This window comes from Lysinibacillus sp. SGAir0095, from assembly GCF_005491425.1.
GTDB lineage: Bacteria > Bacillota > Bacilli > Bacillales_A > Planococcaceae > Ureibacillus.
Genome location: NZ_CP028083.1, coordinates 3,145,515 through 3,260,857 on the forward strand (window position 1 = coordinate 3,145,515; position 115,343 = coordinate 3,260,857).

Below are 115,343 nucleotides of genomic sequence, written 5' to 3' on the forward strand. Positions count from 1 at the left end.
CGTTCGTTTTAACGAACAAGTGCTAGAACAATTTACCCTTTTTGGTAGACTTACAGGTGAACTTTTCATACAGCCACACTCAAGTGCTCACCCCAAACTAAGCCCTCGAGAAAACCAAGTTTTGAGAGCGCTTGCAAATGGGCTATCGACAAAGGAGCTCACAACCCTCCTCTCCTTAAGCGAGGCAACCATCAAACAATATATCAAATCCATTCTCATTAAACTTGGCGCAAAAAATCGAGCCCATGCTGTGTCGATCTATCTTGGGCAGATGATATGAATTGCCTCATTTTAACTTTCCGCCATCCAACAAAAAACAAATCCGCCAGTTAATGAGTCGATTAACTGACGGATTTTTATGGTTCATGGATGTTATAGCACTTTTTCTAGAAATTCTTTGGCACGTACTGATTTAGGTGAAGAGAAGAATACTTCTGGTGTAGCATCTTCTACTAGCTGACCACTCTCAAGGAAAAGTATGCGATCTGCTACTTCTTTTGCAAAGCCCATTTCGTGCGTCACAATTATCATGGTCATGCCGGATTCAGCAAGATTTTTCATAACAGCCAGAACCTCTTTTACCATTTCAGGGTCCAGTGCCGAAGTCGGTTCATCAAACAGCATAACACTAGGATTCATTGCCAACGCACGTGCAATTGCTACTCGTTGTTTTTGTCCACCAGATAAGCGATTTGGATATTCGTTGCGCTTTTCAAATAGACCCACTTTCTTTAGCAGTTCATCTGCAGTTTTAATGGCTTCTTCTTTCGAAATGCCTTTGACTTTCATCGGTGCATAGATTAAATTTTCCAGTACGGTTTTATGAGGGAATAAGTAAAAATGCTGAAATACCATTCCTAGATTTTCGCGCACTTTCATTACATTTTTCTCAGTAATGATGGTACCGCCCACCGAAATCTGTCCACTCGTTGGCTCTTCTAATCGATTAATGCAACGCAGGAAAGTCGATTTGCCCGATCCTGAAGGTCCAATTACCGCAATCACTTCTTTTTCTTTAATTTCGGTAGAGATGCCTTTAAGCACTTCATTCTTACCATAGGTTTTGTGTAAATTCTCAACTTTAATCACTGCGTCTCATCCTCTTTTCTATCAGTTTTCCAAGGAAGGTTAATACGAGTGTCATTACGTAATAAATTACACCTGCAATCAATAACGGTTCAAGGTAACGGAATGTATCGCCGCCTACTACATAGGCTCGACGCATAATATCTAATGCCCCAATTACCGTAACAATGGCTGATTCCTTATTTAAGGTAATAAATTCATTCATTAGAGAAGGCAATATGTTTTTCATCGCCTGTGGCAGAATAATATCCTTCATCATCTTGCTGTAAGGAATCCCAAGTGCTTTCGCCGCCTCTTGTTGCCCCTTATCGACCGCATTGATGCCGGCACGAATAATTTCAGAAATATAGGCAGCCGAGTTTAGACCAAATGCAATGATCGCAGCCGGCATGGCTTCAATATTAAAGCCTATAATTTGTGGCATCGCATAGTAAATAATCATTAATTGTAGTACGAGCGGTGTTCCACGGAAAATCGATGTATAAAACTCCGCGAACCATCTTAATGGCTTGATCGTGCCGATTTTGCAAAGCGCTAATAGGATACCCAGCACAAGCCCAATTATGGTAGCAAAAATAACAATTTGTAGAGTAACGCCTATCCCTTGTAAGATATAAGGAATAGAGGGAATGACACTACTAAAATCAAACATTGGAAGCCCCCCTTTCTAAATAGTGGAAATAATAGGTTAGAAACCAAACACGTCATTCAGTTAAACTGAATGACGCCTAGTGAATTATTCAACAACGAACCATTTCTTTTTAAGTTCTTCTACTTTTCCTTCATCAATTAGCTCTTGAATGACTTTGTCGAATTCAGCTTTTAATGTACTGCCTTCTTGGAATACAGCTGCTTTGAAATCTGGTTCTTCCACCTCGATCGGGAATGCAGCTAAATCATCATTTTGACTTAAGTAATTTTCTGAAACGATGTTTTCAATAACTGCGCCATCAAGACGTCCATTTTTCATTTCTTGGATAAGCTGAGGAATTAGGTCACGGCTTTCAACTGTGAAGCCATGTTCTGCGCCAAATTCTTCTGCTAAGTCTAGTTGAATAGATGATACTTGCGCACCAACCACTTTACCTTTTAAATCGTCCATAGTAGCAATATTACTTTCTTTCAGTGATACCATATATTGCTCTGTTTCATAGTAAGGAATTGAAAAATCTACTACTTTATCACGCTCTTCAGTTGGAGTCATACCAGAGATAACAAAATCATATTTATCAGCTTGTAGACCAGGAATTAGACTGTTGAAATCACTGTTTGTAAATTCCAATTCATAGCCTAAACGTTCAGCAATTAAGTTTGCTAAATCAATATCAAATCCAATAATATCTTCGCTTACTTTCGTATCTACATACTCAAATGGTGCATAATCCGCAGATGTTCCTACACGTAATACTTTTGCTTCTTCAGTTGTTGTATCAGAAGTTGAATCCGTCTCTGATCCTGCTGAACCTGTTGATGTTTCCTTTTCAGCTGTACCGCAAGCTGCTAAAATACCAAGCACTAAAACTAGCATAAATAGAAATACTTTATTCTTCATTGTGATTACTCTCCTTTTTCCATCTTTTTATAGTTCTTCTATATATCTATGAATCGCTTTTTCAAGCATTCCCAAGCCATCATCGATTTGTTCTTTTGTAATTGTTAGCGGAGGAATCATTCGAATGACTTCTCCTAAATTCCCGCATAGATAGAACAAAACGCCTTCTTCTAACGCATAATCGAGAATTTTCATCACAGCTTGTCCATCAAGTTCACCCGTTTTTGGATTCGAGATTTCGATTCCAATCATTAAACCTGCTGAACGAACATCGCTGATTACCGGATATTTCTCTTTTAACTTAAGCAGCTGTTCCCTTGCATAGGCACCTACCACTTTTGAATTTTCCACAAGATTTTCTTCATGGAAAATTTCTAGAGTCGTAAGCGCAACAGAACAAGCAATTGGATTCCCGCCAAAAGTGGTACCATGCGTTCCTAACGGCCATTTTTTCATTAATTCCTTTGAAGCAACCGTTGCACTTAAAGGCAACCCGGATGCAATTCCTTTCGCAATGGCCATAATATCAGGAGTTACCCCAAAATATTGTGCAGCAAACCATTCCCCAGTTCGTCCAAATCCTGTTTGCACTTCGTCGAAAATTAATAAAATGCCATGCTCATCACAAATCTCACGGACCTTCTTCACCCAGGCTTTAGGCGGTATAATGTAACCACCTTCGCCAAGAACTGGCTCCATAATGACACAAGCTACTTCTTCAGGTGTCACTTGATGCTGGAACAAACGTTTAAAGTCCTTTTCCAGTTGTTCTACGCAGAAAACTTCTGGGTCCACACCTGTTGGGCATCCTTTAACATCTGCGTATGGGATTTGATAGGATAAATGCGATGGCTGCAAGAATTTACGATACTTACTTTTTGAAGTCGTAACCCCTAGAGAGCCCATTGAACGTCCGTGGAAACATCCTGTGAATGACACCAAATAGGGACGTTTTGTTACAAACTTCGCAAGTTTCAATGCACCTTCGATTGCCTCTGTTCCACTATTGGCAAAGAAGAAGCAATCTAAATCTCCTGGTAGTACTTTACCCAATTCTTCAGATAATCTTAAGATGGATTCATACATAATTACGCCAGAAGGACCATGAACAAGCTGATCTGCAGCATCTTTAATACTTTGAACAATTTTTGGATGGCGATGCCCAGTGTTGGTTACTGCAATGCCGGATGTGAAATCTAAATACTGTTTTCCATCAGCGCCATAGTAATAGCAGCCTTCTTCTTTCACAACTGGAATATTCGGATGATCCTTTGCCATGCTTGGCGCCAGATAATTTCCCATCTCATCGTATAAATCAAGCCAGTTACTCAAGTTCTGTTCTCCCTCTTTCTAAGTTGTGTTATTTTCAAAATATTATTATATTTATATATCTATATATTTCAAAAGTTTTAACATTTATATATATTACTACCTATTGTATAATTATGCAATGATAATTTTAGGAGAAAATGCTTCATTCAGGTAAATTACGTCTCACTTTTATAACATTAGGCGCTTAGCTGTTATATGCGTTGTTGAAATCTATTGATTATGCCTCATAAATGGCTACTAATATTGTATGCGGAAATAATTACTATTCGTAATTTCTATCAACTTCTTCTATCGAAAGTTAAAAAGCCCGCTATACGAAACAGTAGCGAGCTTGATACTTGTAAGATATGAAGTTATTTCTTATCTTTGTCTTATTCTTTTTAAATCGATTGCAGGCTTTTATTCCATGCAATTGCTTCGTTTGTAATGGCTTCCCAATTTTCTGATTGAAGCCATTCTTTTTTGACTAGGTCACTGCCTGCTCCAACAATTTGAGCGCCGGCGTCTAAATACGATTTGGCTGTATCTATGTTGATGCCACCCGTCGTCATAATTTGTATATGAGATAAGGGCCCTTTCACATCCTTGATAAACTTTGTTCCTAAAGAAGAAGCTGGGAAAAGCTTGATGATTTCGGCTCCTGCACTAAAGGCAGTTTGCATTTCAGTCGGTGTAAATACGCCTGGGATGACGGGAATATTCTTCTCGATACACATTCTTACCACATCCAAATTTAATGAAGGCGATACAATAAATTCTGCACCTGCATCCATCGCCTTTTCACAATCTTCTATTGTTAAAACTGTTCCTGCACCGACTAATAGTTCGCCAGCATTTTGCCTTTTTGCTTCTTGAATCAATTCAGCGGCATTTTCGGAATCCATGGTAATTTCGACCGCTTTGATTCCCCCGACCTTTAACGCTTTCACAAGTTCCTGACAAAGCGTGTAAGGTACTTTTCTTAGAACTGGTATTAACTGAATATCTTGTAATTTACTATACATCGCTTCCATCTTCCTAACGTTCGATATTTTCGCGTGCACCTAAAAACACTTCAACATCCTCCAAATAGGGCAACCCTTCGTTATCGCCCTCTACTTGTACAACCATGGCTCCTGTTGCATTGGCTAATCGAATCGATTCTTCAATCGGTAAATTTTGAATGACACCATATAGAAATGCTGCATCAAATCCATCCCCGGCACCAACTGTATCGACAACTTTTTTCACCGTAAATCCAGGTATCTCTACAAATTCACTATTTTCTAAATAGGATGCACCTGACTCACCATCTTTTACGACAACATGCTTTAAATCGTATTTTTCGAGCGCCTGGATCATTTCTTCCTCATTCGCCGTTCCAAATAAGATTTCTAACTCTTCACGACCCGTTAATAAGTAGTCGACATAGGGTAAATAGGTCAGCAGCGTTTCACGCGCCTGCTCTTTCGACCATAGTTTCAGCCTGATATTCGGATCTAAAGATACTTCTACCCCATGCTGTTTGGCAATTTTTACTGCCTCTAGTATGACTTCACGATTTTGCTCCAGGATTGCAGGGAATACGCCTGTAACGTGCAAGATTTTCGCATTTTTAATGTACTCAATCGGTAACTCAGCTACCTTTAAGGTTTCCGTTGGGGACTTATGACGATAGTAAAATGTTTTACTATCCCCAGAAGAGTGAACCTCTTTGAAATTTAAGGATGTCGGATAGTCTTCTATCAGCTTGACTTCCGAAACATCAATCCCTTCCCCACGAACCGTATTCAGGATATGACGTCCAAACTCATCCTTACCAAGTCGACTAATCCAGCCTGCTTTTAATCCTAAACGTGCACAGCCTATGATTACATTCAATTCCGCTCCGCCAATTTTTCTTTTAAATCCATCCACGTAGCGCAATGGACCTTTAACTGAAGGATCAAATGTAATCATGCCGTCTCCAATTGTAATAATATCCATATCATTAACCCTCACTCAACTCGTTTTATCGGCCCATCCAGCCTCCATCTACAACTAGCACATGACCTGACACATAATCAGATGCACGAGAAGCCAAAAATACAGCTGTTCCCGCTAAATCATCTGCTTGCCCCCAACGTGCTGCGGGAATACGTTCTAATATTGACTTGTTTCGTTCTTCATCATTACGAAGTGCCTCCGTATTATTCGTAGAAATATAACCTGGCGCAATCGCATTGACTTGCACTCCACGGGATGCCCATTCGTTAGCCAACGCTTTTGTCAATCCAGCAACCGCATGTTTGCTTGCTGTATAGCTCGGTACATTAATGCCGCCTTGGAACGATAATAAGGAAGCAATATTAATGATTTTCCCAGCTCCATTTTCGATCATTTGTTGACCAATTGTTTGACAAAGCATAAAGACCGAATTGATATTAACATCCAATACGCGATTCCATTCTTGTACGTTATGGGCTGCTGCCGGTTCACGATAGATAACGCCTGCATTATTTACTAAAATATCAATCTTATATTTTTCTAAGATTGGCGAAAGTTTCTTTCCTAAATTATCCACATCGCTAAGATCAATCAGAAACGTTTCATAAGTCCCTTTTAACTGGGTAATCTTCTCCTGCGTTTCTTGCATGTTATCTTGGTGACCCACTAAAATAACGTGGGCTCCTGCAGCTGCAAGACCTACTGATATTGCCTGCCCGATTCCCGTACGTGCACCTGTCACAAGTGCCGTTTTTCCTTTTAGTGAAAAATAGTCCAGCTCAAAACTCATATTTTTTCTCTCCTTTTTTCCTAATAGAGACTCTAATGTACCGGAGCCCAATAAAACGCCGAATATAATTAAAACAAGTCCAATCCAGTGAGCATAGGTGATGGATTCTTGTAACAGTAAGGCAGATCCAATCACCGCAAACAAAGTATTAAAGTTGATAAAAATGGCTGATTTTGCCGCCCCTACCTTTGGAATGGTATTGTTGTACAGCATATGACCCAGTGCTGTCCCTAAAATTGCCGAAGCGAATAGAACCATCCAAAAGTTCAAATTATTAAGAGGAATACTAGCAAAACCAACTGGCTCTACTATGAAACTTACAAGGCCCAAGATCACTGAGCCCACTAAAAACATATAGGCCGTCAGTAAACGGGGATCAATTGTTTTAGCCACTTTGGAGATGATCAAAAAACTAAATGCTTGGGACAAGATGGAGACGAAAACGAATACATCCCCTGTTGTGAATACAGATAGCTCATTATCATTAAATAAAATGGCGACACTTATACCTGAAAGACCCAATACAAAACCAATCCACTGAATAGCGGTAGGTAGATTCTTTAAGAGCAGCATTCCCAGAACGGCTGTCATAATTGGTCCAGCGCCAATAATCAAACCTGCATTGGCACTTGAAGTTAAACTCACACCGAGCGACATGAAGGCATGGTGGATGACCACATTCAATAACGACCCCATTATGACGTAGAACCATTCTTTTTTCTTCAATGCTCTTGTAATTCCAAGGATAGTTAAAATAATAAAAACTGTTATTGAAGCGATAAAAATTCGAATCGATGTCATCGCAATGGGAGAAGATTCGGTTGTTAAGTATTTAATAGCAGGTACGTTAAACCCCCAAACTAACATGATGAACATCAATAAGATATACGATTTCATATGAGGCATTTAAAGTACACTTCCCTTACTAAATGTTACCTTCCTAACCAACCACCATCGATTGCAATCGTAAAACCATGTACATAATCCGAAGCACTTGATGCTAAAAAGATGACAGCACCCTGCATATCTTGCCCTGTTCCCCAACGTCCAGCAGGAATACGTTCCAGGATTTGACGACTTCTTGTTTCGTCATTGATCAGTGCTTCATTCATATCCGTCGCCATATAGCCAGGTGCTACACAATTTACATTGACACCTTTACCTGCCCACTCATTTGCCAACGATTTCGTGAATTGCATCACTGCCCCTTTACTTGCAGCATAGGCTGGAACAGTAAGCCCGCCTTGAAACGAAAGCAAGGAAGCTACATTCACAATTTTCCCATACCCGCGTTCCAACATTGGCTTTCCAAAAATCTGACACAGGCTAAATACGGCGTTGGCATTTACATTCATCACATACTGCCAATCCTCTTGTGGAAATTCGACTGCTGGATGTCGTTTCTGTACACCCGCGTTATTTACTAAAATATCTATTTTTCCTAGCTTTTCTTCTATTATATAGAGAAGCTCTTTGTGCAATGGAATATTGCCAATATCAAAAGCAATCGATACCGCTTTAACTCCAAATTTCTCTAACTCATTGACAACTTCTGGGCTTTCCACTCTTGAAATAATCGCTACATTCGCTCCAGCTTGGGCTAAACCAAGAGCGATTTCTTTTCCTAATCCTCTGCTTCCACCCGTAACGACTGCATTTTTTCCAGTTAAATCAAATAATTGGTTCATGGATTTCCTCCTAAAATGCGTATAATACTTTGATCGCATTTGTTGGTGTTGTTAATAATTCGAAACCTTCTGCTGCTTGTTCAGGACTTAAAACATGTGTAATAATTTCCGAAAACTCCGGGACCTTCGTTAGTAAATCTAAAGCTAATTCAATATCTCGTTTTGTATAAACACGAACAAACTGCATTGATAATTCCTTGAACATTCCTTGAATTAAATTCATTTCCGTTGGTTTCTTATAAGCTGCAACAATCACAATCGTTCCTTGTACCTTCACGATTTCTGTTACTTGCCTTAGGACAGCTGGGTGACCTGCACAATCAAATACATAATCCATTCCCGCGTTTCCTGTCAGTGCTGCCAGCTCATTCACTACATCATCCTTCAGGGAATTCAGTGTCTTGAACCCTAATTCTTTTGCTTTTTGTAGGCGCAGTTCGTTTGCTTCAATCACGATTACTTCCGATGCTCCATAGGCTCTAAGTGTTAAAGCGACACACAAACCGATTGTTCCTGCCCCATACACCACCGCGCGATCTCCAACCAAAAATCTTGCTGTTCGAACAGCATGTACGGCTACCGCAATTGGCTCGGAAAGAGCGCCAAGTTCCAATGATACGCCCTCAGGCAAAGGAATGACTTTATCCGCCTCTACCACGACATATTCTGCCATTCCACCATCTACATCAATCCCTACTAATTTCAAATCCTCACATACATGGGATTGACCCGAACTGCATGGGATACAAGAACCGCAACTAATTAAAGGATTGACCGTTACTTTTGTGCCAATTGGATATTTTGGGTGTTCGCTCTCGATCGTTGCCGAGAATTCATGACCTAGAATTAGGGGAGCTTGTGCTCGAGGATGTGTGCCCGCAAAGATATTTAGATCTGTTCCACAAATACCTGCGTAAGCATTTTTCAATAATACATAGCCCTTAGGTACACTCGGAATACTTGCCTCTCTGCATTCAACTCTATTCGGTGCCGTGTAAAAAATCGCTTTCACTCTGTTTTCCCCCTTGTTTGAAAATTACTTTTACATGATATAGAAAAGCGACCAAAAGTAACTTTTACAAATACCTTTGGACGCCCTTTTTAGCTATTTAATAAGTCCAAATACCTTAGGTAACCATAGTGAAAGTTCCGGAATATATGTAACTAACAATAGAACTACGACCGTTACGGCAAAGAATGGTATTAATGGGCGGATGACTTGCTCAATTTTCAATTTCGCAACACGTGCTCCGACAAATAGAACAGGTCCTACTGGCGGCGTAATCGTACCAATACTTAAATTGAAAACAACCATGATTCCGAAGTGTACTGGATCCATGCCAAATTGCGTTACGATTGGCAGGAAAATTGGCGTGAAGATCAAAATTGCCGGTGTTGGATCCATAAAAGTACCCACTATTAAAAGAACAATATTCATGATGATTAAAATAACAATCATGCTATCCGTAAATCCTAATAGCGTGTCAGCAATAAGCTTTGGAATACCTGTAAATGACATTACCCAGGACATAATTGTGGATACACCGATCAAAAAGATAACAATCGCTGTTGTACGAGTGGATTCCATTAAGATTCTAGGTAAGTCTTTAATTTTGATCGTTTTGTAGATAAAGGATAGCAACAGTGCATAAACGACAGCAATGGCCGACCCTTCTGTAGCTGTAAAGGCACCGTAAATGATTCCCCCAATAACAATGATGATCAATAATAGTGAAGGAATGGCATCGATAAAGACCTTTAACGCTACCTTAAATGGAACTTTTTCATTGCTTTTATAACCTTTTCGCTTGGCAATCACATACGCTGCTACCATACAAGCAAGTCCCCAAAGAATCCCAGGGATATATCCTGCCATGAATAATGCCGCAATCGAAGTTCCACCACTTACTAAAGAAAATACAATCAATGTATTACTCGGTGGTATTAACATACCTGTTGGTGCAGATGCAATATTGACAGCGGCACTGAAAGTACGATCATACCCTTCTCTTTCCTGCATTGGTGCCATTGTCGAGCCAACTGCAGCTGCAGCAGCTACGGCAGACCCGGAAATTGAACCAAACATCATATTGGCTAATACATTGGTTTGGGCTAACGATCCAGGCATACGTCCTGATAATACTTTCGCGCAATTGACCAGACGCATCGCAATTCCGCCGTTATTCATAATTACTCCAGCCAAGATAAAGAAAGGAATGGCTAGTAGCGTAAATGAGTTCATTCCTGTGAACATTCGTTGTGCCGAAGTTTGAAGTGCATTGGCGGGATCCAGCATCGAAAACATCGCGAGCATTGATGCAATCCCTACACTAATACTGATTGGTGCACCTATTATTAGGAAAAAGGCTACCCCAGCAAATAAAATTAAACCTGCTATCCCTGCAGACATCATCTGTCATACCTCCCCTCTTGTCGTTACACAATTTCTAGTGGTTTTTTATGTTTTAAAATATAGTAAATATTGTAAATGCAGTAGAATATCACGATCACTCCACAAATTGGCATAACCGCATACAGATAACCAACTGGTATATGTAAAGCTGCGGACATTTGTACCCACGCTAATTTTGTAATTGTTAAACCACCAGATAGTAATACAAGAGCAGAGAATGCAATAATGCATAACTCTATAAAGATTTGAACACCGATTTTCAGTTTTTTCGGTAATGCATCCTGGATAAACTCAATACGCATATGTCCATTTTCCCCGAATACAAATGCTGCACCGAATAGGACTAACCATACAAAACAATATTTTGCTAATTCTTCTGAAAAAGTACTTGGATTATTTAAAACAAAACGTGTAAAAACTTGCCACGTAACAAGGACAACTAATGCGCCGAATAATCCGACGCATATAGTTGATAAAATCCTATCAAGCAATTTTTTGACTGTTTCCATATGAAATCACCACCACTTATTTTGCTGCTTCACGAACTTTTTCATATAACGCTTTAGCATTCTCAGAAGCTAACTTCTCTTGAACAACTGATTCAGTAGCTTTACGGAACAGCTCGATATCTACTTCGTTGAATTTTGCTCCTGCTGCTTCTGCATCAGCAATCGCCTTTTGTACATCCTCTTCCCACATTTCAACTTCACGGTCAATCGCCACTGCTAATTCTTCTTTAAAGATTTGTTGGTGTTCTTCACTCATCCCGTCAAATAATTGAGAGTTGATCAGTAAGTAATCCGGGAACATTAAGTGCTTTGTATACGAATAGTAAGGTGAGATTTCAGCATGCTTAAGGTTTGAATAGATAAGCTCGTTATTTTCTCCACCATCAATTACACCTGATTGAATTGCTGTATATACTTCACCTTGGCCCATTGGTGTACCTGTACCGCCCATTTGTTCCATCATTTTAATATTTGTATCCGACTCGATAATACGAATCTTTAAACCTTTTAAATCCTCTGGAGTATTAATTGGTTTTTCACTGTTATATACGTTACGTACACCTGAGTGGAAAGCACCAGCTACAAATAGACCTTGATCTTTTAATGAAGAATATAAATCTCCTACAACTTCTTGATCATTTAATACAGACATTTGATGCTCTGCTGATTCGAATACATATGGCAGATTAAATACGGCAAAATCTTCATTGAAGTTTTCTAGTAAACTACCTGCAACAATCGACATTTGGATTGTGCCAGATTGAACTAATTCAATCGTTTCACGTTGTGCACCTAATAATTCGTTCGGGAAAATTTCGATTTCATATGCTCCATTTGTACGTTCTTTAATTTTCTCTCCGAACTCTTGCATTGCTTTGTATTGTGGATGGTTTTCCGGTTGGTTAAATGCCACTTTCAATAATTGTGTTTCCCCGCTTGAAGTGCCTTCAGCCTCGGTAGTTGTTGTTTCTTCCCCACCACATGCAGCTAAAATAGCTAGTACTAATCCCATAACCCCTAAAAGTATTAATTGTTTGAATGATTTTTTCATCTTGGTCCCCTCCAATATGATCTTAAGATTAAATTTTATTAACAGGATAGTGAAGCGCTTCCTTCTTCACATATCTCACTGCTTCTTCTGCCACTTTTCTTTTTAACTCTTTCGCGGCTTGTTCTGAATACCAAGCCATATGCGGTGTACAAATAAATTGCTCCAGTGTCAGCAACGGAGCCTGTGAATCAATCGGTTCTTTTACCGCTACATCTAGAGCAGCACCCGCAATCTGATTTGAAACAAGTGCTTCATATAAAGCTTCCTCGTCGATAATGCCGCCTCTTGAGACATTGATTAGATAACTAGTCGGCTTCATTTTTTCAAATACAGCTTCATCAAATAAATGGATGGCCTGATCTGATGGGCAGTGAATCGAAATAATATCTGCTTGTGTAATGAGCTGTTCAAAATCGACAAATTCTATAAACGATAAGCTAGAATCATAGCTTTTTTGTCCTGCCGAAATATCATAGGCGATTACTTTGCAGCCCAGTGCCTGAACTTTTTTCGCAAACTCGGAACCGATGCGTCCCACACCGACAATCCCTACGACTTGTTCACTATGGCGGTAGATCGGGATACTCGCTTGATAATCCCATTCATCCGCTTTTACTAAGCGATCCATTTTCGTAATTTTTCGTGTAAGCGCTAGCATTAACGCCAAAGCATGATCGGCTACTTCATGCGTTCCATAGTCAGGAACATTGCAGACCTGAACGCCATGTTTTGTTGCCGCCTGCAAATCAATATTATTAACGCCAACACCGTACCGAACGATTAACTTTAAGTTAGGTAATCCTGCGAAAACCCTTTCAGTAAACGGTGCATATTGGTTAATAATGACCGCTGCTTCTTTGGCATTTTGAATCAAATCGTCTTCAGTTTGGTTTTGTTGGAGCTCTAGTAAAATATTATTTTCCTTGAAAACGCTTTGTTCAATCTCAATATCAGCATGGTCACAGTCGGAAATAATCACTTTCATTTGTCATCACCCATTTTGTGTTTATTTCAAATCCTTCATTGCTACATGGTCCATATCATCAAAATCTAAATTTTCACCGCACATTCCCCAAATGAATGTGTAATTCTTTGTACCGATACCCGAGTGAATCGACCAGCTAGGCGATAAGACAGCCTGCTCATTGGCCATCACGATATGACGAGTTTCGTTTGGTTGCCCCATTAGGTGAAATACGCGTGTGTCTTCTTCCATATCAAAATAGAAATAGACTTCCATACGACGTTCGTGTGTATGACAAGGCATCGTATTCCAGCCACTGCCTTCTTCCAGTACCGTCATTCCCATACTTAACTGACAAGTTTCTAATACATCGGGATGAATATACTGGTTAATGACACGTTTATTCATATTGCTTTCAGCACCCATCGGACGTTTAATAGCCTTTTCTTGATCAATTTTCACTGTTGGATATTTCGCATGTGCCGGGCAGCAATTGATGTAGAATTTTGCTGGATTACTAGCGTCAGCAGATTCAAAATACAATTCTTCAGTGCCTCTGCCAATATAGAGAGCTTCTTTCGTATCGATGTCATAAGTGTCGCCATCACAGACAATACGTCCCGGGCCGCCTACATTAATAACACCCATTTCACGTCGCTCCAAGAAATATTTTGCTGCAAGTTCTTTGCCAGCATCTAAAGTCACCTGTTGATCGATTGGGAAGATTCCTCCGTAGATAATTCGATCCACATGGCTATAATTTAATGTCGCTTCGTTTTCTACAAACAATTTTTCCATTAAAAATTCTTCTCTTAATTTTTCGGTAGTGTAGTGTTTCACATCTTCAGGGTGATGTGCATATACGATTTTCATTATTTTTCCCCCTTAGTAAAGAAAGCGCTGTCAGAAAACTACTTGTTCCACATCGTAGAACAACGTTCCAATTTATAAATAATTATATGTGCAAAAATTTATAATTACAAGAACAAAATGATTTTTCTGTGAATTATAATAACAAGTATTAACTTTTTGAGATATCATTTACAAATCGATAGTTTTTCGAATATGATTGTTAAAGGCTACGAAATTTTTAGAAATGGTGGAGAAATAAAATGGCAACCGTACAATCTATTGAACGTGCTTTCATCATATTAGAACAATTATCAGAGCATCCGAACGGCATGCAAATTACAAAATTGGCAACGGATACGAACCTTTCGAAAAGTACTGTTCATCGATTACTTTCTACATTGATCGAGCTACAATATGTAAGAAAAGATAGCGTAACAGAACGATATTACCTTAGCTATCGCGCGTTATATCTCACACGCAATATTTTAAGCAATTCAAGTTTAATCACTGTAGCTAGACCCTTACTCGAAACCTTGGTGAAGGAAATTAACGAAACAGTGCATTTATGTGTAGAGGAAAACGAAGAGGTCGTATATGTCGACAAAATCGAAAGCAATCAAACCATACGCATGTATTCTCGTATAGGTAGTCGTGCGCCTATGTATTGCACCGGTGTTGGCAAAATGATGTTATCAGGAAAAGATGACCACACTTTACAGGAAATCATTTCAAGAATACATTTTACAAAACGCACAAACTACACCATTTTAACGCCCACCGATTTACTTGAAGAAATTTCGACTATACGAAAATCGGGCTATTCGCTCGACAATATAGAAAATGAAGAAGGCATCCGCTGCATTGCTGCACCAATTTATGATTTTAGCGGAAAAATCATTGCGAGCTTCAGCATTTCGGGTCCAAGCACTCGCGTAACGATGGAAAGAATTGAACACGAATTAGCAGAAAAAATATTAAAGACATCAAGAGCCATCTCTTCTCAGCTGGGTTATGTGCAATAAATATTTTCCTAATATATAAAACTCTTTGAATTGAAAAAAACTGCTCGCCTTAACCTGAGAAGGGAGCAGTTTTTTACGACAAAATAGAGAAAGGTGAATTTGAGCGTGCTCAAATTCACCTTTCTCATTATTTGAAGCTAGTTATGTCCCAGCCTCTTCCTATCACCACAAAATATTAAGGATAGTAATGGGTTATCTTTTATTCTATGAGGGATATAGGATTCTATTGATTTTTTACCCAGCAATCATATTGGAATCTAAGTAAATTTATTAACCCATATCTTCAAATTCATTAATTACTTTTTTAAATTCCGATTGGGAGTCTATAATTATATCTTGTAAATCTTCAGTAATTTTATGAACACTATCTACTTCTCTCGTTATATTCTCAACACTTGAATTTACATTTTTAATCGCTTCATCAACATTCCCAGCTAGTCTTCGCACTTCATCCGCTACAACTTTGAACCCTTGCCCCTGTTCTCCTACACGTGCTGCTTCAATCGCGGCATTTAACGCCAACACATTCGTTTGCATAGAAATATTGCGAATGGTATTGGTTATTTTCGTTATTAATTCCGTCTCTTGCTTTAGTGATGTCACTGCTTTAATCTTCTCATGAGAATTGGCAACAACCATATCTACTAATTCTATGGGCATATCTTTTAGTTGAGTAATGATTTTGACCGTGTTCTCTTCTCTTTCTGTTATATCTGTAGCAATTTTAAGAACTGCCTCCACTGTTCCCTCAACATTGTATATTGGTAGATAAGTTGCTTCGAACCAAAGTAGATTTCCTGCTTTACCGACCCTTTGAATTTTTTCTTGAAACTTTTCCCCTCTTTTAAGATTCTCCCATAATTCTTCATATTCTCTGCTGTTTCTTAATTCAACCGTACAAAATTGTTGATGCTTCATACTTTTCATTTCATGAACCGTGTAACCTAAAGTCCTTGCAAAATTTTCATTTACCCAGATTACTTCTCTTTGTAAATTAAATTCAATCATAGCTAAGTTTGACTCGAGTGCAGCTAAAATAGATGTTGCATCTAATATCTGAGTACTTTCCTGAATACTTGACCTAATGACCATATGAAGAAACTCCCTTTGCTGAGAATATTTTAATCTTATTATAACTTTTATTAGGTATTTATTTCTATTAAAATAACTCATAACTTAATTAATTCAAAATTTTGGTAGTCCAAAATTCACATTTTCCCACTATATAATAAAGTCGCCTAAGTTACTGAAAGACTTATCATAAGTGATTTGTATTTAAAAAGATTTCAATATAAATTTCTTTTAGTTATGACTATGGCAGTGAGACATCTCACTTAATGAAGCTTAGTATCTTGAAAAGTCTCCTAATTCAATCTTCTTGTTCTGAACTGATACTCTGAATTCATATTTGTGTCTGATGACGAAAAAAACCCCTTGCTAACAAGGGGTGTCTTACTGTTTGATATCTAGTGATTTATGGACACTGCAGGAGTGGAATTCCCTGCCATCACGCTGTCTAATGGAGCACTTACTGCTTTGTTATGATGGCGTCCAATTGGTACAACAGACGGAGAATCCGATACCGGATCTTCAATGACTCTACAGTTGAGATTGAAAATGTCTTTGATCAAGGAGCTTGTAATGACTTCGGAAGGTGCTCCTTCGGCTACAAGCTTTCCTTTATGTAGTGCAAAAATATGGTCTGCATAGCGTGCGGACAGGTTGATATCATGAAGAACCATGACAATCGTTGTTCCATATTTGCGATTTAAGTCAGTCAGTAAATCAAGTATTTCCACTTGATACGTAATGTCTAAGTACGTTGTCGGCTCGTCAAGAAATAGAATGTCGGTTTGTTGAGCTAGAGCCATGGCAATCCAGACACGCTGTCTTTGTCCACCAGAAAGCTCATCGATATGTCGATCAGCAAATTCCGTGATATTCATGATGTCCATCGCTTCAGCAACAGCTTCATAATCTTTCTTCGACCAACCTTTTAAAAGCGTATGATGCGGAAATCTTCCTCTACCAACTAGATCTGCCACTGTTATTCCTTCAGGGACGATTGGTGATTGTGGGAGAAGACCTAAAACTCGCGCTAATTGTTTTGGCGGGATTTTATGAATCGGCTTTCCATCTAGACTAATTTGCCCGGAAGTCGGTTTGATTAATCGCGCCATCGTTTTTAGCAGCGTCGATTTACCGCAGCCATTCGCACCAATGATAATGCTGATTTTGTTACTCGGTATGTCAATACTCACATCATGAAGAATCGTTTTTTTGTCGTATCCAGCAGTGATGCTTTCGGCTTGAAACGTGTGTGTTGGCTTCATTATAAATCTCCCTTTCGATTGATTCGGATTAATAAGTAAATCAAGTAAGGTGCACCAAGAATACCAGTGATTACTCCTACAGGGTACCTAGCAACAAATGCGAATTGTCCGATAAGATCGGCCCCTAATACTAAGATTACCCCAATAAGACCGGCTGGAATGATATTTGAAAACCCAACACCAACTAATTTTTTTGCGATTGGCCCAGCAAGGAATGCCACAAATGCGATGGGTCCAGTTGTCGCAGTAGCTAACGCAAGAATAAGCACGGAGCTAATAATAAGGATGATTCTTGTCTTATTCGTATCCACCCCAAGTGAGGTAGCCGCTTGTTCTCCCAGCTCCAACATTTCTAATCGTTTCCCATATAACAGGATGACTGGCGTCAATAGTAACACAATAACTACAAGTGGAAGAAGATTTTCCATCTTGGCCCCATTCAAACTACCACTTAGCCATCTCATCGCAGCTGGAAGGTCGTGCTCTTGACCAATTAATAGTAAATAGTTAATAACAGCCGTTAGCATCGCCTGTATACCAATACCAATTAAGATTAATCTGCCTATTGAGAAAGAAGATCCTTTCGATAATCCATAAATCACCAGGACAGTTGCAAGTCCACCGATGACAGACGCAATCGAAACAACGGTCGTGCCCGCCTGTAACACAATGATACAAAATACAGCGGATGCACTTGAACCGGCTGTAATCCCTATGACATTTGGGTTGGCTAGTGGATTTCTTAGCATCGTTTGGAAGATATACCCGCCCACACCAAAGGCAAAACCAGCAAAGAGACCGGCAATCATTCTTGGCAGACGGATGGTACCAACTGCAAAGGAAGCGCCTTTTACTTGTTCACCCATAAGAACGCGGAACACATCTTCTACCGGGTAGATGGTGTTTCCCAACATTAGCATGGTACCACAAAGAGCCAAGGAAATCACTGCCAGCACAGAAGTCATCATGATAAATCGACGCTGCCTTTTTAGCCTAGACCCCATAATCGAATTAATAGTTTCATTCATCATCATAATGCACGCATTTTCGCTTTCATTGTAATTAAAATCAAGATTGGTGCGCCAACAAATGCTGTCACAATACCAACCTCAAGTTCACCAGGACTGCCAAGAAGTCTTCCAAGCACATCAGAAAAGGTTAAAATAATCGCTCCTGAAAGAGCAGACATCGGAATAATAAAACGTAGATCCGGACCGATTAGTAAACGGATAACGTGGGTTGAAAGTAAACCGATAAAGCCAATTGGACCTGCTAAGGCTGTTGCAGCACCACATAAAAGGACTCCACCAAGGGCCGCAAAAAGACGAATCGTACCAGTACGCACACCTAACCCAGTCGCTACCTCATCTCCCAATGCGAGTGCATTTAATGCCGGACCAGTAAAAATCGCTATAAGTAAACCGATAACTAAAAACGGAATAAAGGTAGTAATCGAATCCCAGTTCCCTGAACCAACACTACCAACCTGCCAAAATCGAAACTGGTCCATCACGTTCGTACGAGGAATCATGATTGCGACTACTAAGGACGATAAAATCGCGCTAGTGGCAGCCCCTGCCAAAACAAGTTTAAGAGGTGTAGCCCCGCCACTCCCCATGGAACCAATTCCAAATACAAAGATGGAGGTTAAGATCGCTCCTATGATTGCAAGCCAAATATATTGACCGGCCGAGCTGATATTGAAAAAGGCAATTCCCACAACGACAAAAAGAGAGGCTCCTGTATTTACCCCTAAGATACTTGGATCGGCAATCGGATTTCGAGTGACAGATTGCATTAATGCGCCGGAAACACCTAATGCCGCCCCACACATTAAACAAAAAATCGTTCGAGCAATTCTTTGTCGAACAACATTGGCTTCATGGGACAGAACATCTGGATGGAGTAAACCATCCATCAGATCTGTCCAGCCAATCATCCGAGAACCAAATGCAAGAGAAGCCATGATACACACGCCAAGTAATAGTACTAAGGGTATAAGAACCCTTAGTAAATTACGCGGAAGATGAAACTCCTTTTTTTCAGAAACGGATACATTATTCATTTTATTTAACTTTAGCAGCAGCTTCAGAGATTAATTTCAAGTATTCATCGATTGTATATTCAATTGATAATGAGCTTGGTGTACCTGCTGCAGCAAGTGGCGTGTTGTCTTCAATTAGTACGACAGAACCATTTTTAATGGCCGGAACGTTTCCAAGAATCGGATCAGCTTGAAGTGCTTGTAATGTACTGTCATCACCGTAAATTACGAAGATTTCCACATCGCTTAACGCATCTGCATTTTCAGCACTTAACTCAATATAGAAGCTATTTGGATCTGTAATTTGGTTTTCAACACTCTCTGGGAACGTCATTCCTAACTCCTCAAGGAATTCACCACGTGGATCGCCTGTTGTATATAGGTAGAACTTAGATAAATCCGTTGCATTGAACATACCGAATACAGCTTTTTTCCCTTTAAGTTCAGGATATTCACTTGCCTTATCTTGTACTAATTTTTCTGTATCAGCAATCAGTTGTTGACCTTCTTCTTCCATACCCATAGCCATTGAGTTGAATTTAATTTGGTCACGCCATGAAGTTACCCATGGAGTTTCTTGATAAGCGATAACTGGAGCAATTTCACTTAACGTATCATATTCTTCTTGTGTAAGGCCTGAGTATGCAGCAAGGATCACATCTGGATTTGAATCAGCAATGGCTTCAAAATCTAAACCATCTGTATCTTGGTAAATGTTTGGATTTTCTTCACCAAGTTCTTTTAATTTTTCTGCAGTCCAAGGAAGCATCCCTGTATCATTATCTTTCGTACCATAGTTGGCAGCTGAGAAACCTACTGGCACAACACCAAGGGCAAGGGCAACGTCATGGTTTGACCATGCAATTGTCGCCACACGCTCAGGTTTTTCTTCGATTACCGTTTCACCTAGAGCATGCTTAATAACGATTGGATATTCCGTAGCTGTTTCTTCTGTATCTGTTGTTGTATCTGTTGTTTCTGATTCAGTTGCTGAACTATCCTCTGTGCTAGATTCCTTATCGGAACAAGCCGCAAGTGCAAGCGAAAGAATCGAGATTAATAATAATGTTAAAAATGAAAAATGTTTTTTTGTCTTCATTTGTTATTACACTCCTAAAGTTATTTGGTTGAGAATGATTATCATCATCACTATCAAAACTATATATCCTATGCAATGAGTTGTCAATATATTATTTTAATTCCAAAGTTCTAGAAAAAAAGATTTTTCTGATTCCTTTTGTCTGCATGAAAAAAGGAAGCCAAACAGCTTCGGTTTTCTTGGCTTCCTTAGGGATTAAATGAACTCTTAGTGACTCTGATTCTTCTCAACTTTTTGAGATTATTTTGGATTTCTCACAATTTCGACTCGACGGTTTTTTGCTTGTAGTAAATTTTGGGATAAGTGCATGGTCCTAGCAAAAATATCCTTAGTATGGAACAGAGTAGCTATTCAATTCTATCAGACAATCAATCTAGCAATAACCTTTCTATATTTAAACGTAAAAAACCTCCCAATCATGTTGAATGGAAGGTTTCCAAATAGTTAAATGTGCTCCTATTCTCTTCAGAACAGAAAAGGAAAATTGTCAAAAGCCTAGATGATCAAGGTGTAAACCGTTTCCAATGCCCTTCGGAGACAACTTCTACCTCTCCGTCAATCACTTTGATTGCGGTTTGATCGTCAATCGCATACGCAGGTCCCTGCATCCCGGCTGCCCATCTCTCTGCTGCCGCCATGGTGTTTCCCGGCAGCATCTCGTTATCTAGGTGTGGAAAGATTGAAAAATCAACCAGTTTCAGTGTTTCATCACCACCGCCTGTTGGAGTCCAGCCAACGAAGTATTCCCCGATGTTAGGTGTCATCACCATGCTCCCAGCACTCATTCCCACATAGACTGAGTTCAGTGACGGCAAGAGGTCTGCCAGCCCGGATTGACGCATCCAGTGGCACAGGTAAAGGGCGTCGCCACCCGACACCAGCAGTACATCCGTCTCCTGAACCAGTGGTATCCAGCGGTCTTCGTCGATGCTTGGCAGTGCGGTGAGCTCCAGCACGCCGACGGACTTCCAGCCGAGGTCTACCATGGGATTTTCGGATTTCCCACTGATGAACTCCCAGGCTTTGACGCCGGGGCCAACCCAAGGGTGTCCGTACATCGCAGTGGGGATACACAGGGCGTTGCAGTCGGCGATCGGCTTGCCCAGCATGTCAACCAGTGCGTCCTGTATACTTTTGTTATTGATGCCCGCAGATGTGAGCAGGAATTTCATAACTTCACTCCTTGTCTTTGTGTGGTCCCGTCAAGTTTTTTTATACTTCTAAGACAGCACCCCTAGCTTTATGAATGGATCTCGCACACGCATCCCACTCGATAGCTTCCTTCGCAAGATTTCTTCATCACTTCCAAAACCCGTAGATTGGCATGGTTCCTTTCCTTCATTGAAATAGTCAGAAGTACCACCTAAATGTCGATATAGAAATCCAAATTTATGATTGCTTAGATTTTCTTATCTTATCACTTTTCTACAAATTGTATCTAGACTTCGGACTGGTCTGATACCACTGGGTAAGGCACTAGATGCTGTATAGTGATAGCAAAAAACCAGTTAAAATACCGGTTATCCCGATTTTTCAACTGGTTCCATCTTCTAGATAGCATCTATTGAAAACTATGAAAAAATAATGATTAAATAATACCTTGCATACGTAAAACAATCTCTGCTATTACTGCTGAACCGAGGAATGTTCCTAATATTACAAACATCCCTACTATAATCGTTTTCCATCCCAATTTGGCAAAGTCAGTCCATGAACGACCGATTGAAATACCCGCATAAGCCAAAATCGGCGTGGCAATGGCTAATAGATTGACTTTGGCTGTCCACTCGACAATTTGTTCAGATCCAGGCACGCCTGGAATTGTAATGAGAAATGCTAATATTCCAATATAGGCAATACTCGGAATTTTTTTATACGGATTCAGTCTATGAAGGATTAATCCAACCAAACTTATGGCCGCCAAAGTCAGTATTCCTGGAATTGCTTCGAGTGGCATGACCTCATATCCAACCCAGTTTCCGACAATCACCATAAAAGAAACAATGATAAATAAGATGACCCATTCTTGAATATTTTTTAGCATAGATTATTTCACCACCTTAGATTTTGAATCATTATTTTCTTGCTCTGTTAACACTTCAATGTTTGCTTCTGTATCAAGATTTGTTGCCATTACAGCTTTGGCACTTTTTTTATCTCTTCGTTTCGTTAGTACTTTATACATTTTTTCTGTTAATGGTAGCCCTATAAAGATACTTGCATATAACCCCGTAACAGATGTTAATAAGTTACTGGCCCCGGAAAAAGCTGTTATGGTATCAGCCATATCGGGAAATGCAGCAACTAGTGGTCCAAGTGAAGCAGCTGTCATACTGCCACTCCCAACTCCAGTCGCCATGGCAAATGAATAGGGATGAAGCGGGAGCGTAGTTGCTAAGAAACCCGAAGCTAATCCGATAAAGATGGATCCAAATACAGTTCCGAATATATACATGGACATGACGCCACGTCCTTCTGGAGAAGAAAGGCCAAATTTATCAGTAATTAAGGCTAAATTCCCTTCTCGACCAATGGAGTGAGTCATACCAATACTTTCTCTTTTCAATCCCAAAAAAACAGCAACAGGAAGTGCTAGTAAAATAGTACCCAAGTTCCCAAGTTCTTGGAGAATCAGAGCGGGCCCTGCTGATATTAATTGAGGTAGAGCGGGTCCTGCTTGAACGCCAAACTTTGCAATAAGTAAAGTGAGTGTAATATAAACGAGTGTCTCAGCATTTTCCGACTGTTTTTTGGTCACAACCGGAGTAAAATAAATGGCAATACCAATAATCACTGCATAAAGCATCGGAAGCAATAAAATAATTCCCATACCGACGGATATACTATGCTGTCCAATCAATTCCGTCACAATCACGATTGCTAGTACGACAAGATGCAAACGCCAATCCTTCCATAAACCAAATGCTTTTCCCTCCATAGACATGGCTCCTTTATATGAGAATTCGAATCCTTCCTATACTTGTACCTCTTTTGCATGGACTTGCATATATTCCAAAGTTGCTTGTCCAAGAATTTTGGCTGCGATTAATAGTGCTCGCTCATCAATATCGAATTTCGGGTGATGGTGTGGATAGGAAACTTCCCACTCAGGGTTTCGTGCACCTGTAAAGAAGAAAGTTCCTTTTACCTTTTGTAAGTAATAGGAGTAATCTTCACCGCCCATAACTGGATCTGTTTCTTTTACAGCCGTGACTCCTGGGATTTTCTTCGCTATATCTGCAACGAATTCCGTCTCTTCTTTATGGTTAACAAGTGTTGGATAACCGCGCGTATAGTTGAATTCATAACCTGCTCCAGCTGTTTCACATACGCCTTTAACGACTCTCTCCATCTCTTCTTCCATAAATGCACGCGTCTCTTCTTTAAAAGTCCTAACCGTTCCAAGCATCTCGGCATGGTCGGCAATCACATTGTATGGATTTGCCGCTACAAAGGAGGTAACGGATAACACGGCGGCATCTAATGGATCGATTTTGCGACTGACAATTTGGTTTAAACTATTGATCAGTTGACTACCGACCGCAATGCTATCGATCGTTTGCTGTGGATAGGCACCATGCCCCCCACGCCCTTGTATGCGAATCGTAAACATATCCGGTGCTGCTTGAAGAGCACCCGTACGATAACCGATTTCACCTAATGGCGCTTGTGCCTGTAAGTGTGTACCAAAAATCACATCGACACCATCTAGACAGCCATCTTCAATCATCGAAATGGCACCGCCAGGAGGTAATTCTTCTGCATGCTGATGAAGAAATACAACCGTTCCGGATAGCTCTGCCTTCATTTTATTTAATACCTTTGCCAAGCCTAAAAGAGTGGCCGTATGTCCGTCATGACCACATGCATGCATGACACCTTCCTTTTTAGACTTATAAGGGACGTCCGTTTGTTCAACAATCGGCAGCGCATCAAAATCGGCACGTATTGCGACTGTAGGGCCTGGCTGATCCCCCTTTAAATAAGCAAGCACACCATTCCCACCAACACCCGTTCGCGTTTCATGCCCTAATTTTTTATGAAAATCAGCAATATATTCTGCTGTTTTCGCCTCTTTAAATGACAATTCCGGATACTGGTGCAGGTGACGGCGTATTTCCACAATCTCCTCATAAACCTCATCTAAACGATCAAACAATTTTTGCATACTATTATCCTCCTTTTATCTGAACTAGATTTATTCATGAATTAATGATTTCTCCATCATTTCTGCTAATACTTCATAGACGGCAGATGAATCCAAATTCCCTTTTCCTTTGTTTCTGCCTAAAGTAAAAAGCTGATGCGTCATCTCACTGACTAAAGTAGAAACTTGATGATCCTCCGCAAGATTTCGATATAGGTGAATATCTTTAGTCATATTGGCTAACGAAAATTTCACATTTCCAAATGACTGATCCAGGATATTGACACCGAAAACATCCATAGCTCGGGTTTGTCCACTACCTTTTTGCAGGATCGAGGCAAGCTTTTCTTTCGAAACTCCTGCTTTTTCGCCTGTTAAAAATGCTTCACTCACTAGGGAGATAACGCCCGCAACCACCATGTTGTGACAAAGCTTTACCGTTTGGCCAGCGCCACTTTCACCTAAATATTCAATGTGCTTTCCTATTGCTTTCAGTACGGGGAGGATTTCGTCCAGTTTCTCCTCATTTCCGCCAATCATGATGGTAAGCGTTCCATTATTCGCACCATCTGGCCCGCCACTTAAAGGACAATCGTAAAATTCAACTCCCCTGGCTTGAGCCATTTCATGTATCTGCCTTGTGAGATTCACATCATTTGTGCTCATGTCGAGAATGAATTTACCTTGGTTCATTCGGTAAAGAACTCCCCTATCCTCATTTAAGACAATCTCTTTAACTAGCTCAGGGGATGTTAACGATAAAATGAGATAATCAACCTGACTCGCTAATTCTTCAGGTTTTGAAGCAGCGACTGCTCCATGATTGACTAAATTTCTAACGGCATCCTCATTAATGTCATAGACAAAGACGTCGTAGTTATTTTTCAATAGATTTTTAGCGATTCCACTTCCCATTAAACCGCAGCCAATGACACCGACTGTTGCCATACAAAGCCCCCCTTCTATACCTTAATGTAAACCGTCTTATATTCAGTCCAGAATTCTAATGCTGTGGAGCCCTGTTCACGTGGGCCTAGACTCGAAGCTTTTTTCCCACCAAAAGGATATTGATTTTCAAAATAGTTGGAAGGGATATTCACATGTGTCACACCCGTTTCGATATGTTTTACAAAGTGCATGGCCTTTGCTAAATCCTTCGTATAGATGGTAGAAGATAAGCCAAATTCACTATCATTTGCTACTTCCAGCGCTTCTTCATAGGAATCTACTTCAATAACCGCAATCACTGGTGCAAAAATTTCTTCCCGGAATATTCTCATTTCCGAGTTCACATGACTAAAAACAGTCGGTGCCAAGAAATAACCTTTATCCTTGCCATTATCCACCAATCGTTTTCCACCACATTCGAGCACAGCCCCATCTTGAATGGAATCGTGGATATGCTCTAAATACAAATTCAATTGATTTTCATCAATGATCGGTCCATTATCGGCATTTTCATCAAAGCCATCTCCCACGGTTAAGGATTCCGCCGCCTCTACTAATCTAGCAATCACCTCTTTGGAAATCGCTCTTGGGACAATCAATCTGCTTGTTCCGGTACAGCGTTGTCCATTATCAAAAAAGCCGCTGATGACAACATTTTTAATTGTTTCATCCAGATCAGCATCTTCAAGGATGATGGATGCATTCTTTCCTCCCATTTCTGCTTGTATCTTCCCTCCACGATTTGTTACAGCCCTTCCCAATGCCAAGCCTACTTCTGTTGAACCGGTAAATGAAACAGCTTTAATCTTTGGCTGATTCCCAATTGCTTGTCCTATTACGCCACCTGGTCCTGTTACCATATTGATGACACCTTTGGGTACACCTGCTTTTTCAAACAGCTCTATAATTTTTATACTGATGAGCGACGTATTACTAGCCGGTTTAAAAACTACTGTATTTCCTGCCACAATGGCCGGCGCTATTTTCCAGATTCCTATCCCGAGCGGAAAATTGTAAGGAGCGATGACACCAACAACCCCTAAAGGTTCTCTCACTGTATAGCCAAAAATATTTGGATCATTTGACGGGATGGTTTCACCCGTTAAACGTGTTGCTTCACCGCTAAATTGTTTCATTGCTTCGATTGTTTTCTGAACTTCACCCAAAGAATTTTTATATGTTTTTCCTACTTCTTTTGTGATAATTGTAGCGAGTTCTTCCTTTTGTTCTTCCAATAAGTTAATGAGTTTGAACAATACTTCTCCACGCTCGGGTACTGCCACCTTCGACCATGTTTTAAAAGCTTTCTCAGCCACTTCTACCGCTACTTCAACATCTCTCTGGTCGGATTTTTGAAAATAACCAAGTATATGATCTGCGTTTGCGGGATTAATGCTTGTATACAGCTCGCCTGAACTTGCTTGAACCCATTCACCATCAATGTAATTGAAATATGTTTCGGTCATTCAACAATCACCTCACAACTTTTTAAATAATTTTAATATTCAAAATTATAAAAATAAATGTGGCAAGTCACAAAAATAGTAATTACTCTTTGTGACTTGCCACATATAATTGAGTAGCGATAACGATATCCACCCACTCTTTTTCACAATTCAAATCAATCTGTAAAATCTCTTCAATTTTCTTTAGGCGATAATACAGCGTATTCCCGTGAATATGTAACTCGTTAGCAGTACCTTTATGGTTTTTATTATTATTTATAAAACATAGTAACGTTTCGACTAATACGTAGTCTGTTTTTAATAGCTTTCCAATCTTATCCTGAATGAAGATCTCTTTTCTTTGGGGTTCAATCTCATGAAAAAGCCGTTCCATACCAAGTTTGGCATACTCAACAATCCGGGATGCCTTTGTCACTTTTGCATAATGAATGGACTGGATGGCTTCATTATAAGATATAGAAAATTGCGGTATACTTGTTTTCCTTCCAATACCAACCAGAATTTCTTTCTTCTTACCCGCAACAGCCTCAATCCCATTAATGATTTGTTGCAGTTGATATTCTTTCATATCTGGAAGGACGACAATCAGTTGAAAGGTATTCGTGACAATAAAGCTATTCCCACAAATAGTTTTAAGCATATTTTCAATAGAAAGAACCAGCCACTGTTTATCTTTTAATTTATTTTGATCCCATAATGTTTTGACCGAGCCCTCTATGATAATACATTGAAGATCGTTTACTTCATTCCACTGTAAATAATGCAGGATCCTTTTTTGATCATAGTTGGTTAGACCATTTAATAGCTGATTAAAGATTTCATGTCGTAATTGAAATTCTTGTTCAAGCAAGGCACTATCTTTCGTCAACTCAAGTGCGATGGCAGAACAAGCATGTTCAATAATTAATTGTTCAAATTCAGGAAAAGTTTCAAAGGGTCGCGCCAGCTCTAATACCCCAAGAATTTCATGACCACGCACAATGGGATAATCATTGCTATTCTGATGATAACTATTCGTTTCGTGATGAACGACTTTAGAGCCTATCAAACTTTCCAATAATTGAAGAATACGACCAATCCCTTCTCCCTCTATGATGTATTGATAAAACTTTTTATGAATGGAAATCGTGTTGGATAACATTTCATTCTTTTGCAGTAAATTATGATAAACCCGAGAGTGTTCAAGCGCAATGGCACTCTGATCGGCAATGATTTGAATGACCTCTAAATCCGCACGGGAAAAGACGCCATCCTGACTAAAGTTATCCACCATAAGCACCCCAAGACAAGTATCCTGATAGATAATCGGCACACAAAAGGCGCTTTTGATTTTTTTCCGCAGGACCCCCTCAAAATAATATTGATAGTTTCTTTCGGACATATTGCTCATATAAGTATCGATCTCTTGTTCCGATTTAAACAACTTGGCCTTTTTTTCTAAAAACACTTTCCCCGTAATCGATTCGCCCGGTGAAAGGACCAACTTTTTTAGTGGTTCAATCTCCACCCCAATGGCCTCTGACAATTGGAGCTTTCCCGTGAATTCATCATACAAATAGATCATAAACGTATCTGTCACGGTAACCAACTCACTGGCAGCAGTAATTAAATTTTTTAATACCTCTTCTAATTGCAAGGACTGCGTTAACATCTTATTGATTTCTAGCAATTTTTTGGCTTTAGAGAGTGTGAGAAAAGAGTAATCATTCTCTTGGCAGATATTCATGGGAATCACCTCGATCATACGTTAATAGGTTTCTACTAGGCTATTTTCATTTAGAATAGAGAGTTATGATTAGTTTAACATAAGAAATATTTAATTTTCTAAAAATTAAGTATTTTAAACACGTAGTATTTGAATTACTTAAATTTCAATTATTTATTTCCTTCAAATCTATGACCATAATTGGTTCTTGACCTCTTGTAGAATATGAATCAAATCCTACTTGATCATAGAAGGAGACTAATTTACTTATAAAATATAAAAAAACACCTAAACGTTGTCTTTACGGATAAAATGAAGTGCTCCCTGTCAAGTAGACAGGGTAAATAATAAAAATGGTTTATGCGGCTTGAGCTCTGTATTCTAAGGGGCTCAAGCCATTTAATTTTTCTTGGTAACGTTCATTGTTATAGAACGAAATGTATGTATCAATTGCTGTTTTTAATTCTTCATACGTCTCATATTTATGTAAATAGTACTTCTCTACTTTTAATGTGCCCCAAAATGCTTCAATGGGTCCGTTATCAATGCAACGCCCTACTCTTGACATGCTATGACGCATCTCAGCTGTTTCCATAATTTGTTTAAAATGTTTTGATGTATATTGATATCCACGATCACTATGTAATAAGGGAAACTCTTCGAGTTTCAAACTTTGAATTGCCGGTATAACGGTATTAAACACTAACTGATTATTATTAGAATGTCCTAATTTATAGCTCACAATTGACTTATCATATAGATCAATAATTGCACTTAAATACGCCTTTCTACCGTTACCATACTTAAATTCAGTCACATCTGTACACCATTTTTGATTTGGTTCTTTAGCTGTAAATTCACGTGCTAATAGATTTTCTGAAACATAATCTGGCTTAACCTTACGATATCGTTTTGATTTACGACGAATAACCGCTTCTATGCCACAAATCTGCATTAATCGGTAAATACGCTTCTTATTGAATTTTGTTAATCCTTCTTTTTCCCGTTGTCGATTAATTGTCATCGTTATGCGGCGATAACCATAGATCCCATCTACTTGTTTATATAAATTTTTAATCAATTCAACTAGCTTTTGATTTTCGACTTCTCGTTCTGAAAGTTGGCGATTTAACCATTTGTAATATGCTGCACGTGATACTGCAGCTATTTCGCACAGTAAAACAACAGCTAAGTTTTCTTTCTCTGCTATTTCTTGAATCGCCTTATAACGGCTTTGAATACGTATCTTACTTAACGACGCCTCCTTTCTATTTCCTCTAACTTTTTTAAGTATAGATTTTCTGCACGTAATCTTTCATTTTCTCGTTCTATCTGTTGAATTTTTAAACGATATTCATCTTCAAGTGTACGTTCTTCAACTGGTTTCGTTCGCCCACGGCGATCCATTAATGTTTGTTCGCCATTATCTTCAAATTTCTTCACCCATTGATAAACTTGTTGATAAGATACCTTGTATTTTACTGCTGTTTCTTGATAATTCTTTCCATTCGCTATGCAAGCTTTTGCGATTTCAATACGTTCTCCAACTGTCGTTTTTCTTCCTTTAGTCATAGGTTGGCTCATTCCTCTACCCGAATCTTTTAATTCACTATGACTAGTATACTTTTTAATCCAGTTCCTTAAAACGGTTGTACCAGAAAGTCTATATTTTCTCACTGTCTCTCTTAATGAAAGTCCTCCTGAAATATAATCTTGAACCGCAGCTAATTTTAATTCTCTAGGATAGTTATTATGATTTTTGAGCTTTTCGAGACCGTCTTCTCCAAAGAAATGATAATTACTTTGCCAATCTTTAATTGTTCTAGAATCAACTTTATATAATCTAGCGACTTCATTAAGTGTAAAGTAGCTATTATTATAAAAATTTAAAATCTCTAATTTTTCTTCTTTTGAAAAGTGATATTTTTTCATAAAAAAACTCCCAAATAGATTAAACAGATTTTATTTTTTCATCTGTCTACCTATTGGGGAGCATATCAAAATCCGTTTCTCAACGTAAGGTGTTTTTAATTGTTCTCAATTTATGGGGTCAGTGAGAAGCTGTTTCAAAAACATCCATTCCAACAGTGTTGGTTTTATATACCTACTGATAGATATTTTGTTTCTAAGTAGGGCTCAATTCCTTCAGAGCCACCTTCACGGCCAACACCAGAGTCTTTCATGCCGCCAAATGGAATATGTGCTCCAGACGGCGCGCCATCATTCCAGCCGATGATTCCGTATTGCAAGTTTTCACTTAAATATAAACCATCTTTATAATTTTCTGTAAAGAAGTACGCTGCTAAGCCATATGGTGAGTCATTGGCAATCGTAACAGCTTCTTCCAATGTCGAGAATGTTACAACAGGAATAACAGGTCCAAATGTTTCTTCATGCATGATTTTCGCATCCAATGGTATGTCTGTGATAACTGTTGGCAAAACAAAGTAATATCCTTTTTCATCGTCTGTGTCGTAGCTATTCCCGCAAGCCAAAGTTGCACCACGGTTTACCGCATCTTCAATCTGGTCCTTTATTTTGACAAAGCCCTTCTTATTGATGATTGGTCCAACATTTACACTTGGATCAAAGCCATTGCCTACTTTTAGTGTCTTTACTTTATCAACTAAAAGCTTTGTAAACTCCTCCACGATGTCATCATGTACAATTAAACGGTTTGGAGATACACAAGTTTGACCTGCATTGCGGAATTTAGCTGTGACTGTTTGCTCTACAGCTAAGTTTAAATCTGCATCCTTTGCAACAATAATCGGTGCGTGTCCACCTAATTCCATCGTTACATGCTTTACGGTTTGTGCACTTTGCTGCATCAGCAATTTTCCAACTGGTGTAGAACCCGTGAAAGTGATTTTGCGAATGGCTTTATGCGACGTAAAAATTTCTCCTACTTTCGGTCCTTCATTTAACACGTATTGTAATGCATCTTCCGGAATGCCTACACTATGTGCCAATTCAATCAAGCGAATCGTTGTCAACGGTGTTTCTTCAGCTGGTTTAACGACAAATGTACAGCCCGCTGCCAATGCAGGTGCAGCTTTACGTGTCATCATGGCTGCCGGGAAATTCCATGGTGTGATGGCCGCTACTAAACCAATCGGCTCTTTTGTCACAGTAATACGCTTGTTTGGCACATGTGCAGGCACTGTACGTCCATATATACGTTTCGCTTCTTCCGCATACCAATCGATATAACTAACAGCGTAATCGACTTCACCCAGAGCTTCCGGTAATGGTTTCCCATTTTCAAGCGTAATTAATTCGCCGATTTCTTGACGATTTTCACGAATACATTTTGCCCAGCTGTTTAATAACTGTGCGCGTTCATGTGCACTACGTTTCTTCCACGATTTAAATGCGGCTGCTGCAGCTTCAATTTTTGTTACAATGGCTTCTTCTGTATCGTATTGCAGCGTATGAATTAACTCCCCATTTGCAGGGTTATTGACGTAAACAAGCTGAGTCATCTCTTATTTCCCCCCATAGTTTGCAAATGCATCATCTAAAATCGCTAAACCTTGAGCTAATTCTTCATCTGTAATGACTAATGGTGTCAAGAAACGGATCACATTTCCTTTAATACCTGCAGTTAGTAATAATAAACCGTTCGCATTCGCGTATTGTGCAATTGCAGTAGCTGCCTCTTTATTTGGCACTTTGTTGTCGCCAACCAACTCAACGGCAACCATTGAACCTAAACGACGAATATCGCCAATATAGCTATATTTTGCTTTGTAAGTTTCTAAGTGTGCCTCCAACTTAGCACCGATTACTTCCGATGCTGCACATAGGTTTTCTTCTTCGATAATATCAATCACTGCAAGCGCTGCTTCACATGCTACTGGACTTCCCGCATATGTTCCACCTAATTCACCTGGTGTTGATACTTCCATAATTTCTTTACGGCCAACTACACCACTTAAAGGCAACCCAGCGGCTAAAGATTTCGACACCGTCATCAAGTCTGGTACGACATCAAATTGCTCGATAGCAAATAAAGAACCTGTACGTCCGAAACCAGTTTGAATTTCATCTGCAATCAAGATGATATCGTTTTCTTTACAGAACTTCGCAACGGCTTGTACGAATTTTTTCGGTGGTACGATGAAACCACCTTCCCCTTGTACTGGTTCCATTACAACACATGCAACCATTTCTGGTGCGATTGTTGATACGAAGAAATCATGGAACTGCTCGATGATGAAATCTACATATTGCTCATCTGTCAGCCCTTCCGGTTTACGATATAAATATGGGAATGGTGCTTTATAAATTTCCGGAGCAAATGGACCAAACTCAAATTTATAAGGTTTTACTTTCGAAGTCATGCCCATTGTTAAGTTTGTACGGCCATGATAGCCGTTTGTAAACGAGACAATCCCTTGTTTCTTTGTATACTTACGTGCAATTTTCACCGCATTTTCTACTGCTTCTGCGCCGGAGTTTAATAAGATTACTTGTTTCTCATGTGTACCTGGTGTAATTTCTACCAATTTTTCCGCTAGTTTAATATACGAATCATACAACATCACATTGAAGCCAGGGTGTAAAAACTTTTCCACTTGAGCTTGTACTGCCGCTACTACCTTTGGGTGACTATGACCAACATTCAATGTACCGATTGCAGATGCGAAATCGATCCACGTATTACCTTCCGTGTCGATAATTGTAGAGCCTTTCGCTTCTCTTGCTACAGCCAAACAGCCATTGCTTACGCCTTGTACTACGTATTCTTTACGTTTGTTTACAATTTCAACTGCAGTGTTTTCTTTAATCATCATCATTTTCCCCTTTGCAAATGCTGTATTTGTTATACTTAGTATCAGTTTTTTTGGTTCACAAAAAAAGGTCCAACTTTTATAAAAAAAGGTACCAGTTTTCTTCATTCTTGATTTTTTATATAATCTAATCAGTAAATAGTTTTTTAAGGGGGCTTTTACATGATTCGCATTGATTTTACATCTGATCATCGTTTTATCTATCAACAAATTTATAGTCAGCTACGAAAACAAATTTTACAAAACGAACTGCGTGCACATAGTAAGCTCCCTTCCAAACGAGAGCTTGCAGAAATTTTAAATGTCAGTATCAACTCTGTAAAAACCGCCTACGAACAGTTAATGGAAGAAGGCTATATTTATACAATCGAACGAGTTGGCTATTATGTAGAAGAAATTCAAGAATTTAAACTAGCAGTGAATACGCAGCAAACCTTCCCGGCAAATCTGAAGGAAAAAGAGGAGACACGAAAAGGTTGGTTGTCGTTGTCACATATGAACACAAATCCACAGCTTTTCCCATTTAAAAAATGGTTATCGTGCCAGGCAAAAATATATGAAACTTATATTTCTTCGCTAGGAGATATGCCACATGCGCAAGGCCCCTATATGTTACGCCAAAGTATTGCAGAGATGCTGTATCGAACGCGCGGCATTACATGTGAACCAGAGCAAATCGTCTTGCATGCAACGAGCCAAGGCTTATTGGAGCGAATTATTTATATGCAGCAAGGGAAAACGTTTGCGACCGAAAATCCTGGCTATGCACGCTATCATCATTTATTAAAGCGGGCCAACATCAATACACATTTAATCCAGCTCGATGCACAAGGCATTGACGTAGAATATTTAACAAAAACAAATGCCGATATCGTCATTACAACACCCTCGCACCAATTTCCAACAGGGATTATTATGCCTATTTCAAGGCGAATTGAATTATTAAACTGGGCAGCAGCGTCGGAAGAACGTTATATTATTGAGGATGATTATGATAGTGAATATAAATATCAAACAGATAACATTCCTGCGCTACAAAGTTTGGACTATAATCAAAAAGTCATTTATATGGGGACTTTTTCAAAGACACTCTTGCCAGGCATTCGTATAAGCTATATGGTACTTCCGCCAAAATGGTTAACATTATACAAAGAACATTTCTCTTTGGAAATTCAACCAGCCAATATACTTGCCCTTTATACGTTACAGGAATTTATTGATAGCGGCCTGCTAGAAAAGCATGTACGTAAAATGACAAAGCATTATGAAACGATTCGCACCCTGCTCATCCAGCAGCTCCATGAACAATTAGGGGAATCTATTGTGATCCATGACATACCGGCAGGACTGCATTTTTTAGTGGAAATTTTTACAGAAAAAAGTTATGCCACAATTGAAGAACAAGCGATTTTACATAAACTTGAACTCTATACTCTGAAGCGTTTTTCATTAAATACGCTTCCTCTGATTAAAAAAAATCGTTCGATTATTATCGGCTTTGCCAATATTGCGCCTGAAGAGATTCCAAATGCTGTTGAAAGGCTAAAAAACGTTCTGTTGCATTAGCATCTGCCAAACTTCACTAGGATGTTTACATCTGTGTTATCCGTCGATTAAAGCATAAAGTTTACCGCAAAATAAAAACGGCTATTTAGCACGCAAAAGCTAAATAACCGTTTTTTCCTTTTATATACTCACTTTGTTAAATTGAGCTAATCTCTTTACCAATAAATCCTTCCCCAGCAGCTTCAACACCAAAGGCAATTCCGGACCATGCATTTGGCCTGTCAACAAAATACGGATCGGCATAAAAAGAGCCTTTCCTTTTAGACCTGTTTGCTGTTGTACTGTTTGTATGAGTTGTTTCCACTCTGCACTGCTATTTGGCGTTGCTTGTTGCAGCGCTGTCGTTAACGCCGCTGCAATAGCTGTTGTTTCATTTGCCCCCAGCCATGTTTGTGCCTCGTCTTCATATATTACATGCTCTTCAAAGTAATGCTTTGTTAACGCAACAATTTCCGCGCCGTACGTTAATTGCTCTTGGTATAACAGTGCAAGCTCCTTTACCCATGAGAGCTGCCCTTCACTGGCCTGAACAGGTATTAGATTCTCTTTTTGTAAATATGGTAAAACAAGCTCGACCAATGCATCTGCAGATAAGCATTTAATATATTGATTGTTCATCCACATCAGTTTTTTCTGATCAAACATCGAAACGGATTTTGAAAGTCGCCCCACATCAAATTGTCCAATTAATGCTTTTTGCGATAACAATTCTTGCTCCCCTTCTGGAGACCAACCCAATAAAGCAAAGAAATTAAACATTGCCTCCGGTAAAAAGCCTAGTTCACGATATTGCGATACGAACTGGACAATGGTTTCATCCCGCTTCGAGAGCTTTTTACGTTGTTCATTAACAATCAATGTCATATGTCCATATTGTGGTGGTGTCCAACCAAATGCCTCGAATACCATGAGTTGTTTTGGCGTATTCGATAAATGTTCTTCCCCGCGGAATACATGGGAGATGTCCATATCATAATCATCCAATGCTACTGCAAAATTATAAGTCGGGATACCATTCGTTTTCATAATAACCCAATCGCCGATATCTTTGGATTGGAATACGACATTCCCGCGAACTAAATCATGGAAACGATAAGTTCCTTCAGGTACACGCATTCGAAGTGTATACGCTTCACCTGCTGCCTCTTTTGCTTGTATTTGCTGTTGTGTCAATGCTCTGCAAGTACCGTCATAGTGAGGTGCTGCTACCCCTTTTTGTTTCTGTTCTTCCCGAGATTGTTGCAGGCGTTCTGCTGAACAAAAACATTTATAGACTTGACCATTTGCCAATAGTTTTTCGGCGCGCTCTTTGTAAAGAGGTAGACGCTCCATTTGCCGGTACGGTGCATACGGACCACCTATATCAATTGATTCTTCGGGTATAATGCCCAGCCAACGGAGATTATCCAATTGCGAGGCTTCACCGCCCTCTACGTTACGCTCTACATCTGTATCTTCTATCCGTACAATAAATGTCCCGTCGTGGTGTTTTGCATATAAATAATTAAATAACGCTGTGCGGGCTCCTCCAATATGTAAAAAGCCAGTTGGACTTGGCGCATATCGTACACGTACTTTTTTGGTCATGTTGCTTCTCTCCTCATCTGTATATAAAAAATATCCTTATTATATAGATTTGTGCATCTATATAATAAGGAAATCATGTCATATTACTTCATGATAATTATTGTGGGAACCAGCCTACCGGTTCAACATTTAAGCGAATATTGATTTGTTTTACTTCCTGGAATTCTTCTAGGCTATATTTCCCTAAACTACGACCAATGCCTGATTGCTTATAGCCACCCCACGGTGCTTCTACATATGTTGGGTGGTAATCATTTACCCATGTAATCCCTGCACGGACTTGCTTAATCACACGTAATGCTTTAGCGCCGTCGTTTGAGAAGACACCACCTGCTAAACCAAAATCTGTGTCATTGGCTAAGCTTACAGCCTCTTCTTCTGTCGAGAACTTTTGAATCGTTACGACCGGGCCGAAAATTTCTTCTCGCACGATTGTCATATCTGAAGTTACATCCGTAAATACAGTTGGCGCGATAAAGAAGCCTTTGTCCAGGCCATTGTCTGTTAATCGGTAGCCGCCTGTTTTCAATGTTGCCCCTTCCGCTTTCCCTTTTTCGATATAGCCTAGAATCGAGTTCATTTGAGCTTCACTCACAATAGCGCCCATATTCGTTTCTGGATTTAAACCAGGTCCGACTTTGATTTTTTCTGCGCGCTCTATATAGCGTTCTACGTAAGCATCATAAATTGTATCCTGTACTAAGATACGGCTGCCTGATGAACATACTTGACCAGCGCCCAAGAAAATTCCGAATAAACCATAGTCAACCGCCACTTCCAGGTCTGCATCCGCAAAGACGATATTTGGCGACTTACCACCTAGTTCCAAAGAAATTTTCTTTAAGTTGCCAGCTGCTGCACGCATAATGCCACGCCCAACATCTGTACTTCCCGTGAAGGATACCATGTCTACATCATTGCTTTCAGAAATCGTTTGCCCAATGATTGAGCCTTGGCCAAGTACCATGTTTACGACACCTTTTGGCAAGTCTAGCTCATGTAGGATTTCAAATAACTTAAAGGCTGTTACAGGCGTGACTTCAGCTGGCTTGTATACGATGGTATTCCCTGCCGCTAAAGCAGGGGCGATTTTCCATACACTCATGAGTAACGGGAAGTTCCAAGGTACGATCAATCCTGCAACCCCAACAGGCTCTTTTACAACCATTGCTTGTACATTATTGTCCGGCACATGATATGTTTCACCGTCTGGATGTAAAATAATCCCTGCATAATATCGGAAGCAAGCGATCGAATCTTGTACATCCGCTTCTGCCTCTGCATATAATTTACCGTTATCTTGCGTCTCCAATGTAGCGAACTCTTCCAGACGTTCTTCAATTTTATTTGCAATCGCATGTAAAATAGTTGAACGTTCTTTCGCCGTCGTGTTTTTCCACTCGCCCTCATCAAACGCTATACGTGCAGCTTGGATGGCTTCTTCTGTTTGTTCCTTCGTCATTCGAGGTGCTGTAGCGATTACTTCCTGGTTTGCCGGATTGATTACGTTTACTGTATTTTCAGCTTCTACCCACTCACCATTTATATAACTTTTTAAGTATAATACGTCAGTTGCTGTTGTTGTCATCTATCATCCCGCCTTATAGTTTAATAGTTAAATTAGAAGATTTTGCCCGTGAGCAACATGCTAAAATAGTTTTTCGCTGCTTTTTATTTTCTTCGGATAAGAAGTGGTCACGGTGTTCCACATCTCCTTCTACAACATCGATTTCACAGCTGCCGCAGCCACCGATTTTGCATGCATGTGGTGCATTAATCCCTTCGCGCAGCAGTGCTTCCAATAATGTCTCATTTTCAGATACTTGAATTTGTTTGCCGCTTTCCGTCAGGGATACGACAAACGGTTCTAGATTAGAGTTATCCAGGCCACTTGAAAATAATTCGAAATGAATAGCACCTTCCGGGTAACCGTATGAGAAAGCTGCATCACGGAATTCTTCCACCATGCTGACAGGTCCACAGAAATAGACATGAGAGCCTACACGGTGTTCCTTCATTAAATCTGTTGTTAAACGATTTGGCTCCGCAACACGTGAAAAATGGAATGTCGTAATATCCGCATATTTTTCTTTAATTTCTTCATAAAAAGCACATTCTTCTGGTGTACGAGCTGCATAATGAAGCTCCACTGTTTGATTAAATTGAATATCTTGCAGCATCGATAAAAACGGTGTAATTCCAATTCCCGATGCATAAAACACATGGTGTTTCGCTTGTACATTTAACGGAAAGTAATTGCGCGGGAATGTTATTTCAAGTTCATCCCCTTCTTTCATCACTTCATGCCAATGCTTTGAGCCTCCACGAGAGTTTGAATCTTTGTTAATCGCAATTTCGTAATAGTCACGGTTACGTGGATCGCTGATTAATGAGTACTCACGTTCATATACTGTATCCCCATCGGCTACGAACGTTTTTAAGTGTGAACCACCTGTAAAGGCAGGCAGCTTTTCATCTTCCGTAGGCACGAAACGAAAACGTTTAATAGAAGACGTCTCTTGTACAATACGATCGATTCTTACAGGAATATTGCCAGCGATTCTCATTTACTTCACTCCTTCTGCTTCTGGTAGAAATGGATAACCAATATATCCTTTACGCACTTTTGAATAAAATGGTCCAACTTCCAAGTGTGCACCGCACCCGCATTGGACATGCACGGCTTGTGTGTCGATTTCACTTGCGGCGAAGCATTTCATACAGTAAATATATTTACGCTTTTCACCGATGATTTTTACTTGGAGTTCTTCTTCTGATAAGCCTTCTTCAATGGCTGTTGAGAAAATCGATGCAGCATCGTCCCAATTAGCTGCGATATAAAAACATGTGCCCATCTTTTGCGCTACGATAAAGTCGCGAACATGAGCCGTATCCTTGAATAGCAATGTAGCGGATGGTGTATCGAAGAGCTGTGCTTTTAATTGCTCTGCTTCTTCTTTATTGGCTTCATCGCAAATAATAGCAGCTTTTACGAAATGCGTTTTAGGCGATAATTTTTCTGTTAATGTAATAGATTCAAAAAATAAGACCGGGCTATTGTACATACAGCTTATCCCTCCTGAGTTTCTGCAGCTTGTTTCTTTAACTTTTCATCTACAAGGCGTAAATACTCTACTGATTGCGGTAAAAAAGGAGCAATTCCTTTGTATTCCGCCATCGGTTCTGGAATATCCTGCAGTACGCTATACATTAAATCGAACCATTCTTGACGAAGCTGCATATCTTCTAAAGGTAAGAACTGTGTATTTAAAACAAATAAAATGGCATTGCTGCGTGACATGCGATAGAATTTTTGTTCTTCTACACGGAGTCGTACCAATTTACCTGCATTTTCAGGTGTGATAAGGCTTCGCTCCGGTCCCCATACATCCATAGTTTCATAGTTTACATCCCAACGGTCGGCCATTAAGTTCCAGTTAATACGTGTCCATGGCTCACCCGGGTTAATTCCTAATAGGAATCGACGAACTCGATCGATTAAGTTGTCACCATTACGTGATACGAACGGTACTGGTCCATGGATTTCATCAAACGACATGCCCTTATTCCAATGTGCAGAAAATAATGCAGCATATGAAACTTGTGCTATTTCCAGATAGAAATTGTCGTCACGGTTGACCATTAATACAAAATCCTGGTGGAAATGACGCCCTGCAAAATCATATGGCTCATAAGGTAATGTAGACGGATCACCGAATATAAATGTCTGCTCTTCTTTTAGAATGTTGTTTTTAAATGTCCATTCATCCCCATTTTTAATAAGTTCGAAATGTTCAGGATATTTTTCAACTGCCATTTCAAATACCATTTCCAAAAACTCCCACTGCATTTCCATAGTATGCGGGAATGATTGATAACGGACCTCTGGCTGTTCATCCAATAAACGGCGCTTTGCACGCACTTGCAACTCATATTCCGGTGTGATCAATACCAAGTTTGTGTCCTCTAACCTGCGCAAGTCATTGGAATAACGATAGTTATCTGAACGGAATGGGAATGGAAATGTATCCAAGTCTGTTGTTTTAAAATCCAATTCTTGTGTAAACATATAGAACGCCTCCTAAATTGTTGTTTTGGTTTCGATTAAATATTGTTTAAACTCCTCATCTTTCGCTGATACACGATCCACTTCAAATCTGAAAATAAACTTCGCACACACATAGTACATGGCACATGCCAGGAAGAATGTCGGAATACCTGCCGTGATTTTCAAAAACAAGCCATTTGCTTCTAACGTAATCGGGTTGTACATACTCCAGAAGAAGAAATAACTTGCCACTAATGTCACGACTGCTGAAGGGTTAAAGCCAAACCAATAGTTATACTTTCCTTTTGTGTTGTACAAATCACGCATGGAAATGTTTTGCTTTTTCACAAAGAAATAATCGGCTATTAAAATACCACCCAAACTTGCCATTGTGAACGAAATAACGGACATGAAGATATTAAATGCATCATAGAATGTTGAATTTAATAATAAGAAAATGGTCGGCAATAATGTGCATACCGCCAACATCCAAGAGCTTTTCGAGAAAAGTGTTTTAAAGCTGATTGCAAATGAATACATCAAGAACAATGTTGCACCCAAGTTCGCAACTGTTAATAAAATCAACCCAATAATGGCAAACTTGCTGCCCATGATGGCACTCATCCAATCACCTGGATACAAGGAACCTGAAATAAGTGCTGCAAGTGCCCCAACAGCCGCTGCAATAACTACAATCACCCCGTAGCTATAAAAACTTGCTGAATAAGCTGACTTTGATGATTTTGCCAATCGGCTATATTGACCTAAATAAGGGAGCCAAGAAAAGCCTAATGCAACATTAATTTCCAGCGCCGTCATAAAGGATTGTGTATGATTTTCAAATGGCTCTACCGGCATTAACTGATTTAAAGCTGGTATATGGTCTGAAAATACTACCACCACGATTAGCGCAATCAAAAATAACAAAAATGACGGTACCGCAATAATATTGAATTTGCGAATCGCTTCAGGTCCACGAAAGACGATGATAAAGGCAATAAAGAATAAAATAATCGCACAAACAGTAGGACCCGCACTACCCGAAACAATCTCTGGGGCATTTACGACCTTAAAAGCACTAGATAGCGATTCGCCTGCCATGAATAATGCCAAGGCGCTATAACCCAATGACAGCAAATAAAACAAGATAAAAAAGGCTGTGACCCCGTTATATCCTAGCGCACTGCGATAGCCTACAAAGGTATCCACTCCATACTTTGCGAAATAAAAGGCAACTGGAGCGATTAAAAACATCGGAAAAGCATTTCCGAATAACACGGCAATTAAAGAGTCGCCTGTTTCAAGCATTGAGCCTGCATACGCTCCAGATAATAATCCAAAAGCAGATAAGCCAATAACCGTCTGTACAAGCACTAAATCTATAAAGCTCATTTTTCTCTCTTTTTTATGTGTTGGTAAATAAGCAAATGCAATGTCTGCATTTACATTTGACTTTGTTTTTGACATAGCCTCATCTCCCTATGGTGACTTTAAAAACTAAATACAACGATCGTAATAATTGCCATAACAACTGTGACACCGATAAAATCTGTAATTTTAGCTTTGTCATTTTTCTCCAGCAATTCATCTTCGAATGATTCAATTCTCTTCTCCAAATCCTCATACATCGTTTTTACGAATGGTTCCTCTGATAGTAGTTCCTTATCATAGCTCTTTACAGCAGCAACTTTCATAAAATCTCCCCCTTTTCCACCTTTATTTTTAATAATGCAATTTGCGTGCCAATTAAAAAAAATAAGAATTAACTGACTTTTTGATTGAAATTTTATTATATCTATTGCAAATTTGAAATAGCAATTTCATTTTTGAAATTCATTTAGTTTATAGGAGGCATTTCCATGGAACAAGTAGCTATTTTATCTCAAATGTTCGATTTTTCCATTGTGATAAAAGATAATGGGGACATTTTGGAGTTCTTTTCAAGCAATGATACGTACAAAAATAATTTATCTTTACATAACAATATCGCACAGTTTGAAGAAGAAATTTTTAGTAATCCAATTTTCTCCTCACTTGAAGTGAACGATTCAAAGCAAACATTCCTCCAGCATACATGGAATAATCACAGTGTGTTGACATATGTCATTCCATCAAACGGGAACTACATATTTGGCTACAATATAATAGAAAAGCAAGTCGAGGTGAAAACTGACCCGCCAAGTTCCAACAGTGACCTCATCATTAAAAGTCCAGCAATGATTAAAGTAGCTAAACAAATTCAAAAAGCTGCAAATGCAGCTGCGACAACACTCTTACTAGGTGAATCAGGCGTCGGAAAAGAAATGGTGGCACGTGCAATTTATCGGTCAGGTGCTCGAAAAGATCAGCCTTTCGTGGCGATTAACTGTGGTGCAATACCTGAGACTTTAATCGAAAGTGAATTATTTGGTTATACAGCCGGTTCATTTACGGGTGCCCAAAAGTCAGGGAAAATCGGGAAATTTCGCGAGGCAAATAAAGGAGTCGTTTTCCTGGATGAAGTCGGCGAGTTGCCATTATCGATGCAAGTAAAACTTTTACGCGTGCTACAAGAGCGCGTTGTGACACCAATTGGGTCTTCCATAGAATACCCGATCGATGTCCAAGTCATTGCAGCAACAAACAAATCACTTATTAATATGGTCAATGAAGGAACATTTAGGGAAGATTTGTACTATCGCTTAAATATTATCCCAATTACGATTCAACCTTTACGCGAACGTGCCGTTGAAATTCCGGAACTTATCGAACACTTCACCACAATTTTTAACAAAAAATACAATTGTCATCGCCATTTCTCTATTACAGCCATAGATTTTTTAACATTACAAGAGTGGCCAGGCAATGTCCGGGAACTGGAAAATTTCATTGAACGTACAATTATTTTAGCAGATGAGGACATCATCTCCTTACAAACAGCGCGTGATTTCTTGGATGCACCAAGCAGCAATCAAGCACATGAAAAGAACATTATCATTAATAAGCTTATCCCATTACAAGAAGCGCAGGAGTTAATAGAAGAGCAGCTGATTACGATGGCAATGGAAAAGTATAATTCACTAAAACTAGCCGCAAACGTTTTAGGGATAAGCCCGCCAACAATGACGCGGAAATATAAAAGAATAAAAGAGATGAAAGAAGAAGCACAGATGCTCTTTAGTACACGTCATATTTTGGAAAGTGAATTAGATAAGAGGTTGCGTGCTACAGCCGTCGTGACATCGGTCTCAATACCACCGTCAATGCTTGAAGAGGCCATCAAGCATCCAAATAATACGAAATATCTTGACCCGGTATCTGAGCAGCTTACCCAAATCTATACAAAAGAAGAAGGGGTTCAATGGGGGTTTATCTTTATGCGTGATGAAGAAGGCAACATTATTCATCTCACTTCCAGTGAAGGATTTGTTATTCCAGTTGGGGCCACATATATTGGCAGTGATATTATTCTGAAATCCATTGATGATGCTTATAATGGCATTCTGAGTGTGACTCCAATTTATGAAGACGAATACGGTGCATGGAAAACATGCTGCGTACCACTTTATGATTCAGAAGGTAAAGTCATTGCTATCTTAGGATTTGATTATTCAAAGGACTATGTAAATAATGAACTGATCAAATTAAGTGAGTCCTTAAACATTTCACTCTCTTAAACAAGCTTTTAAAAAAGACAAAGTACAAAAGGAGCTCTATGCCTCCCCGTACTTTGTCGACTATCTTGATATTATTCTAGTTTTTCCAGCAATAGATAGGCCCGCTTCTGAGAGCTTGGGATTTTGAGCTGTTCGCGGTATTTGGCAACCGTTCTGCGCGAAATCATGATTCCCTCTTCTTTTAATAAGAGAGCTAGTTGTTGATCGCTATACGGAGAACGTTTATTTTCTTGCGCAATAATTGCTGCAATCCGATCACTGACAGATGAGGTTGTGACATTATTAATGGCTTTTACAAATAAGTCACTCATTGCAAAATTCCCATTTGCTGTATGTAAGTACTTACCTTTTACCGCTCGACTAATTGTCGATTCATGCATATGTAGCGCCTCTGCAACATCTTTTAAGCGCATCGGCTTCAATGCACGTGGTCCTTTTTCAAAAAACGCAGGCTGCTGTTCAATCAAATAATGTGTAATATCGTATAAAGTATTTTTTCGGAAATCTAACCCTTGTACAAGGGTTGTAAAATCACGCATACATGACTTCAGATAGTTTGGCGCATCTGCCCTTAATAGCTTTACATATACATCGTGCAAACGAATACTAGGCACAGCTTTTTGCTCTACCTCTATCGCCCACTGCCCCGCTATACAATATACCGAGACATCCGGCATGACCGTTGCGACTACTTCATCCAAAGAAATTACAGGTATACGCGGCAACTCTTTTATGAAAGCAATCGTTGCCATCACTTCATGTGTTGTCAACTGATAACGTTTTCTTAATGACACAATGTCCATTTTCGCGATATTTTCCATTTCATATGCTACAAAGTCTTTTGCGAAATACGGTACATTCTCGCATTGTTCAATATGCTTCAACAAAAACTCTGTGCTATTTTGACAACCCAGACCAATCGGTTCAAATGATTGAAGTATATGAATAAATCGCTTAGCCTCATCTAAATCCACCTCGAAATGCTGTGCGACCTCACCTGCGTCCGTAGTCAAAAATAAACGCTCATCTAATGAATGAATTAAGTAGGTTAACACTGTTCGTTCAAAAGCTGTTGCATTTAAAGGAATTTGCTCCATAAGATAATCGGCTACTGTCTGTTTCATGGCAATGGAGCTATAGTCAGCTTCAATGCTCCCCTTTTGCATTTTTGTAGTTGACCATGCCTCTTCATGATGATCCATCAAATCTATTAAAGGATTCTCTAAAGCTTTTTGTTCGACAAGTTCTTTCAATTCAAAATTTGTTAACTGTAAAATACTCAAATGTTGAATCATTTGTGCAGTTAACTGTTGCGACATGACTGCCTGCATCCCCAGCTGCATATTCATATCCCCACCCCATTTATTTGAAAATTGTAAAATCTTTAAGAAAATATACATTATTTTTTCAACTCACGTCAAATAGCGAAAGTAACGTGAATTTGTCTTTTGATAATAATAGTTGACAATATAAAAATGGTAGAAATATGGAGTTGGCGCACTTTTTGCATGTACTTCAAAATCACTTCGCCGATAAAAAACTATGCAAGAAAAAAATTTTTTCTTAGCCAGAAACTAGCCAACAAGAAAATAGAAATATAGAGTTTTTATTAGATATTTTTTACTTAAAAATAATTTTTCCATTAGAGGATTATTGACGGGAATAGTGTAGGCTTTCTAACATTTTTGTGTGAGTTTAAATGTTTATTAAAAACAATTTTTGTAGGTGAGTTTAGTTTCAGGTTAGAATTTATAGCCAAACTAAGACCATGTTAGAAGAGTTCTGAAAATTAATATTCTAGTAAATAACGGAGTAATACTATCACAAGCGTTGAATTGGTAATATCTCTTTCACAACCGGCCAAAAGCTGGCTATGAAAGATACTGATACTGAAAGGAAAAGGACTATTAAGGAATCATATATTCTAAACGATGATGGAGGAGGTAGTCATAGAGTGAAACAAATTGAGGAAAATAAAGTCAGAATCCAAGAAATGCTACGGCTTTATTTTTAAGAGTTGAATTAGTCTAATATTGTAAAATTAATAAAATTAAAGGGATACGACTAGCACAAATGAAGCTAGTCGTATCCCTGGTTTAGAAAGTATTAAAACGAATAATCTTTTGTAATTTAGTAGCACCAAACCTAAACTCTATTATCTATCTTATTATTAATCAACTTTATAATCATTCTCAATTAAATCCCAAGTGGTAACCATTAAGTTACCATTAGTTTAACACAGAAAAATGAATTTTCTAAAAATTGACTAAATTAAAAAAGATAGTAATCAAGTACATATTTTTGCCATCGAGTCTACAGCAATACTTTTCACCATCAAATACACCAAAGAAAAAAGAGAGCCAAAACAGCTCTCTTTCAATCAAATATTTAGTCTAATTTAAAAATTTTCCCTGGGTTTAAAATAGAATTAGGATCTAGTACTTGTTTAATAGACTTCATAACATCTAATGCTTTTCCATGCTGTTCCTGTTGGTACTTCATTTTCCCTAGCCCTACCCCATGCTCTCCAGTACAAGTTCCCCCGACCGATAAAGCAAATTTCACGATTTGTTCGTTTACATAATCTACTTTTTCTACTTCCTCTAAATTATTTGGATCTAAAACCATACCAGCATGGAAGTTGCCGTCTCCAATATGTCCTATGATACTGCCATTTAGTCCATTTTCTTCAATACACTTACGGCTAAATTCAATGGCCTCTACCAAAGCGGATAATGGCACACAAACGTCCGTATTCAACACTTTCTTCCCGGGATTCGCATGTTTCAAAATATATAAGTGATTATGCCTTACTTCCCAAAGTTTCTTTCTTCCAATCGAATCTGTTTCGATATCAAATTGATAGCAGCCAAAGCCAGTAAATAATTCTTTTGTGACTTCCAGATCGCCATCAACATTCCCCTTGGAACCATGAAATTCCAAAAATAACGTCGTATCTTCTGTATAATTTGTTCCTGCACTCTTATTCATATCTTTAATGGTAATTGCTTCAACCAGTTCCATTCTTGCAATTGGAACCCCAACTTGAAGTAGGGAAGTTGCAGCTTGAACTGCATTTTTCAAGGAGGAAAAAACCGCTCGTCCTGCAACAGTGACTTCCGGGATTCCATATACCTGCAATGTGAGCTCAGTGAAAGCACCTAAAGTCCCTTCCGATCCTACGAAAAGCTCCGTCAATCGATAGCCGGATGAGGATTTTTTCGCTTTACTGCCCGTATGAATGACACTCCCGTCAGCTAGTACAACTTCCAGGTCACGAACATTATCCTTCATGGCACCATATCGAACAGTTGTCGTCCCGCTCGCATTTGTCGATGCCATTCCCCCTAAAGTAGCATCTGCTCCTGGGTCAACAGGGAAAAACAATCCATGCTTTCCTAATTCAGCGTTTAACTGGAGCCTTGTGATACCAGGTTGTACGACGACCAATAAATCTCTTGGATTGATATCTAAGATTTTGTTCATTTCTTGAAAATCAATCATAATACCTCCACAGATTGGAATCGTTTGACCTTCCAATCCTGAGCCAACACCAAAGGGCACCACGGGAATTTTATGTTCATTAGCAAAGCGTAAAATTTCAACTACCTCTTCTTTCGCTTGAGGAAACACGACCACATCCGGAAGACTAGATGGATGAAGGGATTCATCTTGGCTATGATTTAGCAGAACTGTCTCATTCGTGGTAATTCGATTCTCCGGTAAGATTTCTTTTAATCTTTCTACCAGGTTCATAGATTTTAAGTTACCTTTTACTTGATTCATTTATATCCTCCTACTAATTTAGATTCCGTCGCTCCGAAAACTATGGTTGATTGATGACTTTACAAAAAGTGACGTCCAAACAATTAAATTGTTCGGACGCCTCCCTATTACTGTGGCCCATTATACAAACCACTCGTGTTCAAACAAGATGATTAAATTTCAGATGGAAGTGTTACCTTCGCAATGCCAAGCCCTTTGGCACCTAATTCAGATGTTGTGGCCTCCGGATAGTAACGCTCGATCATCTGCATGCCGATTGCTGCTCGTCTAACACGTTCTTTCACCAGGTTGACGTTTAAATCTTCCAGATGCTGACCTGCAGGGTAGACATCTATATGATTACGAAGACCAAATTTAATATAAACTGGTGCAAGCACACGAATAATTTCTGGAATTTCATAGTAACGAAGGAATCCACCTAAGTTATCTGGCACTTCTACATAGAGATCGATTGGAATATCGATTGATTGGCGAATCGCAGCCAATTTTGATAGTGTAAGTGCAGTCGGAACGTTATAAGTATCCGCACCTAAGTCTTGCATAATCTTAATCGAGACAGGGTTTGCAGCCCCCATTTGAACCGACGCTTTTACCACAAAATCTTCTGGAAGTTGACCGGCTTTTTTCATTTCTTTCGTCAGATAAAGAAGCCCCTCATCCGCTACAAGTGCTCCACGAAGACCAAGCTTTGCCCCTCGTTTTAAATCTTCCATTGCATAGACAAGTTGGTCAGCGCCTTCGTGACGGTTTCCTATAAATTTCCCACCTGAAGTGAAGTTTTGTGCACTAATGTCCCAAGTTCCACGGGGACCAACAAATAAGCTTAACTCAATACCTCGTTCAGCAGTCAACTCGCACATTTCACGGATTTCATCATCCGTTTGCAACATAATGCCACTGCCTTGGGAAATTCTATGAACCTGGATGCCCAGACGGTCGAGTTCGGCTAACGTCTCCTTTAATGCTACAGGTCCTTCGGTGCTTGGAAGTTCAATCCGGTATTGTGCACCATCCGGAAAACGTTTAGTAGAAGTTGGCAGGTCTTTTAAGTCAGTCGACGGAAATCCTAAGCTTTCAAGAAAATTATGCGTTTCTTTCATCTAAATCCCACTTTCCCATCAAATTTTTCTACAGCTCCTTCTTAAATTAGCCCTTAATAAAGATTGTTTTGATTTCTGTATAAAACTCCTGAGCTGCTTCACCCTGTTCACGTGAACCTGAACTCGAGCCTTTCATACCACCGAATGGGGCCTGAAGTTCCACACCTGCACTTTCTGCATTTACTCTAACTAATCCAGCCTCAATTTCGTCCGAGAACTTGAGGAATGAAGCAATATTAGAAGTAAAGATGGATGCGCTAAGACCGTATTTTGTATCATTTGCAGCTTGAATAGCCTCATGAATATCCGCCACTTTGATAAGTGCGATGACCGGGCCGAAAATTTCCTCTTGGGCAATCCGCATATCCAGCTTGACGTTTTCAAAAATCGCCGGCGTAATGTAGAATCCATTATCATACTCTTCGCCGTGAAGAACTTCTCCCCCTGAAATGAGCTGTGCACCTTCTTCTTTACCAATTTCGATATAGCTCTTAACAGTATTAAATTGACTCTCACTTGCACACGGTCCCATCCAAATTCCATCATTCAATCCGTTACCGACTGTGATTTTTTCAGTTTCCTGAACGAGCTTTTCCTTGAATGTCTCATAGATATCGGCTTCAACGATAACCTTGCTTGTTGCTGTGCACTTTTGACCAGTAGAGCGGAATGCCCCACTGATGACAGCTTCGACTGACTTATCGAGATCTGCATCTTTTGCAACGATGACTGGGTTTTTCCCTCCCATTTCAACTTGCGACTTGATGCCTCGTTCGGCAGTCGATTTTAAAACGCCTTTACCTACTGTTTCAGAGCCTGTAAATGTAATCGCATTCACTTGAGGATGATCAATGATACCTTGCCCAATGATTGATCCAGATCCGGTGATAAAGTTCAAAACACCTTCAGGTAAACCGGCTTCACTAAAGCACTCAATAACCTTCGCAGCTGTAACTGCCGCTTCTGTTGCGGGCTTGAAGATAACTGTATTTCCGTAAACAAGAGCAGGTGCCAGTTTCCAAATCGGAATTGCGACCGGGAAGTTCCAAGGCGTTACGATGCCAACCACACCGACTGGTACGCGTTTGGTAATCATGAGTGCCTCACTATCAGAAGAAGGGATGACATCTCCATTTTTTCTCATACCTTCGCCTGCGTAGTAGCGAAGTATCGCTACTCCACGAGCTGTCTCCCCTTTTGCCTCAGGAAGTGTCTTACCCATTTCACGAGTCATTGTTTCTGCGATATCATCAATTCTTGATTCAAGAATGTTTGCAACTTTGAAGAGGAATTGGCCTCTTGCATGTTGTCCGATTTTTCGCCAATTTACTTGTGCCTTGTGGGCTGCTTGAACCGCCTTTTCGATGTCTTCTTGTGTTGAATTTTGAACCCTACCTACCACTTCGTTCTTATTCATCGGACTGATGCTGTCTAATAATTTTGTAGAGCTAGACTCCACCCACTCGTTATTAATATAGTTCTTGAATGTTGCTACTTTAGAAGTAATTGAAACCATTTTTACATCCTCCTTTGTTTTTCTTATATTTGGCCTTTTCCTGATTTATGCTTTCTGGTATTCTAGCTAATTTAAATAACCTGGATACCAAGTTCGAAATCTCGTCTTTGGCCACTTCAAATTTCACATTCCAACTGTTTACTGGCATCGAAAAACTACTCCGGCAATGATCTAATGTTCAAAGTACAACATAGTGAAAAACCCAGGGCCGAATTCTTTGTTCGCTCTTTCAATAGCTGGAACTCAAAATTTTTCACTCGGTAATAACTGCTACTCAATATACGGTTCAATATACGGAACTTAGTTTAACTAATTAAACCGTAAATTTAATGTATCAAGTATTGGTAACGATTTCAATACACTTTTTAAAAAATTCAGAATACTATTCGCATTGGAAAATCTCTACATAATTTTTGTGGATAGGAGTCCATCTTTCTCAAATCGATTCAAAATGGCAGCTTTTTTTTGGATTGAAATAATGTTTCATTTCGGCTAAATTGGACGCGCAATTGGTCCAACCACTTCCTGTAAAGCATTAGATTATCAAGGATTACTGTAGTCTCGAGCTTATTTGTCCTTCAAATCCTTTTACCTTTTTGATCTCGCGTCTTCATACCAACAGAGCCAAAAATATCGTAATTATTATCCCAATATACATTATTTAACAATAATTTTTAGAAAATTAAGAATTTTATTGATTTGGATATTTGTGTAATGTTATATTTTTCTTAAGTTCACTATATTGCCATTGGTTCATTATATTGAACGGATAAGGGGGATGTTGGATGAATACTATTTATAACTTTTATATGCCTACGAGGATCGTTTTCGGGCAAAATTCACTTGATGAGCTAAGTCGAATACTTGGTTTATATAGTGAAAGGAACTTTTTGATTGTTACAGATAAAGGGATTATTGCAGCGGGGATACTTAAAAAGATTACCGACATATTTGACTTAAAGGGATTGGGCTATCAAGTCTTTTCTGAGGTGGAGCCTAATCCGAAATCTGCGACCATTAAAAAAGGGGTAGACTTTGCTACTGCTAACAAAATCGATTTCATCATTGCTGTTGGTGGAGGAAGTAGTATAGACACTGCAAAAGCTATCGCAATAATGTTGCGTAATCCGGGTGATATTTTGGATTACGAGGGAGTTGGAAAAATTCCTAATCCACCTGTCGAAACGATTGCGATACCGACAACTGCCGGTACAGGTAGCGAAGTAACAGCTTCCACAATTGTTACTGACGAAGCCTCCTTATTTAAAGCAGCTGTCATAAGCGAGAAGATTTTCCCGACATATGCAATTGTGGATCCAATGCTAACGTTAGAATGTCCAAAATCGATTACCAGTTCAACAGGGATAGATGCATTAACACATGCGATTGAATCTTATTTATCCAAGCAAAATAATGGCGTCGTATCTGAGATGGCATTAAATGCTATCAAATTAATAAATGACAACATCTTAAATGCCTATATACGTGGAAACGATTTAGAAAGTCGCACGAATTTATTAGAGGCGTCTATGTTGGCTGGTCTGTGCTTTTCCCAAACGCGATTAGGAAACGTGCATGCAATTTCTCAATCTTTCGGAGGAATTTTTGATATACCACATGGCTTTGCCAATGCAGTTTTGTTACCTTACGTTTTAGAGTTCAACTTATTAGCTGCAGTAGATAAATATTGCGACATTGCTAAGGCAATGAATGTATATGATGAACAATTATCAAAAAATGAAAACGCATACAAGGTAATTGAACGTATCGTCGAGTTAAATACACAATTGGAGATTCCTAAGACGACGAAAGAATTAGGCGTTAAGTTGGATTCGATTGAAACTCTTATTAAAGATTCTTTACGAAGTGGAAATATCAAAGTAAATCCAAGGATTACAAGTGCCGCGGATGTTAAAAAGATTATTGAAGATTCATATTATGGAAATTTGAAATTAATGGAGGTTAGCAAATGAGAATATTTAAATTTTTATTATTGACTTTAACAATGGTTATTCTTGCCGCATGTGGTGATGACGCTTCAGATACTAGTATCACTACTAGTGCTAGTGGAGATGAGAAAGTTTATACATTAAAGGTAGCGCATTCATCAGCTGCAACTGATGATCGTTTAGAAAATTCACTGCAGGAATTTAAAAAGTCGATAGAAGAAAGAACGGATGGTCGCATTATGATTGAGACTTATCCTAATAGCCAATTAGGTGCTGAAAGAGAAACGCTAGAAGGTGTACAAAATGGTTCAATTGAAATGGCGGTAATTTCGACTGGTCCATTTTCAGGATTTTCGCAATCTATGATGCTATTAGATTTACCCTATTTATTTAAAAATGGTGAAGAAGCATTTGGCGTGTTAGATGGTGAATTTGGCGATAAGTTATTTGAAAACTTATTGGCAGACACGGGTATGCGTGGACTTGCTTGGGGTGAAAATGGTGTCCGTCATATGGCGAATAATATCAAAAAAATCGAGACACCAGCGGACGTAGAAGGGTTGAAGATTCGTACACAGGAAAACCAGGCACATATGGATATGATTAAAGCATTTGGTGGTGGCCCTACCCCTATCGCATTCAATGAATTATACAGTAGTCTTCAACAAGGAGTAATTGATGGGTACGAAAATCCATTTTCTCTAATTGTGGGGATGAAGTTCTATGAGGTAACAAAATATCTTACATTAACAAGTCATGTATACGGAGTTTACGGGTTTGTTATCAATGATGACGTATATACTTCTCTGCCAGCAGATTTACAACAGATTTTAGAAGAAGAAGCTGATAAATGGGCAGTGAGCGAACGTGAAATGAACCAAGAGCAAGAAGAAAAAGGAAGAAAGGTTATGGAAGAATATGGTGTTGAAATCACAGAACTTACAGATGAACAATACAATGCTTTCCGTGATCTAGCTATGCCTGTAGTAGAAAGCTATCGTGATGTTGTTGGTGCTGACATCTATGATTTATTAATGGAGAAGTTAGAGGCAACTAAATAATTATCTAAACAATTAAAACCTACCAAGCCATCTTGGTAGGTTTTAAGAAAGGTGTTGATAGAATGTTGAAGAAAATGGATAAAATAATGGACTTCTTAGAAGAAAATTTTGTTTTTATCACGCTCTTATCTATGTTATTGCTTGTATTTGCTAACTTTATATTCCGTTATTTGTTTGGCTCACCAATTACCTGGGGTGAAGAGGCTTCAAGATATTTAATGATCTGGGCTACATTTATTGCGGCTAGTCTAGGGGTAAAAAGAGGTGCACATATTACTTTAGATATTTTAGTTGTGTATTTACCGGAGAAAGCTAATCGAATTTTAAGAGGGATAAGTTATATTTTATCGATGATTTACTGTGTAATTCTAATTGTGATTGGTATTCCGTTTATCAATAGTCTAATAGAAAAAGGACAACTATCTCCAGCTTTACACATGCCAATGCATCTTGTGTATCTGGCTGTCTTAGTTGGAACCATCTTTATGTTAGTTCGGTATGTCTTGCTGTTTATATCTGACATTATTAAGTCAGAACAAGTTGAAAAACCAGAGATTTTTGTAGATTAGGAGGGAGCATATGATTACGATATTAATTGTCGTCCTACTAGTATTACTTATTTTAAATGTTCCTTTAGCGATTGGTGTAGCTTTTGCATCCATGATTGCATTATTGAACTCTGATTTATCGGAGTTCGTTGCGATTCAACGGATGATCACGGGATTAGATTCATTCCCATTAATGTCTATTCCACTATTTATGCTTGCTGGTAAAATTATGGAAAAGGGTGGAATTTCAAAAAGGTTAGTTGATTTTGCTGGAAGCATTGTAGGCTCTGTTACGGGTGGATTTGCCATTATTGCTGTAATAGCTAGTATGTTCTTTGCCGCTATATCCGGATCTGCTCCAGCGACAGTTGTTGCAATTGGTTCGATTATTGTTCCTGCAATGATTAAAGAAGGTTATGATAAAAAATTCGCATTAGCTTTAATTGCCTCAGCCGGAACGATAGGAATTATTATTCCACCGAGTATTCCATTTATCACCTATGGTATTTCTGCCAATACCAGTGTAGGGGATTTATTTGTCGCAGGGGTTTTACCTGGCATTTTAATGGGTTTAGCATTAATTATCTATGCTTATATCATTTCGAAAAAACGTAATTATAAAGGCTTAGAAAAATCATCTTGGGCTAATTTCTGGAAACATTTTAAAAAGTCAATTTTGGGATTATTAATGCCTATCATTATTTTGGGTGGTATTTATTCGGGATACTTTACACCAACTGAATCGGGTGCAGTGGCATCAGTATACGGTTTAGTAGTAGCGTTATTTATTTATCGGACTATGAAATTGAAAGATTTAAAAACTACATTTGTAGAAGCTGGCGTCTTATCAGCAATGGTACTATTTATTATTGCTGCAGCAAACTTAATGAGTTGGGTCATTACAGTAGAACAAATTCCTACAAAACTAGCAGAAGTATTAATGGAAATTACAAGTAGCCCAGCAATGTTTATCGTTATGATTATGTTGATTTTCTTTGTAGTGGGTATGTTTGTTGAAATTAATGCAGCTATTATTTTGATTGTCCCAATTCTATTACCAATTTTAAGTATGTACGAAATTAATTTAGTGTATTTCGGTGTTCTGATGATTGTAAATTTAGCAATTGGTTTACTAACACCTCCGCTTGGGGTAAATTTATTTGTAGCAAAATCATTAGATACAATCCGATTTGATGAGCTTGTAAAGGCTGTCATACCATTTATATGTTTAATGATCGTGGTGCTAGCTTTATTAGTTATTTTCCCTCAAATTTCATTAGTTCTATTAGGTGGTTAATATATTGAAAAATGAATATCTGGTTCCAGCAGCAGTTAAAATCGACAGAATACTCAAATTGGTTGTAGAACATAAAGGATCCTTGCGATTGATCGATATTTCAAGGGAATTAGGGATCAGCAAGAGTTCGTGTTCTCTCCTTCTACGTACATTAGAACAATTAAATTGGTTAATAAAAGATAACCAGGATGAATACAAGTTAGGTCCAGTTCTAGGTCATATTGGTCATCATTACTTTAAGGATTTAGAAATAATTGACCTGTTTAATGGTGAAGCGAAAAAATCATTGGAAATTATCGATGAGCATATTCAACTGGGGATTTTACAAGAAAATCAAGTGATGTATTTAGCAAAAATCAAAGGGTCATCAACCATAGATTTAGTAACGCATCCAGGATCATTATACCCTTCTCATAGTACATCAGTTGGTAAAGTTCAGTTAATTGATAAAAGCTACGATGAGTTAGAAAAATTGTTTCCGAATGGATTACAATCAGTCACCCCCCATACGATCACAAATTTAGATGAGCTGTTTAAAAATTTACAAAATGCAAAAATTCATGGCTATATAGAAGAACATCAAGAATCGGCCATAGGATTTCACTGTGTAGCCTGCCCTATTTATAACGCCGATGGGAAAATTATTGCCGGTGTGAGTACCGCAATGATCACGGAAAAATGGGAACGTAAGCATGAAATTGCACGTGAGGAAATTCTAAAGCTAAGTCGACGAATATCCTATCTAAACGGGTACGAAATTAAAAAAATTGAGTGATAAAGTTTAAGGGAAAAACTTGCAGTACCACTTCAAAGGATTGTGATGGTTGTTTAGGCATTTCGAAATTAGAAATCCCTAAAAAAAGTCTAATTGATAACAAAATAAGTAATATAGATAAACTGATTATTCATCTTAACCTCGGTTTATCTATATTTTTTTGATGTGAAAGTCATTGATAATATGGGCAGTATAGATAACTTAGACAATTTACATAGTTTTATTTATAGCTATACTGAAAGAGATATGAAGGATATAAAAAGAGACTTTTCTTAATAAGTCTTCATTGGAGGTAATAAAATGAATGATAAGATTTTTCAAATTAGTGGTGGAATTGAAACCGACCTATTCAAAGACGAATCCGAATTCAATGCAGCCTTTATGGATTGGGTTAAATCAATCGATGGTACATTCGTTGGGGTTGTTGCAGAACATGAAGTTGAAGATGATGATGAGGATGAGTATCCATCCTATTCATTCCGGGTGAACGTCAAAAAATAAGTGCATAGAAGCAAGGATAGACGAACAGGAATTACACCTGCCTTCATCTATCCTTTCTGTACAGCATGTTGATCTTTTATAGAATAAAATGATGATCTAATATATATTTACCTCGTCCGACAATTTTAAATCTCACTTTTGAAGCACCTTCTAAACTAACCTTAATCTTCGGATTTCCAAGTAACTTCTTATTCGTCCACAATCACTTTTTTGTTGCTACGATAGGTAAAATAGTAAAAGAGAAGACCTAATAGTAAGACTGTGAATAAAGCAATTAATATATTCGAAAGCAGTACATACAACATTTCACCTACAATAATACTCCCAAGAAAATATAAATAGCCGAACTTCGGCATGCTCATGCGTGAAAATAAAAAGAATAGAAACAGAGGGAATACTGCAACATACACAATGCCAAAATAAATGACTAAATCTAGCAGACGGATAGAATGGTTCACTAATATACCTATAAATATTGTGACAGCAAATAAAATATTTAACATCTTAGTATTTGAAGTCTTTACGGTTTCTAATGATCTAATACTAAAAGTTAAAGGTAAAAAAATAGATGCTACACAAAACGTAGCAAATAAATAGCTTAGCGGCAGAGAATGTTCAACGTACAAATAGGATAACAAAAGAATTTCATAATTTTCAAACGGACCTTTGTAAATAGCGATTAATAAAATAGCAGTAAATGAAAAACCGATTAATATTTTTAGAGCGCCTGTTGTCCACAATACTTGGCTTCTTTTTTGTTTTTTCGTAATAGATAGTGCATGCCAAGTCGGTAAATCACAGAAAATATGTGCAACGGCAATGATAAATAACGCAATATAAAACGGCGTATAACTGCTGTCTTTAAAATACAGTAAATACGGATGAAACAGCCTGATACCATTATAGATTTCTTTTGATCCATTAAGGATAAAATAATAGATCGGGATTATCGTCAATGTGACAAATAATAAAATTGTGTATAGTAAAGCCATTGTTTGTGTGGTTTTGTTCAAAATTACAACATAGATAAATGCCATACACACGATTGAAACTGTTAGCCATATAACACTACTATTACCAAATACGATTTTATAAAACTCTGAAAGTACGACCGTTTGCACAAGCCATAATTCCAACTGTACAAAATAGCCTATCAACTGAACAAACCTCTGATTCATTGCCCCATTAATTCGTTGAAAGCGGTACGTAAAATAATTATCTGTAACATTTTCTCGATTCACCCTCTTCATAAAAAAAGAGAGAATGATGAACCCGACACCATAAGCACTACTTAATATAATGGAAAATAAAATACCAAATTTAACTAATGATTGTTCAGAAGAAAATAAGGCATTTCCTGTTACCCAACGCGCTAACAAGTAGATTGTACCAACTGCCGTACCAGCATAAATGACATTTCTTTTAGCTTTCATGGAGTGTGCCTTCACGAAATTTCACCTTATACTCTCTCGGTGTCAAACCAAACTTTTTCTTAAATGCTACACTTAAATAATGTTGACTGTTAAAACCACATTTTTCAGCTATATCAGAGATGCTTTGATCCTGTTCTTTCACTAAAAGTTTCGTTACTTTTTCTAGGCGATATTGATTCAAATATTCATTCAAGCCAATTTTTTGCGATTCTAAAAATTTGCGACTTAAATAACTTGGGTTCATAAAAATTTCTTTGGCAATTTCATTAACTGTTAACTTTTCGCTATATCTTTCGTGAATAATATTTAAGGCAAGTTGAATCGTTGAATCCTTAGAATTCCAAGGCTTATATTGATCGATAACTTGGATTAAATCTTCTTCAATAATGGGCTTTGTTAAATAATCCGCTACTCCAATACGAATCGCCTGCTGCGCAAACTCAAAGCTTTGAAATGCTGTTACCATAACGATTTGTAATTTATATAATGCTTTTAATTCTTTTGCTAATTCAAGACCGGACTTCCCCGGCATGTGGATGTCTAAGAAAACCAACTCTATCTTTTGTTGTTTTGAGATTTGTAATGCTTGCGAGGCATCATATGCCTTCCAAATTGTCCAATTTGGAAAATGTGGTGCTATCAAATATTCTAATTGCTCTACTTCTAAATGCTCATCATCGATTAGTAAAATATTCATCTTACACCTCTACTTCGTATGTATCCGGAATAATTATCTGTATACTATAATAGTTTTCCGTATCGTCAATTTGTAAACTATAGTGCTCCTTACCGTATAGGTGTTCCAAACGTGAAGAAATATTTTGTAAGCCATGGCCAGTTTTTTCAACTGTCGACTCAAATCTTTCGAGTTGCTTCGAGTTTTTTACAAAAATAAACAATTCATTCGTTAGCTTTTTGATCGCTATTTCTAGCTTATGCTTCCCTGGATTTATTTCAAATTCATGCTTATAAGCGTTTTCAATAAGTGTTTGAATGACAAACGGAGGGATAAGCAGCTCTACTACTTCCTCATCAATATCCATGTCTATTAGTACACGATCTCTAAAACGGAAATTTTGTATCTTAAAATAATGATTTACAAGCGCTAACTCCGTTTTAACTGGCGATACAACCTGTTGCTCGTTAAAATGAACTTTCATGAATTGGGACAAGCTTTCCAATGCTAATATTAAGTCCTTTTTTCTATCTAATCGAGCTAAACTAAGTATCGTGTTCAACGTATTAAAGAAGAAATGGGGCTTAATCTGCTGGTTTAAATTATTGTAACTGAGTGAATGCAGATCCTTTTCTAGCTCTAGAGCCCTTTTCTCTTCCTTTAAATCATCAATCTGCTTTTCAAAAATCGAAATAAACCCCAATAACATTGCTGCTATAATTGGGGCTAATACACAAATAAATATGAAAATATTGAATGTATCAAGCCGAAACATACACATATACTCCTAATATAGATCTGTTTTAATTAAACTAGACTTTCCCAATGATGACAAGAAACTTCTTGACCATTTTGAACATTTCGTAAATTTGGCTCTTCGTTCTTACATTGCTCTGTTGCAAACTTGCATCTCGTATGGAAGCGGCACCCACTTGGAGGGGAAATTGGCGAAGGAACATCCCCCTTCAAAATGATTCTTTCTTGGCGGTTTACCTTTTCGAATGTTGGAATCGCTGAAAATAAAGCCTTCGTATACGGGTGCTTCGGCGAATCAAATAATAAATTTTTCGGTGCTATTTCTACAATCTTACCTAAATACATAACAATTACACGATCCGAAATATGACGGACTACACTTAAATCATGGGAAATAAATAAAAGCGTTAGCCCGAGCTCTCTTTGTAACTTTTTCAGTAAGTTTAAAATTTGCGCCTGAATCGATACATCCAACGCAGATACAGATTCATCACAAATAATGATTTTTGGGTTTACTGAAAGTGCTCTCGCAATGCCAATTCGCTGTCTTTGCCCACCAGAAAATTCATGCGGATAGCGCTCTAAATATTCTGGTCTTAACCCTACTAACTGCATGAGTTCTATCATTCTCGCGTCCTGTAATTCTTTCGGAACGACTTTTTGAATCGTCATGGCCTCTGCTAGCATTTGACGAATCGTTCTTCTTGGATTTAGTGAGGCAAAAGGATCCTGAAAAATGATTTGGATATCCTTTCTCGCTAAATTTAATTCTGCTTTTGTTTTTATTAATAAGTCTTCCCCAAATAGCTTAATCGCGCCACTTGTTGGTTCATCCAAGCGTAAAATAGAGCGTCCCGTTGTTGATTTACCGCAACCGGATTCCCCCACTATACTTAATGTTTCACCTTCAAATAAGTCAAAAGAAATATCATCCACGGCTTTAACGACTTGTTTCTCTCCAAATAATCGATCACGTTTTAGTTTGAAATATTGCTTTAAATTTTTCACTTCTAAAATAGGCTGTTTTACCTCATTCATACGCCCACACCTACCCATTCATTTGTATATTTAAAGCATCGTACAGACTTTCCCTCTCCCATCTGTACAAACTCTGGCTGCTTTTCTTTGCATATGTCAGTTGCAAATTGGCAACGCTCTGCGAATCTACAGCCTACTGGGTAGTGATATGGACTCGGCACTGAGCCTTCGATTGTAGCTAATTCCTCCTGCTCAGCATAAAGCTTTGGAATGGAATTGATTAGCCCCTCTGTATAAGGATGTAATGGTTGCTCGAAAATACTATCTGCTGAGCCTTCCTCAATAATTTGTCCAGCGTACATCACCGCTACTTTGTCACATACTTCCGCTACAACACCTAAATCATGCGTAATAAAAATGATGCTCATGCCCATTTGTTTTTGTAGATCTCTTAGTATTTCCAAAATTTGTGCTTGAATCGTTACATCCAGTGCTGTAGTTGGCTCATCCGCAATGAGGACATCCGGATTACATGCTAATGCCATCGCAATCATGACACGCTGGCGCATCCCTCCACTCAATTGATACGGCTCCTGTTTTGCTCTTTTTTCAGGTGCTGGTATCCCGACAAGCTTTAGCATTTCCACTGCTCTTGCCCAAGCTTGCTTTCTTGTTAATTTTTGATGAAGTCGAAGCGACTCTGCAATTTGTTCGCCAACAGAAATGACGGGATTTAAGCTTGTCATCGGCTCTTGGAAAATCATTGAGATCTTATTGCCACGAACTTGTCTTAGCTGTTCATTACTCATTTTGTTAATATCTTCATTGTTTAATAAAACTTCGCCCTCTACAATTTTCCCAGGAGGTGTCGGAATTAGCTTTAGTATAGACAATGATGTCATCGATTTGCCGCAGCCAGATTCCCCTACGATGCCTAAGGTTTCGCCCTTGTTCAAATAGAAGGACACGCCATCTACAGCTTTTGCAACGCCTTCATCTGTAAAGAAGTGTGTTTTTAAATTTTTCACTTCTAATACTGGTGTCTGATTTGTCATTATTTATGACCTCCTAATTTAAATCAATTCGTTTATTGAACACTTTGTATAAAATATCTACTAAAAGGTTGACGAATACGAAAATGATCGAAGCTACAAGAACCCCACCTTGTACCATTGGCAAATCACGTGTGCGAATCGCATCTACAATCATTCGTCCTAATCCATTCACAGCAAATACAGATTCTATTAATACCGTACCGCCTAGTAAACTACCAAACTGAAGACCAACTACTGTAATGACTGGAATCAATGCATTTCTTAAGGCATGCTTGAAAATAATAATGTAGCCCTTTAATCCTTTTGCTTTTGCAGTACGAATAAAGTCTTGATTTATGACTTCCAACATACTTGAGCGTGTCATACGTGCAACAATCGCAGCACCACCAGCCCCAAGCGTTATGGCTGGTAGAATAATATGTTTCGGACTTTCCCAGCCGGCAACAGGAAGCCAACCCAAATCAACTGAAAATGTATACATTAATAAAATCCCTAAAAAGAAACTTGGTAAAGAAATTCCCAGTAAAGCGATAATTGTTACCCCGAAATCCATCCAAGAATACGGCTTAATGGCGGATACAATCCCTGCCCCTAGTCCCAATACAATCGTAATTAAAATACTGTATGTCGCAAGCTCAATTGTAATCGGTAAGCGCACAAGTATTTCATCCAGAACTGGACTTCCATTTTTTAATGAAGTGCCCATATCTCCTTGAACGAGTCCTTTAATATACTCCCAATATTGAATATGCAAGGGTTGATTTAAGCCTAAATTTTCACGTAGTTCTTCAATCGTTTCATGGGATGCCCCTTCTCCTGCCAAAACTACTGCAGAATCCCCAGGTACCATTTGCATGATTAAAAATACAACTAATGTAACGCCAAATATGACAGGGACAATTTGTGCGATTCTCTTAATAATAAAGACTGTCATCTTTTCACCTATCCTTTCATCCGTGGATCCAGGGCATCTCTCAACCCATCACCTAATAAATTCAACCCTAATACTAAAACCGAAATCATTAATCCTGGGAATAATGCAATATGTGGCGCATTAAATAAAAAATCCCGTCCAGTAGAAAGCATAGCACCCCATTCAGGTGATGGTGGCTGAGCACCTAACCCTAAAAATGATAGACCTGCTGCTGATAAAATCGCAGTTGCCAGACGCATAGAAGCCTGGATAATAATAGGAGATAAAATATTCGGTAATATATGTCTTCCTATAATAATGACATCATTTGCCCCTAGAGTTCGTACCGCATCGATATACTCCAGTTTTTTCACTTCCATCGTTGAACCTCGAACAATTCGCGCAAACATCGGAATGGAGAAGAATCCAACAGCTATTGTTACATTGACCAGGCTTGTCCCTAAAGCACTAACAATTGCCAATGCCAGCAAAATACCAGGGAAAGCGAGCATGACATCCATAATACGACTAATAATCGAATCAATAATTCCACCATAATAGCCAGCAATTAAGCCGATTGTGACACCAATAATACAACCAAAAAGAACGGCACAAATCCCAACGCCCATTGTTAAATACGCGCCAGATAAAATTCGGCTTAATATATCTCTTCCTTTATCATCCGTCCCCATCAAGTGGTCCATATTGGGTGCCAATAGCTTATTTGTTAAATCAATTTCAAATGGATCATATGGTGCTAGCCACGGCCCAAAAACGAAAATAACTGCATAAACGATTAAAATGCCTAAGCCAACTAATGCAGCCTTATTCTTTTTTATTTTTCTCCACAGATTTTTCTTCGCTTTTTTTGGTTTAATAGAAGGTGAAACTATTGTCACCGAATTCACGTTACTTTCCATCGAACCCCTCCTACACTTTTATTAGATTGTGTACTCAATGTAAGAAATTAAAAATCTAAAGTAAATACAAAAAAACTTATTTGTCAGAAAATTTAAAATAGTAGTAATAAAAACGAAAATATTACGTTTTCATATTTTATATAATTCAATTAGGTTAACAGACTATCACTTTTGGAGGGAATGATGAAATGAAGAAATTATCTTACTTACTTTCTATCATGATGCTCGTATTCGTGCTGCAAGCATGCTCTACAGCAAATAATGATGAGGCAGCAAAAGAAACGAGCGACACGACAGATACAGCAGAGGAATTAATTATTTTAAGAGCTTCTGATGCAACAAACTTGGATCCACACTTCATCACAGATATTCCATCAGCAAATATTGTTCACGGTAAAGTTTACGAAACATTAATCGCTTTCGATAAAGATCGCAATTTTGTACCTTTATTAGCAAAATCATGGTCTCAAGATGACGATACAACGTGGACATTTGAGTTAAACGAAGGGATCAAATTCCATGACGGAACAGATTTCAATGCTGAGGCGGTAAAAGCTACTTTTGATCGTATATTAGACCCAGCAACAGGTTCACCTCAACAAGACAAGTTAAGTATGATTAAAGAAATAGTCGTAAATGATGAATACTCTGTTTCATTGAAATTAAACTCACCATATGCAGGTTTACTATCAATTTTAGCAAGTAATGAAGGGAGCATTATTAGCCCTAAAGCAATTGCAGAAAAGGCTGATCAATTAAAAACTTCACCAGTTGGTACAGGTCCATTCGTATTTAAAAATTGGACTTCTGGACAATCAATCGAATTAGAAACAAACCAAGATTACTGGGGCGACATTCCTGAGTTCAGTAAATTAACATTCAAGATCGTACCTGAAGATGCAACACGTATTGCTATGGTTGAAAGTGGCGAAGCACACATTTCCGATCAAATACCAGTGACGGACTTAGCTCGAATCGAAAGCTCAGATACGATGTCCTTATTCCGTACGGAAGGTTTAGCAGTCGAATATATCGGTTTCAATGTACAGGATGAATTATTATCAGATGTAAAAGTTCGTAAAGCGATTAGCTATGCAATCGACCGCGAAACGATTATTAGTGGTATCTATGAAAATGTTGGGACATTAGCAAACTCTGCTATGAGCCCAATGGTGATCGGCTACTCTGAAAATGTAAAGGGGTATGATTACAATTTAGAAGAAGCGAAAAAACTTCTAAGTGAAGCTGGTATTCAAGAAGGGACAACCGTAAAACTTCTGACAAGTGATCGTAAAGAACGTATAAATATGGCAGAGGTTATTCAATCCCAGTTAAAAGGCATTGGCTTAAAGGTTGAAATTCAAGTATTAGAGTACGGTGCGTATATTGAAGAAATTTCCAAAAAACAGCATCAAATGTTTATTGGCGGTTGGGGGAACGCGACTGGTGATGGAGACTATAACCAATACAACCTATTCCACTCCGTATCACAGGGACCACCAGGCAACCACTTCTTTTACTCCAATCCAGAAGTGGATCGTTTAATTGAAGCAGCTCGTACGGAGAGTGATTTGGTAGAGCGCGCAAAAATTTACGAAGAAGCATTAAAAATTGAATTAGATGAAGCCGTTTATATTCCAGTTCGAAACTATGAACACCTTGCTGTTGTAAGTGATAAAGTAAAAGGCTTCTGGTTAGATGCATCAAACTATACAATGGTACGAGATGTAACGGTTTCACAATAATTCATAACGAAAGGAACGTTCATATGACTCTTTTAATCAAAAATGCCCGTTTAGAAACGGGCTTCCTATTTGAAAATAATCTAGTTATTGGAACCAATACAGATTGTTTTGATCTACTCATTGAGGAAGGCAAAATTGTAGCGATTGACGAAACGATTTCTTCAGTAGACGCTGAAACCATTGATGTGCAAGGACAGCTGTTATTACCATCTTTTAGAGAAATGCATATCCATATCGACAAAACCTATTTTAGTGGGGAATGGATTGCGCCAACACCCATTACACAAGGCATTTTCACACGTATCCAAGAAGAAATCGAGCTTCTTCCACTGCAGTTGCCAGTAGCCAAAGAGCGTGCAACCAAAATGGTTGAGCATTTAATTGCCAATGGTCACACACATATTCGGAGCCATTGTAATGTGGACCCTCAAATTGGTACTGAGCATATTAAAATTACAAAGGAAGTGTTAGAATCCTTTGCTGACCAAATAACGTATGAAATCGTTGCGTTTCCTCAGCATGGCTTACTACGCTCTAATGTTGAAAATTTAATGCGTGAAGCAATGGAACTAGGAGCAACACATGTTGGGGGGGTAGACCCCGCTATCGTTGACCGAGAAACGCGACGTTCTTTAGAGCTGATTGTTGAAATTGCCAAAACGTACGATAAGCAAATTGATATTCATCTACATGACCGTGATTTGCTTGGTAGCTTAGAGATTCAAACGTTAATGGATATTATAGAGGAAACAGGCTTTACAAATGGTGTCACGATTAGTCACGCAATCGCTTTATCTGACTTAACAGAAGCACAATTAGAACCCCTTGTAAAACGTATGGCTTCATTTAATATTGACGTTACTTCCACAATTCCAATTGGACAAAATCGTTCGACGATTCCTGTGAACTATTTGCACGACAATGGGGTGAACGTTTCAATTGGTCATGATAGCTTAACAGATCATTGGTCCCCATTTGGCTCTGGTGACACAATCGAAAAATTAAACACACTTGCAGAACGCTTCAAATATATTGATGAACGTTCACTTGGACAGGCATGGAAATATGCCGCTGCAGGGATCACACCATTAGATGTTGATGGCAACCAAGTTTGGCCTAAAGTTGGCGACAATGCAAACTTCTTAGTCATTGATGGTGTAAGTAGTGCACATGTAGTTGCAAGACGTTGCCCGATTACGACTGTTATTTCAAAAGGCAAAGTAATCCATCAAAATCCAACTGAGCTGAAAGGAGCATTGAGATGAATCAATGGTTAAAAAATGTTCGTTTAGAGACGGGTGAAATTGTACATCCAAACAACCGTATCGAAACAACGACCAATTTATTTCATATTGAAATCTCTCCTGAGGGGTCTATTTTATCGATTGTAGATTGTTCTGAAGAGATTACAAGTGAACACGTAACAGATATGAACGGTCAACTAGCATTACCAGCATTCAAGGAAATGCACAATCACTTAGACAAAACCTACCTCTCACTACCTTGGAAGGCATGCAAACCTGTGCAAAATTTAAAGGAACGTCTCGATTATGAAGCACAGGAATTAGTTGAGCTAAGTGAAACAATTGAACAACGCGCTTGTGCAATGATTGAAAAAATACTCGCGAATGGCGTCAATCATATTCGTACACATATTAATGTGGACCCTTATATTGGTCTCAAAAATCTGGAAGGTGTCGTAAGGGCATTAAAGAAGTACGAGGATTATGTAACAGCAGATATTATCGCTTTTCCTCAGCACGGCTTAATGCGCGACAACGTACCAGACTTACTTCGTCAGGCACTTGAAAATGGCGCAACAATGCTAGGAGGCCTAGATCCAGGTGGAATTGATGGCGATGTTGAAAATTCCCTACGCTTAACGATGCAAATCGCTAGCGAATATAATGTGGACGTGGATATCCATTTACATGATGGTGGCTACTTAGGCTACTATACCATTGATAAATGGCTAGATTTAATGGAAGAAAATGCATTCAAGAGCCGTACTGATTTTAGCCATTCCTTTGGCTTAGGCGATGTATCAGTTGCAGAGCAAAAAGCGATTGTGAAAAGATTACAAAAGCATGATGTTCACATTATGTCGACGGTTCCATTTAATCTAGGACGTGTGATTCCTCCGATTGACCTTTTAACGGAACATGGGGTTAAAGTCCATTTTGGCTGTGACGGCTTTTATGACTCCTGGAGTCCATATGGGTCAGGTGACATTTTAGGAAAAGTGAATTCGTTTGCGGATGTCACTCGAAAAATTGATGAACGAGGTCTTCGTAATTCCTTAGGCTATATTACAAATCACGTTACACCGTTAAACAATCAAGGACAGCAGCAATGGCCAAATGTAGGAGATGAAGCAAGCTTTGTCTTTGTCCCATCCAGCTGTAGCGCCGAAGCTGTAGCACGTTTACCAAAACAACGGACTGTTATGAACAAAGGTAAATTCTTTCAACCGCTTGTCGTTACATGTTAAAATCATACGCCATATTATTGCTATGCGTATCACTATGGGCATCTAATTTCATAATTGGAACCATATTAGTAGATTACTTAAGTGCGATTCATGTGACGGTCATCAGACTTTTTTGCATCGTGCTATTTCTAGGAATCATCTGCTTTAATCGGATTCAATTAAAACGAGTACGCAAAAAAGTTTGGTTACTTGTAGCATTTGCTGCTCTACTGGGTGTTAGTATCAATCACTTTGCTTTCTTCAAAAGTCTTGAATCCACAACACCGGTAGTTGCTGCCTATATATTAGCTCTTACGCCAATCATGACGGGGATTATCAATAAATTGCTGTTTGCAGAAAAAAAATCCCCCTCATTTTGGGGTGGTTCCCTTCTTTCATTCTGCGGTGTCATCATCATTATTTCCTTTAAGGGAGATGTACATTTTTCCTTTGGTATGGGCGAAGTGTTTAGCTTTATTACCATGCTAAGTTTCGCGATATTTCTTGTTTGCTTGCAAGTGTTAAGTAAGCACATGAGTAGTATCACCATTACATGTAGTACAACGCTCATAGGATTGGTATGTCTTCTTCCCTTTACCCCAGTAACAATAGGACGGGAACTAGCTACGATACCAGGTGGGATTGTTCTACTGCTTGTCGTATCCGCCATCCTCATACATGGTGTAAGCAATCTAATATGGAACAAAGAAATGCCGAAAGTCGGCGCCACTCAAGGAGCTGTATTCTTAAATTTGGAGCCGTTAATCACGATTTTTCTTTCCTCCCTGATTTTAAGTGAAAACGTCTCCATTCTGCAGCTATTTGGCGGCCTATTCGTGATTGTCGGCATCTTTCTTTCGTTGGATATTTTGAAGCTAAGGAAAATAATACAGGCAACAGGGGGCTTCCTGTAAGGCAGAAATATAAATGGAAGCTAGTTGACGTTTCAACCCCTTTTTAAAATGGATTATGAAACTGGACAGAGTTCTCCAAAATATACATTTAATGGAGTCAATTAATGAAGCAATTAGAATGGACACCATATTATTAATAATTATGATTTCTTGAATATGAACTGTTAGTTTTCTCAAATCCTTAAGTCTATTAAATGTTAAAAATCCCTACTTTTTTGTTGAAAGGAGGGATTTTTCTATAAGTTTTATTCTGATATTTTTAATCAAAGTCCTACACTACATTGAATAACTCAATGGTTTATCATCACTAAACAGGCTTATATTTTGGAAATCATTTTCCTTCATTAAGAATTCTTAGATACTCTCTTTTATAGAGGCAACTTCTTAGTTTTCAAAATTTCATGTGATTTTAGTTTGAATGCTACAACTAAAGAAAAAAATCACATTGCCTTTAAAAGCTCTATTAGAGGAGGCAAGGTGATTTAAATCTACATTTTGATAATCAAACATAAAGTTTCCAAATGGAATTTTTAAACTTGACGTCATATGATACTATATGAAATCAAATAATTTCGTATAATGGAGACGGCGGGAGTAAAACCCCCTTTCTATTAAAAACTACTAATTATGAGTATTTATCAGGTTTCAAATAACTTTTATATTATTGCTAAATGCCAAATAAAATGCCATTTCAATATTAGCTTAGTCGGGGGCAAGTCATACTATTAACAAATATTGATTACTATATGAAAAATTAGATTATTAACAATAAACAATGTGCAATAATTAATGATAGATTTTTATAGTAAAATATAGTAAATTTAGTAAAAGGTTTAATATCTTATAAACGAGGTACTAATACAATGAAATATATTATTAGATTAATAGAACCTTTTAATAACTCAATCAAACTACAATTAGAGAAATTAAACATTTCTATTAGACTGATTGATAACGTTTTAGAAGATCTACTAATTGTTGAAACTGAAAACAGTCAAATTTTACATAATTTAGGATTTATCAGGTCAGTAAAACCTACAAGAAAAGGTAAACTCCTAATTTCATCCACTAAAACAACTAATCAAGATTTTAAAATTGATATAGTCCCATCTTTTAAAGAAGAGCTAATTCACGATACTGGTCTTGTAGGGTTTGGTACTAACATAGTAATTCTCGATTCGGGCTACAATGGAAATTGCAACATTAATCTGGGTGGCCAAAAAGTTTTTACTGACGATGGGATAATCTATGATTATATAAATCATGGAACATTAGTTGCTGGTATAATAAGTAAAATTGCTCCTGCGGCAAAGTTGTATTTAGGGAAAATTTGTTCCAAGGATCCCTATGATATAGATGAAGAGCTAGTTTTCCAAGGCCTGAACTGGGCAACTGAGATTCCAAATATTAACATAATAAATCTTTCAATTGGAATTGACTTTAAATGTACTGGGAATTGTGATTTGGCAGAAAGAGTGAATAAAATGTCTTCAATGGGATATACTATTATATCAGCTGCAGGAAATAAAAACCATATACACTGTCCCGCTTGTTCACAAGAAGGAATAGCCGTTGGAGCATTAGATGCATCTGGAAAAGTAGTAGCACAAAGTAGTGCATCTGGTTTAGGGGGAACAGATAAACCAGATTTGGTAGCACAAGGTCAGATTGTAGAAAATTATTTAAGAAAATCTCAAAACCATACAGGAACTTCTTTTGCCAGTCCAATAATAACAGGGTTAGTTGGAGCAACATTTCATCATATAAAAGAAGGAATTTCACCTAAGTATCATTTATTATCATCTACCTCAAGTCTTTTGAATCAATCTTTTAATAAACAGGGTTATGGTATTGTTGATTTGAATAAATATCTAGGAGGGTTAGATTATGTCACAAGTAAAAGTTAAGGTAAAAGTAAATGATTTAAATCTTACGAGTGAATTGTTAAAATACGGAACTATTACTTTTATTGATAATATGGTTAATATTGTTTTCTTATTAACCGATAGTTCCAATATTAATAAAATTTCTAAACTTCCATTTGTGATAAAGGTAACTAAAAGTAGAACAGCGAGTTTACAATCTGCATAAAGGGGCTATTTAATCTTTAGTAGGACCTGAAAATTTTATTATAAATTTTAGTTCATATTTGTTTTTCTTTTTTAGTATGACATTTTAAAGTTAAAGAAATTAACGGTTTAAAAAATAAAAATGTACAATTCAATTTACTTTGAATTGTACATTTTTTCACTTTCACAGAAGTAATTGTTAGTTCTTTCTAGCCTCCAAAAAATTTTAATAAGGACTTAGAGATTTATAATAAAATTGCAGAATATTATTATTTTACTGCTAGCTTTTTCTTCTTCTCTCTTCAATTTTACCTCACTATCTAACATAGAAATAAAAAGGGTCTTTTAATTCTTATAGCATCTTAATAACATGTGATTTTTATTCGTAATAGTATAAGAATTAATTTAAATGTTTAGTAATTGAGTATAGATATCATTTTTATTTAGAACATCCTGACAAAAAGTCAAATCAGATTGATATTTCAGATTAAATACTCCCGTATCTTTTAGCAGTACTTTAGGTGTTTCAGCTATCGAAACTAACTTTTCGGATCGTAATGAATATTTTCTTTCATATTCAATAGATTCATCTGTATAACCGTATGCTAATAATTTCTTTTCGAATTTTTCTACGCGAGGTAAAAGGCCTCTAATTTCATTTACCAGGTCCCTTGTACTTTTACCTCCTGAAGATTGCTCTTCAATATAAAGAGAATATATGTATCTCTTTATTTGTGAAGTTGTATTTTGTAATTGTTCATCTGAAAAGGTATGGATATGTTTAATCAAAGAAGTTTTGACTTCAATATCAATACCGTTATTACTGAAATCAAATTTCTTTTTATTAGGACCTTCCCAGACAGATATAGACTTTTCTAATGAATTCGAGTTTAGAATAAAATACAATTCGCCCCAAAGACCCTGTAATTGTTTATCAGTAAGAGATGTGACAGAAGCTAAAAGTTCCTGCCACTCCATTATATACTCTAGAATATCTTGAGGACTATGCATTAATTCATTGGAAGTTCTGTATTTAATCCCTTCTGCTAAAACAGTAAATAAGCTGTTATAAATGGGATCTAGACATGTTACCACTGCCCAAGAGTTTTCAGTTTTAAATTCATTGATGAAAAAATCCTCAGAAGAATAAAATTCTAATGCAATAGCCTTAGTAACTCGACCACTTTTAAGAAAAGATTCTTTCGGATATTTTAATAGTAGACAGTAATTATTAGTATTAGTTTTTCCTATATAAAAATTATTGATTACATGGTGCATTGTGTATTCATTTATATTATTAGATGGCTTTATTGAATTATATATATAATTAAACTCAGAAGCTTTCATTTTTCATCCTCAAGTTGTGACATTAAACATAAAGGCATAATTGCCTTCTGGAAAACGAAATACAGGAATCCAAAATGCTTGATTATCCCATTGGTATCCATTTTGACGTAGCATAAGTAACGTTGGTTTGTTATCAGGAATGCTACTTAAATCAGAACTTGTATAAACATTTCTAAGTTCGCTTGTAAAGGAGAGGTTACGATCCCTTTTAACCGAAAGAAAAGCTGAATCATAATCCTCATTCAACTTCTCTAGGGCCATGAGGATCCTTTCCTCTCTCCAAAGCCCAGGGGAATTTGTATCAGTCCTTGTATGTTTCAATAATTCCGAAATTAATTCAATTGGAACTTCTGAATAACCATTTCCCAAGTAATTATCAAGTAGTTTATCTAGTTTTTGAGTAAGACTTGCTATTTCTTCTTTTTTGTAAAGTGGCTTATGTGGGAAGTACGAACTCCCTGCAGCAAATGCTCCAATTTCATTTGGATCTAATACATTAGATCTCGTTGGCTTAATACCCGAAAGCCACACGCTCCTTACTCCTTCATCTCTGTGTTTACTAATGACATTCCTAAGGTTATTTTCGGATTCATATATCAATCGAAATCGTGTAGCCAAATATTCCGGTAAAAACACTCTACTAACTGATAAATCTCGAGAACGATATCCATACATTCGAGCGTGTTGTAAAACTGTATCCATTTGAGGTTTATTTGTTTGTCTACCGTAGTAAGTAACAAGCAAGCGTTCTATTGTTACTCCTCTTCCGAGTTTTGCTCCTCCTATGAGAATGTTATAAATATTATCATATCTCGGTTCACCGTTGGAGCGATCGGTATTTAGAACTTGAATATCAGTACTTGAAATTACAAATTTCAATTTATCAATGACTTCATCAAATGAAGGAATTCCTTCGTTTCCTTTTGAAATTTCCTGGTATGCTTCTATTAATAATTTAATCATATTCTTAGTCTCACTGTTAATTTCACCAATACAAAGGAACTTTGCCATTTGATCTGTATAGTGCTGTATTACTAATCTAATATTTTCATGGTGGATTTTTTTCAAACTAACATGACATAAAAATGAGAAATTTGTTCCTTCTGACTTAAGAAGCTGGATAGTTGCTCCAATATAAAACCAACAAATTGAATATTTTAGACCTTCTGGCAGTTTAGGGTTATCCGATGTTAGTTTATCAATTTCACTATTGGGTACAATATGCAAATATTTACTATCCTTATCTGAAAAGAACACATCACCTCCTATATACCCCTCGCCAGGTTCAATTAGGACCGTAAATGTCGGTCTATATAAACTATGCAATCCTTGTAAAAATAGGGCTTGAGGTGTCGCTGTAACTTGAATATACGTTCTTACAAGGAAATTTTTCCTCAACTCACTAATTAATGCATTAATTTTACTAGGATCATCATCCTCTTTACCTATATTCGTATTAAGACTTGCTTGATCAGCTTCATCATCAAAAATTATAGTAGGCTTTGAGTACGCATTTGTACTTAGAATCGTTTTATTTAATTTCTTAAGATTCGTTACATTCTTAGTTGAAACAAATATTACACCATTAAGTTCAAGTTTTGTTCTAATACTATCTAGATTATTTTCCCACTCCTCCTTTCCCACTATAGTAATTCCAGGTAGAGATTGTCTGATTCTACTTATAGTTTGTTGATATAGCCAAAGATTATCAGAAGTCAAAACAACGAAACTTTTGTATCCATTGTCGGCAGCCATGGCTAATGAAGCAATTAGTGAATTAGTTTTCCCACTCTGTATTCTTCCAAACATCAGACCTATTCGTTCACCATAACTTTCTTTCACATCCACTACATTCTCTACCACCTCAGCAGCTTTTTGTACTAATTCATCCGAGAGAATATCTTTCTTTTCTAGTAGTGTTTTTAGATGCGCTACATGAGATCCATCTGTTACTATTGTTTTGAAAGGGTTAGCAGGTTGTTCAACAATTTTTCCTATTGTTTTTTGCTCATGATTTGTGGACCGTGAAATGAAATTTTTTCTTTGCTCTTCAATAATTCTTGATACTCTTTCTTCAAAGAGTTCGGTCACATTATTTTCCTTCTCGCCCACAAATTCCCTAATATTCTTGCTATTCTTCATCAGTGTTCCTTCTCCTTTTACTTTTTTAGTATTTTTCTAAGACTTTCTTTAACTTTTGATGCGAATCATTCAATCCTCGACTAACTGTACCAATTCCAACATTAAAATTCTTAGCAAGCTGTTCATAACTCATATCCAATAAATAACGATGTGTAATTATTTGGTACTGTCTTTTTGTAAGCGAGGCATGTACAATATCCCAAAATTCCCTAGCGATCAAATTAGTGCAATTTTCCTTTAAAAAAACAGTATGAGGTTGATTCATTATTTCTTGATCTTGTGTTGAAATTTCTCTTTTCTTTTTTACATACAAATTTTTAGCGATATTTGTGATAATTTTTTTATACCATGGCCAGAAAGGTTTTGAATCATCAAACATATACCAGTTTTCAAGGACCTTAACTATTGAATCCTGAACGATATCCATTGCTAAATATTCATCACGTATTATTATTTTTGCTTGCAATAATGCTTCTGAGCTGTGAGTTGAACAAAGTGCCGCTAAATTATTCCAAGCTCTTGACTGCTCATCAAGCTTCATATGTGCCCTCCTTTTTACTTAACTAATATATATACAAATAACGGGAACATTTTGTTGTGTTAAATTCAAAATTTAATTTAAAACTTTCTAAATAGAGCATTAGTACTTCTTTGGAAGATACATCCACGTTTTAGAATTCATATCCTTAGTCTTTACATGGAGCTTCTGTAAGTACTTTTCTCGTGTTGATATTACTAGTTCATAAATATAGCCCAAATTTGGGTATCAGCCAAAACGGTTGTTATAGAAAGTGATGGGTTTTCTAAGTGGTTAGTCTAACTAGTGCCACAATATCATTTAAATGACAGCTGGGGATAGCGAATTATTATATACTTAATTCTGAATTTCACTATCACAAACTGTGTTTTAGATTTATTTAAAGTTGATTTGTCAAGCCAATTAAATTTATTTCTAATTTAATACGTAAATTAAAAACATCCTCATACTTAATACTACCAATGTCTGTGCTGTATTCATTTTCCACATTGCGTACAAATATTAAACGACCTGCTAAAAGACTTCGATCTCCAAAAGCACTGACAATTTCAAAAACCGGATTTAATGGTTTTTCAAAGCCCTGATCATCAACTAGAATAGCTATCTCTTCACTATAATCAAAAAAATCATATCCTTCTGCCTGTAATACTTGTTTTAATTCCTGATCGAGAACTTCTGTAGTTTCATCATGTAACTGTAAGATTTCTGCTTGGATTTTCATAATTTCAGTATCAAAGTACAATAAATAACCTTGTAACATAAGAGACCCCGTTTCTATTATTTCAGTATTATTTACTTATTTTAAATTTTATTGCAGCATTTTTCCGAGAAAAGTAGTATTATAGATACTAGCATACCTATATGCAAGAACCTACGTTCGGATTTTTATTCGTTCTAAAGCAAGGAGATGAGTATTATGATTTTTAAAAAAGGTGAATTGTTTAACGGACCAGGTGGATTAAGTTTAGCAGCAAAAAACACGGTTGTTATCCATCCAGAAACCAATGAAGAATTTCGTATTGAGCATGTGTGGTCAAATGACTTTGATCAAAACGCTTGTCGAACATTTGCGTTAAATATCTGTGGCGATGAAAATGATCCAAGTGTCATTTGTGGCCCTGTTGAAAAATTACCCATTGGTGATCGAACTTTATTAAAAGATATCGATTGCTTTGCATTTGGTTTCCCTTGTAATGATTATAGCAATGTTGGCGAAAAGAAGGGCTTAGGAGGTACCTTTGGACCTTTATACAGCTATGGGGTTAAGGTATTAAATGAGTACAAACCAAAATTCTTTGTTGCTGAAAATGTTGGAGGCCTGCAAAGTGCTAATGAAGGACGTGCCTTTATTCAAATTTTAAAAGAATTAGAGTCACCAGGTAGCGTAGAATACGTGGTGACCCCTCACCTTTATAAATTTGAAGAATACGGCGTTCCGCAATCAAGGCACCGTATCATAATTGTTGGAATTCGTAAAGATTTGGCAGAACAAGGCATCGAATTTAAAGTGCCTGCACCAACGACACCAAATTCAGCTGATTATAAAACATGTAAAGATGCCATTTTAAACCCACCTATTCCGGAGGGTGCACCCAATCATGAAATGCCTCGCCATACAGCGAAAGTGAAAGAAATGTTAAGTTACATCCCACCTGGTGAAAATGCTTGGTACATTGGCATTCCTGAAGAATTACAATTAAACGTAAAAGGAGCTCGTTTAAGTTCCATTTATAAGCGTCTGGATCCAACACGTCCTGCCTATACCGTAACAGGTAGTGGTGGAGGTGGTACACATATGTATCACTGGGATGAAACTCGCGCTTTAACAAACAGAGAACGAGCCCGTTTACAAACTTTTCCTGATGATTTTGTATTTACAGGTAGCAAAGAAGCTGTTCGTAAGCAGATTGGGATGGCTGTGCCACCAGCTGGCGCTGAAATTGTATTCCAGGCTATTCTAAAATCATTTGCTAAGATTCCTTATGAATTTATTGAACCAACAAAGAAATTCCAATTAGAATATTTACAAAAAGAGATAGTGAAAAAAACTGTCAAAAATAACATTAATGCTGATGAAAAACAATTGGCTTTCAATAATATCTAATTCATAAAGGGGAACTAAGCATGTTAAATGAAACTGTTCACCAAGGAATATTACTTAAGTTCGAAGCATTAAAAGGCCAAACCTTAGTTGGAAAAATACCAATTAAAGGTATTAGCAAAGAACAACGTGTACCTGCAGACCAATTTGTAGAAGAAGATCATATTTTACATGATTTAATCCGTGGTTTTTATAAACCAGCTGATATGCCGTTCTTAAACTCATATCAAGCAACCGAGTCAGAGAAAACTATGGACAACAAATTTTATGGGAAGATAAAGAGTCTCACAAATTTTAAAAATTGAAATGAGACCCCCAAGAAGCCCTAAATATAACCGTAAAAAGAGTGACATTGCTGCTGCTCGTTACAATTTGGAAAATCAATCCCCATCGGTAATCCTGCATAAAGTAAAAAAAGGAATGAATTTGATATTGGGATTAGGCTTTATTATTGAAGAAAACGAACAAGGAATTTTTATTGTAAAACCTTTTTCATTTAATACGGTCCCATCCTAGCCTATTACACAAATGACTGCGAAGTTAGAACTCATTGACAATGACTATAATGAAGAGTTGTTCACGGAAGTGCTAAAAGATGTGAAACAACGTAAGGGGCAAGCGAAATTCCGGAAATTACTTCTAACGAAACATATAACCTGCGCACTATGCAGTGTAGAAGCCTATCATACGCGCGCAAGCCATATCAAACCTTGGGCATCTAGTAGCGATTACGAACGTTTGTACATAAATAATGGTCTTTTATTATGTCCAAACCATGACTACCTATTTGATAAAGGCTTAATATCTTTTGGAGAATCCGAAAACATCTTGATTTCCAGATCCCTTTCCTCGTCCCAACGAATGAGCTTTAATGTAAATGAGAAATTATGCATTCAGATAAGTGAGAAAATGGAAAAGTACATTGTAATCACCATCAATTTGTCTTTAAATCATAAGCAACAGGCATAGATAACATGTTTTCTATGCCTGTTTTATCTTTAATTTATCACCATTTGATTTAGGAGTGCACCAAGTTCTTTATTTAACCATCTGATCGGCAATCCAACATTCAAAGTTGCATCTAATGGTGGCCCAATGTGAATACTAGTGGCACTCTTACTTTGTTGCACTTTTTTAATGTAGTTTGTTAAATGGCGAATATCATTTGGATAACTTGCTGTTTTCGGTAAAAATTGCGAACTAATCAATTGTTCGCCCTTTTCAAAGCTAAACCAGGGTGTATTGTCTGTGCTTGAAATAAAATCTTCATGATTGGCCCATCCCACTACTTCCCCACTTACTTGCTCCAAATTCAAAATACTTTCAGGATTCGTACGTAATTCCGGACTTGTAGGCATTTCATTCGAAAATTTCACCATTACGTACCGATCCGCCATTGGTACTTCTGTTTGTAAATCCCAAAACTTATGTCGCTCAACTAATAACCATTGCGCTACATGGGAAGACCCTTTCACATCAATCTTGTAAGGAACGACCAAACCATTATCTAAAATCGTGACATCCCCATTATCCGTTTGGAGTGGATTCAAATAATGCTCAAAATCTAGCTGTACTTCTACTCCTGGATATTTCTGCTCTATTTCTTTTTTAAAAATGAGCTCCGCTAACTTCCCAGAAATTTGATCGGCTAAGAAGGCTTCTCTCGTTCTAGGTTCGTCTGTCCCAAACTGTTGAACACTTTGACTACGCTTTTCCCAGGCTGTGACAGCGAAGTGATAACATTTTTGAATTTCTTTTTTGGTTATAGTCACCATTTTCAACACCCCTAAAATGAAATAATTTAAACTATTCTAAATATAAATTAAATTATTGCATAGATTTAGCCTCGAAAGGCTAAATCTATGCAATATTCTTTTGTAATAATAGAAGTGAATAAAAAAGGGGTGTATATATGAACGAAATGGCCGACTTTAATCAACAAAAGCTTCAAAAAGTTGTAGAGCGATATTTAGCTTATTTAATTTTGCAAGAAGAAATCCTAAAGCCCTTGGAGAAGCATAATACTACTAACAAAAATATCATTCCAATAATCGGCAATAGGGTTGGAAAAAATTCTAATAATGTGCATCGAAACATAAATAAATTGGAGGTCTATAGTGCAGTGGGACTTTTACGATACTGGTGCGTTCTCATTGAACTGTGGGAAGAATTTCAAGCACCTGTAGATGCCAAACCCTCCTTAGATGCTTTGGTCGATAAATATAAAGATGGATTAGATTTCTTAAATCAGATAAGTATTGAAAATCAATTGGATATCTTAGTAGAAGTTCATTTAACATTTTGCTCAAGATTAGTGAAATTTTACAACGAATCAAAAAACAAGCGCGTTCTAAAGTCAGAAGAACTAGAAGTAATTCAACAAATTGCTAATCAGCCTCTAGTGAAAGAAGCCTTAATAAACGATCATGAACACCACAAAAAACTCCTACGAGAAAGGTTGAAACAAAAATGAGTGAGCGTAAAGTTTGGTTTATTACACGCCCAGAGCGTGATCCACGTTTCCACGCGGAGGCCATCAGAGCATTGGCTGAAGCCACGAATCAGTTTACAACAAAATGGCAAGGAAATCGTGAGGCTCACAAACATTTTGAAAAAGTACTGGCATCAAGAGGGTTAAAACGAAATAATATTAGTAACGATGGCTCTGGTGGCCGTACATGGTGTGCTATGTTGAAAACATTTGCATATTGTTACATTGATCATGAAGGTAATGTAAAACCGACAAAAGTAGGTCAGTCTTTAATTAATGGAATTAAAGAATATGAAAATGTAAAAAAACAGATTCTTACACTCCAAATTCCAAATGCCTACTTTTTAGAAAGTGGTTTTCGTCCAAAATTTGCATCAGCCTTTCACATCCGACCTGCTCGTTTTCTTATTAATCTTGTACAAAGTTCCGAGTTAGATTATTACATCACAAAAGAAGAAATTACGTATTTTGTTTTAATAGCACAACACGACAATCAAATCAAAAACGTTATTAAACAAATTTCAACTTTCCGTTTAAGTAATGAGGAAGATAAAGAAGCACTTCGACAAGAAATTGCGGTTGAATATGATCATCGTGCACGAAATGATCACGCTGCACGTGATTACTTCCAAGCGCACTCGGATGTGGCGCATACGTTCATGATGCTATGTGAATATACGGGCCTCGTAGAATATTTACGTGGAGAGGCGATATTAAAAATTGATCCCGATTTAAACAAAGAAGCCAAAGAAGTAATCTCATATTACGATGAGCGTTACCCATTTAATACACGTTATTTAATCTCCTCTGAACGTATGGCTCAAAGTAATGGGCTTGATGTAGATAGCTATAAATTCAATAAATTTGGCAAGATCATGCCTGCAAATAATCAATTAAAGATTAAGAATAAAATTGAATCGGTTATTAATCGGATTCCGAATGCATTAGAACTATCAAACGAAGAGCTGTTGTCGCATTTTATACCAGTTTTTGGTCCAAGAGAAGGAAAAAAAATCGTTAATGATTTAATTATTGAAAAACCGGAGCTAACTACTATTCCGTCTGAATTTGTTGAAATTTACTTAGGCGAGCTTACACCAAGTAATTTTGAAAAAGAGACGTTGAAAATTTTAAAAGCCATCGGCTTCAACGTGAAATATCAACCTCAAATTAATGGTACAGCGACTGAAATTGAAATTTTTGTCCAGTATGGCGAACATTGTGGTATTATCGACACGAAATATTATCAATCTGGCTTCCCATTATCTCAAAACTTAGCGAATTATATGGGTAGTGAATATATCCCTAATTACCTAAATTACGGTAATAGTCCACTGACTTTCTATGGATATATTACATCAGCTAAATACACGGGCGAGAAAAAGTTACAGTCAATAACAACGCTCGCTAAAAAGTTAACAGGGCACCATATTGAAGGATTTCTTATGCAACGCGAAGTATTAATAGGATTCCTTGATTTCTGTTTAGAAAATAACTTAACTATCGAACAGCGTGTACATCTATTTATAAAAGCCATTCAAAACAAGGGTATTTTACACTTTGATACACAAGACTTATTCATTTGACTCAATGGAAGATGGTCTGTTAGAAACTGTAGACTCTACACTACTAGAATAAGACTTGGTAGTCATTAAATATGGTTAAGTTTGCCTTTATCCGTATTACTGATCTCCAAGTACAAATATATAAAGGCGAATACTCCCAATGGAAGAAGGAAGTAACCTACTACATTGAACTTCACAATTTATATTTTCAAATAGATATGTACATATAATATTTATAGCGAAAGTTAATGTAGCATATCATCTGCATTATCATATTATTATTGTCTAAAAATCACTTTAGTTTAAAATTCGATACTTTAAGCTGTCCTATCATCTAAAAATAAATAAAAGTGCATGCTATCAACCGAGCATGCACTTTTATTTACTTATCACTCTCCATTTTAAAACTTCAGAATAATCAAAGGTAGCATCAAAATTTAGATTTGCTAAGGACTCTTTTATATTGCTCCATTTTTCAGTATTTGATAAAGCTACACAATTATTTAATTAGCCTCAAATATTAAATCGGGTTTCGCTTCTTCCCATAACTCAATACCTAACATATTTAAAAATAAAAATTGTATATTAAACCAAGGAAAGTTCGGATATGCTGTTGTTCTATGTTCATCTAATCTTCCTAAAAAGATTTGTTTAACTGACTGTTCAATACCTTCAAAAAATTCCTTGGAAATACCATTTCTATCAGAGATTAATATTATATTATCGAACTTACTAGGCGGAACTAAGACATAATTTCTTTCTAACGTATATTCATATAAAACATCTTCTAAGTATGTAAAATAATTCCCATATTTTTGAGATACATAAATATCAAATTCTCCTAATGGCGTATTAACACCAAATTGCTCATAATCTATTATATTCTTATTTTGAGCATCATTATAAATTTTAACATTTGAATCTATAATAAATTGAAATGGTATTTTGAATCCTTTTCTCTCGATGCCAACCTGAGATACACATCTATATAAAAAACTCCCCATATCAAACTTCCTTTGAGTATATTGTGGGTACATTTGATATATTTCTTTTAATGCCTTATTAAAAAATTCAAAATCAATTAACACTAAAGTATCTGATACATATTTTCCTTCAAATTTATTCAAATTATTTTCTATCTCCTTCTTTCTCTGTTCTCTTTTTTCTACGAATTTTTCCCACGACATTTTATAATTTTCAAAACATGCCTCTAAATAATTACATATGTAATATTGTAATTCTTTTATCATAAATTCCGGCTCGTATGGTTTATCTAAGACTTGCTCTAGCAACTTTCCGTTATGAACTAGATTGGTTCGAATTCCTATTTCTATCCCTTGTTCATCTTTTAATGCAGATAAATACTTAAAACGTTCAGACAATTCATGGTAAGATTTCTTATTATCAACTGAAAATGCTATAATATGACCTTTTAACTTTTGCATTTTTTCAAATTCAAAAGGATTTGTAAGATATTCAATCAAACTTAAAGCTTGTACATACTTATTGGTATAACTACTAGCTTCTACTATATTGACATATAACTGTAATGCATGCTTTGTGATATTTCCAACTTCTCCACAATCCTCATCTAAAATAACAGAATGTTTATCTAAAATGTCTTTAATTTCTTTTAATTCTACTATTAACCCCTTTCCAATAAATTCAGTATTTACCTTATATTTATCTATTAAAAAATCTGACATACCTAAATGTGGATAATATATTAGTGCTCCACTATAAATGTTATTTATATATCCCGCTTTTTGAGTCAAAATCGATGACTTATCTAAATTACAGTAGATGTACTTGAATATATTTAATACTTCTTCTGCCTGACTGAAACTAGAATTTAACAATTGGTTCTTTTGCTCTAATGTAAAATTACCAAATGGATTTTCCTTTTGAACTATTATAGGAAATACAATAAAGGCTGAATTAAAGAAATCTTCTTTAACTTCTGCAAAATCCAAATCTACCTTTGCTTCAAATAGTTCTTCGGTATTTACTGTATTAATTGGATAGATAGTAAGATCTCCTATTTGATATTTATTTGAAATATTAAATTTACCAACTGGTATTATAACTAAACTATTTTCACCATTATAGTCCTTTTTTATAGAATACGTTTTTTCTGAATTAGTCAAATTATATTCCCTCTATTTTTATTTTTTGCAACATCATTTAAGTCTGTCTTTGTATGTATCAAAAAAAGCTTGCCTTGTCATTTGTTTAAGCTTTCTTAAATTGTACTCTTCTTTAAACTCAATCATTGAAATTAGTCCATTTAATTCTTGTTTATTTAAAGGTATACCAGCTTGTATACAATATTCTTCGAATATTTTTTCTAGATATTCTATTCTTTGTTCAAAATTCAAATATGAACATTCAATTATCAAATTAAATCTCGATCTAAGTTCTGAAGGTACTTTTTCTAAAAACTCATTTCTTTTAAAATTTGAAGTGAAGATAACAACATATCCATTAAGATTACGGATATTACCGAGAGCATCATCAAACTTACCTTCTTCTAAAAGCTGTAGAAAAAAATTATGAATAGCTCCATCCGCTTTTTCAAATTCATCTATAATTAGTAGACCAGCATTACTATTATTAATTTTTCTTACTAAATCGCTTTCCTCTTTGCTACCAATGTAACCTGGAGGGCTACCAATTAAACTAGATAAAGAACTTTCACTTTTATAGTTTGCAAGATTAATTTTAGCGACACTGTTAGTTTCATCTAAGTACTTATGTAAAGTTCTACCTATTTCAGTTTTTCCAGTACCAGAAGGTCCTAATAAAAAAATTGACAGTATAGGTTGATCTCTAATAACTTTGTTAAAGTACTTGTAAACTTTTACTTCTTCTATAAAACGCTTTTTAAAAGCTTCATGGCCTATCAAATGTTGATTCAAATAATAAATTAATTCATCAAAACTTCTCTCATCATTAACTATCAAGTTTTTACCAACTTTTAATACTTCATTTCCTGTGACTACCTCTTCAGAAATATCAAGATCTACTTTTTCACCCTCCACAAAATATGGGAAAGAATTTAATAGTTCATCTAAATATGTTTCTTCAATAAGAAAATTCACATTATGATTTATAAGTAAATAAATAATTTTTTCCAGCACATAATTTATTGAATCATTAATCTTCGAGATTTTGATAGCACTTGTTAAATCAATATCAACTTCTGTTTCGCTCAAAAAATCATCAATTCCACCTTGATTCAATTCAAGTAATGGTACTGTCAAAATCTCTATATCTTCTTCTCTCCTACTCTCTATATATTTTCTATAATTTTTTTGAGAGTAATAATCAACTTTAAATGTAAACAATTTATACACCTCTACATATGAATCTTTTGAGTAATTGCAAGGATATCTATATAATGATACTGCTCTATAATGTTAGTATCTTCACCTGTTTGACTATCTAAAATTTGATCTTCCCGAGCTTCAGTCCCTTTTAAATATGTAAATGTATTTTTTAAATCGCCTGAACTTTTAAGCCCATTATATATACCAATCAAGGAGACTTTCCCTAAAAGTAAATCGTCTATCGTATAATTATTTTCAAATTCATTATCCGCATTCGCTGGTATTTTAATCAGATAATTATCTTCACCCTTTTTTCCTGTTAGTTGGTAAGAATAATCATTTAACATGGGCTTCATTACTTCTCCTAATGAAATATCTTCATGAACGAATCTATCTAACACTCCTTGCTTTACTAATTTGATTTGCCTAGTTTCTTCCTCGTTCACTAAGCTTAAATTAACATCATCAATCAAAATCAATTGTCCTTCTTGCGCATCATAAATGTTTTTATCACTTAACTTAACCTCTTCAATTAAATCTTTTAATACTACTGAATTAGTCATTTTAATTTCCACAGTTTTTCGTAACTGAGATCCATTAGAGTAGTCATAGCCTATATCTGCAGTACCTTCAAAAACCATAGCTAGCATATTTTTAAGTTTTGCTGCTAGCTTTAAACTATGATTACTACTTTTTTCTATCTCTTCTCCAGTAGTAACTTTGTTATCTAATAGCATTGCTATTTCAAATACTTTATTGAAATTAATATAATACAAACAAAATAAATCACTTTTCTTCTTTTTTGCCATAATCATTCTCCTTATATTTTATAAATACCCTTTTATTCTTCTACTCTTCTTTTATCAGATACAATATATGAAGTCTTTCGGTCCTTTGGTAAATAGACATAGTTTAGTTAAACTAAAAGTGTTTATAATCCCTTTGAAAAGCTTGAACCATCTTTATAAACTTCACTAAGTTCTTAGTAACCCCCTACGACATATCAAATTTATCCTGCTTGAATGATTTTCGATATTTACGGTCATCTGGTAAGACAATTTCTTTCCTTAAATGCCTTATGCTTAACTTCTATATCGTTAAAGATATTTCCTTCCAAATCAGACCTAACCATTGCAAATCAAAAAATACTTACCTTTTTGTATTCCTCTAAATCGAATTTAAATTTTTTAGGCTGTCAGGGAGTTGCACTTCTAATTTTAAACCATCTCCGGTGCTCTCCTTAGGTTTGAGTATTGTATAAATTGATTTGATTCAAAAGAGATTTAATTTCCGGAATAGAATATAGTCAGGCAAAGTTTAGAATAAAATCATCATCAGTTACAACATTATAATAATTTCATCTACAAGTTCTAATATATTTAGAATCCATTATTTCAAAAAAAAAAATGCCCTTCCTCTATGGTATAAGAATATTTTAGGAGATTATATATAATATAATGATTTATAGTTTTATATTAAAATAAACTCATAAAAACTTACGCACTACAGATCGGAGATAATGTATGGACAAAAACAAGTTAAGAATTAGTGCTAATAATGCTTTAAAAGTAACATTGAAAGAATTCTTTAAGTTAACTATTGTTCTCTTAATAATTGCTTTAATTCTTATTTTTACTGTAAGTAACATTGAAAATATATTTACCACACAACGCCTTAAAAGCCTATTACTCCTTACAATTGTATTAATAATATTGAGGTATGGATACTTTGTTAATGTTCTTTATAACCATTTAAAAGTAGTGGAAAGTATTGACGAAATTACAGAAAGTGAAGATGGAGAGAAAGTATTACTCTCTTGTATTAATAATGTAAAAATAATCTCAGAACGATTCAGATTGAAAATAGACATCTATAAATCTTTTTCCCCTATACCAGTTTTAGTTCTATTATTATCTATTTTGGTAAGTAACAATACATTTAAAACTATTGAAAAGATTGAACTTTATATAGTTCATTTCAATATAAATAACTCATTAAGGTTCATTTATATAATATTTTCCATAATTATTTTGATTGGTTACTTTTTGATATTGATGAGTAATTATTATAAATACAAAAAAGCTCTAGACTTCTTAAGAATGTACCAGGATCGATACGAGGACATAAAATATACCCTTGAAAAAGAAAAATTTGATAGAGAAATAAAGAAGTATAATTTGGATATAAAAAAATTGGAACTCGATATTAAAAAACTACAAGAAAATCAATAAAATACTAAATAGAAATCTAATATCGGTGCTCTTTCATGCTACTATCTAACATATCTAATATTCAACTATAAAATATAAGACACTCCACTCAATCTAATGAGTGGAGTTTATTTTAATTAATACCCTTTAGTTTGGCGTAAAGAGACTAGTAAAACTTGGGCCATTTCTGCTGTACTTAAATAAGGAAATTTGTTTCTTCGCTATTTACAAATACATCTTATGAAGCTAAATTTTCAACCTTTAAGTTCAACTTTCGTCTGTCGTTACCACTATCAAAAGTAAAGGGAATATACAATTGTAACAGTGGAGAAAAGAAAAGAATAAAACCAGAACTCGAAAAACCTTTTTAAGAACAATTAGGAATTTTTTGGGATATACACTAACTGCACTACGGTTATGTGGTTTTTCAAACTTTTTTCTTTCAAATGTCATTATGCTTCATCCTACGATCATTTAGCTTATATTTTCTATTAAAGTATACTATTTACAATGTGTCATATTATATCAATTATTTTAGTTTTATTTGTCACTTATTCTTGCTTTCGTTTACGATCTTATAAACGGTTGCCCTACCTATCGCATATTCTTTTGAAATATCTATGGCACTTTCACCGGCATTAAATAATGTAACTACTTGGCGCTTTGTTTTATCATCAATTGCAGGTCTTCCTCCAACTTTTCCACGTTTACGCGCAGCTTCAAGTCCGGCTTTTGTACGCTGTTGAATAATATCACGTTCAAATTCAGCAAAAACAGCCAACATCCCAAACATAGCTTTACCTGTTGGAGTTGTCGTATCAAAGCTGTCATTTATACTTACAAATTCTACTCCCTTCGTTTTTAACTCTTCAGTTAATTGATATAACTCCTTTGTACTTCGTGCCAAACGATCAAGTTTGTAAACTACAAAAATATCTCCTTTCGTTGCAGCTTTTATTGCATTTTGTAACTCTTGTCTCTCTTTGCGAGAACTGATTTTTTCAAGATACATAACTAGCTCATATTTTTTTTCATCTGCATACTCTTCAATAGCTATTTGTTGCATTTCTAAATTTTGATCTTCAGTACTTACACGTGCATAGCCGATTAATCGTGTCATTGAAAGTCCCCTTTTCCATTTACTTATACCTTTTATATACTTTTTAATGTAGACGAGTAAATAGACAAATTCAAGAAAAAAATAGCAACCAAACATTGAAATTTGGAAGCTGGTAAATTCGTTTATAAAACGGTGGTTTTATAGAAAGACGATACGCTAATGGTAAACTTCTAATGCTTGTAAAAAATACTATATCTTATGATTAAACTATCTATTAAAGTTACATAATAATTGCATGAAAGAATTCTTAATATTTGGTCAAGAATGGTTTGAATTAAATCAAAAAGGATACTCCCTAAGAAAAATTGGTAAACTTTATGGTACTACACATAAAACCGTTGGTCGTGTATTTGACTTTCTAAAGTTAAGCAGAATAAATTGGTATAACAATGAATTAATAAATATTACTAATCAGAAATTCGGTCAAATTACGGTCATTAATATATTGAACGAAACAGATCATAACGGCAAGCGTTACTGGCTATGCTACTGTTCATGTAATTCAAATAAACAATTTAAAGTTATCAGCTCGGATTTAAGGAGGGGGCGTAAAACACATTGCGGATGTAACTTTCCATTAAAAAATGATCTTAGTGGTCAAACATTTGGTTATTTAACAGTTGTTAAAGACTCTGGGGAACGTAGTCCTTTGGTTATGTGGCAAACAAAATGTACATGTGGTAAAACACATCCGGTAAGTACAAGTGATTTAATTAGTGGCCATACCAAATCCTGTGGTTGCAAACGACCTAAAGGAGAAGAGCATTATAAATGGTCTGGTTCATCAGAAATCAAATTATACTTACGTGGAAAATTAAAAGAGTGGAAAAAAGATTCATTAAATTATGCATCATATAGATGTGTTATATCTGGAGAGGTAGGGAATAGAAAGGATCCGCTTGAAGTACATCATTTATTTAAGTCATTTTCCTCGATTTATCATGAATCGCTTGAATTATGTAAGCTAGAAGAAGTTTCAAATATCGGAGAGTATACAAAGGAAGAATTAGATTTATTAATTCATACTTTAATTTCTAAACATTATGAATATGGTTTAGGTGTTCCAATCAAACGTAGCTTACATCTCGAGTATCATCATTTTTTTAAAAAGGAATCTCCATCTGGTAACTTTGAGGAATTTTTAAGGTTGAAGAGAAGTGAATTAAAGTGAAAAACAAATTAAATTGTTCAGAAATTTATTCATAATATTAATAAAATTTGTCAGAAACTTTCTTATAAATATAAAATTTACTAATAAAATATAAATCTATTTTTACTGTTTAAAGAGCAATATAGTTTCATTTTTGATTTATCCTGACAAACATTGCTATTATAAGTATCGGTAGATTACTCGTATCCTTACACAGTAAGATTTCTAGTAAGTTATAGAGTATGTAAATCAGTAATAATTACTCAAGAAATAAAGCCTAGTCATAGCAATGTTCACTACAACTAGGCTTATAATTAAAACAATATTTAAAACCCATTAGTTTAGTAAACTATAACCCATTTTAAGGGTTTAATTGTAGTAAATAAAATATGCGATATCTATTAATTTTATTTTAATTTGAAAAATTTGTTGCTTTAAATGGTCAACATTGGCTTCAAGCTTTTCTTTAACTCTAAAAAGTGGAGTTATATCCACCAAAAATACGCTTCCTTTGTATTATCATTAATTACCAATTGAAAATTCCTCATCACCATATAAATCAATAGTAAAGGTAATTGTTAAAACATCTTGAATATCGTCTTTACGTCTTTCTATGTCTTTAATATCTATAACTTTCAAAACTCCATCCCCGAATTCGGCTACCCTAATAATCCCTTTTTCAAATATCCTGCTCGTTAGTGCAATCCTGCTACAAAAAAGGGCACTTCTCCTTCTTTAAGGAAAGCACCACAAGTTGAAGAGGAACGTTTTTCTATCGTCTGATTTAAATTTTTTTGTTAAATATCTTAAGGTCTTTTGTCGATCATATTCTTATTTATTCCTAATAATTTTATTCCTTCCTCAGCAACCTTTTTACCTGCTTCCGTATTTTTAAGGCCAATTCCAACACCACCGAGAATTACAGCTCCTCCTATTGCCCCATAAGCTAAATTCAATAACCAACCTCTTTGTTTATCCGATTCTTTTTCAATTCTATCGTATATATCGGAAATTTCTTTCTGAATCATTTTTAGCACTTCGATATCCTTTTCAGTTTCATATCTTTTGTTTAAAGTGTCAATCCTTTTATTAAATGAGTTTATGGCATCCTTACCTAAATTTTTTGAAGCTAAATCATTTATTGTTACTAGCATATTAGGTAGTAATCCTGTTAGATATTTATAGTATTCTTGAATCATAGTTTTATCTAGATCAAATTTAATAATTTTTTCCATATCAGATTTTGTTGGGTTTTCTGGATTACTAACCCCCTCTTTTTTTAATAACTTCTTCAATTTCTCTTCCATTACAGGTCACCCCAATTTAATTATTTTTATTAATCATACTATTTTCTTGTTTAAAATGGATGGATAAACCTTTTTTAAAATAATGTGAATTTTATTTAACAAAAGAATTATGCAATAGCATGATATTTTGTTAAACAAACCTGCCAGTTACTTTAATAAGGAAAAAAGCGATTCTTCACTATGGAAGAATCGCACCCGATAGTTTAAGTACAATCCTTCACATACTATGTTTGCTAAAAAGGTGACTTATTAAAGTTTAGTATACCCCTGATTCTTACTGATTTAGTGTTCTAAATACATTTTTATGTTATCCGAGGAATATGAAAAACTTCTATATAATAAAGAAAAAAATTGAGTTAATAACCCTATTAGTATAATAAGTGGTAAAATTTTTGGTGGTTTTAAAAATAAATATAAAGGAGAACAATTTATGACAGGAAGTAACAAAAATAAGAAGAATCTCAAGGAAACCTTAATAAATGCGTTGTTACCTGCAATTATTACTGCTACCCTTGCTATACCTACTACTATATTATCTGTTAACTATTCAACAGATAAAAATTTTGAAAGTTGGGTAGAACAGAATAACATACAATATGAGACTCAGCTTCAACAAGAAGTTCTTAAAAAGAGATTAGAACTCATAGAAGAATTATCAAATTTATATAATCAAAGGGAACTTGCTGAAATGGACTCAACATCTTTCTTCGAAGCTTACGGAAAAAATGTAGAAGACAGCTTAAAAGGCACTATAGAAGATTTAGGTGAACTATTCGAAAAAGAATTAAATGAGACTATAATGGAGGATAAAGAGGAATACAAGATTCTTAATGAATGGAAGAGAAAATGGAGCCAATTAGAGACTAAATCTAATTTATATTTTGGTGAGAGTACTAGAAACGCATTTCATCAATATTGGGCTGCCGGTGGGCCTTGGTATCAATTAGATAATGTTAAAGAAAATAAAGAGGAACTTTTTTATAACATTTTAAATACAATGCGCGATGAACTAGATACACCTCTACCAGAACATCTCATTGTTGATGATGAAGAAGAAAAATAAATATTGATATTTGTTTTTGAAGGACTACTGTATGTGGTCCTTTTTTTATTTTATTTACTACATTGTCAAAATGCAATTTACTAAGCCTTGATTAAAATTCATTTTTAATGTCTCCATAAGTAGCTTTAACCTTTAATATTAACATTTCTTCCTTAACTAAACTGCCTGGAGTTGAAGAAGAAAAAGCCACCTAAGTTGGCAGCTGTTCTTTAAGATAAGCACACTTATAGTTGAAGAACGTATCAGAACCTCAAAGTAAAGTTCGGTGAAATTCTTTTACTAAAACCAATCTAACTGTACAGTCTTAATTATCTTTGGAAGCTTTTTTACCTGCACAATTTGGACATTTAGATGAATTACTAACTCTATTATTCGGTGTCGCTTTCCAATAATGTTCAGGGTTACTTTGACATTCCCACCATACTTTCTTTTTAGAACTATACGTAATTTTGTAGGGGGTTAATTCGCCATTCAAAGTGGGATGCCATTCTTTCGCTAACTAACCTGTTATTCAAGAATATGGACCGATTGTTGAAATTGGTTACTAACAATTTTTAAATAACTTTATTTATTTTAAAACGACTTTATTGTAAATTATTCAACTTTATTAGCTATATACAATATAATTTCCTTGTTACCCTTTGTAAGGAAAATCAATAACTCCTAACAAATCTAGAACCACCTATATCAACCAAACTCTCTAATAATCCATGGAATCTGTTAGGAATCTTGAATAAGCTACTATAATGTTTAACGAATTATTCAGTATTCACCTCGAATTTTGCGATACCAACTTGCTTTAGAGGTTTCATTGAAGTGAGTGTCGTATAAGTTATTAAATCATCTTTTGTTTCTATAAAATCACTTGTCAATTCTCCTTTTTCTACATCTAAAATTGCATATCCTCTATCACTATCATAGATAATTTGATAAAGGTTATCTTCACATTCATTTGTGAAATACTTACCTATTTCATACTTTATTTCTGTTTTTTTGATATTATATTCCATCCGTACTTCCCACCCTTCTATTATTTTATAATTTACAATTTGAAGGAACACCTACCATTATTATTTTTATCTCTCCACCACTTATATTTAAACTTCGTTTTTAAAATCTTTTTTGTCTAAATGAGCAATCTGCAATTAAAAGTTTAAGCTTAATTATCTAATTAATATCACATACATTTTTTTGCTGCTTACCAAGTTGTCCAATATCTCTTTCTACAATGTTATTTTCAGTTGAATTATCACATCTATAAAATTAGGAAGAGCTTGATATTCCCTAGTTTAATTATATACCTATCTCCATATTCAGTAACTATCAGAGTATGGAGATAGTATTTATCCAATAAGACTCAATTGTATCAAACTTGCAATTCTGCTCCACAATTCATTCATTCTTTGTACCACCAATATAAGACAACTCTTTCCACCTTAATATATTTGGATTTGATATTTCATTTACTTTATTCATCAACCCAACAAATCTTATAGGTATTGGATACTTATATATATTATACTGGTAGTCAACTTTAAATCCCTTAGTTTTTCCAATTAGATAGTGTAATTTTGGTAAATTATTTGCTTCATATAGTATCCTTATTATTTTCGTTGAATATTGTGTTTCAAAAAACATTAACAAATAATTACCATTTTTGAATTTCAAAACATCATATGTTGTAGTTTCTAATACTTTTTGATAGTCTGTATTATTAACTACCTTTGTTAGGATTTGCTTATAAGAATTAAAACCAAAGTGTCTATACATAAAATTATATACATCGCTTATCTCACATAAATGTAAATCCACTTTTAGAGCGAATTCATCCATAGCTATTAAATAAGCTGAAATAATTGTTTCCCAACGTTGACGTAACTTAGAATCATTGGCTATATCTCGCACTACTATTAAAATATCAGTGATTTCATTTTTATCCTTACTACTTTGTAGATATAACCTATAATTTTTAAACTTCTCAACTAATTGTGTGTATCGCTCTGTACCTCGATCCAGTTCGATTGCTATTTTTCTTTCTCCATATTTCACTTCAGCATCCATTCTTAATTTTTGATTCTTTCCATATTTGCGTACACTATATAAATTATTTCGGTATTCAAATTCTTCATTTCTATCTATCGATATATTTATGAAAAAATCTACAAGCATCAAATGATGTTCGAGTTGGTTAAAGGGTGGTGAATGAACATCATAATGAAAGAATCCCTGTTTTTCAAAACTATAATCAGGAACCCATCCCACCCCTTCAAAATCATCCTGTATCATATAATATGATTGAATTTGTGATAATCCTTTCGATGTTAAATAATATAGGGAATGCTTTATTCTTTTATTATTTGATTTATTAAAATTCACAAACCCTTTATCTACTAAATGTGCCAACTGACTATAAGTGTACTTTTCTTGAGACCTTGTAAGTATGCGCGTATTATATAGATATTTAGCAATTTGAAGAGCAGTAGCTCCTCTTAATACATACAACACTCTCAAAATTTTTGACTGTCTATTTGATAATGAATATAAATCATATTTTTCTTTCACTAGTTTTCCCTACCAATCATATTATTTAGGGGAATTAGGGCCTATTAGTATAATAAATACCCCTTTGAAAGGTAGCTATTTGAAGGCTTTTTGCAAGACTTAGGGGTATTAGGGGATGATTAGTAAAAAAAAATACCATCATTGATTCTAGAATTTCCTATTAACTTGCCCCTATTACCCCTAATACCTAATAAACATTGATTTCTAGAGCTCTTCCATAGGGTATATATAATTCCTATTAAGACCTATTTCCCCTAAAACTATTATTCTTTTATAATTTGGGATTTAGAAGGATAATTGACTTTCTACAATTCTTTTCAATTTTTATATAGTTCATTTCCTCCAAGATATAAAGCACCCTTTTTAGTTCATTAGCCGTTGAAAATCTTTTTTTTACTAGCTGCCATAAATCTTGATAATTTATTCTATCTTGTTCCTTAAATTTCTCCGAAGTAGTTAATTTTGACAAAATATATTTCACATCATTTAAATTTTCATTATCATTTATAATCCCATACGCAATTTCTGCATGTTGAATGAAGTAGTTTCTCAAACTATCTGCTTTTTGAAGTGTTTCTATAGAAATCTTTTTTGAAAAATTATTATTAATTGATGAGACATTACTGGCAATATGTATTAATCCAGAAATTCTGATTATTTGTCCACATAATTTCCCCAGCCAAGATTTAAAGTCCTGGTTAATATCCTGATTACCTAACATCCTTTCAATTTCCTTTAACATCTGAAACACATATTTTTGTGCTTCTTCATCAAATTCTAGAGTTAAAGGAGAATTAACCTTTATATCTAACAACTTTCGAATTCTTGATTTGTAATTTTCGTTTGTTGAAATAGGGATTTGTGGTGGATTAGTATCTCTTTCACCTACTAATGATTTAGGAATCGAATATAAAAATCTTTGAGTTAGACCACGAGAAGAAAAATTATTAGGTATCTCTTGAATAACAGTTGGTTGAACATAAAGCCCAATGGTCAATATTGGATTCTTTAGCGAGATACTTTTTCCACCTGTACGATCTATGGTTACATTACCACCACTATATGATTTAAGATAAATATCAATATTTATTTTATTTGAGTACCTACCAGCCATCATTTGAAAAACCTCTGCCCCTTCATCTGATAAAATTGATAAGCATTCATTATTATCAAACATTAATTGTGCAATTGTTTCAGGTGTTACATCATTTGTGAATAGTCGTAGCTCTTTAGGTATTACTTTTGCGCTATCATCAATTTCTCTGGACATATTTTTAATCTTTATCAATATAGTCTTAGATTTTTCTTCATCCTCTTGTTTGCTATATTGTTGTTGTAAATAATCTATTCTTTTTACTTTAGTATTTCTTTCCGCTTTCTCTTCTAAAATAATTTTCGATAATCTGCTATTTTCTTCAATTTCATAGCTTAAAATCGGTTTTAGAAACAACTTATAAACTGCAGTTTTTCTTTCTGATGATTCTAATGCAATAACTGAATAAGTATTTAATGATTCTATCCAAGAACTTTTATTTGCCCTGATATTAAACTTCCCACCAATAGCAGTAGATAGTATTGCTAAACTATTCATCGCAGCAGCATCAATTGGAGTTTGTGTTTCAATTGCAACTGCTTCAATAAAATCTCTTAACCATCCTGGAAATATACTAGTATCAAAAACCGGTAAAACTTTATTATCCAATTCAATAGGAGTTTCCCAATCTGATAGGACGGTTTCAGAAAAAACTGTCTTTATATCTTCGCTATTCAATTCTTTCCCCTCCTAATTCTTTTTTTAATACTTCATACTCATCGTCTTTAACTTGCCCCCGCTTATTTAAAAACTATTTTTATGTAAGAAAATATCAATTTCTTTTTTTGATACCCTCTTAATACCTTCAATTTCACATATAGCTAGCCCCATTTTTCTAAATTTGATAAAACTGTTGTAACTTACCCCTGCATAATTCGCACCTTCCTTAAGAGACATCCACTCCCTGTTTAACATTTTTTCTTCTTTTTCTGTTATTGCATCTTTTATTGCATTTATCACCAAAGACTTTAATTGGTTTTCTAATTCAGGAATAAGATTTAACTCCACTTTCATGCTATCACCACCCTTTACAGTAAAATTTAGGTATTATCAAAATATATCATAATTAAATTATACAATATGACACATTTTGATAATACAACAATATATGACATTATTTGAAAATGTCAAGTTCACAATATGACATCTCATGAAATTTAATGTAATATAGATACACAAACATAAATAGAAAGGGGTTAGCAGATAACATTATGAGCCTAACTTTAGGTAGTAAAATAAAAGATATAAGATTAAATTTAGGTCTTAGTCGAGAAGAATTTGGAAGTTTAATAAATGGAGCAAATATAAGTCTAGTTTCTAAATGGGAAAATAATAAAAGTGTACCTGGAATTGAGAGACTACATCTTATAGCTAAGCAGGGTAATATTACTTTTGAGGACTTAATAAAACACGAAGATTCTAATTATTTTTCAGAGAAGATAGAAAAGATAAAACAAGAAATTGATAAATCATATACTAATTTAAAAAGAATTGAAATGGATTTAAATGAAGCTGAAATTAAAACAAGAAATGCTAAACTAAATTCAACGACTGCTTTAGAGATATTTGATTTTATTGATACTCAATATGCCCCTTCTCACCTAACAAAGAAGATGAACATTGAATTAGAAAAACTCAATCTATTAAAAAATGAGTTAAAAGAATTGGCGAGATTATCAGAAAAACTGAAGTCATACGAAGATTATATTGAAGTTGAGGAAGTACTAAATAATCCACATAAAAATTTAAATGAAATAAGTATAGAGAGAATTTTATCATTAGATAGTAAAATTACTTTAAATAATAAAACTTTATCAAAAGAAGAAAAAGAAAAAGCACTACAAATACTTAAGCTTGTCTTTAAATAATAAATACACTTCCCCTTAAACACTTGCCCCCACAAGCATCTAATAGGAGGAAATACTATGTCAAATATACAATGTTACAAAGCAAAAGATGGGAAAAGACTATACAAATTTCAAATTTATATTGGAACTGATCCACTTACAGGTAAGCGTAAAAAAACAACTAGAAGTGGATTTAAGACAAAGAAAGAAGCACAACTAGAGCTCTCCCGAATTCAATTAGAAATATTTAAAGGTACATTTACTAAGCAGGCTGCAGAAACCTATCAAGACGTATTTAAATTATGGATTGTACAATATGAGAAATCAGTTCAAGAAAGTACTTTTGTTAAAACAACAGGTCTCTTTAAAAATCATATTTTACCTTCATTAGGCCACTATCGAATTAGTAATATAAATGTGGATGTTTGTCAAAAACATGTTAATGAATGGTTTAATAGGTTACAAAAGTTCAGAACTGTGAAGGCTTATTCCTCAAAAGTATTGGATTTTGCCATGAAGCGTGGCCTTATACAAAGCAATCCAATGAAGTTGGTGGAAACACCTATTCGTCTAGAGCAACCCGATGATGATGGACTAGAAAATTTCTATACACGTGAACAATTATTAACTTTTTTAAAATGCTTAGAAAAAGAGAATAATTATAAAGCTTATGTGTTTTTCAGACTATTAGCATATAGTGGTATGCGAAAGGGAGAAGCTTTAGCTCTAACATGGAATGATATTAATTTCAAAGATAGTGAAATTCGCATAAATAAGGCTTTATCGCGTGGAAAAGATAATCAGCTTTATGTGAAAACTACAAAAAATAAAAAAGCTCGTACTATCAAAATGGATAACTCAACAATGGATATATTAAGGAATTGGAGAAAAAAACAGGAACAGGATTATTTAGTGTTAGGTTACAGTACTACTAGCCTGAAGCAGCTTGTTTTCAGTAACGAGGTAAATTCATTTCTTCAGCCAACTAAAACACGCAAATGGATTATATATGTGCAGAAAAAATACAATCTAGACAAAATTACAACACACGGATTACGTCATACTCACTGTAGTTTACTATTTGAAGCAGGTGCAACCATTCCAGAAGTTCAAGAGCGATTAGGTCACGATGATGTTCAAACAACAATGAACATTTATACTCATGTAACGAATAAAGCAAAAGAAAATGCTATTCTTAAATTCGTTAATTACTTAGATGATTCTAACGAAGAAACTACCGAATAAAAAATGCCAAAAAAAATGCCATTGGTTGAAATCCATTGAGTTTTTATGAAACAGACAAAATAAAAAACCCTTGATTTACAAGGGTTTTGACACTGTTTGAAATCAGTTGATTTCGTATTATGGAGACGGCGGGAGTCGAACCCGCGTCCAGAAACTCCAATACTTAAGCGTCTACGCGTGTAGTCTGCCTATTTACGATTCGCGTGGCATTATGCCGACAAACAGGCGTCCTGCACGCTAGCTTGGAAATCTCTTGCCGGTGACTCAAGCGGCACCACCGACCGTATCCCACTAAAGTTGGGCCCTACGTTATCCACATGGGCGATGGATAGGCAGAGCGCTTACGAGCTTACGCTGCGAAAGCTAAATTTTGTTGTTTGCCAGTTATTATATAACTTCCGTTGATGACGGAGCCGAGACCTCCGACGCGCAGCTCAAGCTTGAACCATCCCTGTCGAATCCGTAACGTCCCCCTATATAAGAGAGATGTGTTTTCACACATACGGCATAAAAGGCGGTGAAGCTTTAGCCTTTAGCTACTGGCAATTTGTATACTTAGTATAAAACATTTTTGGATAATCAGCAACACCTCTGATTATTCCTTTCTTTCTAAAGTTAACCAACCAAAGAATTACACTATTCTTATACCCTTTAGTTAAACGGTCAAACATTAATATTATTTTCAGATAATAATATCTTCTTTTAATATTGGTTCTTAGCCTTAAACGCACGTTCCATTTCACGCTTGGCTTCCTTCTTCTTCAGATCATCACGCTTGTCGTAATTTTTCTTACCCTTACCTACGCCGATCAATAGCTTTGCATATCCGTCTTTGATGTACATTTTTAGAGGGACGATTGTGTAGCCTTCTTGTTTAGTACGACCGAGTAGTTCACTGATTTGCTTTTTATGTAAAAGCAATTTACGCACACGTAATGGATCATGGTTGAAACGGTTCCCTTGATCATATGGGCTGATATGCATATTGGAAATCCATGCTTGGTTATTACGGATTTGAACGAAGGAGTCCTTTAGTTGAATCTTCCCTGCTCGAATTGATTTGATTTCTGTTCCTTGCAAGACCATTCCGGCTTCAATCGTTTCTTCGATGAAGTAATCATGGTTTGCTTTTTTGTTTTGTGCTAATACTTTTCCAGTTCCTTTTGCCACTTGCGACACCTCACAATCTTTCATGTCAAAACAAGATTTTAGATTTGCTTTGATACAAAACAATACCCCAAGTGCGAACTTCAATCACACTTGGGCTAATTCAAATTATCGTTTTTTCGATTTTTTCTTTTTGTTTTTCTTTGCTACGCCTTCGTAAAACTTTTGCTTTTGTTTTACTTTGCGTTCGCCTGAGCCTGAACCACCTGAACCAGAGCCACCACCAGATCTATCTTGGCCTCTTGATTCTCCACGGCGTCCGCCTCTTCCTTTTTCATCGCGTTCGCCTTCTTTTACGCGACGGCCACCACCACGACCTTCTCGACCTTCGCCTTCAGATCTTCTGCCTGAACCGGCATGAATGACTTTTGGCGCGCTTTTGCGTGTTCGGCCACCATATGATTTCACCATATCGACCACTTCAAAGTCAACAGAGGACTCTTCTATTGTAACATTTGCGACGCGAACCTTCACCTCATCCCCAATACGGAAGATGCGGCCTGTGTGTTCACCCACCATGATCATTTGACGGTCATCAAAACGATAATAGTCATCTGTCATATTGCTGATGTGAACAAGTCCCTCGATTGTATTTGGCAGCTCCACGAACATTCCGAAGTTTGTAACGGACGAAACCATCCCTTCGAATTCTTCGCCAATTTTGTCGGACATGTATTGTGCTTTTTTCAGTGCGTCTGTATCACGCTCGGCATCGACTGCACGGCGTTCACGTTCAGATGTATGGTCGGCAATTTCATCCATTCTCTGTGCCCATTTGAACTGCGTTTCTTTCGATAGATCCCCTTCGATTAGGTACGTACGAATTAATCGGTGAACAATTAAGTCCGGGTAACGACGAATTGGTGATGTAAAGTGCGTATAGTAATCCGTTGATAATCCAAAGTGACCAATCGATTCAGGGTAGTACTTCGCTTGTTGCATCGAGCGAAGTAGCATTGTCGAGATGACCGGCTCTTCCGGCATTCCTTCGATTGCTTTAATAATTTCCTGTAACGCTTTTGGATGTACTGAATTTCCTGAACCTTTTACCACTAGCCCGAAGTTTGTTACAAACTCAAAGAAGCGTTGAAGCTTTTCCGGTTTTGGGTCTTCGTGAATACGGTAAATGAATGGTACGTTCATCCAGTGGAAATGCTCTGCCACTGTTTCGTTGGCAGCAAGCATGAATTCTTCAATCAAACGCTCGGATACAGTACGTTCACGAAGAACGATATCCTGTGGCCAACCTTCATCATCCACCAACACTTTGGACTCTTTAAAGTCAAAGTCGATGGCACCGCGCTCCATACGTTTCGTTCGTAGGATTTCCGCTAAGTCCGCCATGTCCTTGAACATCGGCACAAGCTTTTCATAGCGCGCTTTTAACTCTTCATCGTCCTCTTCCAAAATCTTATAAACATCCGTATACGTCATACGTTCCGCTGTCTTAATAACACTTTGGAAAATTTCATGCTCCACTACTCGTCCGTTTTGGTCAATTACCATTTCACATGAAAGTGTTAAACGGTCCACCTGTGGATTTAACGAACAAATCCCATTCGATAAACGGTGTGGAATCATCGGAATCACTCGGTCTGTTAAATAGACACTTGTCGCTCGATCATAGGCTTCCTCATCAATAATCGAGCCTTCTGTTACGTAATAGCTAACGTCAGCAATATGAACACCTAATTTATAAGTGCCATCTTCATTTTTCGTTACCGTTACGGCGTCATCCAAGTCCTTCGCATCGGCACCGTCGATTGTCACAATCATCTGGTTACGTAAATCACGGCGACCAACTAAGTCAGCTTCCGTAATTTCGTCCGGCACTTCCCCGGCTGCATCGACTACTTCTTGTGGGAACTCTGGTGGAATGCCATGCTTGTAGATGATGGATAAAATATCGACACCCGGGTCATTTTTGTGTCCCAGGATTTGTGTAATCATCCCAGTGGCAGATTTGATTTCATCTGGCCAATTCGTTACTTCCACGACTACCTTATGGCCATCTACTGCACCAAGGGAATCTTCCTTTGTCACGAAAATATCCATATTTAACTTCTTATCATCCGTTACAACAAATCCAAAGCCGCGATTCGCTTGGTATGTACCGACAAAAGTCGTTTTGCTGCGTTCGATAACCTTTGTGACAGTACCCTCTCGTCGATCACCTGATGTCTCTTTTAACACACGGATCAGCACGATGTCTCCATTTAAAGCACCGTTGATTTCGTGAGGTGGAATAAAGATATCATCCATTCCCTCTTCTTCAGGTGTCACGAAACCAAACCCTTTGGCATGGCCGATAAATTTCCCGCGAAGCAGGTTCATACGCTCCGGCAGTCCATAACGGTTCGCACGGGAACGGACAACGGATCCTTCGTCTTCCATGCGGACAAGCGTTTTAATTAATTCCTTGAATTCCTCTGCGTCTTCTAACCCGAGCAATTCTTCTATTTCATCCACCTTTAGCGGTTTATAGTCGTCTTGTTTCATTAAATCTAATATACGCAGTTGTAATTCATTTTTTTGTGCCATATATTTTCCCTCCTTTTTGCAATACTAATTGTATCTCACGTATCGATTATTCATTTTCCCAATCCAGTGATTGTAAAAACTCATAAACCGTTTCATGTAATAATTGTTTTTCTTTATCTAGCGTAATGACATGCCCTGAATGCTCGAACCATTTGATTTGTTTGTTTAAGGATTCCACCTCTTCGTATATAGTATGAGCAGATTGAGGGTCAATAATTTCATCATTTTTAGATTGTATGACGAGAATCGGCGCATATACCATATCCAGCTCTTGGCGAACGTCTGATACCAGCTGCTGTAATTGTGGTAGGGAAGGCATTCCTTTGGATTTTATGACCTCTACTTCTTGTTCGATCATTTCCTCGGATTTCCCTTCAAAACGCTTATAGTCCTTCGCATACTTCAGAACCCCTTGAAACATTTTGTCGGTCGTTCTCATCGTCATGGGGGAACACATCGTAACGATTCCCTTTACAGGCTCCATTAAACTTAGTTTTAAGGAAAAGACGCCCCCTAATGACAAGCCTACAACGGCAATTTCATCGTAGCCAGCTTCTTTTAATGTTGCGTAGCCCTTCTGGACGTCTTGCCACCACTCATCTGGAGAAGTGACGATGAGTTCCTCCGGTGGAACACCATGCCCTTTATAGTGAGGGGCGTGACTTGTATAGCCTTGTTTTTCAAGAAATCGCCCAAGCATCCTTACATCCGAAGAGCTACCTGTAAACCCATGTAGAAGTAGGACAGCACGTTTTCCTGCTTGAAAGAAAAATGGTTTTAATTCGGCATTACGCATAGATTCGGTCCTCCAAAAATTTCTTATGTATACAGTATTTTCTCCTATTATTATAAATCAAAACACGTACTGCTTGTTGTTTGTGCACTTATTAATTTATTGGAGTAGTATGTGGAGTGATTGTAGTTTGTATTACTTGCGAGTTTTGTGTGCTTAGTTGCGAGTTCGGACCTTTTACTTGCGACTTTTGCTCGCTTACTTGCGACTTTGGATGATTTACTTGCGACTCCAAGTTTTACTTGCGAATTCAAGTTAGTTACTTGCGAGTTCGGGCCTTTTACTTGCGACTTTTACTCGCTTACTTGCGACTTTGGATAATTTACTTGCGACTTTGGATAATTTACTTGCGACTCTAAGTTTTACTTGCGAATTCAAGCTATTTACTTGCGAGTTCGGGCCTTTTACTTGCGACTCCAACTTTCACTCGCGAATTCGGGCCACTTACTCGCCACTCCCCACAAATTACCTTGCCTACATAACTTTGGTAATTTTCAAAGTTAAATTAAAACGCCTAACCATGCTCGGTTAGGCGTTGCATTCTTTATGAATCAATCTATCCGTTATATTTTTACGATTGCTAAAGCTAAGATAAAGAATAAAACTGCAAGAACGATTGTTATTCTATGTAAGACTAAATCCATTCCTCTTGCTTTTTGTTTACCGAAAAGTTGTTCAGCTCCACCTGAGATGGCACCTGATAATCCTGCACTTTTCCCAGATTGTAATAATACGATCACGATCAATGCAAGGCTTACGATAATTAGTAATGTTAAAAACAAAGTATGCATAACTCCACCTCCTGAAATAGAAACTTCATTAGAAAACTTGACTTATCGCCAAGCTTTTTTAGGTGATAAGCCTTAGTTGCACTTATGGCTATAACGAAAGTTTGAAACTTTTTTATAGGCCAACAAAGTACATTATAGCAAAAATAGGTTGAAAATACAATAATCTAACGGCATAATGATTGACAAAACTATATTTCCTTCTTTTAACTATCTTCCTGATGTGAACTTTCCATTAAACTATTTTTCTTCATTTAAGAAGAAAATTGGCTGAGACTCCATTCCTAATCTACTAAAAATGTCCCACTCCCTAACTTAGTAGTTTCTCACTATTTCTAACTTAATAATGTTTTATTCTCTTTTTCTACATATTAAACTAATTTTTCAGAATTTTATTGTAATTCTAAAATCTTTGTCATAGAATGATAAGCAAACAATCGAAAAGGAGTTACATCAGCATGAACACTTTACAAAAAATCGGAAAGTTCGCCGGCGATACTTTCGCACTTTGGGTTTTAGTCGCTGCTGGCTTTGCTATTTGGCTACCTGAAAACTTTACATGGTTAGGGAATTATATTACGCCATTATTAGGAATCGTTATGTTCGGTATGGGGATGACGATTAAATTAAATGACTTTAAATTGATTCTAATGCATCCAAAAGGAGTGGCCATTGGCGTTGTTTCACAGTTTGTTGTAATGCCATTACTTGCTTTTGCATTGGCCAAGATCTTCGCACTATCTCCTGAAATTGCTGTAGGGGTTATTCTAGTAGGCTGCTGTCCGGGTGGTACATCTTCAAACGTTATGACTTACTTAGCAAAAGGAAATACTGCTTTATCTGTAACGATCACTTCCGTAACAACTTTACTGGCACCGATTATGACACCTGCATTAATCTATTTACTTGCTAGCGAATGGTTGCCAGTTTCATTTTCTGCAATGTTTATGTCTGTAGTAAAAGTAGTTTTAGTACCAATCATTTTAGGAATTTTAGCTCAGCTGATCTTCAAACCACTTGTTGAAAAAAGCGTTGCCATCTTACCGACAGTTTCCGTTATTGCCATTGTATTAATCGTAGCAGCGGTTGTAAGTGGAAGCCGCGACCGTATTTTAGAAACTGGGTTAATCATTTTTGCCATCGTTATTTTACACAACGGTTTGGGCTACTTATTTGGCTATCTGATCGGAAAACTATTCAAGCTTAACTATGAAGACAAAAAAGCGGTTTCCATCGAGGTTGGGATGCAAAACTCTGGATTGGGTGCGAATTTAGCCATGGCACACTTTGATCCAGTATCAGCCGTTCCAAGTGCCATCTTCAGCTTCTGGCACAATATCTCGGGACCGATTTTAGCAACTTATTGGAGTTCAAGAGCTTCTCGAAAAAATAAAGACAATGAACAAACAGATATTCCGGAAGTAGTAGAAGCATAAATTTTAGGGATTCCCGTAAAAGTGATGAAGTTACCTTTTGCGGGAATCTTTTTATTTCCATAGAAAACTCTTTCAATTTACATTACTTAACAATAATTTACATCCCTGAAACGCTATCTAAATAACCTTCTAATAGAATGAAAAACGAAAATACTATTCTATTAGGAGGATTTGTAAATGCCAGGTTTAAAGAAAAAATGGTTATCAGCAGCCCTAGTTGGAACACTTGCTCTATCATCGATCAGCTTTGCGACTATGAATGCACAAGCAAAAGAGAAAGAAAAGGACAAGAAAACAGAGAGTGCCAAAAATGTCATCATGCTAGTGATGGATGGAAGCAGTGATAACGTTAGTACGATTGCCCGTTGGTATAAGGGTGAAAGTTTAGCTTTAGATACTATTTTAACTGGAGCAGTTCGCACATATTCAGCTGAATCGGCAGTTACAGATTCCGCCCCTGCTGCAACGGCCCTTGCAACTGGAAATAAATCAAATAGTGGCTATGTTGGGGTATTACCATCCCTTGTAACGACTCCTGGTGTTGAACAGGTCGCGAAAGAAGATGCCTTTAAACCTGTAGCAAACGTATTAGAAGGAGCAAAACGTTCGGGACGAGCTACCGGAATTATTTCTACTTCTGAAATTCAACATGCCACGCCAGCCGGGTTTTCTTCCCATGTGACAAGTCGTTCAAATTACGATGATATTGCAGAACAGCAAGTATACCAAAACATCGATGTGGTCCTTGGTGGCGGGAATGATTCTTTAAATAAAACACGTAAAGACGGCGACAACTTACTGGAGATTATTGAAGATAAAAAATATGACTTTGTGACAACACGAGACGAATTACAATCATCAAAGTCCAAGAAAATTTGGGGAAGCTTTGCACCGAGCTCATTAGCCTATGAGTTAGACCGCGAAAAAACAAAGCCTGAAGAGCCATCTCTAGCTCAAATGACGGAAAAAGCAATTAATACATTAAAGCAAGATAAAGACGGTTTCTTCTTAATGGTCGAAGGAAGCAAAATTGACTGGGCTGCCCATGCAAATGATCCAATCGGAATGGTTACGGACTTCTTGGAGTTTGACGATGCGGTAGCGGAAGCTCTTGAATTCGCTGAAAAAGATGGTGAAACGCTAGTCATTGCTGTAACAGACCATGGGAACAGCGGGATTACAATCGGGAACACAAATACAAACTCAACTTATGATAAAACACCGGTTTCGGCTTATATCGATCCACTAAAAGAAGCAACAATGACGGTTGAAGGGGCTTTAAGCTTACTTAAAAAGGACAAGTCCAACTTAGTCGAAGTTGCAGAAAGCTACGGATTAAAAGATCTAACTGCTGATGAGTTAAAAGCTTTACAAACAAGCAAGAATTTAGGTTCAACACTGGTTCAGCTACTTTCTACTCGTGCCAATATCGGGTTTACGACTGGTGGGCATACAGGAGATGATGTCTTCTTGTATTCTTATGGGCCATCCAATCCAACAGGTTTAATCGAGAACACGGATATCGCGCATACAATGGCAAGCGCAATGGGCTTCCAATTAGAAGATTTAACGAATGATATCTTTGTAGATGCTAAAGCCGAATTCGAAAAACTGGGCTATACAGTTAAAATTGACGCAACAGATGCAAACAACCCAGTGTTTGTAGCAACGAAAAAAACCCGTACCATCACGATCCCGGAAAACAGAAATACGGTATCCATTAAAATTGGCAATTCAAAAGGCAACTTCACTCGCGAATTCAATACGGTAACAGTTTACAATGGCGATAAATTCTTTATCTCAGAAGTCATGCTGAAATTCGCTAAATAATTAACTAGTGGACAAAGAGATAAGGCACTCACTAATTTTTGAAGTGAGTGCCTTATTTAACATTTAAATGAACACTGGATCATAAAGATTATCAGTGTCAAGAAGCGTACTATTTGAAGCAAGAGCCAGTGGAACCATTGTCTCAAATAATAGATTTCCGTCTTCGAAGGTTAACTTCCTTAAATTGATGTTAAAGTATTCCTTCATCCTCGCTTCAGTCATCACGTCTTCCACCTTACCAATAAGTGCTTTCTTTTCTTTAGCTATCATTAGAATTTTATCTGCTAAATAAAAAGCATGATTAGGATAATGGGTATTTATTATACAAGAGATGTTATGAATTTTGGCTAATTTCTTTAATGTTTCTAAAATTACTACTTGTTTTTGAATATCTAAATGAGATTCTGGTTCATCAAGAATTAATACCTCTGGGTCAGAAACTAGTGTGCGTGCAATTAGAGCTAACTGTAGTTCTCCTCCACTTACTTCATTACACGATTTCTTGGCAAGATGTGTTATCCCTACCTCTTTTAAGGCTTTATAAGCTTTTTCATAATCTTCTTTACGAGGCTTCGACATAGAACTAATATATGGGGCTCGTCCCATTACTACTAAATCCTCTAAAGAATAACCAAAGATCATTTTATGTGCTTGGGGTACATAGCCGATTTTTTTCCATAGCTCTTTTTTTGGGATTTTTGATAATGGTTCTTCATCAATAAGAGTAATTCCGCTCTTCCATTCATTTAAACCTGTTATACATTTTAACAAGGTTGTCTTCCCGGCACCATTTGGACCTAGAATCGCCATTATTTCCCCACGATTTAACGTAAAGCTTATATCCGATTCATACATAAAAGTGGTAGTTTCTTTTTTCTTGGCGTAATAGAAATTGCCATCTCTCACTTCAATTTTCATGTCCAGCTTCCTCCTGTTTTCCTTAGTAAAAATGCAAAGAATGGCGCACCAACAATTGCTGTTAAAATAGAAATTGGGATTTCAGCTGCAGTTAAGGAACGAGCTAAGGTATCAATTATTAATAGATATGCTCCCCCAAGCGCTAATGACATCGGCAGGACCTTTTCATTATTCGATCCTACAAACATTCGAGCAATATGAGGTATTATTAATCCTACCCACCCAACAATACCAGCGATTGCAACCGCTGCTGCCGTACAGAGGGTTGCCCCAATAATGACTAACCATTTTAGTTTTATGACAGAAATACCAAGCGATTGGGCTTCTTCATCTGGCAAAGTAAGCAAATTAATTCGCCAACGTACTGCTAATAGTAGGAAAATGCCTATTAATAAAAGTGGCCCAGCTGTCCATAAATCACGGTATGTAGCAGTACCTAAGCTCCCCATCAGCCAATAGGTAATCGATGGTAATTTTTCTTCTGGGTCGGCAACAAATTTTGTTAATGAAATGAGGGCATTAAACAATGCACTCGTTACAACCCCAGCAAGTACTAGCATAAATATCGGCAGGTTTTTACCCACTCCGCCGATCAAATATGTAAATGCAATAGCCAAAAGGCCAAATAGTAAAGCGAAACCTTGTATTGCGTAGCCATTGCCAAATAATAAGATTCCGATAGATGCACCAAATCCTGCACCAGCTGCAACACCTAAAATATCTGCACTCACTAAAGGATTGGCAAACATCCCTTGGAAAGAAGCCCCTGAAATGGAAAGACCCGCACCAACAAGCAGTGCAAGAATAATTCGAGGTAAACGGACTGTCATTACGACATTGTATTCCATAGGAGTCCACGTTTCTTCTATCGGAAAGGCATGGGAAGTCAAGATTTTTACTACAGTTACAAAATCAACTTCAAAGCGCCCTATCCCTAGTGAAGCAACAGCAATGATTAACGGGAAAATCCAGCATAAAATCAATTTCCAATTTTTCATTTTGAATCCTCAAATCCTTTAATATTTCGCAGCATCAGATGAGGGATGCAAAATTTTATGAATGTCTTCATCGGTTAAATCAAATTCATAGAAATCTTTATAATACGATCTAATTTCTTCTTTCATCTCATAATTAAATAAATCCGGTTGGTTAATGTTTGCTAACCATTTCAGCATTAATGGGGCGTCTCCACTAGGTGGGAACCAACGATAAATACCTAAAGGAATTTTATAAACCTGTTTATTTTGCACTGCTGCAACTTGACTCCAGTCCTGCCCTTCAATCGTATTGTTATAAAGATCCTCTGGTTGAATTTCAGTAAAGTTTGTGATGAAAATTATATCTGGGTTCCAAGAGTATACTTGCTCCATATTTACATCCTTGCGTCCTTCAATCCCACCATCTGCAGCGACATCGTTTGCTCCAGTAGCCGTGAGCCATTGATTACCGAAGAAGTTTTTACCTGATACTGTAATTGCCTGGTCTGATAATTGGTAAATCATTAAAGAATTCGGTTTCTCTTCAGCCGATAAACTACCAATCTTCTCGTTGATTTCTTTCTGAACGGACTGGCCAATTTCCAAGAACTTATCAGCTCGTTCAGTTGTATCAGCGATTTGAGCTGTTAACTCCAACCAGCTATTAAAAGTTGCCAGTGGTTCAGCTGCTGCCGCATCTATTGCTTTAATGGCAACTGTATTAATACCTGATTTTCGAGCTAACTCGATTGATTTTTCATCTGTAGAAAGTTCAAAATACACGTCTGGATTAATTTTCATCAATTCCTCAATATTCATTTCTCCATTTTGAACAAAAGATGTATCAGCTCTTAGTACCTCAGGTGACATTTTAGCTAGTATGGAGTTTTCTGCTGCATTGAATGAGTTTGGATGCATTCCAATGATTTCTTTCGTAGAATTTGTAGCTACATACCAAGTATGGAAATAAGGGAGAATTGAACCTGTTACGACTTCATCCACAACTCCAGGAATAGTAACTTCACTTCCAGTTTGGTCAACAACAATTCGTTCTTCAGCCGTTGTTTGAATTTCAGCACCTTCTCCATCATTTTCATGTGTAGAATTTTTATCTCCATCTTCTGAACATGCTGCTAACACTAAGGCTGAAAAAGCAACAGTAGCCATTATTTTTTTACTTTTTAACATCTAAATCTTCTCCTTTTTACGTCGAATAAAATATTTCTTTCTTAATCTCAGGATAATTTTTATGTTTCAATTATCTAGTTGAAAACAATTCTCATTACTGCTATTATCATAATTGATAATGATTTTCATTGTCAATAATAATTAAATTTACTATACTAATATTTTTTTTGAAATGAATTAAGGAGATGAAAAAATGGTATCTATGAAAATACTAAAGTTAGACGGAGGTCACGCTTTCAGTAGAGATGATCGTGCAATGGCTGGGGCAAATGTTGAAATGAAAAATGTAACAAATCTCGATCAGTACAAATTGGCAACGACAGATCTAACTCCGTATAATGTTTTAGTTGTAACTGATTTTATTGACCAAGAACATTTATTTGAGAACAAGGAGATTATAGAGCGATTTTTAGACGATGGAAAAATTGTAATAGCATGTACACACATATTTAGAAACTGGCTATCTGGAATTAATCCGTTTATGCCAAGAACAATTAGAAATCATATGGACTATGAGATGAAGGTTACAAACATGAAGTCTATTTTCCGAGGCGTCGATATGTTGGAACTTGCCTACCGAAAAGGTGTCTCTGGCTTCTACGCACGTGGCTATCACCCTTTAGCTAATCAGGAGGTAGAAGTACATCTTGCATTCCTGGATGGAACTCCTATTACATTTGTTGACCGTACGACTACAAAGGGTACGATTGTCGCTCATTCTGGCCGCGACCTTCTAACTTATGAAACCGGTGAAAATTCTACACAGTTAATTTCAAAGCAAACTTTAGAATGGATTGAATCAGAGTTAGCCCTCTTAGATAGAGAAAAGGAGATATTAGCATGAGAAAAATAGCTACATTGTATGGTGGACATGCCCCCCACTTCCGTACTTTTCATGAACCTAAAATTAATCAATACCTTGAAAAAATAATTTATTTACCTCACTTCCGAGAAACTGATTTAGTGGATATGGATATCTTGATCGTTCCATCCCAATTACATCTTGAGTTATTATTAGACGCTGCTCCTGCAATACACAGATTTGCTGAACTTGGTGGGATTGTTGTAGCCTTTGGTCCACAGCCGATTGATTGGATCCCTAATCAAAATTGGGAATTACGTCCCACAAACTTTTGGTGGTGGTTAGAAGATGGCGCTGATAGTGGTTTACGTTTGGTTGCTCCAGAGTATCCATTATTCCGCGACAGTTTTTTAGACATTGCAAAATGCACTTGGCATCAACATGGCGTATTCCACCTCTCTGAAGGGATGGAATCTCTAATCGACATGAAAGACGGAGGTTCATTATTGTATGTAGATAAAGTAAGCACAAATGGCACTTGGATTGTGACAACTTTAGATCCTGACTTCCATTTTGGTTCATATTTTATGCCTGCTACAGAACAGTTTTTGATGGGCTTTATTCCATGGCTAGCCAGTGGAGAAATTTAGTAAAAAAATAAGAGACTGACATTTTTAAACGTCGGTCTCCATTTTCTATACTAATTATGTTGTGCTTTCACTGACTGGCGGCGAGGCATGATGTTTTCTTTTCCGAAGCCACTCTTCTACTCCTCCAGTACCAATTAAAACGCCCAGAATAATAAGCATACAGCCAAATATTTGTGAAAGATGCATCTGCTCATTTAATATGACCACCGCAGCTATTAATGCGAAAATCGTACTCAAGTTATTGAATATCGCGGTTTCGGCTGTTCCGATTTTTTTGATCATCGAGTTAAACAAACTATGCCCGACTGCGGTTGCAAAAATCGCTGAAAATAAAAATACGATCCATAGTTCCAGGTTTAAGCTCGAAAATGCTAAAAATGATTTTGGTGTCGTCACAAGGTTATATACCATCATAATCGAAGAGCCGATTGTCAGCATATAGGCTGTTAATACAAGAGGTGGAATCGTTAATGTGATACGGCGAATGATGAAAAAGCTAAAGGCCTGAATGACAATTGACAATAAAACATAGACATCCCCCATCACAAATGCCGTTACAGCCGAAACATCGTCCACTACTGCAATAATAATTCCTACAAAACCAACGACAAACCCTGTGAATCTTAGTTTCGTTAAGGAAGTCGCTCTTGTGGCAACTGCAATAATGGCCGTAATCAATGGCGCCAGCCCAAGAATAAGTGAAGCCTTCACAGCTGTCGTTTGTGATACGCCCTCTGCCAATAAGGAGTGATGAGCTATCACCCCTAATAATGTCGCTAGTAAAACCCATTTCCAGGGCATTTCTTTATAGATAATTTTCTTTTTCATCACGAACAGTATGAGAAATAAAGTGATTCCCGCAAGAAATATCCGAGCCCCTTGCATCACGAGAGGTGGGATATCAAACACAAGCAGCTTTAATAGAGAGACATTCAGCCCCCACAAAAACATTGTTAAAATCATTGTTCCATACACTTTTAGCATGGTCATCCCCCTTAAATGTCGGCATCTACTGTAGGGTCTCTCGACAGTTTATTCCTCTTTTTGATATCTCAGTATAGCATTCTTTTAAATGAAATTTTAGTCTATCTCTAAATTTAAGACGATGGTTTCGTTTGCAGTAATGTAAGGCCCATCGCAATAAATACAAACCCTGTGAATTTGTTAAAAGCTGTTGAAATTTTGGCATTGCTTCGTAATTTGTTCGTGGCCATTGACGAGAAATAGGCAGTTATGATACACCAAACCAGCCCGGCCAATGTAAAAGTAAGCCCCAGGATAATAAACGGTGTCGGGCTTGAAATCCCTGAATTCGTTTGAATAAATTGCGGAAGAAATGCTAAGAAAAATAAAGCGACCTTAGGGTTCATCACATTCGTTAACAGACCTTGAAAGAAAATCTTTTTATGGCTATGTTGTGGCATTTCTTGCTCTTTATTTTCTTCATTCTTTGAAATGATCATTTTTATACCCAAGTATGCTAGATACACGGCACCGGCGACCTTGACTACATTAAATAGAAAAACGGATTGCATTAAAAGGACCGATAGCCCAAATGCGGCTAATAATGTATGCACCACTGCCCCTGTAGAAATCCCTAAAGCTGAATAGATTCCTGCCATCCTGCCTTGAGAAATACTTCTACTCACCACATACATCGTGTCAGTACCAGGCGTTAAAATCAGCAAGATTGCTGCAACCAAAAAAACCTCAAAATTTATGATTCCAAACATTTACAATCGCCTCCTAATTAACATCTTAATCTTCGATAATTCAGAAATCAATATACAATATAAAGACAGAATATTGATGGAGTTATTTAAGCGAAATTGTAACAACGAGGAGAAGTTGCGTTCGACGATGTAGATTGGATTCACTGTAAAGTGGGGTAAGTTTCTTAACGGGGTGGTTTGATAAGTGCATCTTGCTTATGAAATGCACCTTACAGCAAAATGGGCTTCAAAATGCAGTTAATCTCCCTTATGAAATGCATCTCAGAACCGAATGGGCTTCCAAATGCAGTTCCTCTTGCTTATGATGCACTTCTCCAACTCGATTCCCCCTTCAGAAAGTGCTTCATCATCACTCGCATGCACTTCTCCAACTTGATTCCCCTTCAGAAAGTGCTTCATCACCTTCATGATGCACTTCTCCAACTTAATTCCCCTTCTTAAAGTGCTTCATCACCTTCATGATGCACTTCTCCAACTTGATTCCCCTTCTTAAAGTGCTTCATCCCCACCATGATGCACTTCTCCAACTTGATTCCCCTTCAGAAAGTGCTTCATCACCTTCATGATGCACTTCTCCAACTTGATTCCCCTTCAGAAAGTGCTTCATCACCTTCATGATGCACTTTCCCAACTTAATCCCCCTTCAGAAAGTGCTTCATCACCTTCATGATGCACTTCTCCAACTTAATGCACCTTCAGAAAGTGCTTCATCACCTCTATGATGCACTTCTCCAACTTGATCCCCCTTCAGAAAGTGCTTCATCACCTTCATGATGCACTTCTCCAATTTGATTCCGCTTCAGAAAGTGCTTCATCCCCACCATGATGCACTTCTCCAACTTAATCCCCCTTCAGAAAGTGCTTCATCACCTTCATGATGCACTTCTCCAACTTAATCCCCCTTTAGAAAGTGCTTCATCACCTCTCTGATGCACTTCCCCAAGTTAATCCCCCTTCAGAAAGTGCTTCATCCCCACCATGATGCACTTCTCCAACTTAATCCCCCTTCAGAAAGTGCTTCATCACCTCTCTGATGCACTTCTCCAACTTGATTCCCCTTCAGAAAGTGCTTCATCACCTTCATGATGCATTTCTCCAACTTAATCCCCCTTCAGAAAGTGCTTCATCAGCTTCATGATGCACTTCTCCAACTTAATCCCCCTTCAGAAAGTGCTTCATCCCCACCATGATGCACTTCTCCAACTTAATCCCCCTTCAGAAAGTGCTTCATCACCTCTCTGATGCACTTCTCCAACTTGATTCCCCTTCAGAAAGTGCTTCATCACCTTCATGATGCATTTCTCCAACTTAATCCCCCTTCAGAAAGTGCTTCATCAGCTTCATGATGCACTTCTCCAACTTAATCCCCCTTCTTAAAGTGCTTCATCACCTCTCTGATGCACTTCTCCAACTTGATTCCCCTTCAGAAAGTGCTTCATCCCCACCATGATGCACTTCTCCAACTTGATTCCCCTTCAGAAAGTGCTTCATCACCTTCATGATGCACTTCTCCAACTTGATTCCCCTTCAGAAAGTGCTTCATCAGCTTCATGATGCACTTCTCCAACTTGATTCCCCTTCAGAAAGTGCTTCATCACCCCCATGATGCACTTCTCCAACTTGATTCCCCTTCAGAAAGTGCTTCATCACCTTTATGATGCACTTCTCCAACTTGATTCCCCTTCAGAAAGTGCTTCATCACCTTCATGATGCACTTCTCCAACTTGATTCCCCTTCAGAAAGTGCTTCATCATCACTCGCATGCACTTCTCCTACAAAATCTCCCTTCATCCAGTACTTCATCACTACCATGATGCACTTCTCCGACTTAATGCACCTCCCTAAAGTACCTCATCCATCCTACGAATCTCCTGGCCCCTCCCACACCCCTCCACAATTTTCGCAAACAAAAAAACCACCCAATCCATCAAGAGGATCGGGTGGCCATAAGCTCACGATTAGCGTAAGTTGTAGAATGATTTTAAGCCTAGGTATTGGCTAGTTTGTGCTAGTTGGTCTTCGATGCGAAGAAGTTGGTTGTACTTCGCTACGCGGTCTGTACGAGATGGTGCACCAGTTTTGATTTGACCCGCGTTTGTTGCTACGGCGATGTCCGCGATTGTCGCGTCTTCTGATTCACCAGAGCGGTGAGAAATGACAGCTGTGTAACCCGCGCGTTTTGCCATTTCAATTGCATCGAACGTTTCCGTTAAAGTACCGATTTGGTTTACTTTGATAAGAATTGAGTTTCCTACACCTTGCTCAATTCCTTGAGACAATTTGTTTGTGTTTGTTACAAACAGGTCATCTCCAACAAGCTGAACACGGT

The 115,343-nt window shown here is 36.8% G+C and carries 105 protein-coding genes, 1 other RNA gene and 2 pseudogenes (2 of these 108 cut by a window edge); 30 read left to right on the top strand and 78 right to left on the bottom strand.

The genetic code is table 11. From position 1 onward, the window contains the following. Positions 1-280, top strand: partial view of a response regulator transcription factor gene (locus C1N55_RS15660; RefSeq protein ID WP_137729675.1) — the final stretch only. 410 nt of this gene lie to the left of the window's left edge; only the last 280 of its 690 coding nucleotides appear in the window; the start codon falls outside the window, past its left edge; the stop codon is at positions 278-280. Positions 281-372: 92 nt separating this feature from the next. On the opposite strand, the gene C1N55_RS15665 is transcribed toward C1N55_RS15660, so the two are convergent. The 15 genes and pseudogenes from C1N55_RS15665 to kduI form a co-directional block, all read right to left on the bottom strand. Beyond that, positions 373-1,089, bottom strand: a complete 717-nt coding sequence (locus C1N55_RS15665; RefSeq protein WP_137729676.1) for an amino acid ABC transporter ATP-binding protein — start codon at positions 1,087-1,089, stop codon at positions 373-375. After that, the gene (locus C1N55_RS15670; protein ID WP_137729677.1) at positions 1,082-1,738 is read right to left on the bottom strand and encodes an amino acid ABC transporter permease; all 657 of its coding nucleotides are present in this window, start codon (positions 1,736-1,738) and stop codon (positions 1,082-1,084) included. The genes C1N55_RS15665 and C1N55_RS15670 overlap by 8 nt, the downstream gene beginning before the upstream one ends. An 84-nt stretch (positions 1,739-1,822) precedes the next feature. Next, positions 1,823-2,638, bottom strand: coding sequence for a transporter substrate-binding domain-containing protein (locus tag C1N55_RS15675; protein ID WP_137729678.1), 816 nt, complete (start codon positions 2,636-2,638; stop codon positions 1,823-1,825). Between the two features lie 27 nt (positions 2,639-2,665). Next, on the bottom strand, positions 2,666-3,970 hold the full coding sequence (locus tag C1N55_RS15680; protein WP_137729679.1) for an aspartate aminotransferase family protein: 1,305 nt from the start codon (positions 3,968-3,970) through the stop codon (positions 2,666-2,668). Positions 3,971-4,350: 380 nt separating this feature from the next. Then, positions 4,351-4,974 carry a bifunctional 4-hydroxy-2-oxoglutarate aldolase/2-dehydro-3-deoxy-phosphogluconate aldolase gene (locus C1N55_RS15685; protein WP_168193878.1) on the bottom strand — a complete coding sequence of 208 codons (624 nt, stop codon included), beginning with the start codon at positions 4,972-4,974 and terminating at the stop codon, positions 4,351-4,353. Positions 4,975-4,987: 13 nt separating this feature from the next. After that, entirely contained in the window at positions 4,988-5,935 is a 948-nt protein-coding gene (locus tag C1N55_RS15690) for a sugar kinase (protein WP_137729681.1), read from the bottom strand. Positions 5,936-5,960: 25 nt separating this feature from the next. After that, complete coding sequence (gene kduD / locus C1N55_RS20680; protein ID WP_205758551.1) at positions 5,961-6,725, bottom strand: 2-dehydro-3-deoxy-D-gluconate 5-dehydrogenase KduD; 765 nt, start codon at positions 6,723-6,725, stop codon at positions 5,961-5,963. Between the two features lie 60 nt (positions 6,726-6,785). Beyond that, positions 6,786-7,631: pseudogene (locus tag C1N55_RS20685) on the bottom strand (DMT family transporter); the annotation flags it as partial. Between the two features lie 26 nt (positions 7,632-7,657). Continuing rightward, positions 7,658-8,413, bottom strand: a complete 756-nt coding sequence (locus C1N55_RS15700) for an SDR family NAD(P)-dependent oxidoreductase (RefSeq protein WP_137729683.1) — start codon at positions 8,411-8,413, stop codon at positions 7,658-7,660. 10 nt (positions 8,414-8,423) lie between these two features. Beyond that, on the bottom strand, positions 8,424-9,425 hold the full coding sequence (locus C1N55_RS15705; protein ID WP_137729684.1) for a zinc-dependent alcohol dehydrogenase: 1,002 nt from the start codon (positions 9,423-9,425) through the stop codon (positions 8,424-8,426). Between the two features lie 93 nt (positions 9,426-9,518). After that, complete coding sequence (locus C1N55_RS15710; protein ID WP_205758552.1) at positions 9,519-10,823, bottom strand: TRAP transporter large permease; 1,305 nt, start codon at positions 10,821-10,823, stop codon at positions 9,519-9,521. A gap of 26 nt (positions 10,824-10,849) precedes the next feature. Continuing rightward, entirely contained in the window at positions 10,850-11,335 is a 486-nt protein-coding gene (locus C1N55_RS15715; protein WP_137729686.1) for a TRAP transporter small permease, read from the bottom strand. A 16-nt stretch (positions 11,336-11,351) separates the two neighbouring features. After that, a complete protein-coding gene (locus C1N55_RS15720) occupies positions 11,352-12,386 on the bottom strand; it encodes a TRAP transporter substrate-binding protein (RefSeq protein ID WP_137729687.1) in 1,035 nt (344 codons plus the stop codon). A 28-nt stretch (positions 12,387-12,414) separates the two neighbouring features. Beyond that, the gene (locus C1N55_RS15725) at positions 12,415-13,371 is read right to left on the bottom strand and encodes a C-terminal binding protein (RefSeq protein ID WP_137729688.1); all 957 of its coding nucleotides are present in this window, start codon (positions 13,369-13,371) and stop codon (positions 12,415-12,417) included. A 21-nt stretch (positions 13,372-13,392) separates the two neighbouring features. Further along, a complete protein-coding gene (gene kduI / locus C1N55_RS15730) occupies positions 13,393-14,223 on the bottom strand; it encodes a 5-dehydro-4-deoxy-D-glucuronate isomerase (RefSeq protein WP_137729689.1) in 831 nt (276 codons plus the stop codon). A gap of 239 nt (positions 14,224-14,462) precedes the next feature. Here kduI and C1N55_RS15735 point away from each other — a divergent pair, with 239 nt between their 5' ends. Further along, entirely contained in the window at positions 14,463-15,224 is a 762-nt protein-coding gene (locus C1N55_RS15735; RefSeq protein ID WP_137729690.1) for an IclR family transcriptional regulator, read from the top strand. A gap of 270 nt (positions 15,225-15,494) precedes the next feature. Here the strand turns inward: C1N55_RS15735 and C1N55_RS15740 are convergent, their stop codons facing one another. The 15 genes from C1N55_RS15740 to gabT form a co-directional block, all read right to left on the bottom strand. Next, on the bottom strand, positions 15,495-16,316 hold the full coding sequence (locus C1N55_RS15740) for a methyl-accepting chemotaxis protein (RefSeq protein ID WP_137729691.1): 822 nt from the start codon (positions 16,314-16,316) through the stop codon (positions 15,495-15,497). A gap of 374 nt (positions 16,317-16,690) precedes the next feature. After that, complete coding sequence (locus C1N55_RS15745) at positions 16,691-17,557, bottom strand: ABC transporter ATP-binding protein (protein ID WP_137729692.1); 867 nt, start codon at positions 17,555-17,557, stop codon at positions 16,691-16,693. Continuing rightward, positions 17,557-18,588: a FecCD family ABC transporter permease gene (locus C1N55_RS15750; RefSeq protein ID WP_137729693.1), complete on the bottom strand. Its 1,032-nt coding sequence runs from the start codon at positions 18,586-18,588 to the stop codon at positions 17,557-17,559. The genes C1N55_RS15745 and C1N55_RS15750 overlap by 1 nt, the downstream gene beginning before the upstream one ends. Continuing rightward, positions 18,588-19,622, bottom strand: coding sequence for a FecCD family ABC transporter permease (locus tag C1N55_RS15755; RefSeq protein ID WP_137729694.1), 1,035 nt, complete (start codon positions 19,620-19,622; stop codon positions 18,588-18,590). The genes C1N55_RS15750 and C1N55_RS15755 overlap by 1 nt, the downstream gene beginning before the upstream one ends. Position 19,623: 1 nt before the next feature. Beyond that, positions 19,624-20,700 (bottom strand): iron-siderophore ABC transporter substrate-binding protein, encoded by a 1,077-nt coding sequence (locus C1N55_RS15760; RefSeq protein WP_137729695.1) that lies wholly within the window; start codon positions 20,698-20,700, stop codon positions 19,624-19,626. A 503-nt stretch (positions 20,701-21,203) separates the two neighbouring features. Then, positions 21,204-21,872 (bottom strand): Type 1 glutamine amidotransferase-like domain-containing protein, encoded by a 669-nt coding sequence (locus C1N55_RS15765; protein ID WP_137729696.1) that lies wholly within the window; start codon positions 21,870-21,872, stop codon positions 21,204-21,206. Between the two features lie 416 nt (positions 21,873-22,288). Then, positions 22,289-22,744, bottom strand: coding sequence for a hypothetical protein (locus C1N55_RS15770; RefSeq protein ID WP_137729697.1), 456 nt, complete (start codon positions 22,742-22,744; stop codon positions 22,289-22,291). Between the two features lie 3 nt (positions 22,745-22,747). Beyond that, complete coding sequence (locus C1N55_RS15775; RefSeq protein ID WP_137729698.1) at positions 22,748-23,638, bottom strand: DUF3100 domain-containing protein; 891 nt, start codon at positions 23,636-23,638, stop codon at positions 22,748-22,750. A gap of 36 nt (positions 23,639-23,674) precedes the next feature. Further along, positions 23,675-24,868, bottom strand: a complete 1,194-nt coding sequence (locus C1N55_RS15780) for a M20 family metallopeptidase (RefSeq protein ID WP_137729699.1) — start codon at positions 24,866-24,868, stop codon at positions 23,675-23,677. A gap of 30 nt (positions 24,869-24,898) precedes the next feature. Further along, positions 24,899-25,795: an NAD(P)-dependent oxidoreductase gene (locus tag C1N55_RS15785; RefSeq protein WP_137729700.1), complete on the bottom strand. Its 897-nt coding sequence runs from the start codon at positions 25,793-25,795 to the stop codon at positions 24,899-24,901. A 14-nt stretch (positions 25,796-25,809) separates the two neighbouring features. Next, on the bottom strand, positions 25,810-27,261 hold the full coding sequence (locus tag C1N55_RS15790) for an aldehyde dehydrogenase family protein (protein ID WP_137729701.1): 1,452 nt from the start codon (positions 27,259-27,261) through the stop codon (positions 25,810-25,812). A gap of 82 nt (positions 27,262-27,343) precedes the next feature. Beyond that, positions 27,344-29,005 carry a helix-turn-helix domain-containing protein gene (locus tag C1N55_RS15795; RefSeq protein WP_137729702.1) on the bottom strand — a complete coding sequence of 554 codons (1,662 nt, stop codon included), beginning with the start codon at positions 29,003-29,005 and terminating at the stop codon, positions 27,344-27,346. 319 nt (positions 29,006-29,324) lie between these two features. Continuing rightward, a protein-coding gene (locus C1N55_RS15800) for an IS3 family transposase (RefSeq protein ID WP_137729259.1) occupies positions 29,325-30,898 on the bottom strand; the annotation gives its coding sequence in 2 pieces (ribosomal slippage) (positions 29,325-30,259 and positions 30,259-30,898; 1,575 coding nt in all). A 164-nt stretch (positions 30,899-31,062) separates the two neighbouring features. Further along, entirely contained in the window at positions 31,063-32,451 is a 1,389-nt protein-coding gene (locus tag C1N55_RS15805; RefSeq protein WP_137729703.1) for an NAD-dependent succinate-semialdehyde dehydrogenase, read from the bottom strand. Positions 32,452-32,454: 3 nt separating this feature from the next. Continuing rightward, on the bottom strand, positions 32,455-33,762 hold the full coding sequence (gene gabT / locus C1N55_RS15810) for a 4-aminobutyrate--2-oxoglutarate transaminase (RefSeq protein WP_240758316.1): 1,308 nt from the start codon (positions 33,760-33,762) through the stop codon (positions 32,455-32,457). A 162-nt stretch (positions 33,763-33,924) separates the two neighbouring features. On the opposite strand from gabT, the gene C1N55_RS15815 reads away from it, so the two are divergent. Then, entirely contained in the window at positions 33,925-35,328 is a 1,404-nt protein-coding gene (locus C1N55_RS15815) for a MocR-like transcriptional regulator GabR (protein WP_137729705.1), read from the top strand. A gap of 120 nt (positions 35,329-35,448) precedes the next feature. Here the strand turns inward: C1N55_RS15815 and gltX are convergent, their stop codons facing one another. The 7 genes from gltX to C1N55_RS15850 all read right to left on the bottom strand — a co-directional run bounded on the left by gltX (position 35,449) and on the right by C1N55_RS15850 (position 42,657). Then, positions 35,449-36,915 (bottom strand): glutamate--tRNA ligase, encoded by a 1,467-nt coding sequence (gene gltX / locus C1N55_RS15820; protein WP_137729706.1) that lies wholly within the window; start codon positions 36,913-36,915, stop codon positions 35,449-35,451. 97 nt (positions 36,916-37,012) lie between these two features. Continuing rightward, on the bottom strand, positions 37,013-38,503 hold the full coding sequence (locus C1N55_RS15825; protein WP_137729707.1) for an aldehyde dehydrogenase family protein: 1,491 nt from the start codon (positions 38,501-38,503) through the stop codon (positions 37,013-37,015). 13 nt (positions 38,504-38,516) lie between these two features. Beyond that, a complete protein-coding gene (locus C1N55_RS15830) occupies positions 38,517-39,482 on the bottom strand; it encodes a PDR/VanB family oxidoreductase (RefSeq protein WP_137729708.1) in 966 nt (321 codons plus the stop codon). Beyond that, positions 39,483-39,980 (bottom strand): hypothetical protein, encoded by a 498-nt coding sequence (locus tag C1N55_RS15835; protein WP_137729709.1) that lies wholly within the window; start codon positions 39,978-39,980, stop codon positions 39,483-39,485. Positions 39,981-39,985: 5 nt separating this feature from the next. Continuing rightward, the gene (locus C1N55_RS15840) at positions 39,986-40,984 is read right to left on the bottom strand and encodes a heme-dependent oxidative N-demethylase family protein (protein WP_137729710.1); all 999 of its coding nucleotides are present in this window, start codon (positions 40,982-40,984) and stop codon (positions 39,986-39,988) included. Positions 40,985-40,996: 12 nt separating this feature from the next. Next, the gene (locus C1N55_RS15845; protein WP_137729711.1) at positions 40,997-42,430 is read right to left on the bottom strand and encodes a cytosine permease; all 1,434 of its coding nucleotides are present in this window, start codon (positions 42,428-42,430) and stop codon (positions 40,997-40,999) included. Positions 42,431-42,453: 23 nt separating this feature from the next. Further along, on the bottom strand, positions 42,454-42,657 hold the full coding sequence (locus tag C1N55_RS15850; protein ID WP_137729712.1) for a hypothetical protein: 204 nt from the start codon (positions 42,655-42,657) through the stop codon (positions 42,454-42,456). Between the two features lie 165 nt (positions 42,658-42,822). Between C1N55_RS15850 and C1N55_RS15855 the strand changes: the two genes are divergently transcribed. Then, the gene (locus tag C1N55_RS15855; protein WP_137729713.1) at positions 42,823-44,619 is read left to right on the top strand and encodes a sigma-54 interaction domain-containing protein; all 1,797 of its coding nucleotides are present in this window, start codon (positions 42,823-42,825) and stop codon (positions 44,617-44,619) included. Between the two features lie 71 nt (positions 44,620-44,690). Here C1N55_RS15855 and rpoN read toward each other — a convergent pair whose 3' ends face one another. From rpoN to gucD, 4 genes are all read right to left on the bottom strand, one after another. After that, on the bottom strand, positions 44,691-45,968 hold the full coding sequence (gene rpoN / locus C1N55_RS15860; RefSeq protein WP_168193879.1) for an RNA polymerase factor sigma-54: 1,278 nt from the start codon (positions 45,966-45,968) through the stop codon (positions 44,691-44,693). A gap of 1,039 nt (positions 45,969-47,007) precedes the next feature. After that, the gene (locus tag C1N55_RS15865) at positions 47,008-48,405 is read right to left on the bottom strand and encodes an FAD-binding oxidoreductase (protein WP_240758317.1); all 1,398 of its coding nucleotides are present in this window, start codon (positions 48,403-48,405) and stop codon (positions 47,008-47,010) included. Between the two features lie 152 nt (positions 48,406-48,557). Continuing rightward, positions 48,558-49,505, bottom strand: coding sequence for a U32 family peptidase (locus C1N55_RS15870; protein ID WP_137729715.1), 948 nt, complete (start codon positions 49,503-49,505; stop codon positions 48,558-48,560). A 46-nt stretch (positions 49,506-49,551) separates the two neighbouring features. Continuing rightward, positions 49,552-51,021 carry an alpha-ketoglutaric semialdehyde dehydrogenase GucD gene (gucD, locus tag C1N55_RS15875; RefSeq protein WP_137729716.1) on the bottom strand — a complete coding sequence of 490 codons (1,470 nt, stop codon included), beginning with the start codon at positions 51,019-51,021 and terminating at the stop codon, positions 49,552-49,554. Between the two features lie 785 nt (positions 51,022-51,806). On the opposite strand from gucD, the gene C1N55_RS15880 reads away from it, so the two are divergent. From C1N55_RS15880 to C1N55_RS15905, 6 genes are all read left to right on the top strand, one after another. After that, complete coding sequence (locus C1N55_RS15880; protein ID WP_137729717.1) at positions 51,807-52,994, top strand: iron-containing alcohol dehydrogenase family protein; 1,188 nt, start codon at positions 51,807-51,809, stop codon at positions 52,992-52,994. Beyond that, the gene (locus C1N55_RS15885; protein WP_205758481.1) at positions 52,991-54,031 is read left to right on the top strand and encodes a DctP family TRAP transporter solute-binding subunit; all 1,041 of its coding nucleotides are present in this window, start codon (positions 52,991-52,993) and stop codon (positions 54,029-54,031) included. Before C1N55_RS15880 ends, C1N55_RS15885 begins: the two co-directional genes overlap by 4 nt. A 62-nt stretch (positions 54,032-54,093) precedes the next feature. Continuing rightward, positions 54,094-54,600 carry a TRAP transporter small permease gene (locus C1N55_RS15890; RefSeq protein ID WP_137729718.1) on the top strand — a complete coding sequence of 169 codons (507 nt, stop codon included), beginning with the start codon at positions 54,094-54,096 and terminating at the stop codon, positions 54,598-54,600. Between the two features lie 10 nt (positions 54,601-54,610). Next, positions 54,611-55,876 (top strand): TRAP transporter large permease, encoded by a 1,266-nt coding sequence (locus C1N55_RS15895; protein WP_137729719.1) that lies wholly within the window; start codon positions 54,611-54,613, stop codon positions 55,874-55,876. A gap of 4 nt (positions 55,877-55,880) precedes the next feature. Next, complete coding sequence (locus C1N55_RS15900; protein WP_168193880.1) at positions 55,881-56,651, top strand: IclR family transcriptional regulator; 771 nt, start codon at positions 55,881-55,883, stop codon at positions 56,649-56,651. Positions 56,652-56,951: 300 nt separating this feature from the next. After that, positions 56,952-57,152: a hypothetical protein gene (locus C1N55_RS15905; protein ID WP_137729721.1), complete on the top strand. Its 201-nt coding sequence runs from the start codon at positions 56,952-56,954 to the stop codon at positions 57,150-57,152. 188 nt (positions 57,153-57,340) lie between these two features. On the opposite strand, the gene C1N55_RS15910 is transcribed toward C1N55_RS15905, so the two are convergent. The 7 genes from C1N55_RS15910 to C1N55_RS15940 are packed head-to-tail and all read right to left on the bottom strand — an operon-like array spanning position 57,341 to position 63,883. Beyond that, positions 57,341-58,585, bottom strand: coding sequence for a hypothetical protein (locus C1N55_RS15910; RefSeq protein WP_137729722.1), 1,245 nt, complete (start codon positions 58,583-58,585; stop codon positions 57,341-57,343). Next, positions 58,575-59,282, bottom strand: a complete 708-nt coding sequence (locus C1N55_RS15915; protein ID WP_137729723.1) for a response regulator transcription factor — start codon at positions 59,280-59,282, stop codon at positions 58,575-58,577. The genes C1N55_RS15910 and C1N55_RS15915 overlap by 11 nt, the downstream gene beginning before the upstream one ends. 1 nt (position 59,283) lies before the next feature. After that, entirely contained in the window at positions 59,284-60,036 is a 753-nt protein-coding gene (locus tag C1N55_RS15920) for a sensor histidine kinase (RefSeq protein WP_137729724.1), read from the bottom strand. Between the two features lie 32 nt (positions 60,037-60,068). Further along, the gene (locus C1N55_RS15925) at positions 60,069-61,055 is read right to left on the bottom strand and encodes an ABC transporter ATP-binding protein (protein ID WP_137729725.1); all 987 of its coding nucleotides are present in this window, start codon (positions 61,053-61,055) and stop codon (positions 60,069-60,071) included. Beyond that, entirely contained in the window at positions 61,052-62,050 is a 999-nt protein-coding gene (locus C1N55_RS15930) for an ABC transporter ATP-binding protein (RefSeq protein WP_137729726.1), read from the bottom strand. Before C1N55_RS15930 ends, C1N55_RS15925 begins: the two co-directional genes overlap by 4 nt. 13 nt (positions 62,051-62,063) lie before the next feature. Further along, a complete protein-coding gene (locus C1N55_RS15935; RefSeq protein ID WP_137729727.1) occupies positions 62,064-62,984 on the bottom strand; it encodes an ABC transporter permease in 921 nt (306 codons plus the stop codon). An 8-nt stretch (positions 62,985-62,992) separates the two neighbouring features. After that, positions 62,993-63,883 carry an ABC transporter permease gene (locus tag C1N55_RS15940; protein ID WP_137729728.1) on the bottom strand — a complete coding sequence of 297 codons (891 nt, stop codon included), beginning with the start codon at positions 63,881-63,883 and terminating at the stop codon, positions 62,993-62,995. Positions 63,884-64,071: 188 nt separating this feature from the next. Between C1N55_RS15940 and C1N55_RS15945 the strand changes: the two genes are divergently transcribed. From C1N55_RS15945 to C1N55_RS15970, 6 genes are all read left to right on the top strand, one after another. Then, positions 64,072-65,628, top strand: coding sequence for a glutathione ABC transporter substrate-binding protein (locus C1N55_RS15945; RefSeq protein ID WP_137729729.1), 1,557 nt, complete (start codon positions 64,072-64,074; stop codon positions 65,626-65,628). A gap of 23 nt (positions 65,629-65,651) precedes the next feature. Then, positions 65,652-66,893 carry an amidohydrolase gene (locus tag C1N55_RS15950; RefSeq protein ID WP_137729730.1) on the top strand — a complete coding sequence of 414 codons (1,242 nt, stop codon included), beginning with the start codon at positions 65,652-65,654 and terminating at the stop codon, positions 66,891-66,893. Continuing rightward, entirely contained in the window at positions 66,890-68,119 is a 1,230-nt protein-coding gene (locus C1N55_RS15955) for an amidohydrolase (RefSeq protein WP_137729731.1), read from the top strand. Before C1N55_RS15950 ends, C1N55_RS15955 begins: the two co-directional genes overlap by 4 nt. Continuing rightward, positions 68,113-69,012, top strand: a complete 900-nt coding sequence (locus C1N55_RS15960; RefSeq protein ID WP_137729732.1) for a DMT family transporter — start codon at positions 68,113-68,115, stop codon at positions 69,010-69,012. The genes C1N55_RS15955 and C1N55_RS15960 overlap by 7 nt, the downstream gene beginning before the upstream one ends. 863 nt (positions 69,013-69,875) lie before the next feature. Continuing rightward, a complete protein-coding gene (locus tag C1N55_RS15965) occupies positions 69,876-70,919 on the top strand; it encodes a S8 family peptidase (protein WP_137729733.1) in 1,044 nt (347 codons plus the stop codon). Beyond that, positions 70,900-71,103, top strand: a complete 204-nt coding sequence (locus C1N55_RS15970) for a DUF2129 domain-containing protein (RefSeq protein WP_137729734.1) — start codon at positions 70,900-70,902, stop codon at positions 71,101-71,103. The genes C1N55_RS15965 and C1N55_RS15970 overlap by 20 nt, the downstream gene beginning before the upstream one ends. A gap of 383 nt (positions 71,104-71,486) precedes the next feature. Here the strand turns inward: C1N55_RS15970 and C1N55_RS15975 are convergent, their stop codons facing one another. The 4 genes from C1N55_RS15975 to C1N55_RS15990 form a co-directional block, all read right to left on the bottom strand. Then, positions 71,487-72,428 (bottom strand): PD-(D/E)XK motif protein, encoded by a 942-nt coding sequence (locus C1N55_RS15975; RefSeq protein ID WP_137729735.1) that lies wholly within the window; start codon positions 72,426-72,428, stop codon positions 71,487-71,489. 9 nt (positions 72,429-72,437) lie between these two features. After that, positions 72,438-74,570 carry a Z1 domain-containing protein gene (locus tag C1N55_RS15980; RefSeq protein WP_137729736.1) on the bottom strand — a complete coding sequence of 711 codons (2,133 nt, stop codon included), beginning with the start codon at positions 74,568-74,570 and terminating at the stop codon, positions 72,438-72,440. Positions 74,571-74,595: 25 nt separating this feature from the next. After that, a complete protein-coding gene (locus tag C1N55_RS15985; RefSeq protein ID WP_137729737.1) occupies positions 74,596-75,111 on the bottom strand; it encodes an RNA polymerase sigma factor in 516 nt (171 codons plus the stop codon). Between the two features lie 376 nt (positions 75,112-75,487). Beyond that, positions 75,488-75,868, bottom strand: coding sequence for a hypothetical protein (locus tag C1N55_RS15990; RefSeq protein WP_137729738.1), 381 nt, complete (start codon positions 75,866-75,868; stop codon positions 75,488-75,490). A gap of 156 nt (positions 75,869-76,024) precedes the next feature. On the opposite strand from C1N55_RS15990, the gene C1N55_RS15995 reads away from it, so the two are divergent. The 3 genes from C1N55_RS15995 to C1N55_RS21045 all read left to right on the top strand — a co-directional run bounded on the left by C1N55_RS15995 (position 76,025) and on the right by C1N55_RS21045 (position 78,178). After that, positions 76,025-77,212, top strand: coding sequence for a DNA cytosine methyltransferase (locus tag C1N55_RS15995; protein ID WP_137729739.1), 1,188 nt, complete (start codon positions 76,025-76,027; stop codon positions 77,210-77,212). Between the two features lie 20 nt (positions 77,213-77,232). Continuing rightward, positions 77,233-77,514, top strand: coding sequence for a hypothetical protein (locus C1N55_RS16000; RefSeq protein WP_137729740.1), 282 nt, complete (start codon positions 77,233-77,235; stop codon positions 77,512-77,514). A gap of 223 nt (positions 77,515-77,737) precedes the next feature. Continuing rightward, complete coding sequence (locus C1N55_RS21045) at positions 77,738-78,178, top strand: HNH endonuclease (RefSeq protein WP_137729742.1); 441 nt, start codon at positions 77,738-77,740, stop codon at positions 78,176-78,178. 29 nt (positions 78,179-78,207) lie between these two features. On the opposite strand, the gene C1N55_RS16015 is transcribed toward C1N55_RS21045, so the two are convergent. Further along, the gene (locus tag C1N55_RS16015; RefSeq protein WP_137729743.1) at positions 78,208-78,984 is read right to left on the bottom strand and encodes a hypothetical protein; all 777 of its coding nucleotides are present in this window, start codon (positions 78,982-78,984) and stop codon (positions 78,208-78,210) included. A 137-nt stretch (positions 78,985-79,121) separates the two neighbouring features. Here C1N55_RS16015 and C1N55_RS16020 point away from each other — a divergent pair, with 137 nt between their 5' ends. Further along, positions 79,122-79,682, top strand: coding sequence for a hypothetical protein (locus tag C1N55_RS16020; RefSeq protein WP_137729744.1), 561 nt, complete (start codon positions 79,122-79,124; stop codon positions 79,680-79,682). Then, complete coding sequence (locus C1N55_RS16025; RefSeq protein ID WP_137729745.1) at positions 79,679-81,286, top strand: AlwI family type II restriction endonuclease; 1,608 nt, start codon at positions 79,679-79,681, stop codon at positions 81,284-81,286. Before C1N55_RS16020 ends, C1N55_RS16025 begins: the two co-directional genes overlap by 4 nt. Positions 81,287-81,768: 482 nt before the next feature. Here C1N55_RS16025 and C1N55_RS16030 read toward each other — a convergent pair whose 3' ends face one another. The 3 genes from C1N55_RS16030 to C1N55_RS16040 are packed head-to-tail and all read right to left on the bottom strand — an operon-like array spanning position 81,769 to position 85,403. Continuing rightward, the gene (locus C1N55_RS16030; RefSeq protein WP_137729746.1) at positions 81,769-83,412 is read right to left on the bottom strand and encodes a hypothetical protein; all 1,644 of its coding nucleotides are present in this window, start codon (positions 83,410-83,412) and stop codon (positions 81,769-81,771) included. A 33-nt stretch (positions 83,413-83,445) separates the two neighbouring features. Then, positions 83,446-84,612, bottom strand: coding sequence for an AAA family ATPase (locus C1N55_RS16035; protein ID WP_168193881.1), 1,167 nt, complete (start codon positions 84,610-84,612; stop codon positions 83,446-83,448). Positions 84,613-84,623: 11 nt separating this feature from the next. Further along, on the bottom strand, positions 84,624-85,403 hold the full coding sequence (locus tag C1N55_RS16040) for a hypothetical protein (RefSeq protein ID WP_137729748.1): 780 nt from the start codon (positions 85,401-85,403) through the stop codon (positions 84,624-84,626). A 714-nt stretch (positions 85,404-86,117) separates the two neighbouring features. Between C1N55_RS16040 and C1N55_RS16045 the strand changes: the two genes are divergently transcribed. After that, a complete protein-coding gene (locus C1N55_RS16045; RefSeq protein WP_137729749.1) occupies positions 86,118-86,825 on the top strand; it encodes a hypothetical protein in 708 nt (235 codons plus the stop codon). 526 nt (positions 86,826-87,351) lie between these two features. On the opposite strand, the gene C1N55_RS16050 is transcribed toward C1N55_RS16045, so the two are convergent. Next, positions 87,352-87,924, bottom strand: coding sequence for a recombinase family protein (locus C1N55_RS16050; RefSeq protein ID WP_137729750.1), 573 nt, complete (start codon positions 87,922-87,924; stop codon positions 87,352-87,354). A 235-nt stretch (positions 87,925-88,159) separates the two neighbouring features. Here C1N55_RS16050 and C1N55_RS16055 point away from each other — a divergent pair, with 235 nt between their 5' ends. Beyond that, on the top strand, positions 88,160-89,095 hold the full coding sequence (locus tag C1N55_RS16055) for a hypothetical protein (RefSeq protein WP_137729751.1): 936 nt from the start codon (positions 88,160-88,162) through the stop codon (positions 89,093-89,095). A 785-nt stretch (positions 89,096-89,880) separates the two neighbouring features. Here the strand turns inward: C1N55_RS16055 and C1N55_RS16060 are convergent. Continuing rightward, positions 89,881-90,381: a hypothetical protein gene (locus tag C1N55_RS16060; protein WP_137729752.1), complete on the bottom strand. Its 501-nt coding sequence runs from the start codon at positions 90,379-90,381 to the stop codon at positions 89,881-89,883. 430 nt (positions 90,382-90,811) lie between these two features. Between C1N55_RS16060 and C1N55_RS16065 the strand changes: the two genes are divergently transcribed. Further along, positions 90,812-91,444, top strand: coding sequence for a hypothetical protein (locus tag C1N55_RS16065; protein ID WP_137729753.1), 633 nt, complete (start codon positions 90,812-90,814; stop codon positions 91,442-91,444). 304 nt (positions 91,445-91,748) lie between these two features. Here C1N55_RS16065 and C1N55_RS21050 read toward each other — a convergent pair. The 5 genes and pseudogenes from C1N55_RS21050 to C1N55_RS16090 all read right to left on the bottom strand — a co-directional run. Continuing rightward, positions 91,749-91,931: pseudogene (locus C1N55_RS21050) on the bottom strand (zinc-ribbon domain-containing protein); the annotation flags it as partial. 271 nt (positions 91,932-92,202) lie between these two features. Then, positions 92,203-92,454 carry a hypothetical protein gene (locus tag C1N55_RS16075; RefSeq protein WP_137729755.1) on the bottom strand — a complete coding sequence of 84 codons (252 nt, stop codon included), beginning with the start codon at positions 92,452-92,454 and terminating at the stop codon, positions 92,203-92,205. Positions 92,455-92,836: 382 nt separating this feature from the next. Then, the gene (locus tag C1N55_RS16080) at positions 92,837-94,006 is read right to left on the bottom strand and encodes a replication-relaxation family protein (protein ID WP_137729756.1); all 1,170 of its coding nucleotides are present in this window, start codon (positions 94,004-94,006) and stop codon (positions 92,837-92,839) included. 271 nt (positions 94,007-94,277) lie between these two features. Then, a complete protein-coding gene (locus C1N55_RS16085) occupies positions 94,278-95,777 on the bottom strand; it encodes a YfjI family protein (protein WP_137729757.1) in 1,500 nt (499 codons plus the stop codon). 66 nt (positions 95,778-95,843) lie between these two features. Beyond that, positions 95,844-96,113, bottom strand: a complete 270-nt coding sequence (locus tag C1N55_RS16090) for a DNA-binding protein (RefSeq protein WP_137729758.1) — start codon at positions 96,111-96,113, stop codon at positions 95,844-95,846. Between the two features lie 197 nt (positions 96,114-96,310). Here C1N55_RS16090 and C1N55_RS16095 point away from each other — a divergent pair, with 197 nt between their 5' ends. Both C1N55_RS16095 and C1N55_RS16100 read left to right on the top strand, forming a co-directional pair. Beyond that, on the top strand, positions 96,311-96,967 hold the full coding sequence (locus C1N55_RS16095) for a helix-turn-helix domain-containing protein (RefSeq protein WP_137729759.1): 657 nt from the start codon (positions 96,311-96,313) through the stop codon (positions 96,965-96,967). 57 nt (positions 96,968-97,024) lie between these two features. After that, positions 97,025-98,191 (top strand): site-specific integrase, encoded by a 1,167-nt coding sequence (locus C1N55_RS16100; RefSeq protein WP_137729760.1) that lies wholly within the window; start codon positions 97,025-97,027, stop codon positions 98,189-98,191. A gap of 117 nt (positions 98,192-98,308) precedes the next feature. Here the strand turns inward: C1N55_RS16100 and ssrA are convergent. The 5 genes from ssrA to secG form a co-directional block, all read right to left on the bottom strand. After that, positions 98,309-98,664, bottom strand: a transfer-messenger RNA (tmRNA) gene (gene ssrA, locus C1N55_RS16105). A gap of 229 nt (positions 98,665-98,893) precedes the next feature. Further along, the gene (smpB, locus tag C1N55_RS16110; RefSeq protein ID WP_137729761.1) at positions 98,894-99,361 is read right to left on the bottom strand and encodes an SsrA-binding protein SmpB; all 468 of its coding nucleotides are present in this window, start codon (positions 99,359-99,361) and stop codon (positions 98,894-98,896) included. A gap of 105 nt (positions 99,362-99,466) precedes the next feature. Then, positions 99,467-101,899, bottom strand: coding sequence for a ribonuclease R (gene rnr / locus C1N55_RS16115; protein WP_137729762.1), 2,433 nt, complete (start codon positions 101,897-101,899; stop codon positions 99,467-99,469). A gap of 46 nt (positions 101,900-101,945) precedes the next feature. Continuing rightward, positions 101,946-102,695, bottom strand: coding sequence for an alpha/beta hydrolase (locus C1N55_RS16120; RefSeq protein WP_137729763.1), 750 nt, complete (start codon positions 102,693-102,695; stop codon positions 101,946-101,948). Positions 102,696-103,255: 560 nt separating this feature from the next. Further along, positions 103,256-103,483, bottom strand: a complete 228-nt coding sequence (secG, locus tag C1N55_RS16125; RefSeq protein WP_137729764.1) for a preprotein translocase subunit SecG — start codon at positions 103,481-103,483, stop codon at positions 103,256-103,258. Between the two features lie 455 nt (positions 103,484-103,938). Between secG and C1N55_RS16130 the strand changes: the two genes are divergently transcribed. Both C1N55_RS16130 and C1N55_RS16135 read left to right on the top strand, forming a co-directional pair. Then, positions 103,939-104,916 carry a bile acid:sodium symporter family protein gene (locus tag C1N55_RS16130; RefSeq protein ID WP_137729765.1) on the top strand — a complete coding sequence of 326 codons (978 nt, stop codon included), beginning with the start codon at positions 103,939-103,941 and terminating at the stop codon, positions 104,914-104,916. A 177-nt stretch (positions 104,917-105,093) separates the two neighbouring features. Next, on the top strand, positions 105,094-106,746 hold the full coding sequence (locus C1N55_RS16135; RefSeq protein ID WP_137729766.1) for an alkaline phosphatase: 1,653 nt from the start codon (positions 105,094-105,096) through the stop codon (positions 106,744-106,746). Between the two features lie 63 nt (positions 106,747-106,809). Here C1N55_RS16135 and C1N55_RS16140 read toward each other — a convergent pair whose 3' ends face one another. Genes C1N55_RS16140 through C1N55_RS16150 form a run of 3 tightly spaced genes read right to left on the bottom strand, consistent with a single transcriptional unit; the run spans position 106,810 to position 109,829 of the window. Continuing rightward, positions 106,810-107,664: an ABC transporter ATP-binding protein gene (locus C1N55_RS16140; RefSeq protein WP_137729767.1), complete on the bottom strand. Its 855-nt coding sequence runs from the start codon at positions 107,662-107,664 to the stop codon at positions 106,810-106,812. Beyond that, entirely contained in the window at positions 107,661-108,662 is a 1,002-nt protein-coding gene (locus C1N55_RS16145; RefSeq protein ID WP_137729768.1) for a FecCD family ABC transporter permease, read from the bottom strand. Before C1N55_RS16145 ends, C1N55_RS16140 begins: the two co-directional genes overlap by 4 nt. Positions 108,663-108,680: 18 nt before the next feature. After that, positions 108,681-109,829, bottom strand: a complete 1,149-nt coding sequence (locus C1N55_RS16150; RefSeq protein WP_137729769.1) for an ABC transporter substrate-binding protein — start codon at positions 109,827-109,829, stop codon at positions 108,681-108,683. Between the two features lie 193 nt (positions 109,830-110,022). On the opposite strand from C1N55_RS16150, the gene C1N55_RS16155 reads away from it, so the two are divergent. Continuing rightward, complete coding sequence (locus C1N55_RS16155) at positions 110,023-110,673, top strand: phosphate starvation-inducible protein PhoH (RefSeq protein ID WP_137729770.1); 651 nt, start codon at positions 110,023-110,025, stop codon at positions 110,671-110,673. After that, positions 110,670-111,281 (top strand): hypothetical protein, encoded by a 612-nt coding sequence (locus tag C1N55_RS16160; protein WP_137729771.1) that lies wholly within the window; start codon positions 110,670-110,672, stop codon positions 111,279-111,281. The genes C1N55_RS16155 and C1N55_RS16160 overlap by 4 nt, the downstream gene beginning before the upstream one ends. Positions 111,282-111,335: 54 nt before the next feature. Here C1N55_RS16160 and C1N55_RS16165 read toward each other — a convergent pair whose 3' ends face one another. From C1N55_RS16165 to eno, 7 genes are all read right to left on the bottom strand, one after another. Then, on the bottom strand, positions 111,336-112,265 hold the full coding sequence (locus C1N55_RS16165; protein ID WP_168193882.1) for a DMT family transporter: 930 nt from the start codon (positions 112,263-112,265) through the stop codon (positions 111,336-111,338). A 113-nt stretch (positions 112,266-112,378) separates the two neighbouring features. Beyond that, positions 112,379-113,014: a LysE family translocator gene (locus C1N55_RS16170; RefSeq protein ID WP_137729773.1), complete on the bottom strand. Its 636-nt coding sequence runs from the start codon at positions 113,012-113,014 to the stop codon at positions 112,379-112,381. A 261-nt stretch (positions 113,015-113,275) separates the two neighbouring features. After that, positions 113,276-113,422 (bottom strand): hypothetical protein, encoded by a 147-nt coding sequence (locus tag C1N55_RS20595; protein WP_168193883.1) that lies wholly within the window; start codon positions 113,420-113,422, stop codon positions 113,276-113,278. 91 nt (positions 113,423-113,513) lie between these two features. Beyond that, positions 113,514-113,645 (bottom strand): hypothetical protein, encoded by a 132-nt coding sequence (locus tag C1N55_RS20910; protein WP_255502419.1) that lies wholly within the window; start codon positions 113,643-113,645, stop codon positions 113,514-113,516. Positions 113,646-113,981: 336 nt separating this feature from the next. Then, positions 113,982-114,113, bottom strand: a complete 132-nt coding sequence (locus C1N55_RS20915; RefSeq protein WP_255502420.1) for a hypothetical protein — start codon at positions 114,111-114,113, stop codon at positions 113,982-113,984. Positions 114,114-114,189: 76 nt separating this feature from the next. After that, positions 114,190-114,321 (bottom strand): hypothetical protein, encoded by a 132-nt coding sequence (locus tag C1N55_RS20920; RefSeq protein ID WP_255502420.1) that lies wholly within the window; start codon positions 114,319-114,321, stop codon positions 114,190-114,192. A gap of 651 nt (positions 114,322-114,972) precedes the next feature. Further along, positions 114,973-115,343, bottom strand: partial view of a phosphopyruvate hydratase gene (eno, locus tag C1N55_RS16175; protein ID WP_137729774.1) — the 3' end only. Its footprint extends 922 nt past the window's final position; only the last 371 of its 1,293 coding nucleotides appear in the window; its start codon lies off the right edge, out of view — the gene reads right to left on this strand; the stop codon is at positions 114,973-114,975.

What these genes read in the sequence shown, in the direction of transcription:
- C1N55_RS15710 (WP_205758552.1), bottom strand. Translation starts at nt 10,823, where the DNA reads ATGTCTGCAGGGATAGCAGGTTTAATTTTATTTGCTGGGGTAGCCTTT.
- C1N55_RS15870 (WP_137729715.1), bottom strand. Translation starts at nt 49,505, where the DNA reads ATGAAAGAAACGCATAATTTTCTTGAAAGCTTAGGATTTCCGTCGACT.
- C1N55_RS16015 (WP_137729743.1), bottom strand. Translation starts at nt 78,984, where the DNA reads ATGGTGACTATAACCAAAAAAGAAATTCAAAAATGTTATCACTTCGCT.
- gabT (WP_240758316.1), bottom strand. Translation starts at nt 33,762, where the DNA reads ATGATTAAAGAAAACACTGCAGTTGAAATTGTAAACAAACGTAAAGAA.
- C1N55_RS16065 (WP_137729753.1), top strand. Translation starts at nt 90,812, where the DNA reads ATGACAGGAAGTAACAAAAATAAGAAGAATCTCAAGGAAACCTTAATA.
- C1N55_RS16060 (WP_137729752.1), bottom strand. Translation starts at nt 90,381, where the DNA reads ATGGAAGAGAAATTGAAGAAGTTATTAAAAAAAGAGGGGGTTAGTAAT.
- C1N55_RS16135 (WP_137729766.1), top strand. Translation starts at nt 105,094, where the DNA reads ATGCCAGGTTTAAAGAAAAAATGGTTATCAGCAGCCCTAGTTGGAACA.
- C1N55_RS15895 (WP_137729719.1), top strand. Translation starts at nt 54,611, where the DNA reads ATGATTACGATATTAATTGTCGTCCTACTAGTATTACTTATTTTAAAT.
- C1N55_RS15905 (WP_137729721.1), top strand. Translation starts at nt 56,952, where the DNA reads ATGAATGATAAGATTTTTCAAATTAGTGGTGGAATTGAAACCGACCTA.
- gucD (WP_137729716.1), bottom strand. Translation starts at nt 51,021, where the DNA reads ATGGTTTCAATTACTTCTAAAGTAGCAACATTCAAGAACTATATTAAT.
- C1N55_RS15995 (WP_137729739.1), top strand. Translation starts at nt 76,025, where the DNA reads ATGATTTTTAAAAAAGGTGAATTGTTTAACGGACCAGGTGGATTAAGT.
- C1N55_RS15920 (WP_137729724.1), bottom strand. Translation starts at nt 60,036, where the DNA reads ATGTTTCGGCTTGATACATTCAATATTTTCATATTTATTTGTGTATTA.
- C1N55_RS15735 (WP_137729690.1), top strand. Translation starts at nt 14,463, where the DNA reads ATGGCAACCGTACAATCTATTGAACGTGCTTTCATCATATTAGAACAA.
- kduI (WP_137729689.1), bottom strand. Translation starts at nt 14,223, where the DNA reads ATGAAAATCGTATATGCACATCACCCTGAAGATGTGAAACACTACACT.
- C1N55_RS15925 (WP_137729725.1), bottom strand. Translation starts at nt 61,055, where the DNA reads ATGAATGAGGTAAAACAGCCTATTTTAGAAGTGAAAAATTTAAAGCAA.
- C1N55_RS15830 (WP_137729708.1), bottom strand. Translation starts at nt 39,482, where the DNA reads ATGAGAATCGCTGGCAATATTCCTGTAAGAATCGATCGTATTGTACAA.
- C1N55_RS15930 (WP_137729726.1), bottom strand. Translation starts at nt 62,050, where the DNA reads ATGACAAATCAGACACCAGTATTAGAAGTGAAAAATTTAAAAACACAC.
- C1N55_RS16090 (WP_137729758.1), bottom strand. Translation starts at nt 96,113, where the DNA reads ATGAAAGTGGAGTTAAATCTTATTCCTGAATTAGAAAACCAATTAAAG.
- C1N55_RS15740 (WP_137729691.1), bottom strand. Translation starts at nt 16,316, where the DNA reads ATGGTCATTAGGTCAAGTATTCAGGAAAGTACTCAGATATTAGATGCA.
- C1N55_RS16155 (WP_137729770.1), top strand. Translation starts at nt 110,023, where the DNA reads ATGGTATCTATGAAAATACTAAAGTTAGACGGAGGTCACGCTTTCAGT.
- C1N55_RS16075 (WP_137729755.1), bottom strand. Translation starts at nt 92,454, where the DNA reads ATGGAATATAATATCAAAAAAACAGAAATAAAGTATGAAATAGGTAAG.
- C1N55_RS15825 (WP_137729707.1), bottom strand. Translation starts at nt 38,503, where the DNA reads ATGACAACAACAGCAACTGACGTATTATACTTAAAAAGTTATATAAAT.
- C1N55_RS16050 (WP_137729750.1), bottom strand. Translation starts at nt 87,924, where the DNA reads ATGACACGATTAATCGGCTATGCACGTGTAAGTACTGAAGATCAAAAT.
- C1N55_RS15945 (WP_137729729.1), top strand. Translation starts at nt 64,072, where the DNA reads ATGAAGAAATTATCTTACTTACTTTCTATCATGATGCTCGTATTCGTG.
- C1N55_RS15985 (WP_137729737.1), bottom strand. Translation starts at nt 75,111, where the DNA reads ATGAAGCTTGATGAGCAGTCAAGAGCTTGGAATAATTTAGCGGCACTT.
- C1N55_RS15850 (WP_137729712.1), bottom strand. Translation starts at nt 42,657, where the DNA reads ATGAAAGTTGCTGCTGTAAAGAGCTATGATAAGGAACTACTATCAGAG.
- C1N55_RS16140 (WP_137729767.1), bottom strand. Translation starts at nt 107,664, where the DNA reads ATGAAAATTGAAGTGAGAGATGGCAATTTCTATTACGCCAAGAAAAAA.
- C1N55_RS15700 (WP_137729683.1), bottom strand. Translation starts at nt 8,413, where the DNA reads ATGAACCAATTATTTGATTTAACTGGAAAAAATGCAGTCGTTACGGGT.
- C1N55_RS15780 (WP_137729699.1), bottom strand. Translation starts at nt 24,868, where the DNA reads ATGCAAAAATTGTTTGATCGTTTAGATGAGGTTTATGAGGAGATTGTG.
- C1N55_RS15690 (WP_137729681.1), bottom strand. Translation starts at nt 5,935, where the DNA reads ATGGATATTATTACAATTGGAGACGGCATGATTACATTTGATCCTTCA.
- C1N55_RS15855 (WP_137729713.1), top strand. Translation starts at nt 42,823, where the DNA reads ATGGAACAAGTAGCTATTTTATCTCAAATGTTCGATTTTTCCATTGTG.
- C1N55_RS15910 (WP_137729722.1), bottom strand. Translation starts at nt 58,585, where the DNA reads ATGAAAGCTAAAAGAAATGTCATTTATGCTGGTACGGCAGTTGGTACA.
- C1N55_RS16170 (WP_137729773.1), bottom strand. Translation starts at nt 113,014, where the DNA reads ATGTTTGGAATCATAAATTTTGAGGTTTTTTTGGTTGCAGCAATCTTG.
- C1N55_RS15670 (WP_137729677.1), bottom strand. Translation starts at nt 1,738, where the DNA reads ATGTTTGATTTTAGTAGTGTCATTCCCTCTATTCCTTATATCTTACAA.
- C1N55_RS15890 (WP_137729718.1), top strand. Translation starts at nt 54,094, where the DNA reads ATGTTGAAGAAAATGGATAAAATAATGGACTTCTTAGAAGAAAATTTT.
- C1N55_RS15750 (WP_137729693.1), bottom strand. Translation starts at nt 18,588, where the DNA reads ATGATGAATGAAACTATTAATTCGATTATGGGGTCTAGGCTAAAAAGG.
- C1N55_RS21045 (WP_137729742.1), top strand. Translation starts at nt 77,738, where the DNA reads ATGACTGCGAAGTTAGAACTCATTGACAATGACTATAATGAAGAGTTG.
- C1N55_RS15755 (WP_137729694.1), bottom strand. Translation starts at nt 19,622, where the DNA reads ATGAATAATGTATCCGTTTCTGAAAAAAAGGAGTTTCATCTTCCGCGT.
- C1N55_RS16145 (WP_137729768.1), bottom strand. Translation starts at nt 108,662, where the DNA reads ATGAAAAATTGGAAATTGATTTTATGCTGGATTTTCCCGTTAATCATT.
- C1N55_RS15790 (WP_137729701.1), bottom strand. Translation starts at nt 27,261, where the DNA reads ATGACCGAAACATATTTCAATTACATTGATGGTGAATGGGTTCAAGCA.
- C1N55_RS16025 (WP_137729745.1), top strand. Translation starts at nt 79,679, where the DNA reads ATGAGTGAGCGTAAAGTTTGGTTTATTACACGCCCAGAGCGTGATCCA.
- C1N55_RS15975 (WP_137729735.1), bottom strand. Translation starts at nt 72,428, where the DNA reads ATGAAAGCTTCTGAGTTTAATTATATATATAATTCAATAAAGCCATCT.
- C1N55_RS15720 (WP_137729687.1), bottom strand. Translation starts at nt 12,386, where the DNA reads ATGAAAAAATCATTCAAACAATTAATACTTTTAGGGGTTATGGGATTA.
- C1N55_RS15770 (WP_137729697.1), bottom strand. Translation starts at nt 22,744, where the DNA reads ATGCTAAAAAATATTCAAGAATGGGTCATCTTATTTATCATTGTTTCT.
- C1N55_RS15745 (WP_137729692.1), bottom strand. Translation starts at nt 17,557, where the DNA reads ATGAAGCCAACACACACGTTTCAAGCCGAAAGCATCACTGCTGGATAC.
- C1N55_RS16165 (WP_168193882.1), bottom strand. Translation starts at nt 112,265, where the DNA reads ATGCTAAAAGTGTATGGAACAATGATTTTAACAATGTTTTTGTGGGGG.
- C1N55_RS15935 (WP_137729727.1), bottom strand. Translation starts at nt 62,984, where the DNA reads ATGACAGTCTTTATTATTAAGAGAATCGCACAAATTGTCCCTGTCATA.
- C1N55_RS15880 (WP_137729717.1), top strand. Translation starts at nt 51,807, where the DNA reads ATGAATACTATTTATAACTTTTATATGCCTACGAGGATCGTTTTCGGG.
- C1N55_RS15835 (WP_137729709.1), bottom strand. Translation starts at nt 39,980, where the DNA reads ATGTACAATAGCCCGGTCTTATTTTTTGAATCTATTACATTAACAGAA.
- C1N55_RS15915 (WP_137729723.1), bottom strand. Translation starts at nt 59,282, where the DNA reads ATGAATATTTTACTAATCGATGATGAGCATTTAGAAGTAGAGCAATTA.
- C1N55_RS15765 (WP_137729696.1), bottom strand. Translation starts at nt 21,872, where the DNA reads ATGAAATTCCTGCTCACATCTGCGGGCATCAATAACAAAAGTATACAG.
- C1N55_RS16020 (WP_137729744.1), top strand. Translation starts at nt 79,122, where the DNA reads ATGAACGAAATGGCCGACTTTAATCAACAAAAGCTTCAAAAAGTTGTA.
- C1N55_RS15990 (WP_137729738.1), bottom strand. Translation starts at nt 75,868, where the DNA reads ATGTTACAAGGTTATTTATTGTACTTTGATACTGAAATTATGAAAATC.
- rnr (WP_137729762.1), bottom strand. Translation starts at nt 101,899, where the DNA reads ATGGCACAAAAAAATGAATTACAACTGCGTATATTAGATTTAATGAAA.
- C1N55_RS15815 (WP_137729705.1), top strand. Translation starts at nt 33,925, where the DNA reads ATGATTCGCATTGATTTTACATCTGATCATCGTTTTATCTATCAACAA.
- C1N55_RS15885 (WP_205758481.1), top strand. Translation starts at nt 52,991, where the DNA reads ATGAGAATATTTAAATTTTTATTATTGACTTTAACAATGGTTATTCTT.
- C1N55_RS15960 (WP_137729732.1), top strand. Translation starts at nt 68,113, where the DNA reads ATGTTAAAATCATACGCCATATTATTGCTATGCGTATCACTATGGGCA.
- C1N55_RS15805 (WP_137729703.1), bottom strand. Translation starts at nt 32,451, where the DNA reads ATGACTCAGCTTGTTTACGTCAATAACCCTGCAAATGGGGAGTTAATT.
- C1N55_RS15785 (WP_137729700.1), bottom strand. Translation starts at nt 25,795, where the DNA reads ATGGCAACAGTCGGTGTCATTGGCTGCGGTTTAATGGGAAGTGGAATC.
- C1N55_RS16045 (WP_137729749.1), top strand. Translation starts at nt 86,118, where the DNA reads ATGGACAAAAACAAGTTAAGAATTAGTGCTAATAATGCTTTAAAAGTA.
- C1N55_RS15950 (WP_137729730.1), top strand. Translation starts at nt 65,652, where the DNA reads ATGACTCTTTTAATCAAAAATGCCCGTTTAGAAACGGGCTTCCTATTT.
- C1N55_RS16120 (WP_137729763.1), bottom strand. Translation starts at nt 102,695, where the DNA reads ATGCGTAATGCCGAATTAAAACCATTTTTCTTTCAAGCAGGAAAACGT.
- C1N55_RS16040 (WP_137729748.1), bottom strand. Translation starts at nt 85,403, where the DNA reads ATGGCAAAAAAGAAGAAAAGTGATTTATTTTGTTTGTATTATATTAAT.
- C1N55_RS15675 (WP_137729678.1), bottom strand. Translation starts at nt 2,638, where the DNA reads ATGAAGAATAAAGTATTTCTATTTATGCTAGTTTTAGTGCTTGGTATT.
- C1N55_RS15795 (WP_137729702.1), bottom strand. Translation starts at nt 29,005, where the DNA reads ATGATCGAGGTGATTCCCATGAATATCTGCCAAGAGAATGATTACTCT.
- rpoN (WP_168193879.1), bottom strand. Translation starts at nt 45,968, where the DNA reads ATGAATATGCAGCTGGGGATGCAGGCAGTCATGTCGCAACAGTTAACT.
- C1N55_RS15965 (WP_137729733.1), top strand. Translation starts at nt 69,876, where the DNA reads ATGAAATATATTATTAGATTAATAGAACCTTTTAATAACTCAATCAAA.
- kduD (WP_205758551.1), bottom strand. Translation starts at nt 6,725, where the DNA reads ATGAGTTTTGAGCTGGACTATTTTTCACTAAAAGGAAAAACGGCACTT.
- C1N55_RS15970 (WP_137729734.1), top strand. Translation starts at nt 70,900, where the DNA reads ATGTCACAAGTAAAAGTTAAGGTAAAAGTAAATGATTTAAATCTTACG.
- C1N55_RS15725 (WP_137729688.1), bottom strand. Translation starts at nt 13,371, where the DNA reads ATGAAAGTGATTATTTCCGACTGTGACCATGCTGATATTGAGATTGAA.
- C1N55_RS16130 (WP_137729765.1), top strand. Translation starts at nt 103,939, where the DNA reads ATGAACACTTTACAAAAAATCGGAAAGTTCGCCGGCGATACTTTCGCA.
- C1N55_RS16055 (WP_137729751.1), top strand. Translation starts at nt 88,160, where the DNA reads ATGAAAGAATTCTTAATATTTGGTCAAGAATGGTTTGAATTAAATCAA.
- C1N55_RS15865 (WP_240758317.1), bottom strand. Translation starts at nt 48,405, where the DNA reads ATGAATCAAGTAAAAGGTAACTTAAAATCTATGAACCTGGTAGAAAGA.
- C1N55_RS15715 (WP_137729686.1), bottom strand. Translation starts at nt 11,335, where the DNA reads ATGGAAACAGTCAAAAAATTGCTTGATAGGATTTTATCAACTATATGC.
- C1N55_RS15840 (WP_137729710.1), bottom strand. Translation starts at nt 40,984, where the DNA reads ATGTTTACACAAGAATTGGATTTTAAAACAACAGACTTGGATACATTT.
- C1N55_RS15685 (WP_168193878.1), bottom strand. Translation starts at nt 4,974, where the DNA reads ATGTATAGTAAATTACAAGATATTCAGTTAATACCAGTTCTAAGAAAA.
- C1N55_RS16100 (WP_137729760.1), top strand. Translation starts at nt 97,025, where the DNA reads ATGTCAAATATACAATGTTACAAAGCAAAAGATGGGAAAAGACTATAC.
- C1N55_RS15760 (WP_137729695.1), bottom strand. Translation starts at nt 20,700, where the DNA reads ATGAAGACAAAAAAACATTTTTCATTTTTAACATTATTATTAATCTCG.
- C1N55_RS15940 (WP_137729728.1), bottom strand. Translation starts at nt 63,883, where the DNA reads ATGGAAAGTAACGTGAATTCGGTGACAATAGTTTCACCTTCTATTAAA.
- C1N55_RS16150 (WP_137729769.1), bottom strand. Translation starts at nt 109,829, where the DNA reads ATGTTAAAAAGTAAAAAAATAATGGCTACTGTTGCTTTTTCAGCCTTA.
- C1N55_RS20595 (WP_168193883.1), bottom strand. Translation starts at nt 113,422, where the DNA reads ATGAAGGTGATGAAGCACTTTCTGAAGGGGAATCAAGTTGGAGAAGTG.
- secG (WP_137729764.1), bottom strand. Translation starts at nt 103,483, where the DNA reads ATGCATACTTTGTTTTTAACATTACTAATTATCGTAAGCCTTGCATTG.
- C1N55_RS16000 (WP_137729740.1), top strand. Translation starts at nt 77,233, where the DNA reads ATGTTAAATGAAACTGTTCACCAAGGAATATTACTTAAGTTCGAAGCA.
- C1N55_RS15845 (WP_137729711.1), bottom strand. Translation starts at nt 42,430, where the DNA reads ATGTCAAAAACAAAGTCAAATGTAAATGCAGACATTGCATTTGCTTAT.
- C1N55_RS16095 (WP_137729759.1), top strand. Translation starts at nt 96,311, where the DNA reads ATGAGCCTAACTTTAGGTAGTAAAATAAAAGATATAAGATTAAATTTA.
- C1N55_RS16160 (WP_137729771.1), top strand. Translation starts at nt 110,670, where the DNA reads ATGAGAAAAATAGCTACATTGTATGGTGGACATGCCCCCCACTTCCGT.
- C1N55_RS15775 (WP_137729698.1), bottom strand. Translation starts at nt 23,638, where the DNA reads ATGGAGGGAAAAGCATTTGGTTTATGGAAGGATTGGCGTTTGCATCTT.
- gltX (WP_137729706.1), bottom strand. Translation starts at nt 36,915, where the DNA reads ATGACCAAAAAAGTACGTGTACGATATGCGCCAAGTCCAACTGGCTTT.
- C1N55_RS15980 (WP_137729736.1), bottom strand. Translation starts at nt 74,570, where the DNA reads ATGAAGAATAGCAAGAATATTAGGGAATTTGTGGGCGAGAAGGAAAAT.
- C1N55_RS15955 (WP_137729731.1), top strand. Translation starts at nt 66,890, where the DNA reads ATGAATCAATGGTTAAAAAATGTTCGTTTAGAGACGGGTGAAATTGTA.